A 112,462-nucleotide genomic window follows, 5' to 3' on the forward strand; every position below is an offset into this window, starting at 1 on the left:
CCTTGCGGTCATACAAGACTTCGGCTGATTTAAAGCCGATCATGGGAACAATGCCTCTTAGAAACAGATTCGCTTCCGGATAGCGCGCAAGCTCTTCAAGCGATCTTTTATTCATTAAACGAAAATCAGCATGATTATAAATTAATTTAATCCCAAGCTTATTCATCAGGCGATAAAACCCTAAAGCGGTCGTGCGCTTGAAAAAGGTATCGGTTTTTCTGCTCCGGCGAACACCGTAAACGATCTCGCAGCCCTCATGATATTTCAGTATAAAATCCCGGATCACAGAGATGTCGTCCTGAAGATCAGCATCAATCGAGATGACGCAGTCTGATCTGTTCTTCGCTTTATGGAGTCCGGCTAAAAGCGCTTTTTGGTGTCCGACATTGCAGGCTAATTTTAAGCCGGTAATCTTCTTGTTTCTTATGCTTTCCATGGCAATCAAGGCCCAGGTTCTGTCTTTGCTGCCGTCATCGACAAACAGAATTTTACTGTCTTCAGCAATTAATTTTTCTTCAATTAAGCCGTCTACAACCTCTGTCAGCTGACGGCTTGTCTCTTGAAACACTTCCTCTTCATTGAAACACGGAACGACGATGGTTAACACTGGCTGTGGCTGTTTCAATCGATATCCTCCTTATCTTGTTTCATATAAATAAATGCGCCAGGCGGAATCTTTATGGTCAAACGTCTTGACGAGCGCGAGATGGTTTTGGTCAGCATTCATGATCGGAACTGAAGAAAAAATGTAACGTCCGCCCATTTTTTTAAATACATCTGTATTTAATTCCAGATTGTTGATCGTTTTCTTCGAGTTCTTTTTAAAATCATACCGTTTACCGAGCTCGTTGACGAAAAGGTAGCAGCGGCTGCCCCATTCATCAAAATATTGTTTCAGCCGAGCGTTTTTTTCCAGCTCTTTTTCGATGATTTTCCTAAATTCATATTTATATGAGAGCGGGTACAGGTTGTTATACGTATCTAACGTGTAAAACCCGTTATATTGGGCGATAGACGGATGCAGTCCGATACTCGCCACCCTGTATGAATCTTGCGGACGCCCGATGTACTCCTTAATCTCTTTGAATTGCTCGGATGCATAAAACTCCCGGAATGTCGGCGCATTGTAGTGAACGCCATACGTATATTCTTCATTAAAAGGCGCCAATACCATCAGCTGTGCTGCCACAGCGGCATATACAAGCCATTTCCACCCTCTTCCCATTCGCCAAATGAGATATAAAGCAAGCGCAAAGCTCACGTATATGACAAGCGGCCGCAGGAAATGAAAACGGGCAAAATTAAATTCAGCTAAAAAGGCAAATTTCTGCTTTGGCACCGCCCATATTTTGTTGAACCAAAACGCATACCATAAAGACAGTCCGTAATTAAGTACACATAAAAACAGATACACATTTTCCGGCTTTGTCCGGTTTCGCTTGAACAGCAAAGCTGCAAATAAAAGCAGCAGGATCGGGAGGATGACAACGGTGTGAACGGTCATCACATGATTATGGCCATAGACAAAGTTCTTTACGGATAGGCGGAGAGAATGCCAAACGTCATGCCTGGATGAAATAAATTCAATCCGATGCATCGGTGCGTGCGAGAACAGCATCGAATAAACGAGCCGGTACTCTACGAAAAGATAAATACTGGTCATAAAAGCAATACTGCCTAAGAACATCAAATTCCATCTTCTTTTTGTGATAGCATCATACAGCCAAAAGCACACCATTCCTGCCAAGAAAAAGAAGAAGCCTAAGACAAAGCTTGAATATAAAGGAAGCAAACCGAGCGTCAGCCACTCTCTCCATGAGATATCCCCTTTTCGGATATTCAAAAAAGCCCACAATGCCAAAGGATATCCAAGCGTACTCAGCATTCCCGAAGGCCAGAAAGGTGTTAAGGCAAATGCCAGCGATACGCCAATTCGGATGAAAGCCGCCTTTGGCTCTGGGATCACATGCTTCTTCAGCAGCACATACATTCCAAAAAAAGCGACAACCCTTGTAATTGTCTGGCTTATTGCATAGGCAGTCATGGAAGAAAAGAAAGCATGCAGCCAAACAATTCCGCTCAACTCGGTGCCAAAGGCATCCCGCGGCAGGCCGTTAATGATTTGCGGAATGGCCGCGTCAACCTTGCCGACGATTTCTCCGCTATCTGCCAGCACCTTGTACCAAGCGATATTGGAATCTAAATTATCGTGGACACGAATATGGGCATCCTCCTTTAAAATAAAAAGCGGGGATACATACAGCAAAAGAAGAAATAATGCGATCCAGAGATAATATGTTTCTTTTTTGTGTTGTCTCATCAATCGTAACATCGCTTACACATCCATCTGTTATTCTGACTCCATATCCGGCATGTTCTGCCTCATGTGTCAAAATTTATTATCCCTTTTCCCTTCTAAAACATTCATCAGATGACAATCCGTTTTTCAACCTGTCTCTTACCCATTAATTCCCGCTATCCATAAGGCCCGATCACTTACTATACTGATAGGAGGGAGGGGATATATTTTGTTTACAATCTTACTTTCATTGGCCATACTCGTATGTGTGCCATTTATATATAAAGCGAAACGCAATACAAAAGACGTGAAGGTCAACACTATTTCAATTGATCAAAAAGACGGTCTTCCAGCCAGAAAAAAATTAAATATCCTTCATTTATCAGATCTTCACTTAGAAAACATTTCTGTTTCACCTGAAGAGCTGTATCATTTAACAAAAAATCAGCCTGTGGACATTATTGCGCTTACCGGGGATTTTCTAGATCGGAAACGTAATATTCCGAAGCTGGCAGGTTATTTAAACGCATTGCAAAAGCTGAAGCCTGCATATGGAATGTACGCGGTGTTCGGTAACCATGATTATGTATTGAAAGAAAAGGACTTTCAGAGATTGAAGCGTGTTTTAGAGGAAAACGGCTGTATCACGCTGCAAAATGAACATGTTCAAATCGAGACGGCTGCAGGGCCTGTCAATATTATCGGCATTGATGATTACAGCACGAATCGCAGTAATATTACTGGCTCTTATCAAAATCTAGACAACGGCTATCATCTTGTTTTAACACATGACCCAAACATTATTCTGGATATGAAAGATGTTCATTTTGATTACCTGCTGTCAGGCCATTTTCACGGCGGCCAAATCCACTGGCCAAAACCGTATCATTTGGTGAAAATGGGCAAGCTCGTGCGCATGAACATGATTAAAGGGCTTCATTATCACCACGATAAGCCGTTTTATATCAGCGAAGGCTTAGGACAAACCGGTGTGAATATCCGTGTCGGAAGCCGCCCTGAAGTGACATTTCATCAGATATAATCAAAAAAGACTGTGCTGACCAAGGCATCAGTCTTTTTTTTGATAGGTTTTCTGAAGCTTTTCTTTTGAAATAAACAAATAGGATGTATTCGGTAAATGCCGCAGGCCCACTTGCTTTGACGTTAAATATAAAATGGGCATATGGGTTATCTTTTTAAAGCATCTGTAAAAAGGATTGACAGGGGTGACCACATCAAAGCCGAGCCTTTCTACACCTTTGTCAAGCATTGTAATTCCCACGATTCCTTTAATTTTTTCACTTTTTTTATGATTATTGATGTATTCCAATAATATCGGCATTGATTGATATACTTTTTGATATATAATGATCCCCTTTCTGACTGCACTCTCAATGCCTTGCAGCTCCCTGATCAGCTTAATATTGTGCAAATGGATTTTAACGAGCACATCATTTTTTCTTATATGCGTTCCGTCGCTCAGCACGACATGATGCCCTTTGTACTTCGTCAGCCTGACTCGAAAGACACTTTTTCGATCTTTGTCAATCAAGGTCAGCCTTGAAAAAAAGAAATAAAACGGGTCAATCACTCTCCAAATGGAAAGGAAACAGGTTTTCATCTCTTCACCTTCCTTATGATCAAAAATACCCTTATATTTTGTCATCGTTCTCCCCAAAATATAGTTGCCATATTTTTTAAGGAGGACCGTCATGAAAAACATTCTCATTTTTCCTTTTTTAAGCATTTCCACCGGACATCATCATGTCGCCGATGCCCTGCAGGCTGAACTGGAGTCACAAGGACTGGCATCTGAAAAAATTGATATCTTTTCACATGCGTATAGACGGTTAGAAAAACTATCCTCTGAGACGTATTTAAAATGGATTCAATATTTCCCGAAAACGTACAGCGGCATTTACAGGCTCCTTGCCTGCGGAGAATATCAGAATGACAAACGCTATACCATGTACGAATGGCTGTTCACACAACAAATGAGGCACATTCTCAAAGAAAAACAGCCTGATATCGCCTTCTGCACGCATGCGCTGCCTTCTTATCTGCTGAACCGGCTAAAGCCGGAATTTCCGAATCTGACGGTTGTGAATGTATACACTGATTTTTTTGTGAATCAATTATGGGGGCGGGAAAACATTGATTACCATTTTGTTCCGATCATGGATGTCAAGAAGCAGCTCGTGTCTGAAGGAATCAATCAGAAAAACATATACTTGACCGGCATTCCCGTTCACCGGATGTTTGAAATGGGATCTGCAGACACCTGTCAGCATCATCCGCCATATACCATCATTATCACAGGCGGCAGTATGGGGGTCGGGGGGATTTTAAAATGGGTTCAGGAGCTGTCGCCAGGCGGAAACATCTTATACAAAATATTATGCGGCAGGAACGAAAAGCTCTACTGCTATGTCAAAAGTTTAGGCCACCCTTTTATTGAGGCGATACCCTACCTTCACAGCAAAGCAGAGATGAACCGTTTATACGAACAGGCGTCAGGCATTATGACAAAACCCGGAGGCGTGACCATCAGCGAATGCTTACAGAAACGGCTTCCGGTATTTATTTATCATGCGCTGCCGGGCCAGGAGGAGATGAATTTGAACCTTTTAAAGGAACGGAAGCTTGTCACAGATATGAGAAACTGGGACATGCAGAAGGCAGAAGAACAGATTGCGGCATTTTTCCAATCGAATGAACAGGTGAACGAATATGAAAAACATGTCAATCAATATCTTGGTGAAATATCTGATCGGAAGGTTGAAGATATTTTAAAAAGGATCATATAAAACAAAAAAACACTCTCCTGAAACAGAGAGTGTAACATGTTAACGAAACAGCAAATGCTGGCTGTGAATGCCTGCTTTCTTCAGCAGGACGATCAGCTGGTCCTGTTCATCAGGCGAAAGGCCTGAAAATGCTCTCGCAATACGCAATGCATGAATCGGATAAATTTTATCCAAATACTCATTTCCCTTGTCAGTTAAATGCGCGTAAACGGAGCGTTTATCTTTCGGGTCCTGCTCCCTTACTAAAAACCCGTTTCTTTCTAATTTGTCAATGACATATGTGACGTTTCCGCTCACAAGCAGAAGTCTCGACCCAATTTGCTGTAATTTTTGCGGGCCTCTTGTGTACAGGAGCTCCAGTACAGCAAATTCAGTCGGATTAAAGCCGTGCTCTTTACTGTCACGGATACTATGTTCAGACACACTTTTGAAAGCCCTTGCAAAAACTCTGTACAAATTCATCGCACGCTCAACTTCTTCTTCGTTAAACGATAATCTCATCATATCTACCTCGTATATAGGATTTTTATAAAAAAATAATGAAAACCCTTACATATAATAAGAGTTCAGTCCCTTACTATATGTATTCGCTATAATTCGAGAAATTCCTTCTGAAAGCAAAAAAATCCTTATACATTATCTTGTATAAGGATTTTTTTTGTGATTTGCAATGTTGCGGAAGAAATATGTGTATTCCTTTCGCAGTTCGGAAATCGTCATTTTGTTCATTATTTCTTTATTATAAACTCCGATTTGAAAGAGTTTTTCAGAATAATGGCTTCGTTCTTTTTCTAAAGCGGATTTCAATAAATTACTCATAGCGTCCTCCTTCATTTTGAGGTATCCTATACACAAGATACTCTATTTAAATGAACGTGGTATGAATCTAATGTAAAGAATTTATGTTTACGAAGATTTTCGGTACAGTCCGTTTTGAACCGATCTTAATAGTTGAAAAGCATGTTCTCCGGCAAGCTGCATAAACGTCTCCAGCATTTCATCACGTTTGATATCCAACTCTATAATTTCTTTTGCCAGTGAGACCGCTTTTTCTTCCTCCATGATTATCCTTCCTCCTCATTTATTCGTTACATAAAGGATAAAACGCGCTTGTGTGTTACGCATTATTCTTGTTAATTTTTCTTCCGTATTTTTTCAAAAATCTTCTAATTCATGTTAGAAAATATGACAAGCGTCAGGTTTTTTCTCTTTGTTTTTTATATACTATTATCAAAAGACATCCAGGGGTGGAAAAATGACCACAGAAGATCATTCTTATAAAGACAAAAAAGTGATTTCAATCGGGATTGTCAGTGAATTGACAGGATTGTCCGTAAGACAGATCAGGTACTATGAGGAACGGAAGCTCATTTATCCGCAGCGGTCTTCAAGGGGAACGAGAAAATATTCTTTCGCCGATGTGGAGCGGCTGATGGATATCGCCAATAAGCGTGAAGACGGCGTACAGACGGCAGAGATTTTAAAGGATATGCGTAAAAAAGAGCAGATGGTAAAAAACGATCCGCAAGTGCGGAAAAAAATGCTGGAGGGGCAGCTTAATGCTCACTTTCGGTACAAAAACCGTTAAATGATAAAAGTCCGACTCGCAATTGAGACGGACTTTTATCATTTATAATGAGTGTATGAATGCAGTGGCAATGCCAAAGTAAATTAATAAAGACAAAATATCGTTTAACGTTGTAATCAGCGGTCCTGAAGCGATCGCCGGGTCTACTTTCAGCTTGTGCAAAATAATAGGGATAATGGTTCCTGACATCGTGCCGATAATTAAAGTAAAGAGCAGTGAAGAGGCGACAACAAATCCTAGAAGCGCGTTCCCCTGCCATAAGATGGCGATAATCGCAATCAGAACAGAACAAACCGCTCCGATATAAATACTTGTTCTGAACTCCCGGAGGATCAGGCGTACAATCGTTTTTTTGTTCATTTCTTCTTTAGACAAACCTCTGATGACAACCGCGAGAGATTGGGTTCCCGTATTTCCTGTCATCCCTGACACCATCGGCATGAAAAACGCCAGCGCGACAACCTGCTGGAGCGCATCTTCAAAATAACTGATAATGCTTCCTGAAATCAGTCCGATAAACAAGAGTAAAATCAGCCATGGCAGACGCCGGTATGCCGCCACGTAGGCCTTTGTGTCAAAGGTGATGTCTTTACCGGAAGCGGCAAATTTTTCGTAATCCTCATCAGCTTCCCGAATGACGACGTCGATAATATCATCGACCGTTACAATGCCGACAAGCACGTTGTTTTCCTCAACTACCGGAATCGCCAAGAAATCGTAACGTTCAATCAGGCGGGCAACTTCTTCCTGATCTTGGAGAGCGCCTGCTGAGATGACGCGGGTAAACATTAAATCCTGCACCTTTTCTTCAGGTTCGCCTAGAATCAAATCGCGGTAGGAAAGTACGCCCACCAGCTGTTTGCTTTCATTGATGACATATAAGTAGTTGATCGATTCAGCTATTTCAGCAAAGCTTTTCAGTTTGACGACTGCGTCTTTTACCGTATAATGCTGAGGAATCCACACATAGCGGTTTGTCATCATGCGCCCCGCTGAATCAGCCGGATAATTCATCAAAAGCTGTACAGCCTTAGACTCTGATGCTTCCATGCTGGACAATAGCTGTTCCTTCAGTTCTTCGTCCATTTCTTCAAGCAATTGAGCGAGGTCATCGTTGTCCATTTTGTTCATCGCTAGTGTTGCTCTGGTTTTTCCGACTTTATTTAAGACGGCAAGCTGAAATTCGCGTTCCAGCTCCCCGATCATATCAGTGATATCATCTACAGTTAAATAAGATAAATAGCGGGCGCGGTGTTTTTCCGGCATTTCTTTAAAAATAAATGCCATATCATAGGGCTGAAGCTCATCAATAACGCTTCTGAAATCCCTGATTTTCCCGTCTCGCAATAAAATAATGATGCGTAAAATGAGTTCGTCATAGGTCATGTTTTGAACCATCAGGACTCGTACCTCCTCTACGGAGACGTGCCGGCCTCGCCTGAAGGTGCGGCAGATCGTCTCCTCATCGTGTAATCAGTTGCCTTGCTGTCATAGTATATGGGTACTTCTTCAGATTGACTCGAATGGGGAGAATCCATACTCCGCACCTCCTTTGGTAAAATTCGTTTTAAAGGCATAAAAAAAGCCTTCGGGATTGAAGGAGAAAGAAGCACGGCAAAAAAGCGTGCGGGCGCCTTCAATCGTAGAGCTTTAGCACTGTATGGCATAGGATCAATCATCCAGCTGCGTTAAAAATCACCTTATGTCGATGATTTCTGTTGACCCATTGGCGTCTTTGGACATTTTTGGGCAGCAGCGTATCTCCATACAGGAGCCTCACCTAACGAAGTTCCTAATTGAATTGACACACTGAGATTACAGAAAAAAACAAGCTGTGTCAACTCAAAAAAGTAATAAATGCGCTTTCATCACAAATACGGAACAAAACAAGGGCCTAAGCCCTTATTCTGTTGTTTGCGTCTCATCATCTTCAGAGAGCAAATGATACGTTTCATGAAGAAATAAGGCGTACTCTCCTTCCTTCGTCGGATGAGGGACATATTCAGCCTGATTGATGTATTGCTCCTCTTTCTTTTCCATGCGTTTCGCCTCCTTTTCTATTTAGATTGTCCAAAAGAAGGTTTCTTATCATGAAAAAACCCCGCTGCTGCGGGGTTTTGATTAGTCGTCTATCTCCTGCTTAATGATATGTCCATCCTTTGCGGAAATCTCAAATTCCGCCTCAGTTCCTTGTTTCGTTTTGATCTCAATTTCATAGTTGTAAGCACCGTCGTCTTCGTCAAGCTTGCTTTCTGTTACGGTTCCATCTGTTTGCTTTAAGGCAATCTCTTCAGCCTCTTCTTTTGTTATGGCAACTTGTTCTGCTTTCTCTTTTAACGGGTCATTGAGCGCTTGTTTTGTATTGATATCTACATAAACGTCGTAGTCTTCACCGTCTTTTTGGATCTCGACTTCATAGACTTCTTTGCCGTTGTAAATGTCTCTGTCGATATCATCCACCGTGCCGTTAACAACCGTTTTGGCAATCGATTCTGCTTCCTGTTCAGTGAGTGCACCAGTCTTGGACGAAGCAGTCTGTGTGTTTTCATTGTTTTCTTTCGCAAACGCGTTGTAGCTGAATCCGCCGGCCGCTAAACAGCCTGCTAATAGGCCAACCATCCATCTTTTCTTTAGCATATGTGATTCCTCCTTTGTTTTGTATGAGTACAGTTTACACACTCAACATGAAAGGAAAACGAGAGAAAGATGAGAATTTGATGAGAAACCGTCAGTCTTCATACACAATGTTTGCAACTTTTCCGGTGTAGGCATTGATTTTCACTGTCGCTTCCTTATCATCCGGAAGATCAACATCCACTTCAAAGATGAGAGTGCCCTCATTTTCTTCGAGATCTGCGTCATCCGCTGTCCCGCCCGTTTCTCGCTCTGCAATTGTTTTGGCTTCTTTTTTCGTAATCGGTGTTTTTTGTTGATTTTCACTGTTGATTTGATCAGCCGACACGACTGCTTTTGCCTGCATGTCTACCTTCACTTCGTATGTTTTTCCGTCTTCTTTTTGTATGGTATATGTGGCAACACGATTCTGTTGTGTTTGTTTTTTGACGGTTCCCGGCACCCGCTCAAGCGCGAGATGCTCAGCTTCTTTTTCTGACATGGCAGATGGATTCATCGCTTTTACTCTGTTTATCGAAAGAATATCAGCCGATTTTGCGTCAGCTTTTATAAAATAAGTTCCCTTTGGATTTTCAAGGGTCATATCATATGTTCTTTTATTCTTTGATTGCGTTACTTTCGTGACCTCGCCTTCATAGGAGGCCTCGATTTTTTTTACGACAGCCTCCTTTGACAGGACGTCCTCGTGGGTTTGCCGAATGATGAGAACCGCACAGATGATGACGGCTAAAACCGCTGCTGCCGCAGCAGATACTGCTTTTATTGTTTTTTTCATCGGCCTCCCCCATTCTGTTCTCTGAATTGCATGGTGACAGCTGTTCCTTGGTCCGGCTTGCTTTTGACAGACAGCTCAATGCCGTGCTCATCGGCGATTTGCTTGGCAATGGAAAGGCCTAAACCCGTCCCGCCTGTTTTTCTGTTTCGTGCCTCATCCGCCCGGTAGAACCGTTCGAACAGGTGCGGGATATGCTCCTCAGGTATTCCGATGCCTTCATCCCTTACTGACAGAAACGGCTGTCCATTCCTCGTTCCGGCTGTCATTACAATGGCTTTTTCACTATACTTTATGGCATTATCGAGCAAAATGGTCAGCAGCTGCTTGATGCGTTCTTCATCAGCTGTTACAAGCAGGCTCTCCTTATCTGTTTCAAGCAAAATGTCACGCTGATAGACGGGCTGGAGCGTTTGCATGACGGCGCGTGACACTTCAATCAGATCGATTGTTTTCAGGTCAAGCTCAAGACCTTTATGGCTTTTGGCCAGCGCCAGCAGCTGGTTGGTCAGTTTTTTCATATGCACCGCTTCTGAATGAATGGCTTCAATCGATTCCTCAAGCACTTCCGGCTTTTTTGCCCCCCACCGCTTCATTAGGCTGCTGTAGCTTTCTATAATCGTGAGCGGGGTTTTCAATTCATGTGAAGCGTCTTGAACGAATTGCTGCTGTTTATCGTAGTGCTCTTTCAGCATCATCGCCATCTCATTAAATGTCAGCCCCATCTGATATAACTCGTCGTGCGATTGTCCTTCCAAGGAAATCGTTTTGAATGCTTTCTCCCGCTGTATATCTTTCATTGTCATCATTAATCGTCTGATCGGATTAATGATACGGCGGGCGAGCAAGCTGCCGGCAAAAAAAGAAGCGATACAGACAGCAGCACTTGCAGCGATTAAGATGATTTTCAAAAGAAACAGACTCTCCTCTGTGTTCTCGAGCCTTTCAACCAGCTGAAGAGATACCACTTGCCCATCGGTCCAAATAACCGGAACAGCGGCTTCAGCAAACAGTTTGCCGTCATGTTTCCTTACATCTGCCGTTTCCCCGCTGTGAAATGAAAGAGGAAAATCTTTAAACTCTTTTTCTTTTGTAATGGTCATGACGGCTTTTTGATCACCATTCACTACACGGACCATGCCGTTTGCCGGAAGATAGGCCTGCAGCATGTCCTGCAAAGCCACTCCTTCTGTTTCAGCAGCATGCAGCGCTTCGGCAATGTTATCCGTCTCATCTGCAAGCCGGGCTGCATCCTTTGATGTCAGCGCGGATGAAAAAATGAGATAGACTGCGGTATGGACCAAAATTAATAAAACCAGCAGCGATATTGATGTGTACAGATGAATCTTGGTCTTCAGCTTCATCGTTTACCCCTTAATGGCATAGCCGACCCCGCGAACAGTATGGATCAGCTGTTTTTTGTAAGGATAGTCCAGTTTTTTTCTGATGTATCTTATGTACACGTCGACGACATTTGTATCACCAATGTAATCAAATCCCCATACCGAGTTTAAAATCTGCTCCCGTGTCAGCACTTGCTGCGGATGTTTCAGCATATAGACGAGCAAATCAAATTCCCGCGGCGTTAATTCCACCTCTTTGTTTCCCCGTCTCACTTCACGGGTTTTTTCGTTCACCCGCAAGTCGTCATATGTAAGAAAGGTGCCGATATCTTCTGTTTTTGGTCCATTTTGGCGCAGCGCCGCCCTGATTCTCGCAAGCAATTCCTCAATTTCAAACGGCTTTGTGACATAGTCGTTCGCACCGATGTCCAGCCCTGTTACCTTATCAGGAATACTGTCTCGCGCCGTTAATAAAATGACAGGTGTCTGCTGATCCGTTTTTCTCAAGCGGCGGAGTACCTCCAGGCCGCTAAGCCCCGGAAGCATGACATCAAGAAGCACCAAAGAATACCCGCCTTCCGCGGCCGCATTCAGCCCTTCTGTGCCATCTTGTTTGATGATGACGCTGTATCCTTCATATTCCAATTCAAGCTGAAGCACCCTGGCGATTTTTTCTTCATCTTCCACAATTAATATGTGCCCTTTTTCCAAAATCGATCATCCTCTCCTGTCCCAATATGAAAAAAATGATTTCATTGTTTACAAAATGATTCTTATCATCTATTATGATGTCAAAATAAAAAATTGTATACGGAAAGCACTAGGGGTGCTGTTTTGGCTGAGATAAAGCGCGCAAAAACGCGCTTTGATCCCTTATGACCCGATCTGGATAATACCAGCGTGGGGAAGTGCAGGTTGACCGAATGGTGTATTTTTTTGTGCGCTTAATCGATCTATGACTGCATATTCCCTTAGGATATGCAGTTTTTTATTTTACCAAAAAAACAGGAGGTCGGAGAAATGGATCATATTTGCGGTACAAGCAGAATCGCTGGTTTTCGCTTCTCTTTATACCCGATGACAGATGATTTTATCAGTGTGATCAAGTCTGCGCTGAAAAAAACCGACACATCTAAGGTTTGGACGAAAACCGACCATATCAGCACAGTCTTGCGCGGATCGATTGATCATGTATTCGATGCTGCCAAGGCCATTTATCTTTATGCGGCGAACAGCGAAAAACACATCGTCATGAACGGCACGTTTTCCATCGGGTGCCCGGGCGATACCCAAGGAGATACATATCTTTCCGCAGACGGCAAGCGTGTCAATGAAGATGCTGTCGGAAGCCTGAACGCGGAAGCACCATGCCAATTTGCGCTTTACCCGATGAATGAGCCGGATTATATGGGTTTGATCATCGAAGCTGTCGACATTGCGAAAGCAGAAGGCACCTTCGTACAGGGAGTCCATTACGCGAGCGAGCTTGACGGGGACGCGCATGACGTATTCAGAACACTGGAAGCCGTTTTCCGCATGGCTGAACAGCAAACAAACCACGTAACCATGACTGTGAATGTCTCGGCTAACAGTCCATCAAGAAAAAACAGAAAGCAGGGATAAAATGAAAAGCTGGAAAGTAAAAGAAATTGTCATCATGTCCGTTATCAGTATCGTTTTTGCCGTTGTTTATTTATTATTCACGCATTTTGGAAACGTACTTGCCGGTATGTTCGGTCCAATCGCTTATGAACCGATTTACGGCATTTGGTTTATCGTTTCTGTCATCGCCGCGTACATTATTCGAAAACCGGGTGCGGCGCTTGTTTCTGAAATCATTGCCGCTCTCGTTGAATGCCTGCTGGGAAATCCATCTGGCCCAATGGTCATCGTCATCGGCATTGTTCAAGGTCTCGGGGCTGAAGCTGTATTTCTCGCGACACGCTGGAAAGCATACTCTCTACCTGTACTTTTGCTGGCAGGAATGGGATCTTCAGTAGCCAGCTTTATCTATGATCTCTTTGTTTCCGGCTATGCAGCGTATTCACCTGGTTATCTTCTCATTTCGCTTGTCATCCGTCTGATTTCCGGCGCGCTTCTTGCGGGGCTCCTCGGAAAAGCTGTCAGCGACTCTCTCGCTTATACGGGTGTGTTAAACGGAATGGCACTCGGAAAGGAACTGAAAAAGAAACGAAAACAGGTATCAGACAATGCAAGCCTTTGATGAGCTCCTAACGGTTGACCAGCTCAGCTTCACTTATGAAGAAGACGAGAAACCGGTTTTTCAAAACATTTCGTTTGAGCTTCAAAAAGGAGAATGCGCTTTATTACTAGGGCCGAGCGGGTGCGGAAAAAGCTCGCTCGCCCTATGTTTAAACGGCCTGTACCCGGAAGCTTGCGACGGCATACTGTCCGGACATGTATTTTTATATCAAAAGCCGGTCACAGACGCTGAAACTCCCGAAACGATTGCACAGCATGCTGGAGTTGTCTTTCAGGACCCCGATCAGCAGTTTTGCATGCTGACGGTTGAGGACGAAATCGCTTTTGGACTGGAAAATCTGCAGATTCCGAAAAAAGAGATGACAGAAAAAATTGATGCGGTTTTAGAAAAATTACGCATTACTTCTTTAAAAGAAAAAACGATATCCACTCTGTCAGGAGGACAAAAGCAGAAAGTCGCTCTCGCCTGTATTTTGGCGATGGAGCCTGAGCTTATTATGTTGGATGAGCCAACTTCTCTGTTAGATCCTTATTCAGCGCGGGAGTTCGTTCACATGATGAAAGACCTTCAGAGGGAAAAAGGCTTCAGCCTCCTCGTCATTGAGCACCAGCTTGATGAATGGGCGCCTTGGATTGAGAGGACAATTGTGCTGGACAAAGCAGGAAAAAAAGCGCTGGACGGCCGGACAGAAGATCTATTTCTGCACGAAGCGGAGACCCTAAAGGAACTAGGCATCGCGATTCCAAAAGTGTGCGGCCTGCAGGAAAAACTCAGTATGCCGTTTACTCTATCAAAAGAAACGCTGTTTAAAGAACCTTTTCCTGCCGGGCATGCTGAAAAGAAGAAAGCTCCTTCTGGGGAAAGTGTGCTGGAAGTCAGCAGCCTTTCGTTCGCAAGAGGGCAGCAGACGATTTTCAAAGACATCAGCTTTTCATTGCGCGAAGGCTCTTTAACGGCGCTTGTCGGCCCGAACGGCACCGGAAAATCGACGCTCTTATCCGTCCTCGCCCGTCTGATGAAGCCGAAAAGCGGAAAGATTCTTCTATATGATAAGCCGCTGCAATCGTATAAAGAAAATGAACTGCGAAAACGAATGGGATTTGTTTTTCAAAACCCGGAGCATCAGTTCGTCACCGATACAGTGTATGAAGAGCTGCTGTTCGGCCAGAAAGCAGATGCTGAAACCGAGAAAAAAGCGCAGCACCTGCTGCATCGTTTCGGTCTTGCGCATTTGGCTGATCATCATCCGTTTGCAATCAGCCAAGGACAAAAACGGCGCCTGAGCGTCGCTACCATGCTCATGCATGACGTAAAGGTTTTATTATTAGACGAACCAACCTTTGGCCAGGACGCCCGCACGGCGGCTGAATGCATGGATATGATTCAGCGTATCAAGGCAGAAGGAACCGCTGTCCTTATGATTACACACGATATGGAGCTAGTCTCTTCGTATGCCGACAGCGTGCTTGTGCTTCACGATACGGGCCTGGCCTTTGACGGATCTCCAGCGCAGTTATTTTCTCAGGAAACAAGGCTTGTCAAAAACGCAAAGCTCACCCTTCCCCTTCTATATGAATGGATGGCATATCAAGAGGAGGTGCGTGATGATGCAGCCGTTACATCTTATTAATCCGACAGTGAAAGCAGCGGCGGTTTTTTGCTGTGTTGTCATGCTGTCGTTTATTTACAATCCCTACACCCCTGCGTGTTTTTATATCATCATCGTGGCGAGTGTCCTATTAGCAGCCAGAATCCCATTGAAAAAATGGTTTTTGTTTACGATTCCGTTTTTGATTTTGGCATTCGGATGCGTATGGACAGCCGCTGTTTTTGGAAAGGTTCCGACAACCCCGGATAATTTCTTGTTTCAAGCCGGCCCTTTTTCGATCAACAGTGACAATGTGTCTGTCGGCATCTCTCTCGGGTTTCGTATTTTATGCTTTTCCGCCTTATCGATGATGTTTATTTTTACGACCGATCCGATTTTATTTATGCTGAGCCTTGTCCAGCAGTGCAAGCTCTCACCAAAGCTCGCATATGGCGTCATTGCAGGCTTTCGTTTTCTTCCGTTGTTAAAGGATGAGGTCCAGCTGATCCAGCAGGCTCATAAAATCAGAGGAGGAGCGGCGGAGAACGGCTTCAAAGAGAAAATCAGCGCGCTAAAGCGGTATACCATCCCGCTTTTGGCAAGTGCCATCAGAAAAGCGGAACGGACGGCGCTTGCGATGGAATCGAAAGGTTTTACAGGAAGCAGAAATCGGACATATTACCGGACGTTGACCGTAAACCGCCGCGACTGGCTGTTCTTTTGCCTCGTTCTCTTGTTATTCGCAGGATCTTTTCTCGTATCTTTATATTTTGCCTCATAAAAAGCCGCTATTGTCGATAGCGGCTTTTTTTCTTATTGATGATAGTTTAATGCCTGGGCAAGATTGGTTTTAATTGTAATGTTCGAAAAATCAATCCCAAGCTGTACAGCGGTTTGCGCGATTTCAGGCCTGATTCCTGACAGGGTTGATCGGACACCGATTAAATTGAGCGCTTCAATTAATTTAAAGATTTGGTGCGCCACCATCGTATCGACCACCACAACACCTGACAGATCGATTAACAGATGCTCCACGCGTCTTTTTGCACAAGCATGAAGCGTGTTTTCCAGAATAAACTTTGCCCGTTCGGTATCAATGTCACCGACAAGCGGAAGCAGAGCTGTTGATTTGCTCAGGGTAATGACAGGCGAGCTTAATTCCAATATCATTTCTCTCTGGGCGTTTAATTGCTGTTTGGCATTCGTTTCTGCGTGATCGACAAATGTATAAATGGTAAAATCAAAGACTCTTACAATCAAATCGGCCCATTTTTGTTTCTCTCCCGGTTCAAACGCCGACTCGTTTTCTTCTGCGAACTTCTCAAAATACTTCGTATATAATTTCCGATTTCTCATAAACTCCCGAATGACGTACTGAACCGGAGTATCGAGATGCTTTTGATCGTTTGTCAGCTCAATGACCCACTCTTGAAATTCTTCGAGAAATTGTTTTTCAGGTAAAACATACATGTAATTCAGATGCCGGTAAAATTCCCTGTCCTGCTCTTTCAATTCTTCCGTTACAGATGCATTATGTAAGGCGTAAAGCGAATTCGGATCACTTTCCTCCATCGTTTCAATCCATTCCTCGGCCATTTGTTCCACATGCTCTGAAAAAAACGCATATAATTTTTCATTCAGTTTCATCACACTGCTCCTTTCCCCAACACTATTATAACTTGACTTACAGCTGAATCCCAGTCAGACACGCTGAAACCATCCAATATTTTGAAAATTACTAATTCTTTGGGTTGTATCCCATTTTTTCAAAATGCTTCAAATGGCTCTGTCCGAGCGGTTGTTTTTTTCATATAATATGAGGCAACACCCTTGAATCCACTTGAAAGCATAAAAAAGGAGGGCTTTTTTATGAATGGTGAAATCCGCTTGATCCCGTATGTGACGAATGAGCAGATCATGGATGTAAACGAGCTTCCTGAGGGCATTAAAGTGATTAAGGCGCCAGAAATGTGGGCAAAAGGGGTAAAAGGCAAAGATGTAAAAATTGCTGTATTGGACACAGGCTGCGACGCAAGCCATCCTGATTTAAAAAACCAAATCATCGGCGGAAAGAACTTCACGGATGATGACGGCGGCAAGGAAGATGCGATTTCCGACTACAACGGACACGGCACACACGTCGCCGGAACAATTGCAGCTAATGATTCAAGCGGCGGCATTGCCGGAGTCGCGCCTGAGGCAAGCCTATTGATTGTGAAGGTTCTTGGCGGTGAAAACGGCAGCGGACAATACGAATGGATTATTAACGGCATTAACTACGCTGTGGAACAGAAAGTCGATATCATCTCAATGTCTCTTGGCGGACCGAGCGATGTGCCAGAGCTTGAAGAAGCGGTGAAAAACGCCGTAAAAAATGGAGTGCTTGTCGTTTGCGCAGCGGGAAATGAAGGTGACGGCGACGAACGTACAGAGGAGCTTTCCTACCCTGCGGCTTATAATGATGTGATCGCGGTTGGTTCTGTTTCCGTAGCTCGAGAATCGTCAGAATTTTCTAACGCAAATAAAGAAATTGATCTCGTTGCACCGGGAGAAAATATATTATCCACCCTCCCTAACAAGAAATACGGTAAACTGACCGGCACTTCAATGGCTGCCCCTCATGTCAGCGGAGCACTCGCTTTAATTAAAAGCTTTGAAGAAGAATCGTTTCAAAGAGATCTTACTGAACCTGAGGTTTATGCGCAGCTGGTCCGCAGGACACTCCCGCTTGATATCGCAAAAACACTGGCAGGTAATGGATTCCTGTATTTAACTGCTCCTGATGAGCTGGCAGAAAAAGCAGAGCAATCACATTTGATGACCCTATAAAATTATTTTTCTCATATAATTTATGTCGTAATTTGTAAATAAAATTTCAAATTCTATGTTGACAACGAATTTGAATTACTGTTAAGATTACCAACAAATGATTCAACTTTTCAAAAAATTAATAACATTTTCTCTTATCGAGAGTTGGGCGAGGGATTGGCCTTTTGACCCCAACAGCAACCGACCGTAATTCCATTGTGAAATGGGGCGCACTGCTTTTCGCGCCGAGACTAATGTCTCATAAGGCACGGTGCTAATTCCATCAGATTGTGTCTGAGAGATGAGAGAGGCAGTGTTTTACGCAGAAAAGCCTCTTTCTCTCATGGGAAAGAGGCTTTTTATTGTGAGAAAACCTCTTAGCAGCCTGTATCCGCGGGTTAACGAGAGTGTTTTACATATAAAGGAGGAGAAACAATGACAACCATCAAAACATCAAATTTAGGATTTCCGAGAATCGGACTGAACAGAGAATGGAAAAAAGCACTTGAAGCGTATTGGAAAGGCAGCACTGATAAAGATACGTTTTTAAAGCAAATCGACGAACTATTTTTATCCGCAGTAAAAACACAAATTGACCAGCAGATTGATGTTGTGCCTGTTTCTGATTTCACACAGTATGACCATGTACTCGACACAGCAGTCAGCTTCAACTGGATTCCAAAACGGTTCAGACATTTGACTGACGCTACCGATACATACTTCGCTATCGCCCGCGGAATTAAAGACGCTGTATCTAGTGAAATGACAAAATGGTTTAATACAAATTACCATTACATCGTTCCGGAATATGACGAGAGCATTGAGTTCCGCCTGACAAGAAACAAACAGCTCGAAGATTATCGCAGGATCAAACAGGAATACGGCGTTGAAACAAAACCTGTGATTGTCGGCCCTTATACGTTCGTTACGCTTGCCAAAGGCTATGAGCCGTCTGAAGCTAAAGCAATCCAAAAACGCCTTGTGCCGTTATATGTACAGCTTTTGAAAGAGCTTGAAGAAGAAGGCGTAAAATGGGTTCAAATCGATGAGCCAGCGCTTGTTACAGCTTCTGCCGAAGATGTCCGCGGCGCAAAAGAATTATTTGAAAACATTACAAGCGAGCTTTCCTCCTTGAATGTGCTTTTGCAGACGTATTTTGATTCTGTGGATGCTTATGAAGAGCTGATCTCTTACCCGGTACAGGGAATTGGCCTTGATTTCGTTCACGATAAAGGCAGAAACCTGGAACAGCTGAAAACACACGGCTTTCCAACAGACAAAGTGCTGGCAGCCGGTGTGATCGACGGACGCAACATTTGGAAAGCAGATCTTGAAGAACGTCTCGATGCCGTTCTCGATATTCTCAGCATTGCAAAAGTTGAGGAACTGTGGATTCAGCCTTCCAGCAGCCTGCTGCACGTTCCTGTAGCAAAACACCCTGACGAGCATTTGGAAAAGGATCTGCTGAACGGATTATCCTACGCAAAAGAAAAACTAGCCGAGCTGACAGCTTTGAAAGAAGGCTTAGTTTCAGGAAAAGCGGCGATCAGCGAACAAATTCAGCAGGCTAAAACTGATATTCAGGCGCTCAAACAGTTTGCAACAGGCGCGAATTCTGAACAGAAGAAAGAGCTTGAGCAATTAGCCGATAAAGACTTCAAGCGCCCGATTCCGTTTGAAGAACGTTTAGCCCTGCAAAATAAATCTCTCGGCCTTCCGCTTTTGCCGACGACTACGATCGGGAGCTTCCCGCAGTCTGCTGAAGTGCGGAGCGCACGCCAAAAATGGCGGAAAAATGAGTGGTCTGATGAACAGTATCAAAACTTTATCAATGCAGAAACAAAAAGATGGATTGATATTCAGGAAGAATTGGAACTTGATGTCCTTGTTCACGGTGAATTTGAACGGACCGACATGGTCGAATACTTCGGTGAGAAGCTGGCCGGCTTTGCCTTCACAAAATACGCTTGGGTTCAATCATACGGTTCACGCTGTGTCCGCCCGCCAGTCATTTACGGAGATGTTGAATTTATTGAACCGATGACAGTAAAAGATACTGTGTATGCACAGTCATTGACTTCCAAGCATGTGAAAGGAATGCTGACGGGCCCTGTTACGATCTTAAACTGGTCTTTCCCTCGAAACGACATTTCGAGAAAAGAAATCGCCTTCCAAATTGGGCTTGCTCTTCGCAAAGAAGTAAAAGCGCTTGAAGACGCAGGCATTCAAATCATTCAAGTCGATGAACCGGCGCTGCGTGAAGGTCTTCCATTAAAAACCCAAGATTGGGATGAATATTTGACTTGGGCGGCAGAAGCATTCAGATTAACCACTTCTTCCGTGAAAAACGAGACGCAAATTCATACGCATATGTGCTACAGCAACTTTGAAGACATCGTCGATACGATTAATGATCTTGACGCGGATGTTATTACGATCGAGCACAGCAGAAGCCACGGAGGATTTTTGGATTACTTAAGAGAGCATCCTTATCTGAAGGGTCTAGGCCTTGGTGTATATGACATTCACAGCCCACGTGTGCCGTCAACTGAAGAAATGTACAACATTATCGTTGATGCGCTTGCCGTCTGTCCGACTGACCGCTTCTGGGTAAATCCAGACTGCGGATTGAAAACAAGACAGCAGGAAGAAACGGTTGCAGCATTGAAAAACATGGTTGAAGCCGCAAAACAGGCAAGAGCTCAGCAGACACAGCTTGTATAAATATAGAAACCATCTGCCTTTGGCAGATGGTTTTTTCTATTAGAAAGCGGGAATCGGTTTCCGGTGCTCCCCATCCCCTTCTTTTACTATTTTGGCTGCTCCATTTTCATCAAATTCCACAAGGCTCAATGAAGTATCATGTATGTAAGCAGAATTCCATATGTCATTAATGCTTCTTCCCTTTATGATATTTAACAGCATTAATATAAAGACGGAATGGGTAACCAAGAGAACATTACCGGAAGAATGGCTGTCTAAAATCGTTTGGAGAGCCAGCCTTGCCCGGCTTTCAAGGTCAAAAAACGTTTCACATCCCGGCTGGCGATAAGCTGCGGGATGATGAAAATAAGCATGAAAAAGATCAGGTTCGTCTCTTTCAATATCCTCTTGTTTTTTTCCTTCCCATGAGCCCAGTGACATTTCTCTGAATATATGATCTTTAACCAGCGGGGGCCGGCGCGATCCCAGTATGGTTTTTGCCGTCTCTTCTGTCCGCTTGCTCGGGCTGATGTAAACCTGATTAAATTCAATATCTTTCAGACGCTTCCCAAGAGCGCGGGCGTTGTACAGTCCAAGTTCTGTTAAATCAGAATCCAGCCAGCCCTGCATCCGTTTTTCCACATTCCATTGAGTCTGTCCGTGCCTAGCAATATATAAATGCAGCATGATCACCCCTCCTCTTTTCTCCTCTTATCTTAGCAAATCCCCCAAATATTTTGTTTACTTTTCACTTTTTTGAGAATGTTCTTTGCACTTCTTTTCGGCTATACTTATAACACTCAATTGACAGGAGGGTTTAGGATGAATCATGAAAAGTTCTTAAAACGGGCTGTCGATCTTGCTCGTGAAGGAGTGAATGCGGGAGTTGGCGGGCCTTTCGGAGCCGTTATCGTGAAAGACGGAGCTATTATAGCCGAAGGGCAGAACAACGTCACAACAAGCAATGACCCGACTGCCCATGCAGAAGTGACGGCTATTCGAAACGCCTGCCGGGCACTTGACACCTATCAGCTTGATGATTGCATTTTATATGCGAGCTGCGAGCCGTGTCCCATGTGCTTAGGCGCCATCTACTGGGCCAGGCCGAAAGCCGTTTACTATGCAGCGGAGCACACAGACGCTGCTGAAGCCGGATTTGATGATTCATTCATATATGAAGAAATTGATAAACCGGCAGAAAAAAGAAACATACCTTTTTATCAGGTGACCCTGAAGGAGCATTTATCCCCATTCCAGGCATGGCGGGATTTTGCCAATAAGAAAGAATATTAAAAGGATCAGGCATGTGCGGCCTGATCCTTTGTTAATTCGGTGAGAAGCCGCTGTGCCCGTGCGCACTTCGGATTGACTTTCAGCGCTTTTTGCAAATACAAAACAGCGGTCATATGCTGATGCAATTCAGCATGGCAGACACCGAGCCAGCAGCTTGATCTAAAATCGGCTGCTCCTTTCACCTGTACGTACTGAAGATTTTCACTATCGATTTGCAGGCAAGCTTCGAACGCTGTGATCGCTTCTCTTACTTTTTTAGACTGATACATAATAATCCCTTTATAATAGTGAAGCGTGCAGTAATCGGGATAATGCCCCAGCGCTTCATCGATATCCCGTTCCGCTTCTTCGTACCGTTCTGCGTCAATCAATAATTTATACTTTAAATAATAGAAAGCAGGCGGCGGAATTTGCTGTTTTCTTTTACATTTATTAATACAATCCATTGCCAGCCGGAAGGCTTTATCATGTTCGTTTCCTCTGTCATACTCAGCTGCTTTGTGATAAATGAGAGACGGGTCAGCACAGAATGTCAGCAATTCCGTATCCAATAAGTTCATGTTGCGTTGATGCTTTTGCTGTGCCTCCTGCTCTAAATAACCGTAATGGTGAATGATACATGGAAGCGAGAAAGGGCTGCTTGCCTCTCTTCCCTCTGGTCTTTCCCCAATACTTCCCGTAAACCTTATGTTTTGCTGATTGCGGATCAGCCTGATCTGCCTTTGTTCAAACGCTTCATTTTCATTCCATTGCTTCCCGGTGTAGTTCACGACCTTCACGCAACCGAGAGACGGCAGGCTGTCAGTCAGCAGCGAAGGCAATAGACTGCCCGTATCCGAGTCTAGTTCTTCGTCGGCATCCAAGATCAAGATCCACTCTCCCTTGGCATGCTGTAAACTGGCATTTCTCGCCTTTGAAAAATCCTGTTCCCATTTATGATGATAAACTTGGGCATGAAAGCTTTTGCAAATGTCTTCCGTACGATCGTTCGAACCGGTATCAACCACAATGATTTCATCAGCAATACGCTGCACACTCTCCAAACAGCGTGCGATATGGCGTTCTTCATTCTTCACAATCATACAAACTGACAGCTTTGGTCTTTTCATGTGCTCACCTTTTCTCTAGTCTGAATTCACCTATACTACATGTATTCACACTTCGAAAAGATCATGCCCGCTGCGCGTGCTTCCGGACAAAAAAACATCCTGAGAACCCTCAGGATGCCGGTCATTATTTTAATTCTAATTTTACATCAATATTTCCTCTGGTTGCCTTCGAATAAGGGCAGAATTCATGAGCAGCATTGACAAGCTCTTGTGCCTTGTCCCGATCCAAATCTTTGGTGTTCACAACAAGTGTGACGCCGATTTTAAACCCGTCGTCGCTCTCATCCTTCATGAGACTGACCTGCCCTTCAATTTCGGAATCGATTTTAATATTTTGCTCCTTAGCCACGTGTTCGAGCGCGCCGCCGAAGCATGCAGCGTATCCTGCCGCAAAGAGCTGTTCCGGGTTTGTTCCGGTTTGTCCTTCTTTTTTTGCATTAGGCATCACAATATCAAAATCAAGAACGCCGTCATCTGATGTAATATGTCCGGCCCGTCCGCCGAGTGCGGTTGCTTTTGCTGTAAATAGTGCCATTTTTTCCATCCTCCTTGTTTGTATCTAGTTGTTATATTTCCCTTTCTGATCTTTTTAAACATGCTATGTTTGCCGAGAATAGGAAAAGTGATGTTTTTCAGATACAATAGAATGGAATGTCAGAAAGAGTTGGTGAACAAGATGGAAAATGAATTTGACCATATGAAGTTGGAGAATCAGCTTTGTTTTTTGCTATATGCGAGTTCGCGGGAAATGACAAAGCAATACAAGCCGCTGCTTGAAAAGCTGAATGTGACGTACCCTCAATATTTGGCTTTGCTTTTGTTATGGGAACACGAAACGCTTACTGTCAAAAAAATGGGCGAGCTGCTGTATTTAGATTCAGGGACACTCACTCCGATGCTGAAACGAATGGAACAGCAAGGTTTGATTACGAGAAAAAGATCTGAAGAGGATGAGCGGTCCGTATTGATCAGCCTGACAGAGAACGGAGAGTCATTAAAAGAACAAGCGGCTGACATACCAAGGACGATCTTGGGGCTCTCAAAGCAGTCCGGAGAGGACCTGAAACAGTTAAAATCCGCTCTATATACATTGCTGGAAACGCTTCATCAAAAAAGTTGAGGATGCCTTATACGAGGCATCCTCTTAATATTTTATTCAGCTACTTCCAGCGTAACATCGATATTTCCGGAGGTTGCTTTTGAATACGGGCAAACGCCGTGCGCTTTTTGCACAAGTGCCTGTAATTCTGATGCACTGACTCCTTTCCCTTTCACCTGCAGCGTCACACCTAATTTATAGCCTTGATCTTCTTCATCCTTTAACAGGCTGACATGCGCTGTAACCTCTGTCTCTACTTTCACTCGTTCTGTTCTTGCTACCAGCTGCAGTGCGCTGTCAAAGCAAGCTGCGTAACCTGCTGCAAACAGCTGCTCTGGATTTGTCGCTTTTTCTAATTTCTTGGCTCTCGGTGTTCCCGGCATTGCGACATCGAGTTCGAGAACGCGATCTGATGATATCACCTTTCCTTCTCTTCCTCCTACCGCTGATACTGATGCTGTAAATAATGGCTGACTCATATTTCATCCCCCTAAATATATTTTATACAATTAAATTGTACACAATCTAATTTGTAGTGTCAATTTTTTGGCGCATAAAAAAAGCTTATCCCTTTACGAGATAAGCTTTTCATCGAACATTGTCCCGCTATTCGCGGATTTGCCCAGTTCCTTTAATGATATATTTTGTAGAAGTCAGTGCAGGAAGCCCCATTGGCCCTCTTGCATGAAGCTTTTGCGTGCTGATGCCGATTTCGGCTCCGTAGCCGAATTCAAAGCCGTCGGTAAAACGGGTTGATGCGTTATGATAGACCGCAGCAGCATCGACAGCGGTTTGAAAATAAGCCGCGTGCTTGTCATCTTCAGTTAAAATCGCTTCAGAATGATTGGTGCCATATTGTTGGATATGCTTCACAGCTTCTTGGACGTTCTCAACCGTCTTTACGCTAAGGACAGGCGCTAAAAATTCAGTTTCCCAATCTTCTTCTGACGCTTGTTTGCTTGAAGGATGAAGTTCACATACAAATTCATCACCGCGAATTTCAACTCCCGCGTTTTCCAGCTGGGCAAGCAATTCTTTCCCGTGCTGCTTCGCCCACGCTTTGTGAATAAGCAATGATTCAATTGCATTACACACGGAAGGGCGCTGCGTTTTGGCGTTTATGACAACCTTTTCTGCCATTTGCGGTTTCGCCGTTTCGTCAATGAATATGTGGCAGTTTCCTGCTCCGGTTTCTAACACAGGCACTGTTGATTCTCTCACGACGAGATCAATCAGCTTTTTGCCTCCACGCGGGATTAATACGTCAAGACCGTCGTTCAGCGTAAAGAGTTCTTTCGCTGTTTCCCTGTTTGTATCCTCAATCAGCTGTATGGCATTAATTGGAATCGATGACTGCTCAAGCGCTCTGTGAATCACGCTGACGAGTGCTTTGTTGCTGTGAATGGCAGAGGAGCTTCCCCGCAGAACAACCGCGTTACCCGTCTTTAAGCAGAGGGTCGCCGCGTCGACTGTAACGTTCGGTCTCGCTTCATAGATCATTCCGACAACACCTAGCGGAACACGGATTTTTTCGATAAACAGTCCGTTCTCTTTTTCAATCGTTTCAAGAGATTCACCGACCGGATCTGCCAAATCAATTAAAAGCTCTACTGCATCCGCTATATCACGAATGCGTTTCTCATCAAGTGTCAGGCGATCAATGATATCAGGTGTTAAGCCATTGTTCGTTCCGTTCTCAATATCTTTGGCGTTTTCCATTAAGAGAAAATCTATTTCTTTTCGGAGCCCGTTTGCGATGAGGCTGAGCGCCTCATTTTTTTCAGCCGTTGTTTTCATGATCAGTTCAGCTGCTGCTTCGTTTGCCAGCTTCGCTTTTACAGAAACTTCACTCATTTTTCCGCCTCCTAGTCTTTTAAATTGACCCAGTCATTCCTGTGGATCACCTCAAACGTTTTCTCAAAATCAAGTTCATCACTTCGTTTGCCTTTGGCCTCCATAATCTCCTCGGAGGAGTAATGAGTTTGGCCTTTGCCGATCACCCCGCCCGGTCCCTTGACTTCCACGACCGCCCCTTTCGGAAAGCTTCCGTTCACGCCCACAACGCCAGCCGGCAGCAGACTGCTTCCGTTATGGATCATCGCCTCCTCGGCACCAGCATCAATGAGGATCTCACCTGATATCGGCGAGTGGAACTGAATCCACTGTCTCGTGTTGTTAACCGAGGATAGATCTTTGTCTCCGATATAAGTGCCGTCTCCCCTGCCGTCCAAAATGTCCGCCAGCTTTTGCTCTCCGCTGCCTGTTCCAATAAACACTTTCACTCCAAGAGACAGCGCGGTTTGTGCGGCTAACAGCTTTGATTTCATACCGCCGGTGCCGACTTTTGATCCGGTTGAACCGGCATACCCCAGTAATTCAGGCGTGATCTCCGGCAAATAATCAAATCGTTTCGCCTCAGGATTTTCATTCGGATTGGCATCATACAGCCCGTTGATGTCAGTGAGAATCATGAGCTGGTCCGCATGAATCAATCCGCTGACTAACGCAGAAAGCATGTCATTATCCCCGAAGGTCAATTCTTCAACAGATGTAGAATCGTTTTCATTGATAATCGGAATGACACCGCGCTCCAGTAATTCCATAATCGTTGCATACGCGTTTCGATACCGTTCTCTTTTCGAAAAATCATTTCTCGTTAACAGGATTTGTCCCGGAGTCAGTGCGTATTGTTTAAATTGATTCATATATTGCTGCATCAACAGTGTTTGTCCGACCGCGGCCGCCGCCTGTTTTCCTTTAATGGTAACGGGACGGGACGGATAACCGAGGCTGGAAAACCCCGCCGCTACGGCTCCCGAGGTAATCAGAATCATTTCATGTCCCGCTTTCTTCAACAGGGAAATGGCCTGAACATGCTCTCTGATTTTTGCCTCATCAATGCTTCCGTTGCTATTCGTGAGCGAACTGCTTCCTATTTTCACTACTATTCTTTGTTTTTTCATTTATTCTCCTCCGCGGCTCTTCGCCAGCCAACTTACAATAAAAAAACCCATTTCATCCTGATTCATAAGGACGAAATGGGTTTCCGTGGTACCACCTTGATTGAACGCACTTATGCACGCTCCGCTTTCCTGTAACGCCAGGTTACGCGCCTAGGTTTTCCCCCTAAGACTCCAAGGCAGGTTCAGCAGGTTTCATGCGGCAAAATGTTTCAGCGATTCATTTTGCTCTCTGTCACAGAAAGGTCTGCTTACTAATCCTCTTCAACGCTCAATGATTTTTTTATATTATGCAAAGAAAAAGGACACTTGTCAAGGATTTTTGCCATCAAAAAGAGCCCGCATGGCGCGGGCATCTTGCCGTCTAGTTAAAGACGATTGTTTTGTTTTCATGAACGATGACGCGGTCTTCCAAATGCCATTTTACAGCACGTGCAAGCACGCTGCGCTCAATCGTTCTGCCGATATTTTTAAGGGCGTCCGTGTTGTCACGGTGATCCACACGCTCAATATCCTGTTCAATGATCGGCCCTTCGTCCAGATCGTTTGTGACATAGTGAGATGTCGCTCCGATCAGTTTCACGCCGCGCTCGTAAGCCCGTTTGTACGGATTCGCACCGATAAAAGCAGGCAGGAACGAATGATGGATATTGATGATGCGATTCGGATGAGCCGAAACAAAATCAGGAGTTAAGATCTGCATATAGCGTGCAAGAACGATCACATCAATATTGTATTGCTCAAGCAGTTCAAGCTGCTTCTTTTCGACTTCCGCTCTGATGTCTTTGTTCGCTTTCATATAGTGGAATGGAATGTTCAGCCGCTCAACCAGCTCTCTCGCCTCTTCATGGTTGCTGATGACAACAGCGATTTCCGCCATAAGGTTGCCGGTTTGCCATTCCCAAATCAGCTCATGCAGACAGTGAAGCTCCTTTGAGACAAAAATGGCGACACGCTTCAGCTCGCTTGCCAATGTTAAGCTCCATGTCATGTCGAATTTTTCCGCAATTGACGCAAACGCCTCCTGCAGTGTGTCTTTTTTCTCACGAATGCCCGCACAGTCGAATTCGATTCTCAGGAAGAAACGGCCGCCTTCAGGATCTGTCGTATATTGATTGGATTCTATAATATTGGCGCCGTGTTCAAATAAAAACGCGGAAACCGCAGAAACGATACCAGGCTGATCGGGACAGCTGACCAAAAGGCGACCTTTATCCTCATTCCCGTCACGGTATTCGTTTAACCGCTGAGTCATATATGATTTCATGAATAATCCCTCTTATCTTTGTAAGTCTAAACTATTTATCCATTATACTGAAGATTTGATAAAAATCAATTTATGACAGAATTTTTAAACCAACGGCTGAGCATAAGATCAAAGCGATAAAGAAGATCCGTTTGGCGTCTTTCGGCTCCTTGTAAAAGAGGATGCCGACAAGCGCTCCGCCGGCGGTGCCAATTCCAGTCCAGACAGCATAAGCGGTACCCATCGGAATGGTTTCCATTGCATACGACAGCAAGGAAAATGATGCGGCAAAACCAACAATGATCAACAGCACCCATTTCACGTTTTTTTCTTTCGCATATTGATTCATAAGGGCCACGCCGGCCATCTCCAAACAGCCCGCGCACAATAAACTGATCCAGTGCAGCATTATGCCTCGCCTCCTTTTTCGTCTGTCTCATCCTGTGTCACAAGCTTCAATCCGATTACACCGATTAAGAGCACGCCGATTAACAAAAGCTTTGGCCATCCGATCGGCTCATGAAACAGAATGATTTCACTCAGCACTGTTCCAGCTGTTCCGAGTCCGGTAAAGACGGCATACACGGTTCCGACAGGCAGACTGTTTGTCGCCTTCATTAAAAGATAAAAGCTGACTATGATGCCGACGGCTGTGCCGCTCCATGTTAAAGCTGAGTCAGCATGCTTTAAGCCTACCACCCAAACAACCTCGAAAACGGCGGCAAGCACGACTAATCCCCATTTCATTACAAGTCATTCCTTTCTTTCCAGTAAGATTCTCCGAAAACAAAAAAAACCCCGGACAGTCGTCTCACATGAGATTGACTCTCCCGGGCTTTTTTCCCTCCGTGTGCATACGCGTTTCTATTTACGCGTATGTGTTTTCTCTCGGACCAGTCCATGTCCATTGACATGCGGAACCCTAGAAAACTTTACCTGACACTATGATACTACAACTTCACACTTTCTTTCAAATGTAAGATTTTCTTTCATATACCGCGATTGGTTTATTCCACTTTCTGATCGTTCTGCTGTATAGCATGCCGATTTTCTCCGCTACCCGTATGGACGCTTTGTTATCCGGGTCAATCATAGCCGCCATTTTGCCGAACTGCCGCTCGTTGAAGCCGTAGTCCAGGCAGGCTCGAGCCGCTTCTTGCGCATAGCCGTTCCCCCAGTGGCGGCGTGCAAACATATAACCGATTTCCATTACTGTCTGATTTTCGATCTGCTGGGGCACGATGCCGCATTGACCCAAAAAATCCCCTGTCCGTATGTCTTCGGCGATCCACAGACTGACGCCGTACCCTTTTTCATTTCTTTTGTTCCAATTGATCCACTCGCGGGTTTGCCTTTTATCTTTTAAACCGGAATAATATTTCATGACGTCAGGATCGTTAAAAAGCTCGAGCAAAGAAGCATGATCCCGATCTTCCATACAGCGCAAACGAATGCGATCGGTCACAAGCTTCGTTTTAGCGCTCATATTCCGCCAAATCCTGCTTCCATTCTTTTTTGAGGGCTTCAATATGTGCTTGATGATAGCGGTTATGATCCGCCATGTGCCAAATGCCCCACCTTACAGTCACGGTGTCATTATCGTAAGAAAGCGGCTTGTGCAAATCATCTTCAGTTAAGGTGAAACATATCGATTTCAGCTCGTTTACCACATGTTGATGTCTTCTCAGGAGTTCATCTAAACCGGGCTGGTTCTCCGGTTCAGGGAGCCGTCCGTTTTCATCTGTCATCGGGCCGTATACCTGTTCAATATGATCCGGTATCCGGTTTTCCTTGATACGCCAGACCCATCTGATATCAACATTTGCGATATGGTGCAAAAGCTGAGCCGTGCTGTTTTTTGTTTGGCAGCGCCCCCTATAATACAGTTCACTGTGTGTCATGCGGCTTACGATAGAAGCCAGACGGAGAGTGTTTTCTTCCACTGCGGAATACAGCAGACTGACCGTCGGCGCCATGTCGTTTCTAATGAATAAGTCCTTCATGTTTGTTCCCCTCCTAACTAGGTACATTTGACGCCAAACAAAAATTCCCTTTAAAAAAGAAAAAAGCTCTCGTTAAAAATAGAGAGCAATCTTAATTGTTATTTCCCGGTTTATATAAATACGGATCATGCCGCGGTTCGTTTGAAGTATTCAAATCAAGCGATATATCGCCGCGGTCATTCATCGTGCCAAGTGTGATCGAGGACAGCAGTTTGGAGCTGTATCCTTTTTCCTCAAGCTTCTCAAACAGCCAGGCTCGATTTTTTTGGAGGTACTTCAAATTATGATCAAGGATTTCACCGTCCAGTATGAGGGGGATCGGGATAAAATTCCGTTCAGCTTCCATATTCAAATCCCGCACTTGCACCGCTCTCGCTTCCTCTTTTGGAATGACGCTCACTTCTCCCGTTTCTTCAATGATGGCAAGATCAATGTCAGCCGGATCGGCATAGCCCTTTTCCCTTAGCTTTCCGAGCAGTTCATTAACAGTCAGCCTTTCTTTACGCAGTCCGCGTTCATCAATATCCCCGTTTCTGATTAAGACAGTCGGGCTTACGACCAGCAGCCATCGCCATTTATTAGAAAGAGCAAGCTTGCTCATCAGAAGATAAAGCACTAAAAAAGTGCCCGCGTAATAAATCGACATCGGCAGCCTGGATGTAAGAATCGGCTCACTGATAATGGTTCCGATTGCGAAGGTCAAAAGCAGATCAAAATTGTTCATTTGTGATACGGCTTTTTTACCGGCAAGCCGAAACAGAATATACGCAATCGAAAATACGATAACTGGCTTCAGTAAAAATGCCCATACGATCCACAACACCGGTCTTTACCTCCATCACGCTAGTCATATTGAGCCTATTTTGCCCTGAGGCAGAGCCGCTATGCATAACCCTTTTATTCAGTGTTAAATAGGCGAACGTGCACTTCTTTGGCACATATCATAATAGAAAGCAACATAGATTGGAGGCACAATATGAAGTATCAGAAGACGAATACCCATTGGCCCTATGATCTTCCATCGGCTCCTCATTCCGCGGGCTATCAGCAGCAGCAGACAATCGACAGGCTAGCCGGTTTAGAGCTAAGAATGGAGCAGCTAATCAGAGCGATTGAGGTAAACAATGAATTGCTGAGAACGATGCAAGAACAGCAAAACCGTGTATGCACAAGCAGCGGCGGCGGATCAGTGATTGTCCGGATGTAGAAGCAGGCGCTTGTCCGCCTTCTTCTATCTCAATAAAAAAAAACTCTTCTCAGAAAGGAGAAGAGTTTCATGTATGTGTTCAAACGGACTGTGCCAAACTTAGTTGCGGGCCGAACAGCTCGTAATGGATAGACTCTGGCGCTGATCCAAGTTCTGATACAAGTTTATGCATTGCCGTAATAAATGACGGTGAACCGCAAATATAATAATCCGCATCTGTATTGGCAATCAGTTTTTTGAGGAACTGCTGATCAATTTGTCCTTCGTGAAATTGAAGATCACCTGCACGGTCTTCCTCTGTTGGCTCACGATACACAAATGCTGTCTTGACAGAAGAATGGTTTGCCGCTTCTTCTACCTCATGACGCAATGCGTGATATTCACTGTTTTTCGCGGCATGAATGAACAGAATCTGCCGTTCAGGCTGCTTGGAAACAGACGTTTTCAGCATGCTGATCATTGGTGTAATGCCAACTCCGGCACTGATCAGAACGAGATCTTTTTGTGATGAAGGATCTAAAACAAAGTCTCCTGCCGGTGCGCTGATCTCTATTGAATCTCCCTCATGCAGCTCATCGTGTAAATAGGAAGATACGGCACCGTCTTTCTTCACTGAGATTCGATAATAGTCTTTTCCCGGCATATCAGACAGGCTGTATTGACGAATATGCGTATATTCAGAGTCAGGAATCCGTACTTTGATGCTGATATACTGCCCTGCTTGAAATTCAGGTAACGGCTTGCCGTCTTCCGGCTTCAAATAGAAGGATGTAATTTCTTTGCTTTCCTGCTCTTTTTTCGCGATGACGAACGGCTTATACTCCTTCCAGCCGCCAGCTTGCTGCTCCGCCTCCTCATACATTTCTTTTTCAATTCCGATGAACGCGTCAGCGATTACTCCGTACGCTTTCTCCCATGCCTCCATAATATCAGGTGTCGCAGCATCTCCCAGAACATCTTTAATCGCAATCAGCAAATATTTGCCGACGATCGGATAATGTTCAGCCTTAATTCCGATAGAGCGGTGCTTATGGCCGATTTGTTTCACGACCGGAATGATATTTCCGAGCTGATCAATATTTGCCGCAGCTGCAATAACGGCATTTGCAAGTGCAGTGCGCTGTGTTTTTTTCTTTTGGTTTGTTTGATTAAAAATGTTCAAAAGTTCTGGATGATCTTGGAACATCAGATCGTAAAAACGGCCAGTGATCGCTTCTCCATACTGTTGTAATACGGGTACAGTGTTTTTAATGATTTCGATTGTTTTATTATCTAACATCGTTTAAACAATCCCTTCAAAAAGATGTATTTAAAATATATCTTTAAAATACATGATGTCACAAATAAAAGATATATTCAAAATGAATCTTTAATAAAATTGTCACAAAATTATCAATTTAACGTGACAAATGTTGCTTTTTTATAGAATCCCCTAGCAAAAACGGACTAACCGCTGTAATTATCACCATCGGAAAGATGAACAGCACAAAAAAACCCAAAACAACATCATGTTTTGGGTTTAACGATTACCAAGGCTTATCAGTTCCGAGCGCATTTGCAAGCGCCTGGCTGTGTTTTTTGCGGTTCTTTCGTTCATTAGCTCGCTGAACTGCTGTATTGTGCAGCATGATTTCTTCTTCTGTTTCCGGTACAACTCTCGGTACAGGCACCGGCTTGCCATTTGAATCTAATGCGACAAATGTCAAAAAGGATGTCGCGGCAAGTTCCCGTTCGCCAGTCATCAGATGCTCCTTAATGACTTTTACAAACACCTCCATGGAAGATGTGCCGACCCATGTCACATATGACTCTAGGCAGACAGAATCCTTTTGCCCGATCGGCTTCAGAAAATCTACAGAGTCCATCGAAGCTGTTACTGTTTCCCGTCTGCAATGGCGCGCCGCGGAAATAGAGGCAATATCGTCAATGTAGCTCATTAATTTTCCGCCAAACAGCGTATTATGGTTGTTTGTATCAAGCGGGAACACCCTGCTGGTTTTTACAACCTTTGACTCTTTACAAAATTTTGTTTCCGGTGTTTCCATACCTTTCTCCCCTTTGATGTCTGATCTTTTAGCTAAATGCACTCATATTCTCCTATTAAACAATATTCTCTGCTATTTGTCTAAAATTTAAAATGGTTTGTCTGTCAGGTTTTCTTTCCAAAACGTTTAATGATTTTCATGATGAGGGAATAATAAATGTATTCTTCACACGGTCAGGAGGAGAAACAAATGGACGTATCCATCCCGAAACACCAGCACAAAACGGTATGCCAAACAGAATACGGCACACTTCAGAAAGTGATTTTATGCAGACCGGAGCATATGACCATAAAAGATGTCATAAACGAAACACAAAAACATTTTGAAAATGACAATATTCATGTCAAAACCGCCACCGACCAGCACAGCCGCTTGGTTGAAGCACTCAGGTCACACAACATTGAGGTCATCCTTTTGCCCGTCCGCGACGGACTCCCCGAGCAGGTCTTCACCCGGGACATAGGGTTTGTCATCGGAGAAAAAGCCTTCCTCTCGAGCATGACTGAACCGATTCGTCAAGGGGAAGAAGCCGTCATAAAAGAGTTTTTTCACAGTCAAGGCATTTCTTACACCCGTATGCTTGATACAAGCATTGAAGGCGGTGACGTCATCATCGATGGTGATACAGTCTACGTCGGAATCAGCCAGCGTACAGACATGTCAGCCACCGGCCAGCTGGAAGAGGCGCTTCCTGAATATACGGTCATTCCAGTACAGCTGCATGAAAAATTTTTGCATTTGGACTGCGTATTTAACATCGTATCTGAAAGCGAAGCACTAATTTATCCTAAAGCCCTTGAGCCAGAGGCTGCAGAAATGCTGGCAAAACGTTATGATCTCATCGAGGTGCCCGAGGACGAACAATTTACGCTTGGCACCAACGTTCTTTCTATCGGGAGAAAAACGATCATCAGCCTCCCTTGCAACCGCCATGTCAATCAACAGTTATCGAAAAGAGGCTATCACATCATCGAAATCGACCTGTCAGAAATTATTAAGTCAGGCGGCTCCTTCAGATGCTGTACGATGCCGCTGATTCGCGGTGAATGAAGAATATTCCCCTTTTTCATGTTTTGAACAGCTTATTTTATCAAGATACGTTAATATAAAGGTGACATCATTTTTAAGGGGGAAATCGCATGACAAAGTACATAGGATATGTCGGAACATATACAAAAGGCGGAAGCGAAGGGATTTATTCATTTGAGCTTGATACTGAGAAAAAAACACTCAGCGAGCCAAAGCTTGCCGCTAAGCTGGGCAATCCGACATATGTGACGCCGAATAAAGACAACACCATTCTTTATTCAATTGAAAAAGCAGACGGCCAAGGCGGAGTTGCTGCCTATCAAATCGATAAAAACAGCGGTGAATTAACATTTCTGAATCATCAGTTAATTGACGGCCCATCACCATGCCACGTAAGCGTCGATGATCAAAATCAATTCGTATTGACTGCCAATTATCACAGCGGAAAGGTACACGCTTTTCCTGTCCAAGGCGACGGAAGTTTACAAGCTCCTGCTGCAGAAGCTGCCCACACAGGAAAAGGGCCGCACGAAAGACAGGAAAAGCCGCATACACACTACGCGGGATTCACACCTGAACACAACTATGTCGTAGCGGTTGATTTAGGAACAGATAAGCTTTACACCTATAAGCTGAAAGACGGCGTATTGACTGAATCCGGAACCCATTCTTTCGCTCCCGGCGCAGGACCTCGCCATATTGCTTTTCATCCGAAAGAAAAATATGCTTATGTGATGACAGAATTAAGCAATGAAGTGATTGCGCTTGAATACAATCCGACTGCCGGCGAATTCCGAGAAATCCATGTCGTCTCTGCCATCCCTGATGATTTTACAGATAACAGCCAGGGAAGTGCCATTCATGTCACACAGGACGGCCGTTTTGTTTACGTCGCAAACCGCGGCCATGACAGTATCGCTGTATTTGAAGTGAATCAATACTCAGGCGAGCTGGCTTTCGTGGAAAGAGTCTCAACAGAAGGCAACTGGCCTCGTGACTTTGTATTTGATCCAACGGAAGCGTTCCTTGTTGCATCAAATGAAGAAACAGGCAACCTTGTGCTGTTTGAAAGAGACAAAGAAACCGGCCGATTGACAGTGCTTCCATCAACTGTTTCTGTCCCTTACCCGGTTTGCGTGAAATTTTTACATCAATCATAAAAGCAAAGACTGGCTTCAGAGCCAGTCTTTTTTGTTTATCTCACCTTTTCTTTCGTCTCAGCATTTCGATACAAATGGCAAGCGACAAATCGGCCGGCTTCGATTTCTTGAAGCTGGGGACGGGATTCCCCGCATTCAGGCATTGCCTCCGGACAGCGGGTCCGAAACACGCAGCCGCTCGGCGGATTGACCGGGCTCGGCAGCTCCCCTTTTAAAAGGATACGCTCACGCTTGTCCTCCAATTCAGGATCTGGAATCGGAATCGAGGACAAAAGCGCCTTTGTATAGGGGTGCAGCGGTTCACGATACAGTGTTCCGCTCTCTGTAATTTCCATCATGTGCCCTAAGTACATGACACCGATCCTGTCACTGATATGCTTCACCATCGAAAGATCATGGGCAATAAATAAAAACGTGAGCCCTTTCTCTTTTTGAAGCCGCTTCAGCAGGTTGACCACCTGCGCCTGAACAGAGACATCAAGTGCAGAAATCGGTTCGTCTGCCACGATAAATTCAGGATTCAGCGACAGTGCTCTTGCAATCCCAATCCTCTGTCTTTGTCCGCCGCTGAATTCATGGGGATAACGGCTGCCAAAATCGGGATGAAGCCCCACTGCCTCAAGCAGCTCGTCCACAACGAGAAGCCGCGCTTTATGGGTATTATATAGATTGTGAATTTCCATCGGCTCCAAAATAATTTCTCGAACGGTCATGCGCGGGTTAAGTGAAGCATAAGGATCCTGAAAAATCATCTGTAGCTTGCGGTTGAAGGCAAACTGCTCTTTTTCACTCAGTGCATGAAGATTTGTGCCGCGGTATGTCACACTTCCATCTGTCGGCTGATAAAGGCGCATCAGCACTCTCCCCAAGGTTGATTTCCCGCATCCTGATTCACCGACTAGCCCGAACGTTTCTCCTTCATGAATCTGAAAGGTGACCCCGTCGACGGCTTTGACTGTCCGCTTTTTCCCTGCGTCAAAATGCATTTTCAGCTGGCTGACCTCTAACAAAGGCAGTGGCGTCATTAGTCTCCCTCCTTATTCTGAAAAACAGCGGCGCACCGCACATCGTTCTTTTTCATAGATGGTCTCTTTTAATGTAAGGATTTCGATTGATTTCCCTGTCTTTGGAGAATGAAGCATTTTCCCGCCGCCTACATACAAACCGACGTGATGAATCGCTCCTTTTCCTTCTTCATAAGCAAAAAACAGCAGATCACCGGCTTTCATATTATCAAGCGGGACATCCTCCCCCGCCTTTGCCTGATCTCCAGCATCACGGGGGATACAGTATCCATTGGCCTTAAATATACTGTACATAAACCCTGAGCAATCAAACCCAAACCCGCTGATCCCTCCCCACAGGTAGGGAAGTCCGAGAAAAACCGCCCCCGTTTGAATGATGTCTTCAGCAGTTCCTTTCTGTTCGCGGACAGGCACTGCATCAGTCAGCTTCACAAACCTTTCCCCAAAAGCGGTTGAAACTTTAAAATATCCGTTTTCTTCTGCAATGAAGGGCAGGACAGTCAAAAAGCTCAATTCGATCTCCTTTTCTCCATTGCTTTTGTACAAAAAGGCAGCAGGTTTGCTAATCATGACATTGTTTTGTGTATGGATCGGATCTGTTTTTTTCAGTTGGTTCTTTTTCATCCAGCCCGGATATCCGCGTGGATCCTTTCGGGATGGCTGGCTCGGCACGATCACAGAAACCCATTCACCCTGTTCCGCCGTCACCAGTACCTTTTCGCCAAAGAGAACCTGAGTTTGGATCACATTGTCTGTACATAATCCAAGCCGCTCATCATATGTCATGCGTTCCAGCCAATCTCTGATCAATACGGTCGGACGGATCATCACTTGATCTGATGGACGCGGAGAATCAGGCGATGTCCAGATGTTGGCCACAGCTGATATGACAGTGTGCATCATTGCTCTATTTCCCCTTTCAAATGCGCAGCTCCGGTGATTCCGAGACCTGGTCTGTCAGGCATCGCAATCGTGCTGGCGCTGTATGTTATGCCGCCTTTGATTACATCTGTTTTCAGCATCAGCGGCGCGTCAAAATCAAAGCGTGTGATGTTTTTTTTGCTTGCCGCGAAATGTGCCGCGGCCGTAATGCCCAGCTTTGTTTCGATCATGCTGCCGACCATGCACTCCACCCCGCACGCCTCAGCCATGGCATTGATTTTCTCCGCTCCGCTGATGCCGCCCGCTTTCATCAATTTAATATTGATCAAGTCAGCGCTCCTGGTTTGAAGAACTTCGAATGCCTGCCGCGGCGTAAAAACACTTTCATCGGCCATAATCGGCGTGTCTGTCGCATCTGTTACCTTTTTAAGCCCAGCGAGGTCATCTTTATGGACAGGCTGCTCGACAAGCTCAATCCCAAGACCGGCATCCTCCATTTTCCGAATCGCTGTTACTGCTTCCTTCGGCGCCCACCCCTGATTGGCGTCTAAACGAAGTTTTACGCCGGGTCCGACACGTTTTCTGATTTCCTGGATACGGGCGATATCTGTTGCGATATCATCTTTGCCGACCTTTATTTTCAGCGTTTGAAAGCCTTGTTTGAGATAATTCTCGGCATCCGCTGCCATCTCACCAGGTGAGTTGACGCTGACGGTATAATCCGTTTCCAGCGTATCTCGGTATCCGCCGAGCATTTGGTACAGCGGCAATCCGCACATCTGCGCCCAGCCGTCGTATACCGCCATTTCCACAGCCGCCTTAGCGCTCTGGTTTCCTGTAAGGAGATGCTGTATGTTATGCAAAATGGCCTCACAGCCGGACAGGCTTTTTCCAAGCAGTGCCGGCTTCAAGACATTGTGAATTGCACTTTCAATGCTATCCATGCTGTCTCCTGTAATCACCATCGTCGGAGGCGCTTCCCCCCATCCGATTGCGCCGCTGTCATAAATGATCCTTACAATGACAGATTCAGCCGTATACACAGTGCGAAGCGCGGTTTTAAACGGCTTTATGAGCGGAACGGCGATTCGGCTTGTTTCTATTCGAGTGATTTTCATTTCTTCAGCGCTCCTTCTGAAACGCCCGCCTCGATGACGACAGTTTTTTGTGCTGTATTCATTGCAGCTTGCGCACCGATCGGAACGGCGAAACTCGGTGAGCAGTGGCCGATTTTAAATCCTCTCAGAGCAGGCTTGCCCGCCGATACAATATAGTCTTCGAGCACTTGCTCAAGCGAGAGGGACTTCTCCCTCTTCACCGGGACACAGTTATGAAAATCACAAACAAGAATGCCGGCGGCGTTCGTCAGCTTTCCTGCCATTTTTAGCTGATTCAGCATCCGGTCGATTTGATATGGCTCCTCGTCAATATCTTCAATAAACAGAAGCTTTCCTCTCGTATCAATTTCAAACGGCGTGCCCAGTGTAGACGCCAGCAAAGACAGATTTCCCCCGACAAGCTCGCCTTCCGCTTTTCCGGGAACAAGTACCGTCAGCGGAGAAAGCTCTTCTGTATAGGTGAATGCCGTCTCTTGGAAAAGCTGCTCATACGACGCTTTTGTCAGCGGGTGGACGTCGTCGAGGCCAATATCTGAGCTGAGCATCGGGCCATGGAAGGTAACAAGGCCTGTGTTTTGATAGATAGCAGTATGTAAAAACGTAATATCGCTGTATCCCCAGAAGATTTTGGGATGTTTGCGGATTAAGCTGAAATCAATGCCGGCGGCGATACGTCCTGTCCCAAAACCCCCGCATGCGCACAGCACTGCATTTACCTCCTCGTCTCTGAACATCTCATGGAGATCAGCCAGCCGCTCATCATCCTGTCCCGCTAAATAGCCGTGCTGGTTTTTCAGTGCCTTGCCCAGTTTCACCTGAAGACCGAGCTCTTCTAAAAATAAAAGCGCGGTTTCAAGCTTTTTTGGATCCGGCGGGCTTGCGGGCGCGATTACTCCGACTGTATCACCCTTTTTCAGCGCTTTCGGCTTGTGATTCAACTGAATCACTCCTTTCATTTGCTCTGCACCCTACGTATACGTGCAGGAAAGAGAAAAAATACCGCTCCTTCGCATAAAGAAGCAGTATTTTCTTAATCGCCGTTGTTAGTTTTTATCTGCCCACTTTAAATCGATATAGCCGACAGGATGCCGGACAATTCCCTTCACATTTTCGTTTTGCAGGTTGACCTGGTTATAGAAATAAACCGGGATGATCGGGGCTTCATTCATCAATAGCTTTTCCGCTTGATGCATCAGGGAGAAACGTGTTTTTTCATCGGCTTCATGTTTCGCCTGCTTGATCAGCTGATCGTATTCTTTATTGGCCCAGCCTGTGCGGTTCATCGAATTTCCTGTTTGGAAGGCTTCGAGAAAACTGATAGGGTCCGCGTAGTCAGGCAAAAATGAGCTTTGAGAGAATTGGAATTTCAGTGCTTTTTGATCCTCTAAAAATACGTTCCATTCCATATTGGCCAGCTTCACGTCGACCCCAAGGGTATTTTTTAATTTTTGCTGGATAGCCTCGGCAATCTTTTTATGCTCCGGCTTTGTGCTGTAAGTAAGGGTGATTGCAGGAAGCTTATCGTAGTTTTCTTCCTTCATGCCCTTTTCCAGCAGCTGCTTCGCTTTGCTTTCATTTGGCGTGATCAGATCTCCGCCCGCTTCACGGAAATCCTTGCCGTCAGGCTGCGTAAATCCGGGCGATACAAACGCACGCGCCGGTTTTTCATTGTTTTTCGTGACGTACTTTACAATTTCCTTTTGATCCACAGCCATCGCAAAGGCTTTTCTGATGTTTTCATTTTGGAACGGCTCCATGTTTACATTAAACCGGTAGAAATACAGGCCCGCCTGGTCAACAATGCTGACGTTATCCTGATCCAGCAGCTGATCGCTTAATTCAGCAGGGACATAAGCGGTGTCCAGTTCCCCAGACTGAAACATCTGGTAATCTGTATTTCTGTCACTGACCATCGCCCATTTCACCTTATCTAGCTTCACGGTATCTTTATCCCAATACGTATCACTTTTCTCCATTGTGATGCTGTCATCATGCTTCCATTCCGTCAGCTTAAACGGACCGTTCCCGACAAATGTATCCGCCTCAGCAAACCATTTTGGATTTTCTTTATCGACCTTTTCGTTTACCGGAAAATAAGCCGGGTTGGACACGACGCTTAGAAAATATTTTTGCGGCGCTTCAAGCGTTACTTCAAGTGTTCGATCATCCTTTGCCGTCACCTTCACATCGTCTTTTTTCCCTTTTCCGCTGTTATACGCTTCGCCGCCTTCAATAAAATAGCCGAGAAATGCTGAGGAGGCGCCTTTTTTCGGATCTAGCATCCGTTTCCACGCATATTCAAAGTCTCCGGCAGTTACCGGATCTCCATTTGTCCATTTCGCATTTTCCCGTATCGTAAATGTGTAGGTTTTTTTATCTTTTGATACAGACCACTTTTCCGCCATTGCCGGTTCAGGCTCATTCTCTTTGCCAAGACGCGTCAGCCCCTCCATGATGTTATTTAGCGGCTGCCACGACACATTATTAAAACCGATCGGCGGATCGAACGAAGTCGGTTCATTTTCGTTATTTACATACAGCACCTTTTCTCCGCTTGTTTTTGCCTTATCATTTCCGCTTTCTTTTCCGGCCTGTTCGTTTGCTGTACATCCCATCAGCGCAAGCGAGAGTCCTAATGCAAGACTCATCCCCCATAGCTTTTTCACTCGTTTCATCCTCTTCCCCCTTTTCATGTTCAATCCTTCGCATCTCCGGACAGCACCGCATGCTCGGCCCGCTGATCCTGCAGCCAGCAGTTGACGGTGTGCGTGTCAGATCTGATGGTCTGGCCCGGGTATACCCTGTCACATACGATCATCCTGTTCGGACAGCGGGCGGCAAATGGGCAGCCTGGCGGAGGTGAAAATAAATCCGGCGGCGTTCCGTCGATCGGAATCAGCTCCGCGCCATCCAAATCCAGCCGCGGGACAGAGTTCAGCAGCCCTTTTGTGTATGGATGCTGCGCCTGATAAAAAATATCTTTTCTCGTGCCGATTTCCGCTATTTTTCCGGCATACATGACTGCGACTCTGTCAGCAACCTGGGCAACGACCCCTAAATCATGTGTAATCAGAATGACAGACACATTGGTTTTTCTCTGAATCTCTTTAAACAGCTCCAAAATCTGCGCCTGAATGGTCACGTCAAGGGCAGTGGTCGGTTCATCTGCGATTAAGATGTCTGGCTCGCAAATTAGCGCCATTGCAATGACAATCCGCTGTCTCATGCCGCCGCTAAATTGGTGGGGATACTGCTTCAGGCGCTCTTTGGGATCGGGAATGCCGACCAATGACAGCATAGAAAGCACCTCTTCCCGTACCGCCTTTTTGCTCATTTTTTTGTGGCGCAGGAGCGCTTCCCCCAGCTGGTCTCCGACAGTCAGCGTCGGGTTTAACGCCGTCATCGGGTCTTGAAAAATCATAGAAATGTCGGCTCCCCTTATGCTTCTCATTGCTTTGTCAGAGAGACGGCAAAGGTCTTTGTTTTTAAATAAAATGCTGCCGTCTGTCACCTTCGCCGAATAAGGCGGAAGCAGTCCCATAATGCTTTGGGAGGTAACGCTTTTGCCGCAGCCTGATTCGCCGACGATTGCAAAGGTTTCACCTTGATACAAATCAAAGCTCACCCCTCTGACCGCCTGAACCGTCCCGCCGTAAGTCGTAAACGAAACGTGCAGATTTTTGACTGACAGAACTTTTTCCATACAGCTACCTCCTCAGCTTAGGGTCGAGCGCATCCTGCAATCCGTCCCCCAGTACGTTAAACGCATACATCGTCAAGGAAATGAAAAAGGCCGGAAAAAACAGGCGCCACCAATGCCCAGACAAAATCGTAGGCAGACCGTCATTCGCCATTACACCCCAACTGGCAAAAGGAGCCTGTATGCCGAGGCCGAGAAAGCTTAAAAATGATTCTGCGAATATAGCGGCAGGTACGGTTAATGTCATTTGTACGATAATCGCTCCCATTGTATTCGGCAGCAGATTCTTCCGGATGATGCGAAAGGTTTTCGCACCAAAGGTTTTCGAGGCGAGTACATATTCATAATTTTTAATTTGAAGCACCTGGCCTCTAACAATTCTCGCCATGCCGACCCATCCGGTTACAGTCAGCGCCACAATAATAGTGCCTAGCCCCGGCCCCATCAGCACCATCAGCAAAATGACAACGAGCAGATACGGCAGCCCGTACAGCACTTCGATAATCCGCATCATGATACTGTCAGTCCTGCCGCCTTTATAGCCGGCAACGCCCCCGTAAATGACACCGATCACAAAATCAATCAGCGCTGCCATCACTCCGACAAATAACGAAATCCTCGCTCCATACCATGTTCGGGTAAACACATCCCGGCCGAGCTCATCGGTGCCGAACCAATGATCGGCTGAGGGCGGGAGATTTTGTTCGGTCAGCGATTGGCGCGCGACACTATGGGGTGATAAAAAGGGTCCGATAACTGCCATGACAAAAAGAAATAAAAGAATAAAAAGTCCAGCCATCGCTAATTTATTTTTCTTCAGCCTCCTCCAAGCATCCTGCGTGTATGACAAACTCGGCCGCTTGACCGAATCGGCTTCTCGATTTTTTTCCTGATTCGAGACAAACCATTCATCGGGCACCTGAATGTGCTGCTCTGGCTGGCGTTCATCTGTTTGTACAGGGAGATTCACACGCTTCACCCTTTCTTATGCAGTTTAATGCGCGGGTCCAGCAGACCGTAGGCCAAGTCGACCAAAAACAGCATGATGATCAGAATGACGCTGTAAAAAACGGTCGTTCCCATAATCACGGGATAGTCCCGCTGATTAATGCTTTCAACAAAATATTTTCCCATTCCCGGAATGGCAAAGATTTTTTCAATAACAAAGCTTCCTGTTAAGATGCTGGCAACGAGTGTGCCCAGAACGGTAATGACGGGCATAAGTGCATTTCTGAGTGCGTGTTTTACGATAATTTTGAACGGAGAAAGCCCTTTTGCTTTTGCTGTGCGGATATAATCCTGCGTCAGGACTTCGACCATGCTTGACCGCGTCAGCCTGGCGATAATTGCCATTGGCCCTACTGCAAGCGCTGCGGTCGGAAGCACCATGTGGATCGGACTCGTCCATGTGGCAGCGGGAAATAGTTTGAGATTGACAGCAAATTGCTGAATGAGCAATGTTGCCAGAATAAAATTCGGGATGGAGATGCCGAGTACCGCCAAACTCATCGCGGCGTAGTCCAAAAAGCCATTGCGGCGGAGCGCAGCGATTACGCCCAGCACGAGCCCGGAGATCACAGCAATGACAATCGCTGTCATTCCAAGCTCAAAGGAAACGGGAAATCCGCGTTCCAGCATATCATTTACGCTGTCTGACGGTTTTTTAATTGAAGGTCCGAAATCGAATGTAATGATGGATTTTAGGTAGATGATGTATTGGAAAATGAGAGGATCGTCTAAGTGATAGTAGGCTTCGAGATTTTTTTGAACGGCTTCATTTGTGCCTCGCTCCTCGTTAAAAGGAGATCCGGGAATGACCTTCATGAGAACAAAAGTCAGGGTGGTAATCACCAAAATCGTAGCTGCCATTGCCCAAAAACGCTTCATCATGTATCGCGCCAAAGCCTCAACACCCCTTTAGCAGAATGATGTCCGCATCGCAAGCTCAGTCATGACAAGCATCGCCTGATAGGCTTCAAGCATGTCCTTCGCCTGAAATTGAACGGTTGTGGTTCCCGGCTTGATTTCAGTTCCCGGCATCAGATTCGCCCATTCTGCCTGTCCGTAATTGGCGAATTCAATGCTCAAAACCGGTCTGTCAGGCGGTGTGAGCGGTTTGACTTTGTCTTTGTTTTGCAGGGCAAATGCGGTTTTTTCTGTCAGCAGCCGGCCGGCTTTCGCAGGAGACAAACACTTCACTGCGGATCTTGAAATGGTTTGTTTGACAGCGGCTGTCGTAATATTCGGAATGAGCTCTTCCGCTTCCTTCGCCGCCCGGTCATCTCCGGCTACCATTAACACCGGGACATCATAATAACCGGCAACGTATGCATTTAACCCAAGCTCACCGACAGGCCGATCGTTTATGTAAAAATGCCGGACGCCGAAAATCATGCTGTGTGACATCACACCGGGAGTGGAAGCTCTCGCATGATAACCGAGAAACAAAGCGCCTGTAAACGTATCATCCAGCCCCTCTACCATTGAAAATGGTTTGACGTCACCGGAAATCAAGTCTGCTTCAGGATGAAGCTTTTCAACCATCAGATTATTCATCTTCGAATGGCTGTCATTGACCAGCACCTCAGTACACCCACTGTTAAACGCTTCGGCAATACAGTAGTTTGCTTCTTCAGTCATGATGAGCCGTCCGCGTTCATAATTGCGCTTGCCGGAATCCACAAAGGTATCGTCCGGAAGACCCGAAATACCTTCCATATCTACTGACATGTACAGTTTCATAACGCTCCTCCTTTTTTACTAAATTATGAATATTCTAACAAATTATATTAAAAAAAGAGGAAAAATGCAATATAACTGGGGAAAATCACAACGATTCAATGATAAAAAAGAATCCTCTTTCAAGGATTCATTTCTGTTTCTCTGTCTGTTCTGTAAGCAGCTTATATTTTTTCAGGGTTCTTTCAAACACCTGATCAAAAACTTCCGGCACTGAGGCGCGTATGACCTCAGCACCCTCCCCTGTAATTCCGCCTTTCGTTGTGACACGCCCCAGCGTTTCCTCGAAAGACATATTCTTTTCGATCAGCAGCTTGCCAGTTCCGTATAGAGAGTGAATCAGAAAATCAAAGGCTTCTTCTTTGGACAGGCTGCTGTTTCTCACCGCAGACAGCGCCAGTTCTTCGAAGACGGCAGCTATGAACCCGGGTGCCGAGCTCGTCAAATTGCTGGCGGCATCCAAATTTGATTCTTTGATTTCTCGTACACTGCTGAAAACCGATAGCAATTCATTCAGACGTTCTTTTTTATCCGCTGTCAATGCCTCACTGTGAACGACAAGCGAGATGCCTGCTTCTGCTTCGGACGTAATGGCAGGAATGACACGTGATATACCGGCTTCTGTTTCAGCCTCCAAAAGGCGCAGCGGCACGCCGGCGGCAATGGATACGATATGAGTATTCCTGTTCACATACGGGTGCAGACGGCGCAATGTTTCGATGACATGGAGCGGCGGGACACATATAAAAATCAAACGGCACGTTTCCGCCCAGTTCTCAAGCGAATCAGCCGATACGTTTGGATAATCTGAGATCAGCGCCTTCAGCCGCTCCCCCTTCGTTCTCGTTTCAATAAAAAGCTCATTCTCCTTTATTTTTCCATGCTTCAACAGCTGCCTGGCGATCATATCGGCCATGCTGCCATATCCAATCAATCCAATCTGTTCCATCGACTCAGTCCTTTCATATATAATAAAGAGTGTACCGTTTTCCGCCCTTTTTCACAATTTCCCATAATCTTTTCATTTTTATCCCACAGTTTTTGTTTATGATAAACTCAAGTCATAAAACTATCATAATCAAATAGAAATTAGTGAAAATAGAGAAACGGAGTGAACATGATGGATAACAATCGTGACGAAAACAGAACGGAAGGAAATGAGAATGAGGTCTTTCTAGCGAAAGAGAACGATCAGAGCACCTCCTACTCAGCCCGCAATGTCATGCATGATCAGGAGAAGAAAAAACGAGGGTTCGGATGGTTCAGACCGCTGCTTGGCGGAGTGATCGGCGGCAGTATCGCCCTTGGGATTTACACGTTTACACCGCTTGGCGACCATGATTCTCAGGACACTGTAAAACAGTCATCCAGCCAACAGCAAACGCAATCTGTTACAGCTAAAAGCACGTCCTCTGAATCTAGCAAAAGCTCATCAAAATCAAGCAGCTCATCTGCATTCAACAGCGAAGATTCTTCTAAAATCTCAGATATGGTGGAAGACCTTTCACCGGCAATTGTCGGCATCACAAATCTTCAGGCTCAGTCAAACAGTTCTTTGTTCGGCTCTGACTCATCCGGTTCCAGCTCTGATTCCAGCGAAGATACAGAAAGCGGTTCAGGATCGGGTGTCATTTTCAAAAAAGAGAACGGCAAGGCTTATATCATTACGAATAACCACGTTGTAGAAGGAGCATCTTCACTGAAGGTATCTTTATATGACGGCACTGCGGTGACAGCAAAGCTCGTAGGCAGTGATTCGTTAACAGATTTAGCGGTTCTCCAAATCAGTGATGACCACGTAACAAAAGTGGCAAGCTTCGGCGATTCATCTGATCTCAGAACTGGCGAGACCGTCATTGCGATTGGAGATCCGCTCGGAAAAGACCTGTCCCGCACAGTAACACAGGGGATTGTAAGCGGCGTGGACAGAACGGTTTCAATGTCAACATCAGCCGGTCAAACAAGCATTAACGTGATTCAAACTGACGCCGCGATTAACCCAGGTAACAGCGGCGGTCCGTTGTTAAATACAGACGGCAAAATTGTCGGCATCAACAGTATGAAAATCAGTGAGGATGATGTAGAGGGCATCGGATTTGCAATTCCAAGCAATGACGTAAAACCGATTGCAGAAGAATTGCTGTCTAAAGGACAAATTGAACGTCCTTATATCGGTGTCAGCATGCTTGATTTAGAACAAGTGCCGCAAAACTACCAAGAAGGCACACTCGGCCTGTTCGGCAGCCAGCTGAATAAGGGCGTGTACATCCGCGAGGTCGCTTCAGGCTCTCCTGCTGAAAAGGCTGGGTTGAAAGCGGAGGATATTATCATCAGCCTGAAGGGCAAAGAAATCGATACAGGCAGTGAATTGCGCAATATCTTATATAAAGACGCAAACATCGGTGATACCGTTGAAGTAAAAATTCTCAGAAACGGCAAAGAAATGACAAAAAAAATCAAACTCGATCAAAAAGAAGAAACCACTTCTTAAGAAATAACGCCTCAGGCCGCAAAAGGCCTGAGGATTTTTATTAGACAAAAGACCTGTTGCTCTATGAAACTTTCTACCGATACATCTACATATCATTCAGACTGACATCATTCTAATCAGATGCATGTTTGAGAAAGAGATATAAACATGAAAACCGTGGGATTGAGCATGATCTGGGGAGGATTAGCTTTTCTGTGCTAAGCTTTCTCCTTCCTGAATCGACATTGGCATAGGAAATTACACTGGGTGCCAGTATTCTATTAAACATCACTGGTACGGCTGTGATCATGCGTTTCTTAAAAGCCCCTCAATATAACAGCTGACATACAGCAAAGCCTAAGACGAAAGCTTTTAGGCTTTGCCGTTTTTATTTCATCATGCCTGAACCGCAGTGCAAGTTCTCAATCCCTTCTTCCCATTAATCTATCAGCATCTTTCACTTTGATCATCGCGCAGAATATAAAAAACCCCTGTCCGTAACGGACAGGGGTTTCAGGTTATGACATATGCTGGTCTCTATAGAGTCTTTTATTTTCAATTCCATATGATTTCTGAACGATGTAAAGCGGCCTGTCTTTAGCTTCATCGTAGATTCTGCCGATATATTCGCCGATCATCCCTAGAATCAGAAGGACGATGCCGCTGAACAGGAGCTGGATCATAATAAGTGATGACCAGCCGGTAATGGTGCTGTCTGTGAATAGCTTTAGATACAGCACGATAAACATATACAGAAATCCTGCACCTGACATTAACATCCCCGCATAGCTTGCCAGCTTCAGCGGTTTGTGTGAAAATGTCGTGATGCCATCCATTGACAGCTTCAGCATTTTCTTCAGCGGGTACTTTGTTTCTCCGGCGAGCCTTTCATCACGTACGTACTCGACCGCTGTCTGTTTGAAGCCCACCCAGCTGACGAGCCCTCTGACAAAAGGATTTTTTTCTTTTAATCTCTTCATTTCATCACAGACTTTTCTGTCCATGAGGCGGAAATCCCCCGTATCAATCGGGATATCAATATCTGTCATGCTGCTGAGGAGCCGGTAAAACATAGCCGCAGTTTGTTTCTTAAAAAAGGTTTCCCCTTTTCGTTTTGTTCGTACGGCGTACACGACCTCATAGCCTTCCTTCCACTTTTCAATCATATCTAAAATCAATTCAGGAGGGTCCTGCAAATCGGCGTCAATGACGACGATTGCATTCCCCTGTGCATAATCCATACCCGCTGTAATGGCGATCTGGTGCCCAAAGTTCCTTGAAAAATCAATGATTTTCACTCTCGGATCGATTAGGCTGTGCTCTCTTAAAATCTCAATACTGCGATCTTTGCTCCCATCGTTGACAAAAAGCAGCTCGTAGTTTTCCTTCGTTTGATCCATGACCTCTTTTAAGCGCTGATAGGTTTCATGAATGACAAGCTCTTCGTTATACACAGGTACAACAATTGAATATTGAATATGTCTGCTCATGTTTTTTCCTCCTATTCATCAGCATTTAGTTCATATAATGAAGCTGACTGATTCATTCCGCCAGGTCCGCCGCCCATTTGACCGTTTTCGCCTGAAGACTTGCTGTTGCTTGATGTATCAGCTGAATCAGTATTTTCTGTTTTCTGATCAGATGATGATTGTTGATCAGAGCTTGATTGCCATTTATCTGAAGACACTTCTTTCCCGTTTTTCTGAACCCATTCAATAATGTCATTGTTTCCGCCTCTTCCCATTCCAGAAGCTAAGAAGTATTTCACTTTTCCTTCTTTTACAAGCTTTTTAAATTGAGTCAGCGTAATAGCCGGGTCAGAACCGCTGAATCCGCCAATTGTCATAACAGCTTTTTTCGTTTTAATAATATATGGCGCCGCTGTGTTCGAGTCGGTTGTGGCGAATAGGTATTCAGCTCCGGAGTTATTTTCCTCTAGATATTTGATCAGTTTTTCATTTACAGTTGCATCAGACATTCCCATGCCTTTTCCGCTCATTGATGCAAGCTGTGGCCCTGTTTCAGGCTGTGAGCTGTTGCCTCCGTACAGAAGCGGTGTGCTTGCCCAATAAATCGGCATCACCAGCAATGCAAGAAGAGCTGCAAGTGATACATAATAACTGATCGGTTTTTGGCGCTGTTTGAACAGCAGCAGAGCAATTGCAGATAACGCGCCGATAACCCCTACACCGATGCTCCATCCTGCTCCGATTTGATCGTTGTAGTTTCTGAGAATGAACAATTCAAATCCAGTTGTCGCAATAATCGCTGCCGGCAGAAGCCATGATTTCCAGCCTGTCTGAATGCGATACAGATGAACAAGGGCTACCCAACCCGCACCGACAAGAGCCGCAATCGGCGGTGCCAGCATAATGAGATAATAATGATGGAAAAATTCTGCGACACTGAAGAATCCGGCAATCGGTACAAGCCATGCAACCCAGAAAACCGTTTCCTTCTGCTCTGCAGATAGTCTTCTTCTTTCTCTCGCGCCTGCGATCAGTAAGCCTGCAATTCCAAAAATCGCAAATGGCAGAAGCCAGCTGATTTGATCAGATAATTCTTGTTGGAAAAGCCGCAGCGGACCAGGTGTTCCCGTCCCGAACATTCCTGAACCTGATTGCATTTTTGAACCGGTTCCTGTACCGCCTTTCCCTCCGTCTCCGCCAGGTCCGCCTTGGCCGCGATCTCCTCCGCTTGGAGGGCCTCCTTGACCGCCGCTAGGCATTTGACCATTGGATGGAGGTGCCGTCATATTGCCATTTGATGATTTATCATCGCTTGATGAGCTGCTGCTTGATGACTGATTAGGCGGTGCTTGAGTTTGCGATGAACTGTTATCGGAAGAAGACATTTCTTTTGAAGCGTCTCCGTTTGATCCGCCCTGGCCGCCGGAATTTTGGCCTGTCAGCCGCTGAATCCCGTTATATCCGAAAGCCAATTCCAAAACAGAGTTGGTCTGGCTGCTTCCGATATAAGGCCGCTTGCTTGCAGGGATATTGTCAACAATGAGCGGCCATGATAACGAAACGGCTGCCAATACAGCTAAAGCACTTACCAATGAAACGATTTTTTTCTTGATTGTGGCGTTTGCCGCAATCAGATAGAACAATAAGAAAGCCGGTAAAATCATGTAAGCCTGTAGCATTTTTGTATTGAAACCTACTCCAACAACGAAAAATGCTGCTAACAGCCAGATCAGCTTTCCTTTTTTGATGGCTTTAAAGAGAAGCCAAGTAGCCAGCAATAAGAAAAATACCAGTAATGCATCAACATTGTTTGTACGTGCTACAGCTACAGCAATCGGCGTACATGCCATAACAAATGAGGCAATGCGCGCCGCCGTTTTTCCGAATGTCGGCTTAATCAGCAAGTACATAAGAAGTACTGAACCTACACCTGCCAATGCTTGAGGGAGAATGACACTCCACCCGTGCATACCGAATATCAGTGCGCTGATCGTTTGGATTTGGTATGTAACAGGCGGTTTATCAACTGTTATAAAGCCGGCAGCATCGAACGAAGCATAAAAGAAATTATGAAAGCTTTGCATCATACTTGTAACTGCCGCGGTGTAATAAGGATTCACCGTGTCGTCCTTCCAAATGTTATAGATATTTAAGAATGCAGATGCGAGCAAAATGAGGATGAGGAAAATATCCAGCTCGCGTTTTTTCTTTTCCACGTGTTTTTCACTCCTTTTTTCTAACTTTGAAATAGTGTAACAAGCAAATATGAATAAACTATTAATAAACAAAGACAATATTTTTGCCGAGTCCATTTCATACCAATCGTCCATATATGCAAAGGGTTTTAAGCCATTTCTCCCAATCAGCATCTGATATTTCCTCCCTAATAAGGCATGCTGTTTAGGTCAAAATTAATTATGGTAATAAAAAAAGCCTTCCGGCGGCGCCGGAAGGCAAATGAATTCAAATTTATTGAATCGGTTTTAGTTTCGCTTCAATTTCAGCTCTTCGATGCTCAAGGTACGGCGGAAGAGCAATCGTTTGGCCAAGCTCATCAAGGTTTTCATCAACCATAAAGCCTGGTCCGTCTGTTGATAACTCGAACAAAATGCCGTTCGGCTCTCTGAAATACAGCGCCTTGAAGTAGTAGCGTTCAACGATGCCGGAATTGCTATAGCCTTCCCGGCTGATGATCTGGTGCCAGCCGGCAAGTTCTTCTTCATCTCTTACCCGAAACGCGACATGGTGAACACTTCCTTTGCCTTGGCGCTCTCGTGGAAGATCGTTTCTTTCTATTAAATGGATTTCTGTTGCCGCACCGCCTTCTCCAGATTCCAAAATAACGGCGGTTCCTTGCCCTTCGACTGCTTCACGGCTGATTTCTGTAAATCCAAGAATATTCGTCAATACGTGTAAGGTTGATTCAGCGTATGGCACAGTCAGTTCAACCGGCCCTAACCCGCGAAACGAAAACTCTTCCGGAATGCCGCTTTGTTTAACAGGCAGACCATATCCTTTGCCTTTCTCATCAGCAGTCAGCACAAGGCGCTGTCCTTCATGATCTTGGAATGCCAATATGTCACGTCCGGCTCTTTTGGCAATGCCGCTGTGCGCCACCTGATGCTCTTCAAAACGTTCTTTCCAGTAATGCAGAGCTTCTGTGCTTGGAACGCGCAAACCAATAGAAGAAACGCTGTTTGTTCCCGCATGAAACGGCGCAATGCGCGGAATCTCGAAAAACGTCAGCTCAGTTCCCGGATTTGCCACTTCATCTCCGTAGAACAGATGATACATTGTCGGTTCATCCTGGTTGACGGATTTTTTGACGAGCTTTAATCCTAATACTTTTTTATAGAAATCTAAGTTTTTTTGTGCGTCGGCTGTTAATGCCGACACGTGGTGTATGCCGTTGACTTTCATATGCTGTCCCTCCAGGTCATTTTATCTCGATTTCGAGATATCGCATCATAGTTATATATTTATTGTTCTAATTACAAGGTATTTTATTCGCACGGGAAAGTCAACATATCAGCTTCTCTGAAGGTTCGTTATTTTCCTTCGTTCTCACAGCACCCTCCGTATCAGCAAAAAACCGCCTACAAAACACGAACTTTATAATCTGAAAACCATACATTTATTCGTTTATAACTCATTAAATCATGCGTTTTCACAGTTTTATCAGGCATATACATGCAAATATCGAAAATCAGAAAATTTATTTTATTCCACTTTTCTAAAATAGGGTTTACAATATGAAAAATAGATTCTTCATTATGAAGCTTCAACATCATAGGAGGTTAAGGACATGCATACTGAAGACAACGGTTTAAAAAAAGAGATAGGCCTCTTGTTTGCCCTTACTCTTGTCATCGGAACCATTATCGGTTCAGGTGTTTTTATGAAGCCTGGCGCTGTGCTCGCTTATTCAGGTGATTCAAAAACAGCGCTTTTCGCCTGGCTGTTAGGCGGTATTTTAACTCTGGCGGGCGGTTTGACAATCGCGGAAATCGGAACGCAGATTCCAAAAACCGGCGGGCTTTATACGTACCTTGAAGAAGTGTACGGTGAGTTTTGGGGATTTTTGTGCGGCTGGGTGCAGATTATCATTTACGGTCCGGCGATTATTGGCGCACTGGGTTTATATTTTGGATCTTTAATGGCGAATCTTTTCGGCTGGGGATCTGGCCTATCAAAAGTAATCGGAATTATAGCAGTTCTCTTTTTATGCGTCATTAATATTATCGGTACAAAATACGGCGGCTTTGTCCAAACGCTGACAACGATCGGAAAGCTGATTCCGATCGCATGCATCATCATCTTTGGCCTTTGGAAAGGCGATCAGCACATCTTCACAGCTGTAAACGAAAGCATTTCCGATATGAACTTCGGGGCAGCCATTTTGGCTACACTGTTTGCTTACGACGGATGGATTCTTCTGGCCGCTCTCGGCGGAGAAATGAAAAATCCCGAAAAGCTGCTGCCGCGTGCAATGACGGGAGGATTATTAATTGTAACGGCGATCTATATTTTCATTAATTTTGCATTGCTTCACATCCTGTCAGCGAACGAAATTGTCACACTTGGCGAAAATGCGACAAGTACTGCTGCCACCATGCTGTTCGGTTCAATTGGCGGAAAGCTGATCAGTGTCGGGATTATTGTCAGCATCTTCGGCTGCTTAAACGGTAAGGTCCTTTCTTTCCCGCGTGTGTCATTTGCAATGGCGGAACGCAAGCAGCTTCCATTTGCTGAAAAACTGTCACATGTACACCCGACGTTCCGCACACCATGGATTGCGATATCCTTCCAAATTGCCGTGTCTTTGATTATGATGCTGATCAGCAACCCTGATAAGCTCTCAGAAATCTCGATTTTCATGATCTACATTTTTTATGTGATGGCCTTTTTTGCGGTGTTTATCCTCCGCAAGCAAACAAAGGGAGAAAAGCGCGCCTACAGTGTTCCGCTTTACCCATTCATGCCGATTTTGGCCATTGCAGGCTCACTCTTTGTATTAGGCAGCACACTCATTACAGATACACTGAGCTGCGGCTTATCCATCCTCATCGGACTTGCCGGGCTGCCTGTTTATTACTGGATAAAAAAACGAAAAGCAAGCTGATAAAACGGTTCCCTTGTTTAGGGAACCGTTTTTTGGTGAAACAGAAGATAAAAGTTGACAGGAAAAACACAACTTTTGATATACTTTTTACGTTAAGCAGAAAGTTTTTGCAAACTTGGGTCGTTTTTTTAAAGGGAAGTAGGTCAAAATAAGGAGACACGATTTATCGAAAAAGTCAAGATACGTTTTTTTCGACTTTACCTGTTTTTTTTCGACAAAAGGCTATATAATAATTTGATGTGTGCATTGTTCATTCAAACTATGGAGGGTTTTTAATGATAAGAAGAAAAAAAGATAAGTTCTCACTCCTTTTAACAGAAATTGCAAAGAACATAGACGAAACTGCAGAGTATTTTGTGAATTTTAAGGTTACTAACCAAACGACGCTTAAAGAATTTGCAGATACGTTAAAGGAATATGAAACAAAAGGTGACAATCATGTTCATGTCATGATTAAAGAGCTTAACAAAGCGTTCATCACTCCTATTGAGCGCGAAGATATCCTTCAGCTGACAAACAGCCTGGATGATGTGCTTGACGGAATTGAACATTTCTCTGCCATGATGGAGATTTTCTCAATCACTTCATCAGACGAGCATATCGATAAGTTCAGCGGATACATCAGAGAATGTGCGAAAGAAATTTTGATTACAATTGAGCTGCTGGCAGAAAACCGCTTAAAGGATATTCAGCCTCACGCGATTAAAATTAAAGAGTATGAGCACAGTTGTGACAACCTGCACAGAAAATCATTAAAAAATCTTTTCGGAAATGAAACAGATCCGATCAAAGTCATTCAATATCGTGAAATTTACGAAACGCTTGAAGAAATTGCCGACTCTTGCCAAAGTGTTGCCAATAATCTTGAAACCATCATTATGAAAAACGCGTAACGAGGGGTAAAAATGGATATTCTATTAATATTAACAATACTAATAGTCATTTGTGCTCTGGCGTTTGATTTCATCAACGGGTTTCATGATACGGCGAACGCAATTGCGACTTCGGTATCGACAAAAGCGCTGAAACCGCGCCATGCCATCATATTGGCGGCTGTGATGAACTTTATCGGAGCAATGACATTTACAGGTGTTGCCAAAACCATTACGAAAGACATTGTAGATCCTTATACGTTAGAGAATGGCTCTGTCGTGATTTTGGCTGCGCTAATCGCTGCGATTGCCTGGAACCTTATCACATGGTACTACGGCATCCCAAGCAGCTCATCCCATGCCATCATCGGGGCAATTGCCGGTGCAGCAGTTGCGGCAGCCGGATTTACTGCGTTAAATTATAAGGGCTTCATTAAAATCATTGAAGCACTGCTCTTATCACCAATTATTGCCTTTGTCCTTGGTTTTATTCTTTACAGCATCGTCAAGCTGATTTTCAAAGACAGCAATTTGGCGAAAACGAACAAGCAATTCCGCAGAGTGCAGATTGTAACAGCTGCCCTGCAATCATATACACACGGAACAAACGATGCGCAAAAAGCAATGGGAATTATCACAATGGCTCTCATCACAGCGAATTTACATACTTCTGCTAATGATATTCCAACTTGGGTGCAATTCGCCTGCGCGACAGCCATGGGTCTCGGAACTTCAATCGGCGGATGGAAAATCATCAAAACCGTTGGCGGAAAGATCATGAAGATTCGTCCGGTAAACGGTGTATCCGCTGACTTAACCGGAGCAGCCATTATTTTCGGCGCCACATTTATTCATTTGCCGGTCAGCACAACCCACGTCATTTCTTCATCAATCCTTGGCGTCGGTGCGTCACACCGGGTAAAAGGCGTAAACTGGGGCACAGCTAAGCGGATGCTCATTACATGGGTCATCACGCTTCCGATTTCAGCGACACTTGGTGCCATCGCCTACTTTATTTTAAATATGATTTTTTAAGGTTACACCGCTTCTGTCAAAGGAGCGGTTTTTTTGATGAAACAGGAAAACCAGCCGTATCTCTCGAATACAATAAGCAGAACCTATTTCAGATGTGAGGGATTGATGTATGCTTTTATTCTTTCAGATCATGGTCTGGTGCGTCATGGCCGGATTAGGCTTATACGTGTACGCCACGTGGCGGTTCGAAGCGAAGGTCAAAGAAAAAATGTCCGCCATCCGGAAAACATGGTACTTGCTGTTTGTTCTGGGCGCTATGGTATACTGGACATATGAGCCCTCTTCCCTATTTACCCACTGGGAACGGTACCTCATTGTCGCTGTCAGTTTCGCTTTAATTGACGCTTTCATCTTCTTAAGCGCATACGTCAAAAAATTGGCCGGCAGCGAACTGGAAACAGACACAAGAGAAATCCTTGAAGAAAACAACGAAATGCTCCACATGTATCTCAATCGGCTGAAAACATACCAATACCTATTGAAAAACGAACCGATCCATGTTTATTATGGAAGTATAGATGCATATGCTGAAGGTATTGATAAGCTGCTGAAAACCTATGCCGATAAAATGAATTTAACAGCCTCCCTTTGTCACTATTCGACACAGGCTGATAAAGACCGGTTAACCGAGCATATGGACGATCCGGCAGACGTGCAAACCCGGCTTGATCGAAAGGATGTTTATTACGACCAATACGGAAAAATGGTTCTCATTCCTTTTACCATCGAGACACAGAGCTATGTCATCAAGCTGACGTCTGACAGCATTGTCACTGAATTTGATTATTTGCTTTTCACATCATTAACGAGCATATATGATTTGGTGCTGCCAATTGAGGAGGAAGGTGAAGGATAATGGAACGCGCGTTTCAAAACGGATGCGAGCCCCGAGCGGCGAAGCCGTTTAAAATCCTGAAAAAACGTTCAACCACCAGTGTTGCAAGCTATCAAGTCAGTCCGCATACAGCAAGAATCTTTAAAGAAAACGAACGGCTGATTGACGAGTATAAACGAAAAAAAGCATGATCACACTAAAAGGACAAGGGAAAACAGCTCTTGTCCTTATTCCTTTTCTTAAAGGGTTACATATACTAAAACAAACAGAGGATATTGTCAGGTGATACAGTGAAAAAATTGGTGAGGCGTGTGAAGTTTGTTGATTACGGAAGGTTTGGACTTTCCGGGTATTCGCTTCGTGTGAGGGAGCGGAGTGCAGGAATTTTAAAAAAGTTGAAGAAGAAAAAGTAAATCCCGGAGCAGCTCCGGGATTTTTGTGTTCTGTGATCAGCTTAGTTGAGCTGCGATTTTCGCTTTAGTCGCAGGCCCGTATATACCATCGGCGGTTAAACCGTTAACAGACTGAAAACGGGCAACCGCGTCAGCTGTTTTCGGTCCGTAAATGCCGTCAATTCCGTTGTTGACAGCTCCTTTATCAGGGTAAAAATAGAGAGCGGCCAGTGCTCTTTGCACCTGAAAGACGTGTTCTCCTGAGGTAAATGGTGTTGTCAATTGAATGATGCCATCTGGAAGCGGATAGAGCTCGGGTTCTGCAGTGTACGACGGAGCACTGACAATTAACACTTGACCGACCTGAATAAAATTCGGATCTTCGATATTGTTCCACTCTTGCAGCTGAGCTACAGTAACACCGAACATTCTCGCTATAGATGTAAGCGTGTCACCTTGTTTCACGACGTAAGTTTGGCTGCCGCCTCCCCCAATCCCTGCTTTAAACGTATCCCACGTATCCAACAGCTTGCGGGGACATTCCTTGCCAGACCAATACTTATGGGGTACAACGTTAGCAAGGCTGATATCGTGCTCAGCCATCAATGTTTTGATCAGCCACTGGGCATTTGCTGTAGCTTGCGCAAAATCCCCATCGACATTTTCACAAATTTCAATCCCGATCGAAGCCCGGTTGCCGCTGCCGTTTCCGTCTCCCGCATGCCAGCCGTTTTCATTTAAAGGCAGATGCTGATAAATTTCTGTATCATCAACAGTAAAATGCCAGCTTGTTGTGGTATCAGGATTTTTCAAATAGCGGGCATGAGCCTCAGCATCCGCTCCGACTGCGGTGTTTGCTGTATTGTGCACTGTAATGTAAAGAGGTGTCATTGCGTAGCCTGGTCGGTTATTTGCACCGACTGGGATAAAGTCTTGAATAATGTTAACCATTTTCATCTCTCCTTATTTCGTCAAATTATTTTCCTTTAACAAGTCACGCTGTTTTTTCCCTTTTTCTGTTACATAATTGTTTTTAAACCAAGCGGCAAGTGTCGTTCCAATTGTGAAAATGACAGATCCGGCCGAATAAAGAGCGTCAGCAAGCTGATTGACCTGCTCCTCCTGAATGTCCAATGGTGATTTGCCAAGCATCATCATGGTCTGGTTGATTAATGCAACCAAAAGAAGCACCGTCCTGATGACCGTGCCTTTGTCATACGTTTTCATGAAAATCCCCCTTTAATGCTGCAGCAGGTTGTACATAATGGCGATCGCTCCGCCAATGATCCCTGTGCACACTGCTGTAATGATGGCACCTGTGATGGTGCGTTTAATCCATGTTGTATTTTCTTCAATTTTGTTTAATTTTTCGTTCAGCGTCATGATTTGCTGATCTTGCCGGTCCGATGACCTCTCTAGAACACTGACTCGCTGCTCAAGCGTTTTTTGTTCTGTTTTTATTTCTGTTATCTCTTTTTCAAGTGAATTCATGTCAGGTACCTCAGACAATTCTGACATATAAACTACCTCCTTACTTCTTTCATACATTCACCTCCTTTGAGGCAAAATAAAAAAGCCTTTTAGTTGGCTTTCATCGTTTCCTCATATGTTTGACCTGTTATTTCTTTATATTGATCATGTGTCACGTATTCAGCAGCAACACCTTGCTTTAAATCATCAATTGAACAGTCATTGTACGTCATTGCGTCCTTTATCATCGATGTTGTAGCCCATTTATAAAACAGGGCATATACCCAGAAATTAAGATTCACTTGTCATCCCTCCCTTTAAACTCAGTATATCTAATTTCAAAATCGCCATTTGTTCACCTAAAGATTGATTCCAAGCCTCCGCTTCTTTCCTTGCCAACACTTCCTCAGTCAGTTGTATACCTAAAGTATTTTGAGCCTTCTCGGCTTGTTTTCTTGCAAGTTTTTCGTCTGCTAGTTGTTGACCCAGTGTTACGAGTTGCTCCATGATAGGATTTGGCTCAAGTTCATCCTGATATTTGTTTTTTTGAAAATCCTTATATTCTTGATCAGCAGATTCATTCCATACATTATTCGCCTTATCAAACTGTGGCCTCCATAAGCCATCAGGAGGCTTTACTGTCGTTGAGTTATCCGGCATCTGACTTTGAGGACTGGATAAAATTTTTGGTCTTAAAAAATAGAAATTATCATCATACAAAAAAACTTGCACATTCTCCCCTCCCTATAGAGTAAAATTATTATCTAGAGAAACTCCAGAAATGTTTGCCTCAATGTTGGCATGTTTTCCAACCAATCTTAATTCACCGTTTGTTTCAGCAATATATTTTGATGTGCCAGTCGTTCCAAATAGAGTTGCAGCCATCGATTTTTGTGTTGAAGGACGGGCTTCAGCTGGAAGTATAGCAAAAACACTATTGAAGTCTGGCGAAACTACTTCACCTCGAGTAAATACCTGGTTGCCCCATACAGCATACTGTGGTTTTCTTCCGCCTACCTTATTTCCATTAATGAGTGTTAAGTCATACCAAGTCATTGAATTTAAATCAACTGGAGTGATAAGACGCTTCCAACCCTGCCATCCCCCAGTATTTCCATCCCAATAATTTGTAAAAAAATTATTTCTGTAATCTGTAGCATGTACCCATCCAAACATACCTTTACCATCCGTTGAAAGACTTGTCAGATGAAATACCCCTCTAATAGAGTATGGTGAAGGGGAATTAATAGCCTTTCCATGCGAATAGAAAGTCCCCATAGATCGTCCCTGATCAACTATTTTTTGAAGTATATCCTCTCCTTCATTAGCTGCAATTGTTACTCCACCATGATCAGCTGTTATTTTAGTAAGTTGTGCTCCATTCCACTTTGATCTTTCTGATGAAGTAATATGAAGAATCGAATCTTTAGCGTGATCATTTACTTTTGTTTGTGCTCCTGTTGTAGACTCAATAGGGTACCAATTGATTGCAGTATGATTCGCATTATAGTAGAACCACCATGCGTCTCCAGAGGTATCTACAGCATAACCGATTCCAATCCCTGGTTGACCTACCAATTGCATACCTCTCAGACTTCCTTCAGAAGGGTTATCAGTAACTGCATTTGTCCCATAGAAAGACACAGATCCTAAATCTTTTAAGGCTTCATAAAATGAGCCAGAAGTTAGATTGATTTTTTGCGTACCATTGTCGGCTGTTATTTTGAATAGTTGTGAATTATTCCACTTAGTACGCTCATCTGATGTAATGTGGCGGGTTGAATCAATCGTATGTGAATTAAATTCAGCTTTTGCAGCTTGCTGTACATTATCTACATTGCCAAGCCCGACTTGCTCCTTCGTGACTTGGTTTGGATTATCTCTTCTTGCAGCCAGTTCATCAGTATATGCTTTTGCATTCCTCTCAGCTGTATCAGCCTTACTTTGAGAACCAGCTGGTGTTTCTTTTGCATTCCAATTTGATCGCTCTGTAGACGTGATATGCCGGGTTGAATCATTATTATGTTCATTAAATTCCGTCTTTGAAGCCTGCTGCACATTATCCACGTTCCCCAGCCCGACTTGCGCCTTTGTTGTGTTGTGGGGGTTGTTCATGTCGTTTTTGTGGGCAGCCAAGTCTGTGTGGGCGTCTTTTATTCCTTTTTCCCAGCGGTTGACGTCGTCTTCGTTGATCGGGTCGTCGGGGAGCCAGTCTGTTTTTTCTTCATATGCCATGTTTACACCACCTCAAAGGTAAATCTGAAATCGAGTGTTCTGTTTTCGCTGACGTCCAGGTCTGTTTTTCTTTCTGTAATGATGTTGCCCAGCTCGTCAAAAATTTGTACCGTTTCGATATGCTTGATGTCTTCCTCACGTTTTGTCAGAACGGTGACTGTCGCTCCGTCAATGGCGAGTTCCACTATTTCTGTTTCTTGGCCGTTGAGCAGTACGTGATGAATCCTGCTTTTCAGATCGGCAGCTGTGCGTTCTCTGTATATGGTTGAAATCAAGGTAAAACCACCTCATTGTTGTTAAGAGTGACAGAATAACCGACCTTAAGCTCACTGGCTGTTCGGTATCTGCGGTGATTCAGGATCACTGTATCTTTGATTTGAAGCGTCTCATTTAATCCGCCTCTGAGCGTATACGCCAAATGAGCGGGCTTCATGTTTTCTATGGCTTCAATCAGCTCATTCATGTGCTGAAGGTCATCAACATTGATATCCACGTTAAAGCGGTATTCGCCGGGAAGCAGGCGGACTTGTGCAGACGGGTTTTTCAAGAAACGGTTCACCGCCTGCTCAATGGCCCTGTAGGTGATTGGCGGGATGTTCGACATTTTGGAAATGAGCCGCAATCGTCTGATCTCATCGGTGTCGCCTGATTCCCGCGGCACATTTAAAATCTTTTCCCAGCGGCTGAGCCCCCATGTCGCTGTCGGCACGAATAACTGATCCGTCAGATCAAATATGCTGTTATTCTGTTTATCAAACTCAGGCGCTTCCGCTTTCAGCAGCTCAGCCATTTCTTTAAGGCTGGTGAGAAACGGGGGCAGATACGCTGTCATGTCATCTAGTTTGCTCAATGATTTTCACCTGCCCAAGCTTCGGAATTTCCACGTCGCTCAGCACCAGATTTTCAGAGGTGCCATTGATTTTAATATTGGAATAATCACTGACGGACGGTGAATTATAGACGATATTGTTAATTTGCGATAGGCGGATGACGTTGTCTTCGAACGCCATTTTCTTAAAGAGATTTAAAACGCCTTCTTCAATTTCTGACCTCACCTCATCAATTGTGTGATTGATCTCAGGCAGCACTTCGGCCGAAATCTCAACTTCCTTCCAGACCGCGCTTTCCACTGTAACTACGGCTCCGATTGGCGCCTGCCCCTCCCCTTGTCCTGGTTCAGGGTCGATATAATCTTTCACTTTTTGAATTAAGATATCGGAAGCCGGCTCAAGATTAGCATTCGTGACGACAATTTTGACCGTGCCGTCCCCGTTCCAAAGCGGGAAGATCTTTGCTTTTCCAACACCGTCCACTTCTTCAGCCCACTCTTTATAATGCATTTTATTGGCACTGACAGCCTCACGGCGAACCCTTGTAAAATACCGTTCTCGTAAGCTGTCATCTCCTTCTTCCTCGCGCCCTGGAATCAGGATTTCTTTGACAATGGCTGTTTCTAAACCGGGAATGGTATCCAGTGACAGTAAATTGCGTCCGGTCAGATTGGCGTTTCCTGCTTCACCAGGTGTTTCACAGATGAGCGTCCCGTCTGCCGTATATTGAAAATAAAGATTATCCACATAGAAGCGGGAGCCCGCGGGAATGGGAACTCCAGACGTAAACTCTCCCGCTCTGACAGCCTTTGTCGCGGCAGTTCTTTCAATTCCCGCTTCCGCTGCACGCCTGTCTAAAAATTCGCCTTGCGCGGTATCAGAAAAGACTAGCTCAAGCACAGTATCCAGCCATATATAAGATTTCGCAAGCTCGGCCGCCGCCGGAGCTAACGCATTATAAATGACGCTGCCTTCTCTTGTGTCAATATCTGCGGGGATGCTGTTCAGCATACGCTCCATAATATCTTCAAAGGTTTGATCTTCAAACATCTTCGCCAATCACCTCCTCAATCTCAAGCGTCCCTTCATCTGTCTCTACCACAAAAGAAACATGAAACGCATCGCCTTGTTTTTCTATCTCAAAGTCTGTTACGGCAGATATCCGGTCGTCATAAACCAGCGCCTCTTCTATCAGCCTCGGAATCTCCATTTTTTTGTAGGCATCAGACGTCTCGTGATCTGTAAGCACGTCCTGAAGCTCATTTCCGACATTATGGCTGTATACAGAATACGCATAGCGTTCTGTTTGTAAGGCGATATACACGAACTGTCTGATCGCTTCAAGCCCGGTAATCAGTTCTTTTGTAATTCTTCCGTTTTCAAAATCTATTTTGTACGTTTGCGAGGTTTCAATGACTTCACTGTCATCTTCAAAATCCTCAAACTCCACTTCTGGTGTCAGGGCCATGGTGCCCACTCCTTTATGACAAGCTAAATAAAAACCCCTTCGTGCTGAAGCGGTTTGTCTATACTTTATCTAAAACAAAAAACGATTGACCGCCAGTCAGAGCCGCGGTCATGACGCGATCCCCCGGCTCGAGTGCATCGTCTCCTCCAGACTGCATCCGTTTTGGGATGATGATGGCGTCAGCCGGTATGATCAGTTTGCTGCTTTCTTTTAATTTGATTTCCACAGGAGAAACCGAAACGACTTCAGCCGGGAGCAGTTCCACCGGAGACTCAGCGTCAACTGCGCCGACGGCCAAATGTTTAATCGCCTCACTCAATCTCATCAGGAAACTCCTTCCGGCATGGTGTTCTTTTCGACTACATCAATGGTCATCGTATGTTTCGTTCCTTTAAACTCGTGCCGGTCCGTATCTACCCAATAGGTTTTCTTGATTCCGGCCTCCGGAATGGAAATATAGACAGGCAAGCCGCTCTGCACTTCCGGAATGCCGACTGCCTGAATATTTTTCAGTTCTTTTTTCACGCCCTTTTTTTCAGCAAGGCGCACATCTGCCCGCTGCTGAAGCTGAGCCTGGTTGATGTCATCTGTGACCGTTTCCGTATATTGAAGCACACCGTATTTGTTTAAGCCTGAACTGTCCTTGGCAGACGCTTTATACGTCTTATTGTCCTTCTGCCGGCGAAGCACCACCCGTGTTGCAGTGTCGTTTATGGAAGTGCTGTATTGGTATCCCGTGATATTGACACCCGTTTCCAGCACCCATACTTCCGACGGATCTGGCCAAGCGCGCAGACCGAGCTTTCCTTTTTCCGAATACAGCTGATAATGTCGTCCTGTCTGGCTTTTCGTCTGTTTCAATGCTTTTAAGATGATGTCATACAGGGTCGTATCATTTTTTATGACAAGGCTTTTGATTGTATGGCCTGTGTTCGCAATCGAGGCTGTCGGTATTTGAAAATCATTGGCAATCCTCCTGATCATCTGATCAGCACGCTGGTTGGAAAACACGTACACATCCTGGTTTTTCACCAGATACTGGAGCATATCATACGCGCTGAAAGCAAGCGTATGCTCGTCCGGCGTTCTTGCAAAAACAATGCCCCGAAAAAGCTCTTTTCCCTTCCACTTAAACAAGACTGTATCACCTTCTGTGACGCTGTAATACGTCTGGTCGCCCTGTTTGATGACAATGGTCGCTTCAATGGAGCGCGGCGCCTGATAACGATGGCCTTCCAGCGATACGCTTTCTGCTACCAGCTCAAGCCACTCTGTGTCTTTAATGACAAACAGTTCTATCATCATACATCACCTGTTTCATTGCGGTATCTTTAATTTTTGGCCGGGAAAAATCCAGTGGCCCGGCTGCCTGATGTTTCGTTTGCTTCGTTTGATCATTGCTGTTTTATTGGCGTTCCAAATTTTACGCCACTGCGTGCTGTTCCCGTAAAACCTGCCGGCAATATCCCACAGCGTATCTCCCTTTTTCACTGTATAGGTTTTCGGAGAAGCCTTCGACGGACGTTTTGCCTTTGTTTTTTTCTTCTGCTTGATTTTTCGGGGGGAAGCGGTTTTGTATTCTTTTAATTGAATATCAAACGAGCGATCACCGATATCCTGCTGACCTTCGCTATAGGAAAAACCTTCAATGCTGCAAGTCAGATTCACTTTAGTTCCCGTAATCAAAAACTGGACCGGTTTTTTGGCCTTCATCCATTTTTCAATTTTTGTTATCGCATTTTCCGGCGACGGGAAGTTTTGATATTCTGCTATCGGACTGTATTTCTTCGGAAAAAACGAAGAGAACGAAATTTCTTTCGCTCCCTGTTCGTCAATAAATGTAAGGTCACCAAACTTGGCTACTTTAACCGTCTCATTCTGAACCGTATTTGAAATATTCAGCTGGTCGGGAAGAACGGGGAGCCGCAGCTTGTCCTTCCCTTGTGAAATCCAAAATTCATATATGGATTTAGTCAAATGCAACGACTCCCTTCGTTCCAATATTGATATCCTTTTGCAGCTCGTCTACAAGCGCCTGCTTGATTTTCGCCGCAAGGGTTTCGGCGTCTTGTCCATTATGGAAGTGCTGGTCACCGTTAAATTGAATATAAATCTCTTTTGATCCGGAAACCGCTGCCGTTGGCCGGCTAGCTGAAGTAACAGCGGAAACTTGTCCTGATGAAAGCTCAGACTGCTGGGATTGAGACGGATCTGTCACTTCCATACCAAGAGCCTGTGCCGCTCTCTGAAGGAGGTAGCGGCCACGTATGCCCCGCTCCTCCGGAATGATCCATTCCCGCTTGTTTCCTTCACCGACACGGGCGATTTGCTCTTTTGTGATCAGTCCGCCGTTGGCATATCCAACATACGGTCCGCCATGATTCATGCTTTTTATGCCTGGCACGTTATTGATTGAACCATATCTGCTTTTAATATAGCCGATCGCCGCAGCCGCGTTGTGAATCGGGTTTTTAATGTTACCCATGCCCGGTGCTTTATGATCATTAAAGGTGCTTGGGATTGTCTGCATGAGCCCTTGTGATGGATGCCCCGCTTTTGCGTTGCTGTCCCACAGGTTGATTGCGTTCGGATTGCCACCGGATTCATGCTGCGCAATTGTCATAAGTCCCGGAAGCCAGCTCATCGGTGTCTTTGTGGCCATGAGAGCGGCCATAATCCACTGTTTCACATTACCGCTCATCGCGCCCATTCCTGAATAGGCCGCCGCCAGTGATCCAGCTTGTTTTTCAGCATATTTCTTTACATCTACTGATCCAAGACCTTTGACAACACCGATTGAAGCAAAACGCCCTAAGCTCATCATGACGCGGGAAGGTGAATGGATATCTAATTCCTCACGGAAAGCCTGCTCCACTCTCTTCGCCATATCCTTTGCTGCTTGCTTCACTTCACTGGATTTAGAATTCATGCCTGTCACAAAGTTTCCAACCAAGCCAGAACCCCAGCTATTCGATGTGTCTTTTGAACGCAGGAACGGTTTGTCAACATGTGTGCTCACATACTGTGCCGTCCCTGTTTGGGTTGAGTTTTGTCCTTGGGCAAAGCCTTTGACCGTTCCTATGCCCCATGAGGACGACTTGTTTACAGTAGCTTGGAACGGTGTTTTGACTTTTGATTGCAAAAAGCCGTCTGTTTCGGTTGCAGTACCGTTTTGCCCCTTGGCATACCCGCTCACCATTTGTTTTCCGTAATTTGGTGAAACAGAAATCATTTGTGTAAATGGCGTATTGATGTTTTTCTTTTTCCAGTCTTCCATTTTGACCGGCTGATTGCTGATGCCTTTATCAAAGCCTTCTGAAAATTGCTGTCCTAGGTCTGAAGCTTGGCTGTTAAAACTAGATGCGTTAATAGACGGTGAAACTGAAGCAGAGTGACTGTTAACAGTGTTTAAAGCTGTCCCACCTGAAAGTGTGGAAGCCGATGCCATATCTTCGACCACACGCATGCCCAGTTTAGAAGCGGCTTGCGCTAACAGCATTTTACCGCGACCGCGGTTGTTGTCGACTGGAATGACAAATTCCTTACCTGCTTCACCGATCCAGGAGATAGTCGGTTTGGTAATAAAACCACCTGTGGCGTTTTTATCAGCTTTCATTCCAAAGTCTCTATGAGCCTTCTCTCGTCCTTTTTGAAAATGATCTACCTTTTCTTTAACCCAAGACGTCACTCCACCGCCCACTTTTTGAGCAGTTTTTACTACTTTCCCGCCTGCAGACTTTACTGCATCCCAAGAATCTCCTAATATATTTTTTCCCCACTCTTTTACTGAATCCCATTTTTTAGACCACCAGTCTTTATTAAATAGGCTGTCTTCAAGTGTGGATTTAAACTTTTTCCAAAGCGACTTTGTATTTTCCCATTTTTCTTTTGTCCAGCTTTTGACACCTTCCCATTTACCGGACCACCAGTCTTTATTGAAGACTGTTTCTTTTACTTTTGACTTAATTGATTCCCAAACAGAAACGGCACCGTTCCATTTTTCTTGAGCCCAGCTCTTTACGCCTTCCCATTTACCAGACCACCAATCTTTATTAAAGACTGTTTCTTTTACTTTTGATTTAACAGAGGTCCATACGGAGGAGGCTTGATTCCACTTTTCCTGTGTCCAGCCTTTTACAGATTCCCATTTTCCGCCCCACCAATCACTATTGAAAAGCGTAGACTCTAATGTACCGTATGCATAACCAGCTTTTTCAGCCCACCAATTGGAGTCAAAAAAAGTAGTAGAAGCTGTATCTTTTATATTAGTCCATGTATCATCAAGCCCTCCTAGAGTATCTCCTGCTGATGTTTTAACCCCTGTCCATTTTTCGTTCCACCAATCACCATTAAATAATGTATTTGAAATGTTCTCTTTGATTTGAGAAGTATCAAACATCTGACCAATGTTCTTACCTGCTTCTTCGCCGCCTATTCCGCCTACTAAACCGCCGCCTACTCCGCCGATAGCGCCTCCTATTACTGTACCTTCCGGACCTACGAAGGATCCAATCGCTGCACCTGCTTCTGCTCCTGCAGTTGCACCTGCTTCCGCTCCGGCAATGCGGCCACCGATTGAACCAACCTTTTCACCAGCATTATCTTTATTGATTCCAGCTAAATCGAACATTGCTAAAGCAGATCCTACGTATGGAACAGACTTTCCCATTCCTCTGAATGCTTTTCCTAGTTTGGAGGAATCCTTTCCTAGCGATTTTAAGCCTCCGAGCCAGTTCTTTAACTTCGAACCTGAAGTCCGAGGCGCACCTTCACCAGATGTGCCACTCTGGCGTCTTCTTATTACCTCTCCTGGAACCTTGAGTGTTCTGTTTGGAGCTTTTGTCGGGCTTTTCTTCTTTCTATATGTTTTTTTATTTTTAGTGCCTGGACCGTTACCGCCTCCTTCACAGCAGCAACAGCAACAATTTCCTCCTGTATTACGGTTAAGGACTTTATTATCTGTTTCGGAATTTTCACCAGAATCGCCCTTCTTTTGGGGTCCTAAAATTTTATCAATGATCTTATCAAACACATCATTTTTCAGCTTTTCTAACAATCTCTCTTTGAAACGATCTAAAAAAGCTTTCCCTATCCCTTTGAGCGTATCCTTAATCCATGGCCAAGCTGATTTTGACCACCAATCCTTCAGCCATCCTTTAATTTTCCCGACCCAGCCGGGTTTTTGGTCAGAACTTTTATCTGAGCCTTTATCAGAGGATTTGTCTGATTCTTTCTTAGTCTTTTCTTTGTTAATCGGACTTTCTTTTTTATTGATTTTGTCTGATACTTTTGTCTTAATAACGACTTTTACATAATATGTTTTTTCAAATTTCTTCAAAAGTGATGTTAATCGATTAACTGTTTTGGTGATTTCATCGATGACTTTTAATTTAACTGTGTAGCCGTTTTTTAAATTTTTCTTGATATATCCAATAATTTTTTTAACTGTTGACGTAACCTTGTCATCTGGAATCAAAAGGAATGATAGCTTTTGATTAGATAGCATCTTCTTTATTTTTTTATACGCAGCTCTTGTCCGGTCTACCAAAGATACAGTCAGCTTCGTTTCTTTCGGCATCCGTTTTAGTTTTTGTTCAATCGCTTCCAGCTTTGCAGTGGCTTGGTCATCAAGTACAACTTTGATTTCAAGTGATTTTGCAAATTTTAAAATGATGTAGTCGTTTATTTTTCTCAGACGGTAAAATGCCTGATCTTCAGCTCTGATACTGATTTTGATTTGTCGATTGATGGTCTTGACTTTTTTTTCGACCTCTTGGAATCCTTTATGTATCCGTTTTAGTTTTTTAGATACCTTGTCTTCGAGATCGAAACGGGCTGTTAATTTTGCGATATTAATTCCCTCCTCTCCTTGATTCTTTTTCTAATAGATCTAGCTTATATCCTATCAACCCAAATAAAAGAGCTTTAAAGTGTTTTGGTGCTTCATATAATTCAAGAAGCTGGGATGGCGAATAATGAAGCTCATGCATTGCATAATACAAATACACAGCTTCCTTATCACCATCCTTTACTAGTTTTTTGCTTCTTCTTCTAGATCTTCAAGATCATCCTCAAAACCATTGATTTCAATTGCTTTATTCAGCCAGTTCGCATACTCTCCCCCTACAGATAGTACACGTTTCGCAACTTCTACCGGATCCGCTGTTTTGTATGCTTCCCTTAAATCTTTTGAACGAAAATCAGGATATATAGTGGATTCGATAGCAATTCTCGCATAAAAGCGCTGGGAGTCTAAATCTTTAACACGGCCGCGGCCTTTCACATTTTTAAATGTGGTATTTTCTTTCTCCAATTCATCAATTCGTTCGGTTGTAATCGGTTTTAAAATAAACGGAATGACATTCCCTTTTTTATCAACAAAACGCTTTGAGATCGGCACTTTGATTTCCTCAGCTTCAATTGTTTTTCCCGGCATAAAAAAGGAAAGATCATATACGTTTTCGTTCTTCTCGCTCATGTAAAAAACTCCCTTGTCTTTTGATTGATTTCATCGTGTAAAAAACAGACCTTTCTCAGAAAGGTCTGCGTATGGCTTGTTCAGCTTTGATTAAAACGTGTCAGAAAGCTTTTCAGGCACGTCGAAGTCTTCGAATGTAAATGGAACTTCTTCCTCTAACGCTTCTGAATCGACATCAAGGCTTGCGATTTTGGCAGAGTCAAAGTTGACGTCGTACAGCGTGACTCGCTCTGTGCCCCGGCCGGAGGATTGATCATCCAAAACAGCTTGGAGTGTGAAGTATGGGTCGCTGCCTTTTTTGACATAGTCCATCATCAGGATCACGAATTTTGATGTGACTTTATAAAACGTTGCTGTTCCAGTTCCGTTTGCCCCTGTTGTTTTATGGCCTGTCATGCGGCGGCCCATAATGTTTACTTCAGACTTGTTTTTCTCGACGTTTGCTTCAAATGTTTTGATGTGCGCCATTTCTTCGCCATCAAGAAATAAGCGGCCTTCTTTACCTGAAATTGTGTTTTGAGCTTTTAATGCCATATTAGTTTACCTCCACATTAAAGTAGAATTTTTCTGCTGCGTCGACAGGCTGTACAGCCAGGTCAATCAAGAAGCCGTCACGGTCTTCATTCATTGAAATGGTGATATCTTCATCAGAATCAAAGCCAGTGATGCCGCCAGCATCCTGAAGAGTTGTCATGTATTGCGTGATCATCGTTTTCACATACTGAAGTCCGTCTTCAGACGCCGGAATATCGCTTCCGCTGCCTTTTCTTGATTTAATTAAGGCTTTCAGCTCGCGTGTTAAATCATTATTTACGGCGTCCAGGACACGGACGATTTTGTTTTTCGCAAATTTTTTGTTTTTCTCGGCTGTAAACGTGACGAGTGAGTTAATGTCTTTTTCTACGCTGACGGATTTATCGCGGGCGTCGAATGTGAATAAAAATTCGCCTTTGCCCAGACGTTCAACAATCGTATCGTGGTCAAGGCGGTGTAACACATCAACGGCGCCTTCGTACTCAACGAACGTCAGTGATTGGTTAAAGGTTGCTCCTGCGCTCGCTCCAGCTACCCAAGCCGTTGCTTTGTCCGGCGTAACTTCCGTGCCATCTTCGAGAAGCACACCTTCTGTTACGTTGATGATGCCTTCATAGTCACCCGCATAATTCGCTGTGACCCCTTGCACTTTTTGTCCTTGGCCGTCGCGCAGACGCTTAATGAAAGCAGCAAATGTCGCCTTCAGCTGATCACCTTCCGCAACAGGCAGCGCAATCACATCAAAATTCTCCGTTTCAGCTGCGGCTAAGAAATCTGTATAGTCGGAGTTGACAGGGGCTTTATCCGTACCGCCGGATAAACGGATTCCTGCAGATGCATTCAGAGATTCAGCTGCAGTCTCCCCTTCTGATCCAGTGAGCGGAATCGTCGAAGAAAGATCGCCTGTTCCGGTAAAGGTGACATAGCCGTTAGCTGTTAATTCTTCAGCTTTTTTGACGGTCTGTTTATCAACCTCTGACTCATCCATATACGTTGTCACATCGAAAGAAGCAGCATCCAGCACATTGGGGTTAATGCGGATGATAATGTCATTTCCTTTTGATCCGCCATATACAGCAGTCGCTTTGACACCTTCAGCAATATCAGCAGACGCTCGGACACCTTCGGTTAGACGGTACATTAATACCGTTTTCGCATTTTTCTTTGCTTCACGCAAAAGCAATAATGATGGATCATCAATGCTGAGGCCCACTTTTTTATTTAAATCTTCTACGCTGGAAATGGAGACAAACGTTTTCGCTTCCCCCCAGCTTGATGCAACCGGGAGTGCGACTGTTCCCCGTTCTCCGAGTGACACCCGCTCCTGCGCTGTCGTTTTAAAGTTAAAATAAATGCCTGCACGTTCTTTTTCTTTTCCTGTTGTAAATGTTCCGCCATTCATGATGACATGACCTCCTTGGTTAGAAATGTTTGAATCAATTGATTGGCTTCTGATTTCGTCATACGTGTTTGATCCACGCCAAATAAAGCCCCCTGAAGGATATCCGGCTTAACGCCGAACAGCTCCTTCGCGTGCTTAATCAAATCCGCTGTATCAAAAAGAGTTTCCCGGCTCTTTGTATGTACAGCCTTCTTCTGTTGTTTGTCCTTTGCCACCGCTTATTTCACCCCGCTGTTCATGTCGATATCCTGTAAGACAGGATGTTCTGTTTTGTGATAATAATACCGGCTGCTCCACCTGATCACCATGACCGCCTCGCCCCTGTCTCCTACCCTTGTCTCAATTCGGGTGATGCGGACCATATCCCCCGTTTTCTCACCTGATTCACTCAGCAGCGGAACCATACTTCTCACTTCTCTGATGGTATCCGCTAGCCTGTCCGCTTCATCAAGCGCCTGAACGGAGTCAACATGAAACAGCTTCACATTGAGACTATAGGTTTTTTTAAATGTGGAGACCGTATCTGTTTCCTCGAAAACAGATGGCGATGGGACGTATAACGACGGCACCTGAAACTGATCAGGCAGCTCACGTTCATAAATGGGAACAGACCACCGGCTGTACAAAAATGCCATGATCGATCCTGTTTCGCTGTTCATCCTGTTCCCTCCTTTATAGCTTCTTCAGCCACTGGCGCAATTTGTTTTCCAGCGATTTTTCAAACAGCTGTTCATATAAAAGAAGTGCATGATCCCAGTAGCTCGTGCCCGGGATCCATTTTCTCTTGAGCGCCATTCCCGTTGAAGCCGCGGGATCATAAATAAACCGCGAGCCTTGGAAATGCCCCGGCACCCATCTCACGTCTTCTTTTGAAGTCCAATGGCCGTCATTAAGAAATGAGGCGTGATCAAGCTGTGTACCCACCACAAGCGAAAGCCCGCCGCTTTGCACAATCCAGAGATTGTCCTCTGCGCCTTTCTCAAAGGAACTGAGCAGTTTTTCTGTATCAATCGTTTGTGTGCTGATGAGTTCAGATTGGACGATCTCCAGAAAATCTTGCCCGCACTCTTCAAGCCACTGGGACGCCTGACGCGAAAATCCGCCTGATGCCGCCTTTTTTAATGACGTGTTTAGCTGTTTCAGCCCCGCTATTTTCATAGGCTTTCATCCCTGACCGCGATGACTTCCCAATGATGATGCCTGATCCTTTTCGGCAGCTTTAGTATATATTTATGATTCTCCCAAATGATTTTATCGTTCACGCGGATGTCCGCTGACAACGGAAAATGGACGAGAAAGCTGTGATATACAGTTTGATCAGGCTCCTCCTGGATCAGCTGCTGCGTTTTTTCAGTAAAATAGCAAGGGACATCTTGTTCATCGGGTGTATCCGGATATGAAGTCACCGGCTGCAGCTTGTCCGCCGGAATCCCAAATCGGCCTGCAGACGGCGCTTGAGCTGCTTCATGATAAATGTCGCAGCGATGGATGAGCATCCGCTGATAGCTCATAAGGACCTCACCTTCAGTCTGGAGGACTCAGGGACGTAGCCCGGCGTAATAAACTCTTCGAGCAAATGATACACCACTGGCCGCTGAATGCCGCCTTCTCCGGAAACCGTGTAGGAATAATCCCCCATTTTTTCAGACTGATAGCTTGATGAGGCTGATTCATCGCTGTTCACAAGCGCAAAATACTGGGCTAACTTCAGCAAAGCCAATTTCGCCTTGTCGGGCAGCGGGTCATAAACGCTGTCTTCAAAGCGGTGGCCCGTGATGAGAGCCGCTTCCGCTTCCGCCTCGATGATATCCTGCGCCAGCAGTTCTTCCGGTCTGTTTTTTACTCGATCATAGACCGAATAGGAGGCTACGTCAGTCGGTTCAATGAGCATGAGCTGACCACCCCGTTTCTATTATTCTTTTACGTTAATTAATTTAGCGCAGGCATCCTCTTCCTCGAACTTGCTGTCCAGCTTGGCCGTTAAGACAATAATGAATTTACGTGAGCGAATGTCTTTGTCGACTTCAATTCGGATATTGCGGGAGAAGCCGAGAATGATATTTTTCGGATGGGTGAGAATGATATCGGAAGCGTCATATTGCGCGTCTCCCTCTCCGACTGTGTACGGCTGAATATTGGATACCCCTTTGACCGGTACGCCGAATGCTGTTGACAAGCCGCCCTGAACAGCCTGGTCCCCAAGGTTTGTCTGGCGGTCTGCCACGCGGTCCTTCCATTCAACTTCTAAGCCGTGCGACGTATAGAATCTGAATTCCTGAGGGATGCGCAAATATTTCGGCGGAACAGCCTTTAAGCCTTTCTTGAATGTCGCTCTGGACAGTTCTTCACCGTTCATGTCAACGATGTGGGACACCGCTTGTTTGCGGATGCCGTCCAGCTGTGCCAGATACGGATCAGCTGATGCTGTATCACCGTTTACAATCAGCTCTTCAATATCAACGGCTGCGCGCTCTGCTAAAATCTGCATGATCGTCTGCTGAAGGCCGTCTTTTTCAATATTGTTTTCGAGTGTGTCATACGTAATGTTGATTTCCGCAATGACTTCCTTCGTGTTCAGCTGGACAGTGCTTGTCGTTGGAACTGTCAGCTCGTCGTTTGACAGTGCTTTTCCTTCTTGTGCAGCCCGCAGAATACGCTGGCCGAAGCCGATTTTCTCAAATTTTTGCGAGTCGTTTTCCATTTGAATCACGCGGGATTCACTGAAAATGGTCGGCGTGTTTTGCACCATGCGGATAAAAGCCGATGCTTGCGCAGGGTTCATAAGTCCGCCGCTTTTTAAAGCAGAAAGCGACATTTCCGCTTTCCGAATGATCTCTTGATTTCTCAATTGATTTCCTCCTCTTTGACTGGTTTTACAGCAGTCCGCTCCAGATTGATTTTTTGACTTGCTCTGTATTGTTGCCCGCATCGTCCGCTGTCTGCTTAGACGCGCCTCGCGCTTTTTCCAAAGCTTCGATTCGTTCGATCAGCGGGGCAAGCATGTCCTCAACGAGCTTTTTCAGACGCTCGTCATCACCCGTCTGCTCCGGCTTTTCCTCCGTGTCTGTGTTTTTTTCAATCCGCTCAAGCCGTTTGAGCAGAGGGTAAAGCGCATGCTCGAATGATTCTTTCATGTCTTCTTTTCTCATTTCTTCAGTCTCCTTCCCTGTTTTGTCAGTCAGCATCTGCTTGAATACACTGAAGAATCCCGCTTTTTCAACCGGTTCTTCTTCATACACATCAGCAGTGCCCGCCATGCTGTAGCCGGTGATGATTCCAGCCTTGATCTGCTCCCACACCTCGTCAGACGCTCTTGTCACAAGCACCCACGACCCCTTTGTAATCCGTTTTGACCCGATCATAAAATCATCGGGCGCCACATATGACTCGACCACGACGCCGGTTCCGCCCTCAAAGCTGTGATTGATATCAATCTCCCTTGCCTCCGCGAGAAAGCCGTGCGCCGCTTTTTCAATTTCCTCAGCGGTCATATAATCGCCGTGGGCATCAGGAACATCAGGCTCATACACGATTCCGTACACGAGCTTTTGTTCATCCTGCTCACTTTTTGTAAACAGCCGAACCTTTTTTTCAAATGACGGAGGTCCGTCTGACTTCGTAAAGAAAAATTCTGTCTGATTAGCCGCCTTGTCTACATAACTGACAAAGCTGATTTTGGCATTTCTTAATTCCCGCGCCACCTGCTTGATTCACCTCCCTTCAGGACGTTTTGATCGCTTCGATGCTTTCTTTCAGCTCCTGCATGAGCGCAGCCAGGTTTGCCTTTTCCGCATCCTGTCCTGCAGGCCGTTTATAGATTTCCTCAGGCCACTCCTCCAGCGTTTTGCCAAGCACCCGCCCTGCAAGATCGCGTAAATCATTCGGCGAGACCGCACCGGCTGTAATAAAAGGACCGAGCACTTTCGCAATCTCAAGCGGATCACGAAAGTCCGGTCCTTTTAATGTCAGCCTGACGTCATGGATATTCAGCTCCGGCAAAAGCAGCGTGTTCAGTTTATTCACGAGCGTTTTTCGCTCCGGCTGAAAGACCTGCTCCTCCGTAATTTTTCTAGCGGTATCAGCTGTCGCCCGGTTGTATTCCTGCGCCTCGCCTGTATACAGAGGCGGGAGGCGGAACGCCGAGCGCAGCTTATTTCTGCTTTTTTCATCGTACTCAAGAAACAAGGCGTCGTTCTGGAGAATTTCCGCCAAGGACTTGATTTCCACGGAAACCGGCGTAATATCCTCGCCCCCATGAAGATCCTTCTCTTTTGCGATTCCTTCCGCTTCAATCAGGAGAAATTTATGGGCGTTTTCCACGCCTTCAAGATCATTCATGTACTCTTGCAGCTCCCGATAAGAAGCTTCCGACAGCATCCCGTTTTCAACTGTAATCGCAGCGGGGACGTGACGGCCCTGCTTAAAATACATAAAATTGAGTTCTTCCGCTTTTCGCGCTCCGTATAGATTGACGATATTCCCTACCCAGCGAGGCACGCCGTATACGCCGCTTCCGATTTTGAGGTGAATGGCTTCATTCGCTTGATATTTCTCTGCCAATGTGCTCACATATTCACCCGTGCGCATGTCCATTTTTCTCGGATCACCGTATTCTTTAAAAAATACTTTTTTTCCATTGATCATCTGCACATATTTTCGGAAACGTTTTTGCCTTTTGATTCTCTTCACTTTTCCGTTTTCTTCATACATAAAAGATACTTCAACAGGCTCGCCGGCTCCGCATACACGCATATTTTTCACATCTAAATATTCGATGCCAGCCGGTTTTCCCATCCCGTCCCGAAGCACTTCCATAAAGCCGTTGCCTGTTTTTTCTCTGTCTTCGATGGCATAGCCTAAAATCATTTCGGCTGATTCGTCAAAATGAAGACATTTATAAAAGGCTTCAAGTCTGGCCCAGTCTTTTTCCGCCCTTTTCTTTTTCGCCTGATCAACGTCAGTGGCGTTAACATCAAACGTATACTCAACATCAAAGCCAAAACCTGTAATATTAACTCTGTACGCATCTATGCATTGCTGAAGAATGGTCGAGTATTCAGCAATGGTTTTGAGCTCGATGATATTGTAGGGCGGTGCGATAATATCCTCTCCGTACAGCTCAGAAAAGTCATCTTCATAGATTTGCTTTGTCTGAGGAGCGGCGGAATTGGCTTTGAATACAGTTGCTCTGACTGTTTGATTGTGCATCATTTATGACCTCCTCCTTTCCCGGTTCGGCCGGATACGTTTGTTTGCTGTCTCTTTCATATCAGCAACCTCATAATCATCAAGCGCATACCAAATGGCAGAAAGCGTATGCGGGTCAATCGTGAATTCATCCTCTATCAGCGCGCCGTTTTTATCTTTAGCATACGTTAGCGACTTGAGCTCATAGATGACATTTTCACAGCGGTCCGAACAGAAGATCTTTTTGAATCGTTTCACCTTTTTGGTATATTGAAGCCTGGAGCCGGGAAACTTTCTGGCTCCGACCATCCGAAAGCCCTGCTGGCGGAAATATTGAATGCTTTTAGGCTCAGCGGAGTCGGCTTTGATCAATTCCTGTGTGTCAATAAACTCACGCAGCTCCTCAGCCGTCCTGTCATCTGTCATTTTGTTTTGATAATACTCCCAATAAATGTAGAGGTGTTTTTTCTCAGGATCGACAGCGAGCCGGACGACGGCATTATAGGATTCCTCGAACCCAAAATCCATGCCTGTTCGAAAAATCGGCTTGCTGATGGCTGCGATACGTTCTTTTACTTGGTCATGCGGAAGCACCTCAAACTGCGGCAGGACCCTGATCCCGTTGACGCCGAATCGGCCTTTGCGGGCAATCCGGTACAGGTCAGGATCATACGCCTTGAGTCCGTCAAGCTGATTCACATAGCTTTTCGGGAGAAAGAGATTGTCGTTTGCTGTGGAATGATGATAATACGTATCTCCCTTGACAATCGTCCGCTTTTCGTACAGCTCGCTGTCATCCAGCACAAACCGTTTATTGCGTTCATCCCGAAAAAAATGCCGGTACGTCCAATTGGAGGTGCCGACGGGATTGGTGGTGCAGATCATATGAAGCTTCAGCTCGGGGTGGCGAAGTCGGCCGATTAATTCCTTAAAGCCTTCATACTTCACCTCTGAGCATTCTTCAATCCATATTAATGAAATGTTATGAACTGATTTTAATTTTGCCGGATTATCCATACCTTTGAACATGATCCGGCTGCCGTTTTGAAAACGCAGCTGCAGCGGGGAAGAAAGGGCTGCCACAGCCTTTGTAAGGCCGAGCTCTTCAATCACCTCTTGAAACAAGGCGAAGGTCGAATCCCGATGGGTATCGAACACCTCGCGGATAACAAGAGCCGTCCGTTTTTCCTTCAGCAGCTTTAACACGATTTTCAATGCGGTATGATAGCTTTTGGATGAGCCGTAGCCGCCTACGAGAAACTGGTACGTCTGCTCCCAATTGAATACGTAATCTTCGAAATGAGGGTTGATTTCTTTTACAATCATGGCTTGTCCTCTTTTCGTTTGATCATGATTTCAATCGGCTCCTGGCTGTCATCTGTTTTCTCCGCTTTTTGTTTGGCAAGCTTTAATTTCTCGTTTTCAATTTTTTGTTTAAATTGATCCGGAAACAAATCGAAATATAAGGACAGCTTCTCGAGCGCCTTCATTTTATCGGCCAGCTTGATGGCGATGCCTTCTTTGCCGAGCTTCGCTTCCGTCACAATGGTGCCGTCAACGAGCCCGGAATCTTTGACATCGACAAAGCTGATTTCCTTCATAATCGGATTATCATCTTCATCAAACAGCGGCCCCGATTTCCCGACAGCCTGGACCTCTTTTTTTCCGAAGGTCACATAGTCCGTAATATCCGCAAACGCGATCTTGATATAAACCTGCAGCACATCCATCGCTTCAATAAACATTTCATTGACCATTTCTTTTTTAATGCGTCTGATTTCAGCAGCGACCTTTTCATTCTTTAACAGCCGGCTGCCCGTCACATGGGCGCTGTCCGGAGAATAGCCCGCTTTGATTGCTGACTGTGTGGCATTGAAGCTTTTGACATAATACAGGCAAAACAGCCGCTGGCGTTCATTTAATTCATCATTGTCTATCCGGCGCTGTTTTTGTTCGTTTCTGGTTTCAGAAAACAAGGCCTGTTTCCATTTGTCTTGTTTTTTCCAGATGCCGATTGTTTTCGCAGAAACGCCGATTATATCCGCAATCGCCCGATTTGTGATGTTTCCCTGATGTTGTTGATAGATTGCTAATGCTTGTTCGCGCTGTTGTGTTTTCATGCTACGGCATCACCGCCACCTCCAGCATGGATGTCTATTCATAAAAGCGGCTGATCTTGCCAGCCGCTTATGTGTCATGCTCTATTCACTTATAGGTGGCAAACGTATGACAAGCTTTCAGGCAAGCGATCGATTCATTTCCTCCTGCTGCCTTTGCATTTTTACGATTGCCCGTTTGATAGTTGTTTGCACAGTCGATTTTTTCACGCCGAGAAGATCAGCGATCCGTTCATAAGAAAAGCATTCTACCTTATGCAATAAAAACATTTCTTTTTCTCTGTCTGTTAACAAGGCTAACGCTTCTCGGATTCTCTCTCTGTCTTCTTCTGATACCTGTCCGTCCGGCTCGACCATCATCGTGCTGGAAAATGATTCGATAATTCTCGGATCCTTGATCATCAGCCGCTGGTAGGCATCACGACGGTCAATCGCCCGTCTGATGCCGGGTTGTCTTCCTTTTTCAAGCCATTCTGTTACATATTCAAGATCCGTGATGATATTTCTGATGATTTTTTTATCCTTCATCTCTTCAGCTGAGAGCATGGATTCATCTGCTTCAGCGAGCGGTTTATATTGTGTTTTTGTTTGTTTTAGCGTGCGTTTATATTCGAATAGTAAGTCTTGCATTCTATGATCCTCCTCATTTTTGGCAATAAAAAACGGACACCAATCAACGCACAAATGCTGTGCAGTTGATCAGTGTCCGCAGGCTTTCCGTCTTGGACGTATTCTGTTTTCGCTTTAATTTAATTTGTAGCCGATCTCAAATTCCACGCGGGCAAGGTCTCCCTTTCTCGTTTCGACGAGCGTTTTTCCGTGCTCCGGCGCTTCTGTGATCCATGCTTCCTGCTTGATGCCATCCACAATAATCACGCGGATTTTTCCGTCCTCCAGCTGGCTTTCCAGCGTGATGGAATTGATATGTAGCAGTTTTTTAGGACTGATCATGTTTCTTTTCCTCCCTTTCTGATTTCAGCGCTTTTTTTGGCCTTTTCTAATCCCTGAATGATGCGCTCCTTAGAATGAACAGAATTCCCTTTCAGAAAATCAAGAGCTGCTTTAGACGCTTCCAGCAGTTCAGGCGCAGCCGCCATCAAAGCGGCATTGCTTTTTTGCGAATAAGAGCTGAGGTCGAATACAGCGGCGATCAGCCGGCCGTTTGAATAAGGGAATCTTTCTTTTTCTTCTTCACTGTATGCTGAATAAATATAGATCGGCTTCGTATCCCCGCACGGGACAGCATGCCACGGCGCAGGGCTTTTCTTTGCTTGTTTTTTTGCCATTACTTTCACTTCCCGTCATCCTTATACCATTGTTCAATGTTTTTTTCTGTTCGCTTTGCCCGAAACAGCAAAGCAATTAAAGCTGTCAGTTGTTTAATCACGGACATTCAGCCTCGCTTTTCCCGCTGTCAGCATTTGCTCCAGCTTTTGAATGACCGGCGTTAAGTCAGTGCCGGATCGGCAGTTCGGACATGGATGAAAAATAGCTCCAATCCCGGTATGTTCCACAATGACTTTCTTCGTCTGACAAAGCTTGCACATTATCTGACGCCCTCCAATCTATGGTTCAGCTCGTAGGCTGCTCCTTTGATAATCACTAAATAGTCACTGCACATTTCGTAGATTCTCGTGCCGAGCGCTTCATCGACCCGTACAAGTGTTTCAATCGTCAGCTCGCTCGAAAGCAAAATCGGTTTATGATTTAAGTAGCGGTAGTTGAGTACCGAATACATTTGCTCTAATTGCCAATCTGTGGCGCGGGGTTTGCCGTTAACCGGTTTAAACAGGTCATCTATGAACAGCACATCTGCCTGCTTCATCCGGTTCAGCTTCGCTTCCAAAAGATCAAAGTCATTTTTAAGATCGGTAAAGCCTTCCACGAATGGAAAATAAATGACCGGCACATGGCGTGTTCTCATCAATTCATTGGCAACAGCGGTCAAAAGGTGCGTTTTCCCCGATCCGGGCTGTCCTAAAAGGCCGATGCTGTTTTTCCGGGCGTCCTTGATTTGTTCATAATCCGCCACATACTCTTTTGCGCATTCAAACGCGTCTTTTATGGCCTGCGGTTTTCCCTCAATGCAGAATTCTTTGAAGCCCAGCTGTCTGAAGGCGGGGGTAATCTCACTAGCACCGAGCAGCCGCTTCACTTTTCGTTCTGCCATACAGCTGCACATCGTCCAGACTTCCAGGCCGTTCTGGCGGATGAGATAGCCTCCCTGATCCTTGCATCGCGGGCAATCATACCGGCTTGCGTCTGATTCGGCCGGTTTGTCCGCCAGTAATGGACGTCTCCCTTTTCTCAGCTCGTCCAAAATTTGCTCGATTGTTCGTTTTGTCATTTTTTTTCATCCTCTCATGTTGAATTGCGGCATTCTTTTTGGCCTGCTGCGCGAAAAATCGGTCTTCAATGAATTTCGAGCAGTAGCGAAAGGCCTTGATTGTTTCTGAAGCGGCGGTTCGGCGGTTTTCAAAGGCTTGAAAGCATTCCTCAAGCCATTTGATTGTTTGCGTCACAGGAACGCCGATGGCGACAATACGGGCGATGGCTTGATAATCTCTTGAGGAAGGATACACGATGCGTCCTTCTTGAGCCGACCGTAATTGTGTAAAATGCTTCGCAATGTGATCCACTGCATCATCAGCAGCAGTATATGTGTTTGTTTTATCTTTATCTGAACGGACGTCTGTGTCCGGTGCCTGCGGCGAAAATGGCCGTTCCTTTATGCTCTGGTGTGCAGTTTTGTCCGATCTGAAGCTGAATTTTTTGGAATGCTTTACTGAAATCATCAGTCCGTATGGCGCACGGACAGCCTTTATGTACTCATGAGTTTCGAGAAGCTCCAGCCATCTTCTGACGGTTTTTTCACTCACACCGAATACAGCCGCCATTTCTCTCGCTTTTAATGGCTTATGGCCGAGCACGATTCCCCAGCTTACTCCGTCTTTTTCAATTTCTTTTGTTGTAGAGCTGATGAACCAGAGAAACAGCCATAGCGCCGGACCGATTTTGTCATAATGTTCTGAATTCAATAATCCTGAATAGGTAGGAAAAGGATAGCTTTTATCGACTTTCATTGTATGCCGCTTCTCCTTTTAACTTCATGTATGTTAGAAACTGTTCTTGCGTTTCAAAGTGGAACACCGGAAGGCCGCATGCCGTAAACGAGATGGTGCCGCCGGATTGTCCGAGATGGCGCTGATCTATGGGATTTTTACTAAAAACAATTTGGATCGGATACATGTAATCACTCTCCTAATCTTTTTTGATACATTTCGTATCAACTGTTACCAAGTATAAACGATACAATCTGTATCATCAAGTTATTTTTGATACTTTTTTTATCATAACTTTATTTTGATACATATTGTATCTATAATCATAAGTAACTTAGGGAGTTTAAAAAAGAGAGGTCATAGTATGATAGGCAGCAGATTGAAGAGTCTCAGAGGGAAAAGGACACAGGAAGAAATCGCATCTCACATCGGTGTGTCACGGGCACGATATTCCCACTATGAAAACGGGCGAAGCGAACCTGATTACGACACACTCCAAAAGCTGGCTGAATACTTTCAAGTAACGACTGATTACTTATTAACAGGGAAAGACAAAAAATCCGAGGACGATATGTTCTCAGATCCGGACTTGCAGCTTGCATACCGTGATATGCAGGATTTTTCCCCAGAAAGCAAACAGCAGGCCATCGAATTTATCAACTATTTAAAAGAAAAAGAGAAGAACCGCAAACCGAAAAATTAATAAACATTTCTCTGTTCTCTAAAACATATAAAAAATAGACCGATATAAAGAAAAAAGTGTTTATTTTTTAAAGAAAAGGGAAAGATTTCAACACACTTTCCAGTCCTATACGGGCTTTTCTTTCTCACTAAAAACAGAACACACGTTCGAAAGGGAGTATTCAATTGGGCGATTACTTATCACATTTGGAGGAATACGTTAAAAATTTATACAGCCGGCTGGGCATCACCTCTCCCCATCACATTGACATGCTGAAAATCGCACAGGACCTGGATATTTGGGTTCATTTTGAGGATATGGGAAGCATGATGGTCAAATACGACGGCATGTACAGTATCGTATTGAACCAAAAAAAATCACGGGAAGAGCAATGGGAAGATTTTGGCCATGAACTGTGCCACGTGTTAAAGCATGCAGGCAACCATTTTCAGATGAACAAGCTCTTCAGGGAACTGCAGGAATTTCAAGCGAATCAATTTATGTACCACTTCTGTGTGCCAACCTTTATGCTGTTGCAGATGGAACTGCCGCAATGGAGAAGCCAGGCGCTTGCCACAATCGCGACGGTATTCCGGGTAACAAAGGAATTTGCTGAAAAAAGGCTTGAAATGTTTGAACGGCGTAAAGCAGGTATTCAATTTCAGAAGCGGCTCGCTTACTTATTATCACATAAGCGGCCAAATGCGTACGAGGAAGTCGATCAGCAGCACTTGCAGGTCGCTGAAGAAAAAGCGTTATATCAAATCGGCAAATACAGCTGATCAAAAACGGGCTGGGGACATTTGCCCTCAGCCCGGCATAGATATTAATATTTCGACATCGGAGGCATGGTATTCTGCAGCCACATTGGCGCCGGTTTAAGATGAGGCGCAGATGCGAACGCAATCGGAGCCGGGATATACCTGAACTCGCCCCGGCCGTCAAAGGCTGCGCCATGAGCCCATCTTCCTTGTGAGCTCTCATCCCCTCTGGAAAAGTTAAACAGGTCATAGGCCACTTCCCGCTTTTCGAGCTCACGCGGGAACGTCGTTGGAACGACAATATCGCGTTCTCTTTCTTCCAGCTCTTTAATGGCTGCATACCACATATTTTGATGATAAGTATCCCTTGCAATCAAAAATGACAGCATATCTCTTACCCCGGAATCATCAGTCATGGCATAAAGCCGTGTCACCTGAAGGCGCCCTTGGGCTTCCGCATTTAAGTTTGCGCGAAAATCAGCCAACAGATTTCCGCTCGATATAATGTATTTTGCATTCCACGGATAGCCCTCACTATCTGATGCCATCGCACCCAAGCCGGACACAATAGCGTGCTGAGGATTCATCCCTGACATTACTGCTGCAATAGCGGGATTGCTTTTATAAGCATCCTCCTGTACATCAGCGGGTGCATTATCCAGAAGCCTGGAAATCATCGTAGCCAGCATTTCCACGTGCCCGATCTCTTCCGTTCCCACATCACATAACAAATCTTTATACTTGGCGTCCGCCCTGCAGTTAAACCCCTGAAACAAATATTGCATCATGACACTGATCTCGCCAAATTGGCCGCCCAGCACCTCTTGAAGTTTTTTCGCATAAACCGGATCGGGATGAGCTGGCTTAGCCTGATATTGAAGCTCTTTAATATGATAAAACATATTCATTCCTCCCTGCACTATCGCACAACCTCAGCGTATGAAGGAATAGGCCGATCGTGCAGGTCCGTTTCATTCAATCATAAAAACCAAGCTTAACAGCTTCCACATATCGACAAAACAAATCGTTTTGTGTGTAACTTTCATCACGGCAGCCAAAATTGCGGAACAATGCTTTTCGCTGTGCCGTACTTACTTCCAATTGCAGTCCCATTTCCCTTTTCGTCCGATTGACAATATTTTTCGGATGCACACCTGCCAGCCGGTCTTTCTCACTCGTGAGCTCGGCACTGAAGCCCGCTTCAATCAGCCGCTCACAAATGAGCTTGGCTTTTTTACGATCCGCGCCTCCGACCAATGTATGCGGTGTTTTTGGATCATGATACCCATGAAATGCTAATGCATAATGGTGGGCGTTCACTTTTTCTAAAGCCAGCGGCTCGTCAAAACGAGTGCTTGTCAGGTGCAAGGAACGGTTGTTTCGCTTCTTTACACCTTCAAACAAATAAATGGAACATTGTTCGGAAAATGCCCGCACCAGCTCACTGACGCCAGGTTCAATTCTGCCGCCGTGAGGACCGAGGACGATATGTTCACTTCCGTTTTTTTCCTCATAAATAATCCGGTACTCTGATTCAGAAGCAGAAAGGGCTGCAAAGCTGTCATACATATCTTTCATTTTGAACGCTCTCCTTTACCAGTCAGCACCAGTTTACTCTACTCATCTATGAATGAAAACCTTTTTATAGTATGATTTGATAGAATACGTATCAGGAGGTATATCATGGGATTTATTGATGGATTACTTGGCAATGCGTCAACACTGTCAACGGCTGCGGCGAAAGAAGAGGTGGCTCATATTTTACTGGAGGGTGAGAATGTTGATGCCGCGTTTAAGCTGGTTCGCGATTTAATTGTCTTTACTGAGAAGCGGCTTATTCTTGTAGATAAGCAGGGCATCACAGGCAAGAAAACGGAATTTCAATCGATTCCGTACAAAAGCATTTCCAGATTCAGTGTGGAAACCGCCGGCCGCTTTGACCTTGATTCAGAGCTGAAAATTTGGATTTCCGGCGCGGAACTTCCCGCTGTCTCAAAGCAGTTTAAAAAAGATGAAAGCATTTATGATATTCAAAAAGTGCTTGCTGCAGTTTGTATGTAAGACGATAACGGAAGCTCGGCAGCTTCCGTTTATTGATTACAGCTTTTCCTCGATTTTCACTTTTGTTTTCGGACCGTAAATCCCATCTGCCGTTAATCCGCTGACAGACTGAAAACGTTTCACGGCATTTGCTGTTTTCGGGCCATAAACGCCATCAATGCCGTGATTTTTCGCTCCTTTATCAGGATAAAAATAAAGGGCAGCTAAAGCGTTCTGCACCTGCTTTACATTTGTCCCTTTCGTCAGCGGGCTTGTCACTTTGATCACTCCGGATGGGAGCGGATAGGAAGACGCGGCATGGCTTTTAGAAGCAGATGCCGTCTGAGGCAGTTTTATCACCTGCCCGGCTTTGATGTGATTCGGGTCAGTGATATGATTTATGCTTTGCAGCGTTTTCACACTGACACCGTGTGATGCGGCAATACCCGACAGTGTGTCGCCTTTTTTCACATGGTATTCAGTCGCCGAAGAAGAGACTGAAGCCTTTTTCGCTGATACGCCTCCGTTTAATTCCTTTTCAATTGCCGCCTTCACTTGATCCCAGCGTCCCTCTGATAAAATGCGGTGCGGGCAGTACTTTCCGCTCCAGTCCTGATGCTTTCTCACCCGATCGATTCCCCAGCCGCGCTCTTTCAAAAGCTGCGCGACAAATGAAATCGCCAAGGCTTCGGCCGCCTCGTACTTTGGACCTCCCGATTTGCTGTAGCAAATCTCAACGCCGATTGATTTGCGGTTTCCTGTACCGTTTGTGCCGTCACCGGTATGCCAGGCGTTTCGGTTAAGCGGCAGACCTTGAATCACCTCCTTATCATCCACTGCAAAATGAAAGCTTGTCGAGCTGGTATTCCCAATCATATAGCTGATTTCATTAGCCGCTGACGCATCGTTTGCCGTGTTGTGAATGGTAATGTATTCAGCGGACATCGCATTAGGGCACTTCAGCGCGTATTTCGCTTCAGAAACCAAATTTTTCTTCACTTGAACGCTCACCTATCATCTCTCCTTTTTCTTTTTCACCAATAGGTGGCATTCGTAGGACGAAAAGCTCATAACATCCGTCACCGCTATATGGATAATTGTGTTAAACTGAAGTTCAATAGGAGGGGTAGGTCATGAATACATATTTAATGCTGACAACGAGAACAGATCATTTCAATCAGGAGCATGTAGCCGGACACTATGAATTTTTGGACCGTCTACAGGCAGAAAAGCGCTTAAAAATGTTCGGACCATTCAGCGATGCCACAGGCGGAGCCTACGTCATCGTAGCAGATTCGCTGGAAGAGGCGGCGGAAATCGGACATGCAGATCCTCTGGTGGCAAGCGGATCTTCTGAGCTGACCATAAAAGAATGGAAGCTGAAATAAAAAAGACCCCGGAGGGTCTTTTTTTCTCTTTATGTTTGATTGCGGGCCGCAATATGAAATGTTTTGCCCTCTGTGTCTGCTGTTTCTCCTGAATGGACCATCACCTGAGTAAAGCTAAACCCGACCGCAACGAGCAACAAACCTGACATCCATTTAGATTTCATATAAACAATCTCCTCTCTGGATTTGTTTTTGTGCGTGCACCATTTTCTCATAAAATGAAAGTGCTTTTTCGGGCTGTCCGTTTTCTATATAGAATTGGGCAGCATCATGCGCCAGCTCTTCAATATAAGGATACAGCATATGTTCTTCTAGAAATTGAAAGGTGTGTGAGACTGATTCTGTGTCAATGTTTTTTCCGTATAACGCATGTAAAAATTGAAAAAGCTCCACAAATAATTCATCACTGTATTGACGGGCGATTTCCAATCCTTCACGATACTTTTTTTGCGCTTCGGCATCATTTTTTTGTTTATACAGAACCTGTGTTAAAGAGTAGATAGAATGCGGAAGATTATCGAACTTTTCCGACTTGCAAATAGAAACGGATTTCTCAAAGTATTCGGCTGCCTTTTGCAGCTCACCCATTTTCTCATAACAGTTTCCGAGATTGTACAGGGCAGAACTGATCAGGCGGGGATTGCCTTCTTTCTTTGCAAGATCTAAAGCCAGTTCTAAGTGGGGCAATGCTCTTTCTGGATACTGCATATCATCATAATTTCCTGCAATAACGAATTCACATTGGATTCTGCGGACGGTGTACGTTTCATACATTTGGTACGTTTCTAATGCCTGAACGGCGTAGCTCATCGAAACATAGGTTTGTTTTAAATTGTAAAAAATCTCGGCCATTTTAAAAGCAAACTCGGCTTTCTCAATATCATCCGAGACGAGGGCAAGATTCTTTTCTGCCCGTTTATAATACATCATGGCACTGACAAACATTTTTTGCTTAAATTCATACATTCCTCGAAAAAAATTAAAGTAATAATCGAGAAGCCCTGTCAGCTTGTACTGATTCCCCTCGATGTCTTCTAATAATTCTGAAAACTCTAGCTGCGAAGTGTCCTCTCCAAAAGGCTTAATGTAATCCAGCATGACACGATGCCTGAACTCCATTAAAGAATAATACAGCAGCAAGTCTTGGTCTTCTTCCATATCCTCGATTTCTCTTTCTACTTCGAGCTTGACCCGTTCGGCCTCACCGACGTGGAACTGCCGGATATGGGTATACCATTCATTAATTTTAAGCCCGACATAAGAGGACGGAATCGTTTGCTTCATCCTCAATTAATCCCCCCTTTTGAGTTACCCGAGATATGTCATATTTTATCATATTTACAAGAAAAAGAAGAACGCAAAAAGACCGCAATTGTCGAATTTCGGCTAACCGCAACAAAATGAAAATTTCAGAACAGCATTACACAGGATTTTGTTGCATCCCACAGCATATTACTTGTGAATTGATAACCGTTGATATAGGATTTCATTGCACCATTTATTTTTATATATGGAGGAGATCATATTGAGTCAATCCAATCAAATTGTCAGCCATTTTTTATCCCATCGAAACGTGACCAATGAGCTTGCTGAAAAAATCAGCAAAGACCATTACGGCTACAAACCGGCTGAAACGTCAATGTCAGCGGAAGAGCTGGTCAAACACATCCTTACGTCTTTCCACTTATTTGCAAATGTCATTAAAGAAGGCAATGCCTCACCATTTCAAAACAAGCAGGAAGAAACAGAAACAGATCTCAATGTTCTGGCAAAAACATATACAGAAAAAACGGTCGCAATCCTTGAACAGCTGACAGAAGAGCAGCTGGACAGAGAAATTGATCTGACAGCAACTTTTGGCAGAAAAATCACAGGCAGCGCACTGCTTCAGCTTGCAATGGAGCATGAAATTCACCATAAAGGCAACTTGTTTGTTTATGTGCGGGAACTGGGCCATACGGAGCTTCCTTTCTATCAGCAGCGCATGTAAAGGAAACGAGAAAAAAGATACCTGTTTAGGGTATCTTTTTTTGTGCCTCCGGCTCACTTCCGGATCTCGTCCAGACACTCATTATAGGGCAAATGAATAAAGATATTGAGCAAACCAAAATTTCAAGCAGCTAACGTACAAAAATTCAAAAAATTTAATTGATTAACACGACCTAATCATATATAATCTGATAAAAATAGTCGGGTTTTCAGGAGGCCTTTATCATGAGTGTAAGCATCATATTGATGGGTTTGTTTGTCGGAGCCTTAGTCGGATTGACGGGAGTGGGCGGAGCCGCCTTATTAACTCCTCTTTTAATTGTGCTTGGAATTAATCCTTCCATCGCGGTCGGGACGGATCTTGTATATAACTCGATCACAAAGCTGTTTGGTGTTGCCTCCCATTGGCGGCAGAAAACGATTAACTTTAAATTGGTAAAATACTTAGCCATCGGCAGTATTCCGAGTGCTTCGCTAGCCATTGGCATACTGCATTTGTTCCCCGCCTTTCATCAGCATCAGGAAGAAATTATAAAGCACGCTCTTGGCTATGTGTTAACGCTAGTTGCCATTTCAATCATCGTTCGTTTGTTTTTGGATCGAAAACTTCGCCCGAACCGCTGGCAGCTAATGCCGCTTGAAAACAAGCGGGCGCTGACGATTCTCATTGGTGTTGTGTTTGGATTTATTGTCGGATTAACATCAATCGGTTCCGGCTCACTATTTGCAATCGCCATGATCTACTTATTTAACATGAAAGCGTCACAGATTGTCGGAACAGATATCGCGCATGCTTTTCTTCTCGTTACGGCAGCCGGCATTTTGAACGCAAGCTTCGGAAGCGTAGATTACATGCTGGCAGCTAATCTGCTGATCGGTTCGATTCCCGGCGTGCTGATCGGGAGCCATCTCTCGCCTCGATTCTCCCCGCGCCCGCTGCAATTTATTATGGCGTCCATCATTTTGATCAGCGGCTTAAAATTGATTTAATAAAGAAGGCTATCCCCTCGGAGGATAGCCTTCTTCATTATAACGTCACACCTGATTTAAAAATGGCGAGTTCTCTGAAATCATTTTTTTCATGATTCACAAGTTGACCGCTTGCCACCTCAATCATATAGTGGATAAACTCTCGCAGCACATATTCCTCATGAACATCATCCTCTGCTAAAAGACCTGCGTTAAAATCAATCCAATGCGGCTTCGCCTCGTACAGCTGGGTGTTTGTGGCTACCTTCACTGTCGGGACGAAGGTGCCGAACGGTGTGCCTCTCCCCGTTGTAAACAGGACAATTTGGCAGCCGGCAGCCGCCAATGCGGAGGAAGCGATCAAGTCGTTGCCCGGCGCGCTCAAAAGCGTCAGCCCGTTTGTCTTGAGCACTTCGCCGTATTTCAAGACATCCGCGACAGGAGAAATCCCCGCTTTTTGCGTGCAGCCCAGCGATTTATCCTCAAGTGTTGAAATGCCGCCTGCTTTGTTGCCCGGCGAAGGATTTTCGTACACCGGCTGATCATGTTTGATAAAATATTGTTTGAAATCATTGATTAAATGGACAATCTTATGAAACACTTCTTCATTGGCAGCCCGCTGCATCAGGATGGTTTCCGCACCGAACATTTCCGGTACTTCCGTCAGCACCGTGCTTCCTCCCTGTGCAATGATATAATCTGAAAAACGGCCAAGCAGCGGGTTTGCCGTTATGCCGGAAAAACCGTCTGAACCTCCGCATTTCAGCCCGATCTTCAGTTCGGACAGCGGAATGTCTTCTCGCCTATCCCCTTTGGCCGCTTCATGAATCTCCTTCAGCAAAGCAACGCCCGCCTCCATTTCGTCGGTCACCGACTGGGATTCGAGAAACTTCACCCGATTCAGGTTCACATCTTGCAGTGCTTCCTTCATTCCTACCAGCTCGTTGTTTTCACAGCCAAGCCCTAACACCAAGACGCCGCCGGCATTTGGATGGCGAATAGCATTCAGCAGGATTTGCTTCGTATTTTCGTGATCGTCGCCAAGCTGCGAGCATCCGTATTGGTGTTTTAACACGAGCACGTTATCAAATGGAGCGATATCCCCCGTTTCTCTGACAAAACGCTGGAGCATTTTTTCAGCTATTCCATTGACGCAGCCGACAGTTGGCACAATCCACAACTCATTTCTTACACCGGTATTTCCGTTCTCTCTTCTAAATCCTTTAAACGTCCGGTTCTCATTTGAATACGGATTCTCATCAAATCTCGGAGTATAGCTGTATGCTTGGATATCAGACAGATTTGTTTTCGTATTATGGACATGAATATGCTCTCCGATCGAGATATCTTGTGTCGCATGCCCGATTGGAAACCCGTATTTGATGATGCTATCGTTTTCTTTGATAGGCTGCAGCGCAATCTTGTGGCCTCTTTTTATATCATCCTTCACTTCAATAGACACGCCGTCCGCATTCAGCCGCTCTCCCTTCTGGATATCCCGCAGCGCAAGAAGGACATTATCTTGTATATAAATCTTTATAAATGACTTCATCGTACTTCTCCCCCTTGAGTACAGCATTGTTCAAGAGCCAGCTGCATGCCCAGCTCATGAATATGATCCAAATAATCAGCGACTCTATCAGTCAGCTTCGGTATCTCGTTGAGATCTGTCCCCCATAGCCGCTGTTCGCTTAACACTCTTGAGGCGATACGAAACATGTCTCCACTCTCCTGATTCCACACCTCTTTGAAAAATTGAAGAACAGCCGGATCATCCTGCAATTTCTCGTTTCCGTAATAAAAATACAGCAGAGCGCTGAACGAAAACACTAAGCGTTCAGGAAGCTGTCCCTTCTGTTCAGCATATTCCTGAATAGTCGGCAGGTTTCTCGTTTTGAATTTGGAAATAGAGTTCAATGCAATGCTTTCCAGGTAATGCTTAATATACGGGTTTTTGAAACGGTTCAGCACATCGTCGGCATATTGAGAAAGCCCTTCCATTTTTAAAACAGGAAGAATTTCGTCATGAATCATCTCTCTGATAAACCGCCCCACTTTCGGATGCTCGACGGCATCCCGCACAGTTTTTAAGCCGTATAATAAAGCCACTGATGTCATTGCTGTATGAGCGCCATTTAAAATTCTCACTTTTTTAGTCCGGTAAGGCGTCAGGTCGCTGACGATCTTTGTATGGAGCCCGGCAGCCGCAAAGGACAGTTCCTCTCCAATCCAATCCGGTCCCTCGATAACCCATAAATAATATTGCTCTCCTACAACAATCAAATCATCTTGATAGCCCAGATCAGCCGTGATCTCATCAATGCTGTCGACAGGAAAACCCGGGACAATGCGGTCTACTAAACTATTACAAAACGTGTTGGCTTCATGAATCCACTGTGTGAACCCTTCTTCCAGCTTCCATAGATCCGCATACTGCAGAATCGTTTCCTTCAGCTTTTCGCCGTTATTCTTGATCAACTCACATGGGATCAAAACACACCCTTTTGTCCGATCTCCTTTAAAAGCCTGATAGCGAAAGTAAAGAAATGCAGTTAATTTCCCAGGGAATGTTCTTTGCGGCCTATCCTCTAAACGATCTTTTTCATCACATACGATACCGGCCTCAGTGGTGTTGGAAATGATAAACCGCAGTTCTTCACTTGAAGCCAGTTTTTTGTATGCTTCATAATCAGAAAACAAATCAATTCCCCGGCTGATTGAGTTGATAATCATATGCTCGTTTACCGCTTCTCCGTCTTTCATTCCCTGTAAAAATAGCGTGTATAACCCATCTTGCTGATTTAACCTTTTGATTTTTTCTGACCCTCTCGGCTGTACAACTGCGACGCTCCCATTAAAATCAGAGTGTTGATTCAGTTGATCAATCTGCCAATCGACAAACCCTCGAAGAAAGTTTCCTTCTCCGAATTGGAGTATTTTTTCCGGATACTCAGTATAGTGATCGTATAGGTTTTTATTCAGCTTCTGCACCTTCATTGCCTCCCTCTTTTATTTATGCACACGTTAACATTTTTCTGTATAAAGAATGCCCGCTGAAAAACGGGGCATCACGGCGTCAATTGACTAACTGAATCACGTACCATAAACACTGTATTTTCCAAGATTTTTTCCGCTTTTGTTTCCGGCTCGCTGATCAGCGACAATAGTTTTTGCGCGCCGAGCACGCTGATTTTCTCCACTGGGCGCTTCACTGTTGAAAGCCTTGGCGTGATATATTGCGAAAACCCAATATCATCAAATCCGATCACTGAAATATCATCAGGGACGCGCAAGCCCTTTGCGAATATCGCATTCATCGCTCCGATTGCCATGTCATCATTCGAGCAAAAGACAGCGGTTGGAGGGTTCGGCAGCGCCAGCAGCCGCTCCATCGCTTGAAAGCCGCTTTCCATATCGTATTGCCCTTTGACACTGTATTCATGTTTGATCGGAATATGGTGATGAATCAATGCGGCTAGGTAGCCTTCCTTTCGCTGCTGGGAGGATTTAAAGCCTTCGATTCCCTCGATGATGGCGATGTCTTGATGTCCGTTCTTAATGAAGTATTCTACAGCTTCCTGTGAGCCTTCCTTGTCATTAGACAAAATATTCGTGATGCTGCGGTCATCAATGTCGCGATTCAGCACGACGAGCGGGATGTTTTTTTCCCGAATATGATAAATAAAAGAATTATCAATGTCACTTTGGCTCATTAAAATGATGCCGTCATATCTCATCGGCGTAACGGAGTCATAGTTTTTCAGATCATCGATGCCGCGCACATAGAGATTGTAATCCTCGCTTATGGCTTGATTTACGCCTTTGATTGTGTCAGCAAAGAAGCTGTGTGAGGTTCCGTTTGTGATGCTTGTAAAGAAAAGCCCGATCGTATGTGACTTTTGCATCGCCAGGCTTTTCGCATTTACATTCGGTGTATAGTTGAGCTGTGCTGCGAGCTCCAGTATTTTTTTCTTCGTGTGTTCTTTGATGTAAGGGCTGTTGTTGAGTGCTCTGGAAACGGTTGTGTGGGATACGTTTGCAAGTTTTGCGATATCTTTTATGGTTACCATCTATTTCCCTTCCTTATCATACCGGCTGCGATTATTTACTGTATATTGTATCATCAAACATACCGCCTCTCCCACTATATTTCCAGATTAATAAGACACAGAATCCTCCGCTTCTGTTCCTGCTGGTTTGCCGATGATCGGACGGACAAAACGAATAACAGCAAGTGAAGCGAAGACAGCTAACCCTCCGGCAAGCAAAAATGCTCCAGAAAACGTGCCCGTCCGGTCAACAATAAAACCGGTTAAAGCCGGGCCGATAATTCCTGCCGTGTTGGCGAGGAAATGCATGAAGCCGCCTACAGAACCGACATTGTTTTGATCAACCACATCTTGAATGACAGCCCAATAGATAGCGCCTGTCAAATAGAGAAAGAACACTGACAAAGCGACAAGTGTGACAGCGCCCGCAGTAGTAGCCACAAGCCCTGCAAAACCAATCAGGACCGCCGATGAAAACAAACACGTGACAAGCACTACCTTGCGCGAGAACAGCACACCTTTTCGAGCTGTTTTTTTGTACACATAGTCAGAAACAAATCCTCCCGCTGCCAGGCCGATAAAGCCTAAAATCCATGGAATGACCGTAATGACGCTCATCGATTCAACACTTAATCCCCGCTCTTCGACAAGGTAGCTCGGAAACCACGTCAAAAAGAAGAAGAGAATGTAGTTGTAAGCGAAAAAAGCAAACGCCGTGAACAGGACGGTTTTTTGCTTCAGGTAAAAGGTGAGCGGAATTTTTTCCCCTGGAGACGTTTCTGCTTTGATTGCCGGTGCATCACCCATCGCCGCTGGCGGCTTTTCTTTGACAAACTTGAACCAGAGCACTGCCCATATTAATCCAATGATCATAATGAGAACGAAGGATACCTTCCAGCTGAACGCGACTGCGATCATGCCGACAATCGGGCCGGAAATGGCTCCCCCGAGCGGCGTTCCGCTGTTGGTCACACCGATAACGGACGCCCGCTGAGCCGGCGGGAACCAGTTATTCACCATCTTGTTGATGGTCGCCGAAAGCGGGCCTTCTCCCATTCCGAAGAGGATGCGTATAATCAGCAGGCTGACAAAACCAAAGGCAAGGGCGACTGCTCCGCTGAACAGCGACCAAACGACCATGGCGACAAACAAGGTCAGCTTTGCCCCGTAGCGGTCAGATGCCACGCCCCCAAGGAAGTTAAAAATGGCATAACCAATCGAAAAACTGCTGAAAATCAAGCCCATTTGCGTGGCAGACAATGTGAGATCATCCTGAATAAAAGGAGCTGCAATGGAAAGCGCCGAGCGATCCAGGTAATTAATCACCCCTGCCAGGAACAAAAAAAGGATAACGGAAAGCTTATCTTTTGAGAACATCTCAACCTCACCCCTATGTTGGTTCAGTTTCTGTTGCGCTGCTTTCGTTACACACCTGAATAAGCCATAAATCCTCCATCGACAGGAACGGTGATCCCGGTGACAAAACCGGAATAGGATTCATCCGCCAGCCAAAGAAGCGTGCCGAGCAAGTCCTCCGGTTTTCCAAAGCGCTTCATCGGTGTTCCCGCAATGATTTTGTGAGAACGGCCGGTTAAGGTTCCGTCTTGGTTAATCAGCAGATCATGATTTTGTTTTGTCAGAAAAAAGCCTGGGGCAATCGCATTCACCCGCAGTCCGGTTTCGGCAAAATGAACGGCCATCCACATCGTAAAATTATTGATCGATGCTTTGGCGGCACTGTATGCCGGAACCTTCGTCATGGGTGAATAAGCACTCATGGATGAAAGATTGATAATCGCCGGTGAATCGGCCTTCAGCAGCTCTTTTCCAAATACTTGAGAGGCCAGAAACGCACCGGTGAAGTTGGTGGAGAATACAGTTGAAAAGCCCCCCTCATCCATATCAAAAAAGGATTGGCCTTCTCCCGCTTCTTCATATGTCTCCACATCGGTTATCGCGTCAGGATGATTGCCGCCAGCTCCGTTAATTAACAGATCGATAGAACCGAACCGGTCGAGGATGTCGTCCTTTGCCTGCACCAGTGACATCCTGTCCAGCACATCCGCAGAAACAGAGCATGCTGTGCCGCCAGCCTCAGTAATCTCCTTCACGACCGCTTGGCCTTTTTCAGCCGTTCGATTCAATATCGCCACCTTCATGCCATGACGGGCAAGCTCCTGGGCCATTGCAGAACAAAGCACCCCGCTGCCGCCAGTGATGACAGCCGTTTTACCAGCCAAGTTCTCATGCACCGAAATCATACTTCCACCTCTTTTTTTGCCATTGCTTCATATGCGTCCCACAGTCCGTTCAAGTACATGATGCCAAGGGCCCGATCGTATAAGCCATAACCCGGCCGGCATTTCTCGCCCCAAAGATGGCGCCCGTGATCCGGTCTGACATATCCTTTGTAATCCTGCTTATGCAGTTCTTCCATCACGCCTTGAATGTTGATCGAACCGTCTTTCGTCAGATGAGATGTTTCAATAAAATCGCCATTCTCATAAATTTTCACATTGCGAATATGTGAAAATGGAGCAATGCCGGCATACGTTTTAGCAATCTCCACCATGTCGTTAGCGGGATTGGCTCCCATTGAACCTGTACAAAGGGTGATGCAATTAGACGGTGAATCTGATATCGCCCGCAGCTTCTTATAGCTTGCCTCCCCTGTGATAATGCGCGGCAGTCCGAAGATCGGCCATGGCGGGTCATCCGGATGAATGGCCATTTGAACACCGTGACGTTCTGCAACCGGAAGAATTTCCTGCAAAAAGAATGATAGATTGTCCCATAGCTGTTCTTCATCAACCGTTCTATAGGCTGCAAACAGCTCTTTGATCCGAGCTAATTTTTCGGGCTCCCATCCCGGCAGTGTCATGTCAGATGCTTGCTCCACCGTCCGAATCAGCTCTTGGGGCTCAAGGCTTTCCACCTTGGCCTTTTCAAAAAACAGAGCGGTTGATCCATCTTCCAGAGGACGGAACATATCCGTGCGTGTCCAGTCAAAAACCGGCATAAAATTGTAGCAGATGACTTTCACGCCGTATTCAGCAAGGTTGCGTATCGTTTGTTTGTAGTTTTCAATATACCGGCCGCGTTCTTCGTTTCCGAGTTTAATCGTTTCATGAACATTCACGCTTTCTACCACTTCAGCATGAAAACCATAGGATTGAATATATTCAGTCTCAGCTCTAATTTCTTCTTTTTCCCACACGTCGCCGACAGGTTTTTGATGGAGAGCCCAGACGATGCCTTTGACTCCGGGAATTTGCTTCACGTGTCCAAGTGTGACTGTATCGTTGCCTCGGCCATACCATCGGAATGTTATATTCATGTTTACACCTCCGGATTCAGTCGATTAATCAAACGTGATGACAGCTTTCCGTACTTGATCTGGATGCTCCTTGATAAACTGAAATGCGTGATGGACGTCATCTACTGAAAATGTATGGGTCACCAGCCCGTTATGCGCTAACCGTCCTTTATTCAAAAGCTCTACCACTTTTGGAAACTGATTGGTCTGCAATCTCGATCCGGTTATCGTGACTTCTTTTTTTGTAATCGGCAGCTGAGAAATCTGTGCCGCTCTTTCGTCAAATCCAAGCACAACCACATGTCCCGCCGGAGAAACGGCCTCAACTGAAAGCTCAAAAGTCGCCGGCAGGCAAACAGCATCAATGACCACATTGGCTCCTTCATTCCCAGTCCATTCCCGGACCCGCTCGGCAACATTTTCTGCTTGGGCATTCACGACAGCGTCGGCACCGTTTTCTTTCGCAAATGCCAGCCGCTCGTTGTTCAAGTCAGTCATCATGACGGCAGCGCCCGCCAGCTTTGCCATTTTTAACACACAGATCCCGATGGGCCCCGCTCCCTGGATCAGAACGGTATCTCCTTTTTCCACCTGGCCTCTCCACACTGCCTGTGCGCCTATCGTGTAAGGCTCGGCCATGACTGCCTCCTCCCAAGGCAAGTCCTTTGAGACCGCGTGAAGCTGCCTTTCCGGAAGCACAATATATTCCCGCATGCCGCCGTCCTCATGTACGCCAAACACAGAAAGCTTGGCGCAAACATTCGGGCGCCCTTTGCGGCAGGCGTAACATGTTCCGCAATAAGAAATCGGCTCAATCACAACGTGGTCACCGACTTTTAGGCTCTGCACATTCGCACCAACTTCCTCGACTTGTCCCGTTACCTCGTGTCCGATGACTCTCGGGAGGGTGGCGAGCGGATTCGTGCCATGATAAATGTGCATGTCTGAACCGCAAATCCCGACTCGCTTGACTTTTACGAGCACTTCATCATCCTTTGAAAGAACCGGCTTCTTCATCTCCGCTGTCACCAGATCATTCGCTTTTCGCACTTGAACCGCTTTCATTTTTCTCACCTGCTTTTTAAGAATTCATACACGCTCCGAGCGATTGATATTCCGTGTATCTTATTTCTTTCTTCATGCAGCTGCTCGATCTCGCCGGGCACATACACTCTCTCGACTCCAGCAGCCGGCGGTGACTGCTGCAGTTCATCGAGCATGGCATCCATCTGCCCTAAAAACGTATCCCGGTCGGTAAAAAAGGACGGATTGATCGCACAAACATAATGCCCCAGCTTTCTTTTTTGATCAAGGCCGCTGTACATTTTTGCTATATGAGGCCCAAAAGCCGCGCCCGCCAGCAATCCGGAAAACACATCAACGACAATTGAGAGTCCATAGCCTTTCGGGCCGCCGAATGTTGAAAGTGAAACGACCTTGTCAGGATCAGTTACTACTTCTCCGTTTTCATCGACTCCCCATCCTTCAGGAATGTCTTTGCCCTCTTCACGTGCTTGCAGAATCTTCCCAAAAGCGACTTTGGAGGTCGCCATATCCAGAATAAACGGTTTTTTATGCTTAGACGGGACACCGTAAGCAATTGGATTTGTCCCTAAAAAGGGAGTTCTCCCGCCAAACGGGACAACGATACTGTCCGTATGTGTCATTGCTATTCCGATCAGCTTTTCGTCAGCCGCTTTTTGCACAAAATAGCTTAGCGCTCCGCAATGGCTGCTGTTTACGGCCGTGACCATGCCGACACCGTTTTTCTTCGCCATGTCAATTGCACGGTCCATTGCCATATCACAAATCACGTGGCCGAAACCGTCATCACCATCGAGCACCCCGGACACGGGACCCGTTTCTTTAAAAACAGGATGTGCTTCGGGATTGATCCCTCCCGCCCTTAGCCTGTTCACATAGTGCTCTGTTCGCAGCACGCCATGTGAATGTACGCTGCGTAAATCAGCGTGCACGAGGACATCTGCTACTTTTTCAGCGTCTCGTTCATTCAAACCGGCACCGGTCAGCTTTTGCCGGACGAGTTCCTTTGCTTCTTCAGCCGGTATCGTTACCGTTTTCAATCAAGTGCCTCCTTCCTTTCTAGTTCTTTGGGCACCTCCTAGAGAAAACCCTTACATATACATATTATTTACAAATTATTTTAAATATTCTTTATATTATACTGTCAGCCCTTTTGATGAAGATCCTGAACGATCTGTGCATGCTGCTGGTCTGTGAGCTTATAAAGAAAACCGATAATGATCATCGCTAATGCCAAAGCAATGGCCGGATACAGAAGCAAAAGCGCTTTGATGCCGATCAGCGCCTTTGCTGTCTGGACTGCATTCGGCACATAGCCGATAAGCCCCAAACCGATGCCCGAGAGAAAACCGGACAATGACTGAGCAAGCTTTCTGGAGAAATTAAAAAGTGAATATGTCGTTGCTTCTTTCCGCTCACCGGATTTCCATTCGCCATAGTCAATAATATCGGAAACAAGCGCCCACGTGATGCCATTTGGGATACTGATTCCGATAAAGGCGATGCTGGCAAGAATCGTAAACACATAAACGTTTGATGGCAGCATAAAGTTGATCAGATCGGCGGCTACACTGATGCCGAAGCCGATCATTGCCGTTCGTTTCTTTCCAAACATCTTGACGAGCTTTGGCAGGAATACGACGCCCAAAAAGGAAGAACCGATAATAATAAAGTTCATATAAGCCATTAATTCAACATTGCCCAGATTATATTGTGCGAAATAGACTAGCATGGCGGATTTAATGTTGTATGCGGAAATTGAAAAAATCGTCATCAGGACAAGGGTTAACAGCGGTTTATTCGTGATAAATGTTTTGACGACAGAAGAGAGTGTTAATTTTTCTTTTGGCGCTTCTGATATGACAATGCGCTCTTTGCAGTTGCGGTAGCAAATATAAAACCAAAGCACACCGAGTGCGGCGAACAAGCCCATGACCACCGGGTAGCCGACCTTCGGATTATCAAACTTGACGAGCAGCGGCATCACGGCAACACTTGTGATAAACAAGGCTCCAAGTGATCCGATTTGGCGGAAAGTCGAAATGGAGGTCCGATCCTCAGAATTTTGTGTCATCGCTGCCCCTAATGAGCCGTACGGAATATTCACAAATGAATAACCGATGCCCCAAATCATGTAGGATGCATATGCATAAATCAGTTTTCCGGTCGTTGATACATTAGGAGACAGAAAAATAAGAACAGTAAGCACCGCAAGCACGATGCTGCCGATTAATAGATAAGGCCTGAATTTCCCCCGTTTGCCGATATTTTTGCGATAATCAATTGATGAGCCGACAATCGGATCTGTTATCGCCGCAAACAGCTTGCTGACTAAAAAAATGCCGCCGGCCATCGCAGCCGGGATTCCCGCTACATCAGTAAAATACTTCAATAAATAAATCTGGCCGAGATCAAACATAAAACCGTTGCCAAAATCACCAAAACCATAGGAAATTTTCTCTTTCAATGAAAGCCTTTTCTCCGTTTCGATCGACACAACCTTATTTGCCAGTTCAGTTCGCATCTTCCACCTCTGTGTCTTAAGAATTTTCGGGTAGTGGTCCGCTCAGGATGACACATGATTGTGATGCTGAGCGGACATTTGGTTACACGTTTGCTTTCTCTTCTTGAAATTGAAAGTAGTGTTTCGCATTGTCATAGCAAATTCCCTGAACAATGTTTCCCAAAAGCTCCATATCATACGGCACTTCGCCGTTTTCCACCCATTCCCCGATCAAATTGCAGACGATACGCCTGAAATATTCGTGGCGCGTATAGGATAGAAAGCTTCTGGAATCGGTGAGCATACCGATAAAGCGGCTGAAAAGCCCGACATTTGACAACGCTTTCATTTGATCCAGCATCCCGTCTTTTGTATCGTTAAACCACCAGGCTGTGCCGAATTGTATTTTTCCCGGGGTAACACCGTCCTGAAAACTGTTGATCATGCTGGCGATGACATAGTTATCGTTTGGATTAAGTGAATATAAAATCGTTTTCGGCAGATGGTTCTTCAACTCAACTGAGTTCAGCAGCTTGTATAAAGGCTTGGCAATTTCTTCATCATTCATAGAATCATAGCCTGTATCAGGTCCGAGCCTCTTCATCATTTTTGTATTCGTGTTTCTTAAAGCGTTGATATGAAACTGCATCGCCCAATCGAGCTCCGTATACAAACCGCAAAGAAACTGAAGCGTATACGTCTTAAATTTCTTCTCATCTTCATAAGAAACACCTGTTCCTTGTAATCTGTCAGAAAAAATCCGTCCCGCTTCCTCTTTTGTCGTTTCGGCAAATACCATCGAATCTATCGCGTGATCAGACACTCTGCCGCCGACTGAGTGGAAGAATCGCACCCGTTTTTCTAACGCCTTTAGAAACTCGTCATAAGTTGTGATCGAAATGGCTGCTGCATCTTCAAGTGCCTGCACCCAATGAGGAAAGCCTTCACGATTGATCTCAAGTCCCTTATCCGGCCGAAATCCGGGCAGCACGCTGACAGGAAAATCTTTCTCTTCTTTTAATAATAGATGGTATTCAAGAGAATCGACAGGGTCATCAGTTGTGCAAACGACCTTTACATTTGATTTCACGATCAAATCCCTTGCGCCGAAGCCTTCTCCTTGAAGCAGTTCATTCGCCCGTTCCCATATAGCCGGCGCGGATTGCTCATTCAAAATCTCATAAATTCCAAAAAAACGCTGCAGTTCTAAGTGAGTCCAATTGTAGAGCGGATTGCCGATCGCCATCGGCACGGTTTTCGCCCAAGCCATAAATTTCTCTTCATCAGTCGCATCGCCTGTAATGTATGTCTCTTCAATCCCATTGGCTCTCATGATGCGCCATTTGTAATGATCTCCATACAGCCAGGCTTCCGTGATGTTTTGAAATGTCTTATTTTCATAGATTTCTTTCGGACTTAAGTGGCAGTGGTAATCAATAATCGGCATACCTTTCGCATAATTGTGATAGAGGATGACAGCGGTTTCATTTTTCAACAAAAAATTTTCGCCCATAAAGGGTTCCATGTCCTCACCGTCTTTCATTCTATTTCAAAATGTTAACGTTAACATTTTGATTTGGTTTTATTTTACCTTTATATTCCTCTGGGATCAATCTCTTTTTTTGAAAATGAAATGTTAACGTTAGCAAACAAACGAAAAAAAGACATTGCCGGAAAGCATCCCGAAAGGAACGCTTTTGGCAATGTCCGAGTCCAAAAAAGGATTAGTAAGCTAAGCTGAAAAGTCCTTTGATGTGTGTTAAGTAGCGTACGTTACTTGCTTCTTTCATCAAGGAAGCAGGAAGACCTTTAAGCGGTGTAGAATTTGCACCAATAATGGCAACCGCGTCTTTGCGTCCAAGACTTGCAAGTGTACCAGAGTTTACTGGCTTGAATGTTTCAAGCGTTTTGCCTTCTAAGTAAGCGAATAGGTTGTAACCGATCAGCTCACCCATTTGCCATGCGATTTGTGCAGTTGGCGGATATGGACGGCCGTCCGGAGCGAAGTAAACTGCGCTGTCACCGGCAACGAATACATCTTCATGAGATGTAGATTGCAGGAAGTCATTTACTGTCGCACGTCCGCGGTTCACTTCAAGACCTGATTCACCGACTAATGGGTTACCTTGAACGCCGCCAGTCCAAACAAATGTGTTGGCAACAACTTTTGATCCGTCTTTCAGATCAATTACGTTTCCTTCTACATTTGTAACAGGAAGACCTGTTAAGAACTCAACGCCACGTTTTTCAAGGCTTGCAGTCGCACGTTCGATAAGATCATCCGGAAGAACAGGAAGGATTTTCGGACCTGCTTCAACCAGTTTCAATTTGATTTCTTTATGGTCTACGCCGTATTTTTTCGCAAGGTTCGGCATGATGTCAGCAAGCTCACCGACAAGCTCAACACCTGTTAAGCCGCCTCCGCCGATAAGGATTGTTGCATCTGCTTCGTTTTTCGTTTGAGAGTACTCGCGCACACGATCTTCAACATGTTGGAAGACTTTGTTCGCATCAGCAGCAGATTTCAATACCATGCTGTTTTCTTCAAGACCTGGGATGCCGAAGTAAGCTGTTACTGAACCAAGACCTACAACAAGCGCATCGTAAGATAATGTAGAACCGTCAGCAAGCGCAACTTCTTTTTTATCAACAGAGAAAGAGCTTACTTCCGCGATTTTAAGGTCAATGTCTTTGCCTTTGAAAAGTTTTTCTAGTGGCATTGCAACCGCTTTTTCAGACACGTTGCCTGCTGCAAGACGGTGTAATTCCGTAATGATTTGGTGAGTTGGGTATTTGTTTACCACTGTCACGCGTGCTTGTTCTTTTGTGTAATGTTTGCGAACTGTTAGAGCAGAAAGAACTCCGCCATAACCAGCGCCTAGAATGACAATATGTTTTGACATCGTATATCCTCCGTCCTTTATATCAATTTGAATCTGAGATTATTTTTGGTTTTCGCGTTCGTTCATGACTTCAAGGTAGCTGTTAGCAAAACGGAACAGCTTTTGAGCTTGAGGATCTTTCAGCATACGCAACAGGCCGAAAAGACCAATAGTTTCGTTGCTTGCATCCGCGCGGTCTTTCGCTTCGATTGCAGTCGCAGCTACTTCTTTCGCTGTTTCTTTTACAGGCTCAAGAATTTCAGTGATCGCACCGACTGTGTCGCTTTTTAACACTTCGTCAGTTGCTACAGATTGAGCGAAATCATAAGACTTCGTTAAAATATTCACTAACTCAGTCAGCTTTGGAAGCTGGTCAACTAAAACGGTCAGTGATTCTTGAACTTCTGGCTTTAACAGCTGATCAATAAGATCTTGCTGGCTTTGGCTGACAGACGCATTTGTTTGATCGATTGTTTCTGGCATATCCAATTCTCCTTTACTATAAGCAGTTTGCAGATTTTTTTGGAAAGGGTAGTGCCTCTCCCTGGTCTCATGCTTGAAGGCATAAGAATAAGGATTGTGAATTCATGCACAATCATTTACAAAAATAAATGTTTACTACCCAGTTTTTCATCTTGCCATATTCAGTATTATTTTTATCTCAAAAATAAACAATTGAATAAGTCAAAAATCCTTTACTCTCTCTGAAAATAGCAAACACAAAAAACTCCAATTCGATTACCTTCTATATGATAACACTTTTTGAACAAAATTTGAACGTGAATTGCTTCGATTATGAAATTAATTTATTTGGAGCCCGTGTCATAACATTTCTCCGGCACTAGTTATTGACAATCCATCAATTTCTCCCCTTCACTTTACCCATATATCCAAAAGAGGAGCCCTTTTTCCTGTGATCGGGTCATTCGCCGGCAATGAGACCTGCTTGATCTGTTTCACCGCTTCCTCCCGTTCATTCGGCTCTCCCGTCTTCATATCATACTGAACGCCTCCCGGATAAGCGCCAATGACGGTAAAATCGGAGCTTGCGCTTAACTTTTTATGGCCGACTCCGGCTGGAATCACGACTGCGTCGCCGGATTTGAAAGGAATGGCAGCCCCTTTTTCTCCCCCAAACTGAATCACAGCCTCTCCCCGAACTGCAATCAGCACTTCATGCGTATTGCTGTGATAATGATGGTATGGAAAAACACTCCCTGACCAGCTGTTTGACCAGCCATGCCGGTTGACGATCAGCTCTGCCTGACCGGTGTCCCTGAACACGTTTTGATACACAACGAGCGGAAAATCAGGGTGATTCGGAATCCTGCCGTCATCCTGAAAGAAGTACGTCTGTATCTTTGCTTCCATCAATGTCACCTCCTATTTTCTGTCTTCCACACATAGCGGTTTGCAAAACATGATGTTTTTCTCACGATACCATTGATCTGAATAATACCGAATAGTATAGTATAAAAAATAATGCCAAAATGAGGGATATCATGAAAGCAATCATTATCGGAATATTAGCCTCACTCTTTTTCGCCGTTACCTTTATTTTAAACAGAGCGATGGAGTTATCCGGAGGCAGCTGGCTTTGGAGCTCTTCGCTGCGCTTTATTTTTATGGTGCCGTTTTTATGTTTGATTGTCATTATGAGAGGGGCATTCGCTCCTCTCTTACAAGAGATGCGAAAAAAGCCGTTCTTTTGGATCAAATGGAGCTTTGTCGGCTTCGTGCTTTTTTACGCGCCGATCACATTTGCGGCTGCATACGGTCCCGGGTGGCTTGTAGCCGGAACTTGGCAAATTACCATTGTAGCCGGTGTGCTCTTATCTCCTTTGTTCTATGTCCAAAAAGACATGCCGGGCGGGCCGCAGCTCGTTCGGCAAAAGATTCCCCTTGTATCACTTGGCACTTCCGCGATCATCTTGATCGGAGCGGCGCTGATTCAGCTTCAGCATGCAGAATCGCTTTCCAGGAAGATGCTGCTTTTCAGTGTGCTGCCGGTTGTTATTGCGGCTTTTGCCTATCCGTTAGGAAACCGGAGAATGCTCGAAGAATACGGAGGCCGGCTTGATACATTTCAGCGTGTGCTGGGAATGACCTTGGCAAGCCTTCCGTTCTGGCTTATAGTAGCAGCGTACGGCTGGTGGTCAGATGGCCTTCCGACAGCGGGACAAACTGTTCAATCCTTTATCGTTGCCGTCAGCTCAGGCATCATTGCGACCGTTTTATTTTTCTGGGCCACTGATATGGTAAGAGACAATCCGCAAAAACTCGCAGCCGTTGAAGCAACTCAATCAGGTGAAGTGATTTTCGCGCTGCTTGGTGAAATTGTTCTGCTGTCAGGCGTGTTCCCATCTCTTTTATCATTTGCCGGTTTATTCATTATTATTGCGGGGATGGTGTTACATACCTTCGCTTCACAGCCGAGAAAACCGAAAAAGAAAACACAGTCAAATCTGACCGCGTAGCATCTGCCGGAGAATGGGTGAAAGCCTGTTCTCCTTTATTTTTGCTACCAAAAGCCATCTGTTTCACGTTATATTTAAATATAGGTTCAGCCTACTTATACTGAAAGGTGATTAATGTAATGGAAGCAAACGATCAAACACAAAACATACCAGCCATCTCCTTCAAATCAGTCAGAAAAAGCTATGAACAAGATGGACAAACTTATGATGTATTGCAAGACATCACCGGAGACATTCAACAGGGCGCAATCGTGGCCGTTTTAGGCCCTTCCGGATCAGGCAAAAGCACCCTCCTTTCCATGTGCAATTTAATGAGAACGCCTGACAACGGCGAAGTAAAAATATACGGAAAGGAAGTCAGGGAATGGAATGTCAATAAGCTGAGGCGAACGGCAGCACTCGCGTTTCAATCGGCTCCCGTCCTCGATGGGACAGTGCGTGACAATCTAGGTCTGGTCCAAAGGCTGCATCAATCCCAGCTGTACTCCCCTGAAGAGCTTGCTTCTCTAACAGGACTGTCATCAGATCTGTTAGACAGAAGCGCCAAGGATTTATCGGGCGGACAGCGTCAAAGACTGTCACTAGCCAGAACACTCGCAAATCCTTCCTCTATTCTATTGTTGGACGAAATTACGTCGGCCCTGGACCCGGTTTCTGCTCTTGAGGTTGAAGAGCTGATCAAAAAGCAGCATCAAGAGAAAAAGCTGACGGTCATGTGGGTGACTCATAATATGGAGCAGGCAAAACGAGTAGCCGATACCATTTGGTTTATGGCGGATGGCCGGCTGCTGGAAATCGCAGAAACTGAAACATTTTTCTCTAATCCGCAGCATGAAACAGCCAAAGAGTTTTTGAAGGGAGGTACCCGGTAATGGATTACCTTTCCCTCTCTTTAACGATGATCTTTGTTTTGATCGCCTTGTTTTTATCAAAATCATTTAAAGCCGGCGTAGAAAAAGACATGATCATTGCCACCATCCGGGCCGCGGTACAGCTGCTTATCATCGGTTATGTACTGTCGCTGATTTTCCGCGGAGACCATCCTGTTTTTATCCTTCTGATGGTGCTGTTAATGCTGGCAGTGGCAGCGCAAAATGTCATCAAACGAAAGAAAAATACAATCTGTTCGTTTTGGAGGGTGTTCGCGGCGTTAGCAATTGTAGAAATTGTGACACAGGGAATTCTCTTGTCTCTTCATATCATCCCGCTTACGGCCCGATATGTCATTCCGATCAGCGGAATGGTCATCGGAAATTCGATGGTGCTCGCAAGTTTGTTTTTAAACCGGCTCAGCTCTGAAGTCGGCGTGCGTAAAGAAGAAATTCAGTTAATATTGTCTCTTGGAGGCACACCGAAGCAATCTATACAGCGTATTCTTACTTCTGCGATGAAAATGAGTATGATCCCAACTCTAGAAAGCCAGAAAACACTTGGTCTTGTCCAGCTTCCTGGCATGATGACAGGCCAGATTCTAGCCGGTGCGGACCCGATTCAGGCGGTACGCTTTCAGCTCTTAATCGTATTTACAACGATGGCGTCAGCCGCGCTGACATGTGTGATCTTAAGCGTGCTGACATACCCGTCATTATTCACAGCGCAGCAGCAGCTGAAGCAGAATGGATGACAGACAAAAGCCGCTTTCCCTTGGAGAGCGGCTTTTTGTACGGGTTATTCCTTTTCTTCATAATACTTAGACAGCTCAACAATCATCGCACCCATCCGCTCAATCTCCGGAGCAAGCAGTCTCGTAATGCCTTCTTCCCGCAGTGCTTCAGCAGTCACTTTTCCGACAGCCGCAGCAATGGCGCGCTCTTCGAATACGGTCTTCACTTCATCGATATAGCCGCGCTCCTTGGCAAACTCAAACAGAGTACGAACCTGAATTGCCGTTGTAAAACAAACGGCATCGATCTCACCATTTATCAGCTCTCGGCATAACCGCTCCACCGTTTCCTCCTCTGGCGGGATGTGCTGGTAAGGCAGAATCGGCAGGACAGTTGCGCCCTTTTCTTCAAGAAATGCCATGAGGGCCGGTGCTTTTTCTCCATGAAGCTGCACCATGACTGTTTTTCCTGAAAAGTCGTGAGGCTCCAAGGACCGGATTAAGCCTCTTGTTGTCCCGTCTTCATCCGAAGCTTCAGGTGTGATCCCTAGCTTTTTCAGCGCAGCCAGCGTTTTGTATCCCCGGCATGCCGCTTTCGCCTGGCGAATCGCCTGCAGAAACTCGTCTTTCAGACCGATTTTCTCTGCCATATCGACAAGAGTCTCCGTGCCAATGCCTGTCGTGAAAATAACCCAGTCAGCTTTTCTCTCCGCAAACGTCCGCAAATCCGGCTCTACCTGCTTCTCTGCCAAGTAAACCGTTCCTTGGAGAGGCCGGATGACAGGGGTTCCGCCCTGTTTTTCAATGATCGTGCTGATTTCTTCCGTTTTTCGGGAGCCCCCGATCGCCACACGTTTTCCTTGTAATCCTTTTCCCATACCCGTTTTCTCTCCTCTTTGCATAGGCTTTTTATGTATACAAGCTTAATAAAGCTATTGTGGCGCATACAAAGGGAGAAATCAAGATAAATCCAAACCTCTACTATCCATTGAATACGCCGGAAGCTTACTGTAATATAAACAGCAGACACGTTTGCTAACGGAGGATCGACATGGAAACAAAAGAAGAATATGAAACAAAAGGCTACGATACATCGATCGTTTACGAATTCAATGAATATCCGGACGTCCGCAGCGGGCGCTGTGACAATTGTGATTACACACTGTTCAAAAGCTCTGTTAAAGGCGGAAAATTTCTTAGAGAATGCCGGAGATGTGGGATGAAAAAAAATATTTAATCAAAAAAAACCGAAATCAATCTTGATTTCGGTTTTTTTGACTTATTGCGGTACAGCGGATTTTTTCATAAACGCTTCAATCGCAGCAGCCGCACGCTCCGCTCCGCCTGCTTCTTTTACATCCTTTTGCATATTCTTGACGCGGCTGAGCACCTCCTGATCACCTGCTACCGCCTGCACCGCTTCTTGCAGTCTGGAAACCGTCACTTCTTCTTTCGGCAAATAAACGCCGAGCCCTAAATCATCGACACGCTTCGCGGTGAGCTCCTGCTCATACATTTGCGGAATAACGACAAGCGGCACACCTGCATTCATCGCCTCCATCGTACTATTCATCCCGCCATGAGAAATAAACAAATCAGCTCTCTCCAATACCTCAAGCTGCGGCACGCTTTGGCGAATGGTAAAGTGAGCAGGGATATCACCCAGGCTTTCAGGATCAATCGATTTCCCGACCGACATGATCACTTGCCATGAAGAATCTCTAAATGCCTCGATGCACATCTTGTAAAATTCCGGCCATGCGTTAAACGCCGTTCCCAAGGAAATCAGCATAAGCGGGCGATCATCCTTTTCAATCAACAGGCTTTCTTGTTCCGTTCGTTTTCCAAGGGATGGGCCGACAAAACAGAAACGGTCATCAAACGTCTCATGCTGAATCTGAAAGGACTTCGGCATAAAGACAATATTTAATGCTTCCGGCACAGCTAATTGTTCAAATGAAACAGCCGGCAATTGCTCTTGCTCCAAGTAGGCTTGAAATTCAGCCTCTGCTTCTCTTATTTTTTTCAGCATGTCTTCACTTCCGAGCTGAAAGGATTCATTTTGGGCATATGATGAACAGAGCTTGATAACCGGCACATTTAGCTTGTCAGCAAACAATTTTCCCGCCAGGGCGATAAAATCATAGATAACCAGATCAGGCTGATCATCCTTATATAAACCCTCAAGCTGCGGCAGAATGCTGAGTGATTCTTTCAAAAGACTGAGCGTCGTCTCATTCTTTTCCATCATCTCCCTGATTTGCTTAGGATCAATATTCAAGGAAGTATGATAGATCAATGCTTCTGCACCTGCTTGCTGAACAGCAGGCGCGAACTCCTCAGTCGTCGCATACGTAACACGGTGCCCTTTCTCACAAAGCTTCTCTACTAATGCAAGCGTAGGATTGACATGCCCGTACGCAGGAATATTGATAATCGAAATATGGTGCTTTTTCATAAATCTCCAGTCTCCTTTTTATTAAATTTTGACACGGAAGCTCTTTAATCCGTATATCACGCTGTTTTCAATCGGAGTGATACTGACGCATTCCATATGAGAGAAAGCAGAAATCAAAGATGTTAACGCGATATTTGCTTCAAGACGGGCAAGCGGTGCCCCAAGACAAAAATGGATGCCGTGGCCAAACGCGATATGCGGATTGGGATGGCGGTGGATATCAAACATGTGCGGCCTGTCAAACTTCGCTTCATCACGATTTGCTGATGCCACAAAAGCCAGAACCATATCTCCTTCTTTAATCAGGTGCCCCCCGATCTCCGTATCCCGTTTGGCAATGCGCCTCAAAACCGGGGCAGGCGCCCTGAAACGCAGAGCCTCCTCGACTGCCTGAGGAATCAGTTCAGGATGGCTGCGCAGTTCAGCGTATATATTCCGGCGTTTCTAATATGCTGTACATCGCATTTGAGATCAGGTTTGTGGTGGTTTCATTTCCGGCCACCAGCAGCAGCGTGCAAAACGGAATCAGCTCTTCTCCGGACAGCTTTTCGCCTGTTTCTTCAGCTTTTACTAAAATTGAAATGATGTCCTGTGCCGGTTTGTTTCGCTTTTCTTCTATGATGCCGGCAAAAAATGCGGCCAGTTCTTCCTCGCACTTGTTTCGTTCTTCCAAAAAGGCTTTTTCAGCTTCTTCACTTTTATCCTTCGGTGTGCTGACCAGAAGATCAGACCATGCTTTAAACTGATCCATATGCTCCGAAGGCACTCCCAGCAGCTCAGTTATCACGATAACCGGAAGCGGGTATGAAAAATCGTGAACAAGGTCAAACTCACTTCGCCCTTGAAATTTTTGAATCAGTTCATCTGTGATTTCCTGAATTCTCGGTTCCCATTGCTTCATCACACGCGGTGTGAAGGCTTTATTCACTACAGAACGGATTTGCGTATGCCTTGGCGGGTCCATATTAATGATGGAATTCCCGATAGAGCTTGACTGCTGCGGCATATAACTGGAAAATACCTCTTTATCCCCAATGACTTTTTTGACATCATCATAAAGAAAAACGCTCCACACTTGGTTTTCTTCATCAAAGGAAACAGGCGCATCCTTTCTCATCGATTCGTACCACGGAAACGGATGATACGCATCCTGTTTGTTTTTTCCATTGAGCAACGCTCGCTGTAAGGCTTGCCGTCGGTTTAACACATTCACGTATTGTCACTCCCCTTGAAAGAATTCAGCAATTGACGTTCTTCTTCACCTCCCGCTTTCGAAAAAGAGAGGGACAATCAAGTATAGACAGATTGATAACAGCAGGCAGGCGATCATGATGCCCGATGCAGGCATCATATATTCCCCCTCGAATTTTGTTCATCTTACCATAATCTTTCAATTTTTTTCTATTCAGCACTGCCGCTTTGGCTCACAACGTGACCTTAGACATAAGCATGTAAATTCACTATGCATTCAATTGCACACACTCCGACAGTAAACACCCCCTATTCTCAACCAATAGCACTAACCCCAAAAATGACTTTCCCATTATATAAACCAAGCTGATTCTATGATTAAATAGAAGGTAAAAGGTGAAGGAGAGAACAACATGGCAGCACAGACCAATTTCAAAAAACAAGTTGTCGGCATCCTACTTTCACTTGCATTTGTATTGTTTGTGTTCTCTTTTTCTGAGAGACATGAAAAACCGCTTGTCGAGGGAAAAAAGCAGGAAAACTGGCATACTGTCGTTGACAAAGCCTCTGTCGAGATTTACGGCAGCCGATTAGTTGAAGAAAACAAATTAAAGCAAAAACTCGGCCATAAACAAGCCGATTCTATTTTGACTCTTCTGAAACTCTCCAGTGAAAAACATATTGCGCTATAAAAAAAGAAAGAGCCTACCTGGCTCTTTCTTTTTTTAGTCAAATATCGTTTTCTTGTCCG

General features: G+C 45.1%; 127 protein-coding genes, 4 pseudogenes, 4 riboswitches and 1 other annotated feature (2 of these 136 cut by a window edge). Of the genes and pseudogenes, 32 read left to right on the forward strand and 99 right to left on the reverse strand.

Going from position 1 to position 112,462, the window contains the following annotated elements; translation table 11 throughout:
• Together BSI_RS10135 and BSI_RS10130 are read right to left on the reverse strand one after the other, a co-directional pair.
• Positions 1-625, reverse strand: partial view of a glycosyltransferase family 2 protein gene (locus BSI_RS10135; protein ID WP_003239019.1) — the 5' portion only. Its footprint begins 389 nt before the window's first position; only the first 625 of its 1,014 coding nucleotides appear in the window; it begins with the start codon at positions 623-625; the stop codon falls past the left edge of the window.
• A gap of 12 nt (positions 626-637) precedes the next feature.
• A complete protein-coding gene (locus tag BSI_RS10130; protein WP_003239020.1) occupies positions 638-2,332 on the reverse strand; it encodes a DUF6044 family protein in 1,695 nt (564 codons plus the stop codon).
• Between the two features lie 196 nt (positions 2,333-2,528).
• On the opposite strand from BSI_RS10130, the gene BSI_RS10125 reads away from it, so the two are divergent.
• Positions 2,529-3,341, forward strand: coding sequence for a metallophosphoesterase (locus tag BSI_RS10125; RefSeq protein WP_003239021.1), 813 nt, complete (start codon positions 2,529-2,531; stop codon positions 3,339-3,341).
• Between the two features lie 27 nt (positions 3,342-3,368).
• Here the strand turns inward: BSI_RS10125 and BSI_RS10120 are convergent, their stop codons facing one another.
• Positions 3,369-3,920: a YkoP family protein gene (locus BSI_RS10120; RefSeq protein WP_032732168.1), complete on the reverse strand. Its 552-nt coding sequence runs from the start codon at positions 3,918-3,920 to the stop codon at positions 3,369-3,371.
• A gap of 91 nt (positions 3,921-4,011) precedes the next feature.
• Here BSI_RS10120 and BSI_RS10115 point away from each other — a divergent pair.
• Positions 4,012-5,141 (forward strand): annotated as a pseudogene (locus BSI_RS10115) (MGDG synthase family glycosyltransferase).
• Between the two features lie 4 nt (positions 5,142-5,145).
• On the opposite strand, the gene BSI_RS10110 reads toward BSI_RS10115, so the two are convergent.
• The 3 genes from BSI_RS10110 to ykzB form a co-directional block, all read right to left on the reverse strand.
• Positions 5,146-5,610, reverse strand: coding sequence for a MarR family winged helix-turn-helix transcriptional regulator (locus tag BSI_RS10110; protein ID WP_003232536.1), 465 nt, complete (start codon positions 5,608-5,610; stop codon positions 5,146-5,148).
• A gap of 132 nt (positions 5,611-5,742) precedes the next feature.
• Positions 5,743-5,925, reverse strand: a complete 183-nt coding sequence (locus tag BSI_RS10105) for a hypothetical protein (protein ID WP_003239027.1) — start codon at positions 5,923-5,925, stop codon at positions 5,743-5,745.
• An 87-nt stretch (positions 5,926-6,012) separates the two neighbouring features.
• On the reverse strand, positions 6,013-6,168 hold the full coding sequence (gene ykzB, locus BSI_RS10100; RefSeq protein ID WP_003218545.1) for a protein YkzB: 156 nt from the start codon (positions 6,166-6,168) through the stop codon (positions 6,013-6,015).
• Between the two features lie 193 nt (positions 6,169-6,361).
• On the opposite strand from ykzB, the gene BSI_RS10095 reads away from it, so the two are divergent.
• Positions 6,362-6,694, forward strand: coding sequence for a MerR family transcriptional regulator (locus BSI_RS10095; protein ID WP_003239028.1), 333 nt, complete (start codon positions 6,362-6,364; stop codon positions 6,692-6,694).
• A 42-nt stretch (positions 6,695-6,736) separates the two neighbouring features.
• On the opposite strand, the gene mgtE is transcribed toward BSI_RS10095, so the two are convergent.
• The 7 genes from mgtE to ykoG form a co-directional block, all read right to left on the reverse strand.
• A complete protein-coding gene (mgtE, locus tag BSI_RS10090) occupies positions 6,737-8,092 on the reverse strand; it encodes a magnesium transporter (protein WP_003239029.1) in 1,356 nt (451 codons plus the stop codon).
• A gap of 17 nt (positions 8,093-8,109) precedes the next feature.
• On the reverse strand, positions 8,110-8,232 hold the full coding sequence (locus BSI_RS23090) for a hypothetical protein (protein ID WP_003239030.1): 123 nt from the start codon (positions 8,230-8,232) through the stop codon (positions 8,110-8,112).
• Positions 8,233-8,322: 90 nt separating this feature from the next.
• Positions 8,323-8,489, reverse strand: a riboswitch (M-box (ykoK) riboswitch).
• 107 nt (positions 8,490-8,596) lie between these two features.
• Positions 8,597-8,734, reverse strand: coding sequence for a transcriptional regulator SplA domain-containing protein (locus tag BSI_RS10080; RefSeq protein ID WP_003218541.1), 138 nt, complete (start codon positions 8,732-8,734; stop codon positions 8,597-8,599).
• Between the two features lie 81 nt (positions 8,735-8,815).
• Entirely contained in the window at positions 8,816-9,331 is a 516-nt protein-coding gene (locus BSI_RS10075) for a PepSY domain-containing protein (protein ID WP_003239031.1), read from the reverse strand.
• Between the two features lie 91 nt (positions 9,332-9,422).
• Positions 9,423-10,103: a PepSY domain-containing protein gene (locus tag BSI_RS10070; RefSeq protein WP_003239032.1), complete on the reverse strand. Its 681-nt coding sequence runs from the start codon at positions 10,101-10,103 to the stop codon at positions 9,423-9,425.
• Positions 10,100-11,464 carry a two-component system sensor histidine kinase YkoH gene (gene ykoH, locus BSI_RS10065; protein WP_003239033.1) on the reverse strand — a complete coding sequence of 455 codons (1,365 nt, stop codon included), beginning with the start codon at positions 11,462-11,464 and terminating at the stop codon, positions 10,100-10,102. The genes BSI_RS10070 and ykoH overlap by 4 nt, the downstream gene beginning before the upstream one ends.
• Positions 11,465-11,467: 3 nt before the next feature.
• Positions 11,468-12,154 carry a two-component system response regulator YkoG gene (gene ykoG / locus BSI_RS10060; protein ID WP_003239034.1) on the reverse strand — a complete coding sequence of 229 codons (687 nt, stop codon included), beginning with the start codon at positions 12,152-12,154 and terminating at the stop codon, positions 11,468-11,470.
• 101 nt (positions 12,155-12,255) lie between these two features.
• Positions 12,256-12,367: riboswitch (TPP riboswitch) on the forward strand.
• 96 nt (positions 12,368-12,463) lie between these two features.
• Between ykoG and thiU the strand changes: the two genes are divergently transcribed.
• The 4 genes from thiU to thiX are packed head-to-tail and all read left to right on the forward strand — an operon-like array spanning position 12,464 to position 16,036.
• Positions 12,464-13,066 (forward strand): HMP/thiamine ABC transporter substrate-binding protein ThiU, encoded by a 603-nt coding sequence (gene thiU, locus BSI_RS10055; protein ID WP_003239036.1) that lies wholly within the window; start codon positions 12,464-12,466, stop codon positions 13,064-13,066.
• A 1-nt stretch (position 13,067) separates the two neighbouring features.
• Positions 13,068-13,667, forward strand: a complete 600-nt coding sequence (locus BSI_RS10050) for an ECF transporter S component (RefSeq protein ID WP_003239038.1) — start codon at positions 13,068-13,070, stop codon at positions 13,665-13,667.
• Positions 13,654-15,297: an ABC transporter ATP-binding protein gene (locus BSI_RS10045; protein WP_003239041.1), complete on the forward strand. Its 1,644-nt coding sequence runs from the start codon at positions 13,654-13,656 to the stop codon at positions 15,295-15,297. Before BSI_RS10050 ends, BSI_RS10045 begins: the two co-directional genes overlap by 14 nt.
• Positions 15,272-16,036, forward strand: a complete 765-nt coding sequence (gene thiX, locus BSI_RS10040; RefSeq protein ID WP_032732112.1) for an HMP/thiamine ABC transporter permease ThiX — start codon at positions 15,272-15,274, stop codon at positions 16,034-16,036. The genes BSI_RS10045 and thiX overlap by 26 nt, the downstream gene beginning before the upstream one ends.
• Positions 16,037-16,068: 32 nt before the next feature.
• Here the strand turns inward: thiX and rsbRB are convergent, their stop codons facing one another.
• Complete coding sequence (rsbRB, locus tag BSI_RS10035) at positions 16,069-16,902, reverse strand: RsbT co-antagonist RsbRB (RefSeq protein WP_003239045.1); 834 nt, start codon at positions 16,900-16,902, stop codon at positions 16,069-16,071.
• A gap of 222 nt (positions 16,903-17,124) precedes the next feature.
• Here rsbRB and isp point away from each other — a divergent pair, with 222 nt between their 5' ends.
• On the forward strand, positions 17,125-18,084 hold the full coding sequence (gene isp / locus BSI_RS10030; RefSeq protein ID WP_003239048.1) for a serine protease Isp: 960 nt from the start codon (positions 17,125-17,127) through the stop codon (positions 18,082-18,084).
• Between the two features lie 131 nt (positions 18,085-18,215).
• Positions 18,216-18,371, forward strand: a riboswitch (SAM riboswitch).
• Positions 18,372-18,498: 127 nt separating this feature from the next.
• Positions 18,499-20,787, forward strand: a complete 2,289-nt coding sequence (gene metE / locus BSI_RS10025) for a 5-methyltetrahydropteroyltriglutamate--homocysteine S-methyltransferase (RefSeq protein ID WP_003239053.1) — start codon at positions 18,499-18,501, stop codon at positions 20,785-20,787.
• A gap of 39 nt (positions 20,788-20,826) precedes the next feature.
• On the opposite strand, the gene BSI_RS10020 is transcribed toward metE, so the two are convergent.
• Positions 20,827-21,453, reverse strand: a complete 627-nt coding sequence (locus BSI_RS10020; protein WP_003239054.1) for a histidine phosphatase family protein — start codon at positions 21,451-21,453, stop codon at positions 20,827-20,829.
• Positions 21,454-21,588: 135 nt separating this feature from the next.
• Between BSI_RS10020 and guaD the strand changes: the two genes are divergently transcribed.
• Positions 21,589-22,059: a guanine deaminase gene (guaD, locus tag BSI_RS10015; protein WP_003239055.1), complete on the forward strand. Its 471-nt coding sequence runs from the start codon at positions 21,589-21,591 to the stop codon at positions 22,057-22,059.
• 5 nt (positions 22,060-22,064) lie between these two features.
• Here guaD and BSI_RS10010 read toward each other — a convergent pair whose 3' ends face one another.
• Entirely contained in the window at positions 22,065-23,168 is a 1,104-nt protein-coding gene (locus BSI_RS10010; RefSeq protein WP_003239056.1) for a glycosyltransferase family 2 protein, read from the reverse strand.
• Between the two features lie 124 nt (positions 23,169-23,292).
• Entirely contained in the window at positions 23,293-23,703 is a 411-nt protein-coding gene (ohrB, locus tag BSI_RS10005) for an organic hydroperoxide resistance protein OhrB (protein ID WP_003239057.1), read from the reverse strand.
• Positions 23,704-23,844: 141 nt separating this feature from the next.
• Between ohrB and ohrR the strand changes: the two genes are divergently transcribed.
• Positions 23,845-24,288 (forward strand): organic hydroperoxide resistance transcriptional regulator OhrR, encoded by a 444-nt coding sequence (gene ohrR, locus BSI_RS10000; RefSeq protein WP_003239058.1) that lies wholly within the window; start codon positions 23,845-23,847, stop codon positions 24,286-24,288.
• 32 nt (positions 24,289-24,320) lie between these two features.
• Here the strand turns inward: ohrR and BSI_RS09995 are convergent, their stop codons facing one another.
• The 9 genes from BSI_RS09995 to BSI_RS09955 all read right to left on the reverse strand — a co-directional run bounded on the left by BSI_RS09995 (position 24,321) and on the right by BSI_RS09955 (position 31,299).
• On the reverse strand, positions 24,321-24,746 hold the full coding sequence (locus BSI_RS09995; RefSeq protein WP_003239059.1) for an organic hydroperoxide resistance protein: 426 nt from the start codon (positions 24,744-24,746) through the stop codon (positions 24,321-24,323).
• Between the two features lie 127 nt (positions 24,747-24,873).
• Complete coding sequence (gene proA / locus BSI_RS09990) at positions 24,874-26,121, reverse strand: glutamate-5-semialdehyde dehydrogenase (protein WP_003239060.1); 1,248 nt, start codon at positions 26,119-26,121, stop codon at positions 24,874-24,876.
• 11 nt (positions 26,122-26,132) lie between these two features.
• Positions 26,133-27,230, reverse strand: a complete 1,098-nt coding sequence (gene proB / locus BSI_RS09985) for a glutamate 5-kinase (protein WP_003239061.1) — start codon at positions 27,228-27,230, stop codon at positions 26,133-26,135.
• A gap of 63 nt (positions 27,231-27,293) precedes the next feature.
• Positions 27,294-27,504 (reverse strand) — a binding site (T-box leader).
• An 87-nt stretch (positions 27,505-27,591) separates the two neighbouring features.
• The gene (gene purU, locus BSI_RS09980) at positions 27,592-28,494 is read right to left on the reverse strand and encodes a formyltetrahydrofolate deformylase (RefSeq protein WP_003239062.1); all 903 of its coding nucleotides are present in this window, start codon (positions 28,492-28,494) and stop codon (positions 27,592-27,594) included.
• A gap of 70 nt (positions 28,495-28,564) precedes the next feature.
• Positions 28,565-28,882 (reverse strand): multidrug efflux SMR transporter subunit YkkD, encoded by a 318-nt coding sequence (gene ykkD, locus BSI_RS09975; protein WP_003239063.1) that lies wholly within the window; start codon positions 28,880-28,882, stop codon positions 28,565-28,567.
• Entirely contained in the window at positions 28,882-29,220 is a 339-nt protein-coding gene (gene ykkC / locus BSI_RS09970) for a multidrug efflux SMR transporter subunit YkkC (RefSeq protein WP_003239065.1), read from the reverse strand. The genes ykkD and ykkC overlap by 1 nt, the downstream gene beginning before the upstream one ends.
• A gap of 78 nt (positions 29,221-29,298) precedes the next feature.
• Positions 29,299-29,410, reverse strand: a riboswitch (guanidine-I (ykkC/yxkD leader).
• Between the two features lie 33 nt (positions 29,411-29,443).
• Positions 29,444-29,959 carry a GNAT family N-acetyltransferase gene (locus tag BSI_RS09965; RefSeq protein ID WP_003239066.1) on the reverse strand — a complete coding sequence of 172 codons (516 nt, stop codon included), beginning with the start codon at positions 29,957-29,959 and terminating at the stop codon, positions 29,444-29,446.
• The gene (locus BSI_RS09960; protein ID WP_003239067.1) at positions 29,949-30,476 is read right to left on the reverse strand and encodes a DinB family protein; all 528 of its coding nucleotides are present in this window, start codon (positions 30,474-30,476) and stop codon (positions 29,949-29,951) included. Before BSI_RS09960 ends, BSI_RS09965 begins: the two co-directional genes overlap by 11 nt.
• Before the next feature lie 91 nt (positions 30,477-30,567).
• Positions 30,568-31,299 (reverse strand): DUF421 domain-containing protein, encoded by a 732-nt coding sequence (locus BSI_RS09955; RefSeq protein WP_003239068.1) that lies wholly within the window; start codon positions 31,297-31,299, stop codon positions 30,568-30,570.
• A 153-nt stretch (positions 31,300-31,452) separates the two neighbouring features.
• Between BSI_RS09955 and BSI_RS09950 the strand changes: the two genes are divergently transcribed.
• Positions 31,453-31,683: a hypothetical protein gene (locus tag BSI_RS09950; RefSeq protein ID WP_003239069.1), complete on the forward strand. Its 231-nt coding sequence runs from the start codon at positions 31,453-31,455 to the stop codon at positions 31,681-31,683.
• A gap of 79 nt (positions 31,684-31,762) precedes the next feature.
• Here BSI_RS09950 and hmpA read toward each other — a convergent pair whose 3' ends face one another.
• Entirely contained in the window at positions 31,763-32,962 is a 1,200-nt protein-coding gene (gene hmpA / locus BSI_RS09945; protein ID WP_003239070.1) for an NO-inducible flavohemoprotein, read from the reverse strand.
• 247 nt (positions 32,963-33,209) lie between these two features.
• Positions 33,210-33,728 (reverse strand): acyl-CoA thioesterase, encoded by a 519-nt coding sequence (locus BSI_RS09940; protein WP_032732170.1) that lies wholly within the window; start codon positions 33,726-33,728, stop codon positions 33,210-33,212.
• Between the two features lie 189 nt (positions 33,729-33,917).
• Between BSI_RS09940 and BSI_RS09935 the strand changes: the two genes are divergently transcribed.
• Complete coding sequence (locus tag BSI_RS09935; protein ID WP_003239073.1) at positions 33,918-34,778, forward strand: dimethylarginine dimethylaminohydrolase family protein; 861 nt, start codon at positions 33,918-33,920, stop codon at positions 34,776-34,778.
• An 89-nt stretch (positions 34,779-34,867) separates the two neighbouring features.
• Positions 34,868-35,917: a 6-phosphogluconolactonase gene (gene pgl / locus BSI_RS09930; protein ID WP_003239074.1), complete on the forward strand. Its 1,050-nt coding sequence runs from the start codon at positions 34,868-34,870 to the stop codon at positions 35,915-35,917.
• Between the two features lie 35 nt (positions 35,918-35,952).
• Here the strand turns inward: pgl and BSI_RS09925 are convergent, their stop codons facing one another.
• The 10 genes from BSI_RS09925 to proG all read right to left on the reverse strand — a co-directional run bounded on the left by BSI_RS09925 (position 35,953) and on the right by proG (position 46,330).
• On the reverse strand, positions 35,953-36,942 hold the full coding sequence (locus BSI_RS09925) for an ABC transporter ATP-binding protein (RefSeq protein WP_003239076.1): 990 nt from the start codon (positions 36,940-36,942) through the stop codon (positions 35,953-35,955).
• A gap of 12 nt (positions 36,943-36,954) precedes the next feature.
• Positions 36,955-37,845: a gamma-D-glutamyl-L-lysine dipeptidyl-peptidase gene (gene eepC, locus BSI_RS09920; protein ID WP_003239077.1), complete on the reverse strand. Its 891-nt coding sequence runs from the start codon at positions 37,843-37,845 to the stop codon at positions 36,955-36,957.
• The gene (gene ykfB / locus BSI_RS09915) at positions 37,842-38,942 is read right to left on the reverse strand and encodes an L-Ala-D/L-Glu epimerase (RefSeq protein ID WP_003239078.1); all 1,101 of its coding nucleotides are present in this window, start codon (positions 38,940-38,942) and stop codon (positions 37,842-37,844) included. The genes eepC and ykfB overlap by 4 nt, the downstream gene beginning before the upstream one ends.
• Positions 38,939-39,898 carry a S66 peptidase family protein gene (locus BSI_RS09910; protein WP_032732114.1) on the reverse strand — a complete coding sequence of 320 codons (960 nt, stop codon included), beginning with the start codon at positions 39,896-39,898 and terminating at the stop codon, positions 38,939-38,941. The genes ykfB and BSI_RS09910 overlap by 4 nt, the downstream gene beginning before the upstream one ends.
• Positions 39,899-39,985: 87 nt before the next feature.
• Positions 39,986-41,635 (reverse strand): dipeptide ABC transporter substrate-binding protein DppE, encoded by a 1,650-nt coding sequence (gene dppE, locus BSI_RS09905; RefSeq protein ID WP_080030835.1) that lies wholly within the window; start codon positions 41,633-41,635, stop codon positions 39,986-39,988.
• Positions 41,636-41,637: 2 nt separating this feature from the next.
• A complete protein-coding gene (gene dppD / locus BSI_RS09900; protein WP_003239081.1) occupies positions 41,638-42,645 on the reverse strand; it encodes a dipeptide ABC transporter ATP-binding subunit DppD in 1,008 nt (335 codons plus the stop codon).
• Between the two features lie 4 nt (positions 42,646-42,649).
• Entirely contained in the window at positions 42,650-43,612 is a 963-nt protein-coding gene (gene dppC, locus BSI_RS09895; protein WP_003239082.1) for a dipeptide ABC transporter permease DppC, read from the reverse strand.
• 5 nt (positions 43,613-43,617) lie between these two features.
• A complete protein-coding gene (dppB, locus tag BSI_RS09890) occupies positions 43,618-44,544 on the reverse strand; it encodes a dipeptide ABC transporter permease DppB (RefSeq protein WP_003239083.1) in 927 nt (308 codons plus the stop codon).
• A gap of 15 nt (positions 44,545-44,559) precedes the next feature.
• Positions 44,560-45,384, reverse strand: a complete 825-nt coding sequence (dppA, locus tag BSI_RS09885) for a D-aminopeptidase DppA (protein WP_003239084.1) — start codon at positions 45,382-45,384, stop codon at positions 44,560-44,562.
• Positions 45,385-45,511: 127 nt separating this feature from the next.
• Positions 45,512-46,330, reverse strand: coding sequence for a pyrroline-5-carboxylate reductase ProG (gene proG, locus BSI_RS09880; RefSeq protein ID WP_003239085.1), 819 nt, complete (start codon positions 46,328-46,330; stop codon positions 45,512-45,514).
• 171 nt (positions 46,331-46,501) lie between these two features.
• Between proG and htrA the strand changes: the two genes are divergently transcribed.
• The gene (htrA, locus tag BSI_RS09875) at positions 46,502-47,872 is read left to right on the forward strand and encodes a serine protease HtrA (RefSeq protein ID WP_032732116.1); all 1,371 of its coding nucleotides are present in this window, start codon (positions 46,502-46,504) and stop codon (positions 47,870-47,872) included.
• A 497-nt stretch (positions 47,873-48,369) separates the two neighbouring features.
• Here htrA and BSI_RS09870 read toward each other — a convergent pair whose 3' ends face one another.
• The 4 genes and pseudogenes from BSI_RS09870 to BSI_RS09860 form a co-directional block, all read right to left on the reverse strand.
• Complete coding sequence (locus BSI_RS09870) at positions 48,370-49,341, reverse strand: glycosyltransferase family 2 protein (RefSeq protein ID WP_003239088.1); 972 nt, start codon at positions 49,339-49,341, stop codon at positions 48,370-48,372.
• Positions 49,342-49,352: 11 nt separating this feature from the next.
• Positions 49,353-51,536 carry a glycosyltransferase family 39 protein gene (locus tag BSI_RS09865; protein ID WP_032732171.1) on the reverse strand — a complete coding sequence of 728 codons (2,184 nt, stop codon included), beginning with the start codon at positions 51,534-51,536 and terminating at the stop codon, positions 49,353-49,355.
• Between the two features lie 12 nt (positions 51,537-51,548).
• Positions 51,549-51,689 (reverse strand): annotated as a pseudogene (locus BSI_RS22765) (hypothetical protein); the annotation flags it as partial.
• A 100-nt stretch (positions 51,690-51,789) separates the two neighbouring features.
• A complete protein-coding gene (locus BSI_RS09860; RefSeq protein WP_003239090.1) occupies positions 51,790-52,740 on the reverse strand; it encodes a ring-cleaving dioxygenase in 951 nt (316 codons plus the stop codon).
• Positions 52,741-53,125: 385 nt separating this feature from the next.
• Here BSI_RS09860 and steT point away from each other — a divergent pair, with 385 nt between their 5' ends.
• The 6 genes from steT to spoIISC all read left to right on the forward strand — a co-directional run bounded on the left by steT (position 53,126) and on the right by spoIISC (position 57,597).
• Entirely contained in the window at positions 53,126-54,442 is a 1,317-nt protein-coding gene (gene steT, locus BSI_RS09850; RefSeq protein WP_003239092.1) for a serine/threonine exchanger, read from the forward strand.
• 275 nt (positions 54,443-54,717) lie between these two features.
• Positions 54,718-55,335: a DUF47 domain-containing protein gene (locus BSI_RS09845; RefSeq protein WP_003218470.1), complete on the forward strand. Its 618-nt coding sequence runs from the start codon at positions 54,718-54,720 to the stop codon at positions 55,333-55,335.
• Between the two features lie 12 nt (positions 55,336-55,347).
• Positions 55,348-56,349 carry an inorganic phosphate transporter gene (locus tag BSI_RS09840; protein ID WP_003239093.1) on the forward strand — a complete coding sequence of 334 codons (1,002 nt, stop codon included), beginning with the start codon at positions 55,348-55,350 and terminating at the stop codon, positions 56,347-56,349.
• A gap of 109 nt (positions 56,350-56,458) precedes the next feature.
• Positions 56,459-57,205, forward strand: coding sequence for a toxin-antitoxin-antitoxin system toxin SpoIISA (gene spoIISA, locus BSI_RS09835; protein ID WP_003239094.1), 747 nt, complete (start codon positions 56,459-56,461; stop codon positions 57,203-57,205).
• The gene (spoIISB, locus tag BSI_RS09830) at positions 57,205-57,375 is read left to right on the forward strand and encodes a three component toxin-antitoxin-antitoxin system antitoxin SpoIISB (RefSeq protein ID WP_003239095.1); all 171 of its coding nucleotides are present in this window, start codon (positions 57,205-57,207) and stop codon (positions 57,373-57,375) included. The genes spoIISA and spoIISB overlap by 1 nt, the downstream gene beginning before the upstream one ends.
• 84 nt (positions 57,376-57,459) lie before the next feature.
• Positions 57,460-57,597: a three component toxin-antitoxin-antitoxin system antitoxin SpoIISC gene (gene spoIISC / locus BSI_RS22770; RefSeq protein WP_119913750.1), complete on the forward strand. Its 138-nt coding sequence runs from the start codon at positions 57,460-57,462 to the stop codon at positions 57,595-57,597.
• A gap of 36 nt (positions 57,598-57,633) precedes the next feature.
• On the opposite strand, the gene BSI_RS09825 is transcribed toward spoIISC, so the two are convergent.
• The 35 genes from BSI_RS09825 to BSI_RS09660 form a co-directional block, all read right to left on the reverse strand.
• Entirely contained in the window at positions 57,634-58,527 is an 894-nt protein-coding gene (locus BSI_RS09825) for an N-acetylmuramoyl-L-alanine amidase (protein WP_003239098.1), read from the reverse strand.
• A gap of 12 nt (positions 58,528-58,539) precedes the next feature.
• Positions 58,540-58,803 carry a phage holin gene (locus tag BSI_RS09820; RefSeq protein WP_003239099.1) on the reverse strand — a complete coding sequence of 88 codons (264 nt, stop codon included), beginning with the start codon at positions 58,801-58,803 and terminating at the stop codon, positions 58,540-58,542.
• A gap of 12 nt (positions 58,804-58,815) precedes the next feature.
• Positions 58,816-59,067 carry a hemolysin XhlA family protein gene (locus BSI_RS09815; RefSeq protein WP_373695038.1) on the reverse strand — a complete coding sequence of 84 codons (252 nt, stop codon included), beginning with the start codon at positions 59,065-59,067 and terminating at the stop codon, positions 58,816-58,818.
• Between the two features lie 89 nt (positions 59,068-59,156).
• Positions 59,157-59,348 (reverse strand): XkdX family protein, encoded by a 192-nt coding sequence (locus BSI_RS0121220; RefSeq protein WP_032732119.1) that lies wholly within the window; start codon positions 59,346-59,348, stop codon positions 59,157-59,159.
• A complete protein-coding gene (locus tag BSI_RS09810) occupies positions 59,338-59,778 on the reverse strand; it encodes a YomQ N-terminal domain-containing protein (RefSeq protein WP_003239102.1) in 441 nt (146 codons plus the stop codon). Before BSI_RS09810 ends, BSI_RS0121220 begins: the two co-directional genes overlap by 11 nt.
• Positions 59,779-59,790: 12 nt before the next feature.
• Complete coding sequence (locus BSI_RS23390; protein WP_003239103.1) at positions 59,791-61,281, reverse strand: XkdV family phage structural protein; 1,491 nt, start codon at positions 61,279-61,281, stop codon at positions 59,791-59,793.
• 2 nt (positions 61,282-61,283) lie between these two features.
• Positions 61,284-61,556, reverse strand: coding sequence for a hypothetical protein (locus BSI_RS09800; RefSeq protein WP_003239104.1), 273 nt, complete (start codon positions 61,554-61,556; stop codon positions 61,284-61,286).
• Complete coding sequence (locus BSI_RS09795; RefSeq protein ID WP_003239106.1) at positions 61,553-62,131, reverse strand: YmfQ family protein; 579 nt, start codon at positions 62,129-62,131, stop codon at positions 61,553-61,555. Before BSI_RS09795 ends, BSI_RS09800 begins: the two co-directional genes overlap by 4 nt.
• Positions 62,115-63,161 carry a baseplate J/gp47 family protein gene (locus tag BSI_RS09790; RefSeq protein WP_003239107.1) on the reverse strand — a complete coding sequence of 349 codons (1,047 nt, stop codon included), beginning with the start codon at positions 63,159-63,161 and terminating at the stop codon, positions 62,115-62,117. The genes BSI_RS09795 and BSI_RS09790 overlap by 17 nt, the downstream gene beginning before the upstream one ends.
• Entirely contained in the window at positions 63,154-63,579 is a 426-nt protein-coding gene (locus tag BSI_RS09785) for a DUF2634 domain-containing protein (protein WP_003239108.1), read from the reverse strand. The genes BSI_RS09790 and BSI_RS09785 overlap by 8 nt, the downstream gene beginning before the upstream one ends.
• Positions 63,580-63,637: 58 nt before the next feature.
• A complete protein-coding gene (locus BSI_RS09780) occupies positions 63,638-63,904 on the reverse strand; it encodes a DUF2577 family protein (protein ID WP_003239109.1) in 267 nt (88 codons plus the stop codon).
• The gene (locus BSI_RS09775; RefSeq protein ID WP_003239110.1) at positions 63,904-64,881 is read right to left on the reverse strand and encodes an XkdQ/YqbQ family protein; all 978 of its coding nucleotides are present in this window, start codon (positions 64,879-64,881) and stop codon (positions 63,904-63,906) included. The genes BSI_RS09780 and BSI_RS09775 overlap by 1 nt, the downstream gene beginning before the upstream one ends.
• Before the next feature lie 15 nt (positions 64,882-64,896).
• Positions 64,897-65,556, reverse strand: a complete 660-nt coding sequence (locus BSI_RS09770) for a LysM peptidoglycan-binding domain-containing protein (protein ID WP_003239111.1) — start codon at positions 65,554-65,556, stop codon at positions 64,897-64,899.
• Positions 65,549-69,430, reverse strand: coding sequence for a transglycosylase SLT domain-containing protein (locus BSI_RS09765; protein ID WP_032732121.1), 3,882 nt, complete (start codon positions 69,428-69,430; stop codon positions 65,549-65,551). Before BSI_RS09765 ends, BSI_RS09770 begins: the two co-directional genes overlap by 8 nt.
• A gap of 1 nt (position 69,431) precedes the next feature.
• Entirely contained in the window at positions 69,432-69,581 is a 150-nt protein-coding gene (locus BSI_RS09760; RefSeq protein WP_003239113.1) for a hypothetical protein, read from the reverse strand.
• Positions 69,582-69,610: 29 nt separating this feature from the next.
• Positions 69,611-70,057, reverse strand: coding sequence for a phage tail assembly chaperone (locus BSI_RS09755; RefSeq protein ID WP_003232676.1), 447 nt, complete (start codon positions 70,055-70,057; stop codon positions 69,611-69,613).
• A 90-nt stretch (positions 70,058-70,147) separates the two neighbouring features.
• A complete protein-coding gene (locus BSI_RS09750; RefSeq protein ID WP_003239114.1) occupies positions 70,148-70,591 on the reverse strand; it encodes a phage tail tube protein in 444 nt (147 codons plus the stop codon).
• A 1-nt stretch (position 70,592) separates the two neighbouring features.
• Positions 70,593-71,993 carry a phage tail sheath family protein gene (locus BSI_RS09745; protein WP_003239116.1) on the reverse strand — a complete coding sequence of 467 codons (1,401 nt, stop codon included), beginning with the start codon at positions 71,991-71,993 and terminating at the stop codon, positions 70,593-70,595.
• Positions 71,990-72,208, reverse strand: coding sequence for a YqzN/YkzM domain-containing protein (locus BSI_RS09740; protein ID WP_003239117.1), 219 nt, complete (start codon positions 72,206-72,208; stop codon positions 71,990-71,992). The genes BSI_RS09745 and BSI_RS09740 overlap by 4 nt, the downstream gene beginning before the upstream one ends.
• A gap of 3 nt (positions 72,209-72,211) precedes the next feature.
• The gene (locus BSI_RS09735; RefSeq protein ID WP_003239119.1) at positions 72,212-72,652 is read right to left on the reverse strand and encodes a hypothetical protein; all 441 of its coding nucleotides are present in this window, start codon (positions 72,650-72,652) and stop codon (positions 72,212-72,214) included.
• Positions 72,653-72,665: 13 nt separating this feature from the next.
• On the reverse strand, positions 72,666-73,151 hold the full coding sequence (locus tag BSI_RS09730) for an HK97 gp10 family phage protein (protein WP_003239120.1): 486 nt from the start codon (positions 73,149-73,151) through the stop codon (positions 72,666-72,668).
• The gene (locus BSI_RS09725; protein WP_003239122.1) at positions 73,148-73,504 is read right to left on the reverse strand and encodes a YqbH/XkdH family protein; all 357 of its coding nucleotides are present in this window, start codon (positions 73,502-73,504) and stop codon (positions 73,148-73,150) included. The genes BSI_RS09730 and BSI_RS09725 overlap by 4 nt, the downstream gene beginning before the upstream one ends.
• Complete coding sequence (yqbG, locus tag BSI_RS09720) at positions 73,501-73,884, reverse strand: protein YqbG (protein ID WP_003239123.1); 384 nt, start codon at positions 73,882-73,884, stop codon at positions 73,501-73,503. Before yqbG ends, BSI_RS09725 begins: the two co-directional genes overlap by 4 nt.
• A gap of 21 nt (positions 73,885-73,905) precedes the next feature.
• Complete coding sequence (locus tag BSI_RS09715) at positions 73,906-74,841, reverse strand: phage major capsid protein (protein ID WP_003232690.1); 936 nt, start codon at positions 74,839-74,841, stop codon at positions 73,906-73,908.
• A 25-nt stretch (positions 74,842-74,866) separates the two neighbouring features.
• Entirely contained in the window at positions 74,867-75,694 is an 828-nt protein-coding gene (locus BSI_RS09710; protein WP_003239124.1) for an XkdF-like putative serine protease domain-containing protein, read from the reverse strand.
• A gap of 19 nt (positions 75,695-75,713) precedes the next feature.
• Positions 75,714-77,201: a phage portal protein gene (locus tag BSI_RS09705; protein ID WP_080030851.1), complete on the reverse strand. Its 1,488-nt coding sequence runs from the start codon at positions 77,199-77,201 to the stop codon at positions 75,714-75,716.
• 3 nt (positions 77,202-77,204) lie between these two features.
• Entirely contained in the window at positions 77,205-78,506 is a 1,302-nt protein-coding gene (locus BSI_RS09700; RefSeq protein WP_003239126.1) for a PBSX family phage terminase large subunit, read from the reverse strand.
• Positions 78,503-79,300: a phage terminase small subunit gene (xtmA, locus tag BSI_RS09695; RefSeq protein WP_003239127.1), complete on the reverse strand. Its 798-nt coding sequence runs from the start codon at positions 79,298-79,300 to the stop codon at positions 78,503-78,505. Before xtmA ends, BSI_RS09700 begins: the two co-directional genes overlap by 4 nt.
• A gap of 117 nt (positions 79,301-79,417) precedes the next feature.
• Positions 79,418-79,927, reverse strand: a complete 510-nt coding sequence (locus tag BSI_RS09690; RefSeq protein WP_003239128.1) for a sigma-70 family RNA polymerase sigma factor — start codon at positions 79,925-79,927, stop codon at positions 79,418-79,420.
• Between the two features lie 114 nt (positions 79,928-80,041).
• The gene (gene xtrA / locus BSI_RS09685; protein ID WP_003239129.1) at positions 80,042-80,248 is read right to left on the reverse strand and encodes a phage-like element PBSX protein XtrA; all 207 of its coding nucleotides are present in this window, start codon (positions 80,246-80,248) and stop codon (positions 80,042-80,044) included.
• On the reverse strand, positions 80,245-80,592 hold the full coding sequence (locus BSI_RS09680; protein ID WP_003239131.1) for an XkdD/Y8K6 family phage-associated protein: 348 nt from the start codon (positions 80,590-80,592) through the stop codon (positions 80,245-80,247). Before BSI_RS09680 ends, xtrA begins: the two co-directional genes overlap by 4 nt.
• Before the next feature lie 84 nt (positions 80,593-80,676).
• The gene (locus BSI_RS09675; RefSeq protein WP_003239132.1) at positions 80,677-80,844 is read right to left on the reverse strand and encodes a hypothetical protein; all 168 of its coding nucleotides are present in this window, start codon (positions 80,842-80,844) and stop codon (positions 80,677-80,679) included.
• Positions 80,844-81,644: an ATP-binding protein gene (locus BSI_RS09670; RefSeq protein WP_080030836.1), complete on the reverse strand. Its 801-nt coding sequence runs from the start codon at positions 81,642-81,644 to the stop codon at positions 80,844-80,846. The genes BSI_RS09675 and BSI_RS09670 overlap by 1 nt, the downstream gene beginning before the upstream one ends.
• Positions 81,544-82,380 (reverse strand): hypothetical protein, encoded by an 837-nt coding sequence (locus BSI_RS09665; protein ID WP_003239134.1) that lies wholly within the window; start codon positions 82,378-82,380, stop codon positions 81,544-81,546. Before BSI_RS09665 ends, BSI_RS09670 begins: the two co-directional genes overlap by 101 nt.
• Positions 82,367-82,546, reverse strand: coding sequence for a YjzJ family protein (locus tag BSI_RS09660; RefSeq protein WP_003239135.1), 180 nt, complete (start codon positions 82,544-82,546; stop codon positions 82,367-82,369). Before BSI_RS09660 ends, BSI_RS09665 begins: the two co-directional genes overlap by 14 nt.
• 177 nt (positions 82,547-82,723) lie before the next feature.
• Here BSI_RS09660 and xre point away from each other — a divergent pair, with 177 nt between their 5' ends.
• Together xre and BSI_RS09650 are read left to right on the forward strand one after the other, a co-directional pair.
• Complete coding sequence (gene xre, locus BSI_RS09655; protein ID WP_003239136.1) at positions 82,724-83,062, forward strand: HTH-type transcriptional regulator Xre; 339 nt, start codon at positions 82,724-82,726, stop codon at positions 83,060-83,062.
• Between the two features lie 164 nt (positions 83,063-83,226).
• Positions 83,227-83,823 (forward strand): ImmA/IrrE family metallo-endopeptidase, encoded by a 597-nt coding sequence (locus BSI_RS09650; protein ID WP_003239137.1) that lies wholly within the window; start codon positions 83,227-83,229, stop codon positions 83,821-83,823.
• Positions 83,824-83,867: 44 nt separating this feature from the next.
• Here the strand turns inward: BSI_RS09650 and BSI_RS09645 are convergent, their stop codons facing one another.
• A complete protein-coding gene (locus BSI_RS09645; protein WP_003239138.1) occupies positions 83,868-84,704 on the reverse strand; it encodes a manganese catalase in 837 nt (278 codons plus the stop codon).
• A 73-nt stretch (positions 84,705-84,777) separates the two neighbouring features.
• On the reverse strand, positions 84,778-85,380 hold the full coding sequence (locus BSI_RS09640) for a poly-gamma-glutamate hydrolase family protein (protein WP_003239139.1): 603 nt from the start codon (positions 85,378-85,380) through the stop codon (positions 84,778-84,780).
• Positions 85,381-85,485: 105 nt separating this feature from the next.
• Between BSI_RS09640 and BSI_RS09635 the strand changes: the two genes are divergently transcribed.
• Entirely contained in the window at positions 85,486-85,863 is a 378-nt protein-coding gene (locus tag BSI_RS09635; RefSeq protein ID WP_003239140.1) for a PH domain-containing protein, read from the forward strand.
• Positions 85,864-85,899: 36 nt separating this feature from the next.
• Here the strand turns inward: BSI_RS09635 and BSI_RS09630 are convergent, their stop codons facing one another.
• Entirely contained in the window at positions 85,900-86,853 is a 954-nt protein-coding gene (locus tag BSI_RS09630; RefSeq protein ID WP_003239141.1) for an N-acetylmuramoyl-L-alanine amidase, read from the reverse strand.
• A gap of 122 nt (positions 86,854-86,975) precedes the next feature.
• Between BSI_RS09630 and BSI_RS09625 the strand changes: the two genes are divergently transcribed.
• Entirely contained in the window at positions 86,976-87,230 is a 255-nt protein-coding gene (locus BSI_RS09625) for a YciI family protein (RefSeq protein ID WP_003239142.1), read from the forward strand.
• 29 nt (positions 87,231-87,259) lie between these two features.
• Here BSI_RS09625 and phrA read toward each other — a convergent pair whose 3' ends face one another.
• A complete protein-coding gene (phrA, locus tag BSI_RS09620) occupies positions 87,260-87,394 on the reverse strand; it encodes a phosphatase RapA inhibitor PhrA (RefSeq protein ID WP_003239143.1) in 135 nt (44 codons plus the stop codon).
• Positions 87,384-88,520 carry a response regulator aspartate phosphatase RapA gene (gene rapA, locus BSI_RS09615; protein WP_080010777.1) on the reverse strand — a complete coding sequence of 379 codons (1,137 nt, stop codon included), beginning with the start codon at positions 88,518-88,520 and terminating at the stop codon, positions 87,384-87,386. Before rapA ends, phrA begins: the two co-directional genes overlap by 11 nt.
• Before the next feature lie 235 nt (positions 88,521-88,755).
• Between rapA and BSI_RS09610 the strand changes: the two genes are divergently transcribed.
• Positions 88,756-89,220, forward strand: coding sequence for a DinB family protein (locus BSI_RS09610; protein WP_003239146.1), 465 nt, complete (start codon positions 88,756-88,758; stop codon positions 89,218-89,220).
• Between the two features lie 224 nt (positions 89,221-89,444).
• Positions 89,445-90,209 carry a sulfite exporter TauE/SafE family protein gene (locus BSI_RS09605; RefSeq protein ID WP_003239147.1) on the forward strand — a complete coding sequence of 255 codons (765 nt, stop codon included), beginning with the start codon at positions 89,445-89,447 and terminating at the stop codon, positions 90,207-90,209.
• 37 nt (positions 90,210-90,246) lie between these two features.
• Here BSI_RS09605 and BSI_RS09600 read toward each other — a convergent pair whose 3' ends face one another.
• From BSI_RS09600 to BSI_RS09540, 13 genes are all read right to left on the reverse strand, one after another.
• Positions 90,247-91,740 carry a UxaA family hydrolase gene (locus BSI_RS09600; RefSeq protein ID WP_003239148.1) on the reverse strand — a complete coding sequence of 498 codons (1,494 nt, stop codon included), beginning with the start codon at positions 91,738-91,740 and terminating at the stop codon, positions 90,247-90,249.
• Entirely contained in the window at positions 91,737-93,179 is a 1,443-nt protein-coding gene (locus BSI_RS09595; RefSeq protein ID WP_032732174.1) for a tagaturonate reductase, read from the reverse strand. Before BSI_RS09595 ends, BSI_RS09600 begins: the two co-directional genes overlap by 4 nt.
• Before the next feature lie 77 nt (positions 93,180-93,256).
• Positions 93,257-94,258 (reverse strand): LacI family DNA-binding transcriptional regulator, encoded by a 1,002-nt coding sequence (locus BSI_RS09590; protein WP_003239150.1) that lies wholly within the window; start codon positions 94,256-94,258, stop codon positions 93,257-93,259.
• An 87-nt stretch (positions 94,259-94,345) separates the two neighbouring features.
• Complete coding sequence (locus tag BSI_RS09585; RefSeq protein WP_003239151.1) at positions 94,346-95,614, reverse strand: MFS transporter; 1,269 nt, start codon at positions 95,612-95,614, stop codon at positions 94,346-94,348.
• A 47-nt stretch (positions 95,615-95,661) separates the two neighbouring features.
• On the reverse strand, positions 95,662-96,498 hold the full coding sequence (locus tag BSI_RS09580; RefSeq protein ID WP_003239153.1) for an SDR family oxidoreductase: 837 nt from the start codon (positions 96,496-96,498) through the stop codon (positions 95,662-95,664).
• The gene (gene uxuA, locus BSI_RS09575; protein ID WP_003239155.1) at positions 96,495-97,574 is read right to left on the reverse strand and encodes a mannonate dehydratase; all 1,080 of its coding nucleotides are present in this window, start codon (positions 97,572-97,574) and stop codon (positions 96,495-96,497) included. Before uxuA ends, BSI_RS09580 begins: the two co-directional genes overlap by 4 nt.
• Positions 97,575-97,598: 24 nt before the next feature.
• Complete coding sequence (locus tag BSI_RS09570) at positions 97,599-98,618, reverse strand: zinc-binding alcohol dehydrogenase family protein (protein ID WP_003239157.1); 1,020 nt, start codon at positions 98,616-98,618, stop codon at positions 97,599-97,601.
• A gap of 5 nt (positions 98,619-98,623) precedes the next feature.
• Entirely contained in the window at positions 98,624-99,637 is a 1,014-nt protein-coding gene (gene allD / locus BSI_RS09565; protein ID WP_003239160.1) for an ureidoglycolate dehydrogenase, read from the reverse strand.
• 104 nt (positions 99,638-99,741) lie between these two features.
• Positions 99,742-101,121 (reverse strand): MFS transporter, encoded by a 1,380-nt coding sequence (locus BSI_RS09560; protein WP_003239163.1) that lies wholly within the window; start codon positions 101,119-101,121, stop codon positions 99,742-99,744.
• Between the two features lie 82 nt (positions 101,122-101,203).
• Complete coding sequence (gene uxaC, locus BSI_RS09555) at positions 101,204-102,625, reverse strand: glucuronate isomerase (protein ID WP_032732124.1); 1,422 nt, start codon at positions 102,623-102,625, stop codon at positions 101,204-101,206.
• Between the two features lie 199 nt (positions 102,626-102,824).
• Positions 102,825-104,003 (reverse strand): NAD(P)/FAD-dependent oxidoreductase, encoded by a 1,179-nt coding sequence (locus BSI_RS09550; protein WP_003239165.1) that lies wholly within the window; start codon positions 104,001-104,003, stop codon positions 102,825-102,827.
• Positions 104,004-104,042: 39 nt separating this feature from the next.
• On the reverse strand, positions 104,043-104,465 hold the full coding sequence (locus tag BSI_RS09545) for a DUF1641 domain-containing protein (protein WP_003239166.1): 423 nt from the start codon (positions 104,463-104,465) through the stop codon (positions 104,043-104,045).
• 390 nt (positions 104,466-104,855) lie between these two features.
• Positions 104,856-105,353, reverse strand: a complete 498-nt coding sequence (locus BSI_RS09540; protein WP_003239167.1) for a cupin domain-containing protein — start codon at positions 105,351-105,353, stop codon at positions 104,856-104,858.
• A 131-nt stretch (positions 105,354-105,484) separates the two neighbouring features.
• Here BSI_RS09540 and BSI_RS09535 point away from each other — a divergent pair, with 131 nt between their 5' ends.
• The 3 genes from BSI_RS09535 to BSI_RS09525 all read left to right on the forward strand — a co-directional run bounded on the left by BSI_RS09535 (position 105,485) and on the right by BSI_RS09525 (position 108,083).
• Entirely contained in the window at positions 105,485-106,459 is a 975-nt protein-coding gene (locus BSI_RS09535) for a DMT family transporter (RefSeq protein ID WP_003239168.1), read from the forward strand.
• 119 nt (positions 106,460-106,578) lie between these two features.
• On the forward strand, positions 106,579-107,331 hold the full coding sequence (locus tag BSI_RS09530; RefSeq protein WP_003239169.1) for an ABC transporter ATP-binding protein: 753 nt from the start codon (positions 106,579-106,581) through the stop codon (positions 107,329-107,331).
• Positions 107,331-108,083, forward strand: coding sequence for an ABC transporter permease (locus BSI_RS09525; protein WP_003239170.1), 753 nt, complete (start codon positions 107,331-107,333; stop codon positions 108,081-108,083). Before BSI_RS09530 ends, BSI_RS09525 begins: the two co-directional genes overlap by 1 nt.
• 44 nt (positions 108,084-108,127) lie before the next feature.
• Here BSI_RS09525 and BSI_RS09520 read toward each other — a convergent pair whose 3' ends face one another.
• On the reverse strand, positions 108,128-108,940 hold the full coding sequence (locus tag BSI_RS09520; protein ID WP_003239172.1) for a uroporphyrinogen-III synthase: 813 nt from the start codon (positions 108,938-108,940) through the stop codon (positions 108,128-108,130).
• Positions 108,941-109,113: 173 nt separating this feature from the next.
• Here BSI_RS09520 and BSI_RS09515 point away from each other — a divergent pair, with 173 nt between their 5' ends.
• A complete protein-coding gene (locus BSI_RS09515) occupies positions 109,114-109,299 on the forward strand; it encodes a DUF8096 family protein (protein ID WP_003239174.1) in 186 nt (61 codons plus the stop codon).
• 42 nt (positions 109,300-109,341) lie between these two features.
• Here BSI_RS09515 and BSI_RS09510 read toward each other — a convergent pair whose 3' ends face one another.
• Both BSI_RS09510 and yjiB read right to left on the reverse strand, forming a co-directional pair.
• Positions 109,342-110,520 carry a glycosyltransferase gene (locus tag BSI_RS09510; RefSeq protein WP_003239176.1) on the reverse strand — a complete coding sequence of 393 codons (1,179 nt, stop codon included), beginning with the start codon at positions 110,518-110,520 and terminating at the stop codon, positions 109,342-109,344.
• Positions 110,521-110,541: 21 nt separating this feature from the next.
• A pseudogene (gene yjiB / locus BSI_RS0121230) lies at positions 110,542-111,733 on the reverse strand (monooxygenase YjiB).
• Positions 111,734-112,124: 391 nt separating this feature from the next.
• Here yjiB and BSI_RS0121235 point away from each other — a divergent pair.
• Positions 112,125-112,403 (forward strand): hypothetical protein, encoded by a 279-nt coding sequence (locus BSI_RS0121235; RefSeq protein WP_019258109.1) that lies wholly within the window; start codon positions 112,125-112,127, stop codon positions 112,401-112,403.
• Between the two features lie 33 nt (positions 112,404-112,436).
• Here BSI_RS0121235 and BSI_RS09505 read toward each other — a convergent pair.
• Positions 112,437-112,462, reverse strand: a pseudogene (locus BSI_RS09505) (NUDIX hydrolase); it runs 591 nt beyond the window's last position.

Source organism: Bacillus inaquosorum KCTC 13429, assembly GCF_000332645.1.
Classification (GTDB): Bacteria; Bacillota; Bacilli; order Bacillales; family Bacillaceae; genus Bacillus; species Bacillus inaquosorum.

Bases quoted from the DNA above. Each gene is read 5' to 3' on its own strand.
- ykoH (WP_003239033.1), bottom strand. From the start codon at position 11,464: ATGAAGCTGAAGACCAAGATTCATCTGTACACATCAATATCGCTGCTG.
- BSI_RS09995 (WP_003239059.1), bottom strand. From the start codon at position 24,746: ATGAGTCAGCCATTATTTACAGCATCAGTATCAGCGGTAGGAGGAAGA.
- BSI_RS09545 (WP_003239166.1), bottom strand. From the start codon at position 104,465: ATGCCAGAAACAATCGATCAAACAAATGCGTCTGTCAGCCAAAGCCAG.
- purU (WP_003239062.1), bottom strand. From the start codon at position 28,494: ATGAAATCATATATGACTCAGCGGTTAAACGAATACCGTGACGGGAAT.
- hmpA (WP_003239070.1), bottom strand. From the start codon at position 32,962: ATGTTAGATAATAAAACAATCGAAATCATTAAAAACACTGTACCCGTA.
- guaD (WP_003239055.1), top strand. From the start codon at position 21,589: ATGAATCATGAAAAGTTCTTAAAACGGGCTGTCGATCTTGCTCGTGAA.
- ohrR (WP_003239058.1), top strand. From the start codon at position 23,845: ATGGAAAATGAATTTGACCATATGAAGTTGGAGAATCAGCTTTGTTTT.
- BSI_RS09825 (WP_003239098.1), bottom strand. From the start codon at position 58,527: ATGGTTAACATTATTCAAGACTTTATCCCAGTCGGTGCAAATAACCGA.
- BSI_RS09755 (WP_003232676.1), bottom strand. From the start codon at position 70,057: ATGAGCGAGAAGAACGAAAACGTATATGATCTTTCCTTTTTTATGCCG.
- mgtE (WP_003239029.1), bottom strand. From the start codon at position 8,092: ATGGTTCAAAACATGACCTATGACGAACTCATTTTACGCATCATTATT.
- BSI_RS09590 (WP_003239150.1), bottom strand. From the start codon at position 94,258: ATGGTAACCATAAAAGATATCGCAAAACTTGCAAACGTATCCCACACA.
- spoIISA (WP_003239094.1), top strand. From the start codon at position 56,459: ATGCTTTTATTCTTTCAGATCATGGTCTGGTGCGTCATGGCCGGATTA.
- ykzB (WP_003218545.1), bottom strand. From the start codon at position 6,168: ATGGAGGAAGAAAAAGCGGTCTCACTGGCAAAAGAAATTATAGAGTTG.
- BSI_RS09860 (WP_003239090.1), bottom strand. From the start codon at position 52,740: ATGAAAGTCAACGGCATACACCACGTGTCGGCATTAACAGCCGACGCA.
- BSI_RS09790 (WP_003239107.1), bottom strand. From the start codon at position 63,161: ATGTTTGAAGATCAAACCTTTGAAGATATTATGGAGCGTATGCTGAAC.
- BSI_RS10050 (WP_003239038.1), top strand. From the start codon at position 13,068: ATGAAAAGCTGGAAAGTAAAAGAAATTGTCATCATGTCCGTTATCAGT.
- BSI_RS09745 (WP_003239116.1), bottom strand. From the start codon at position 71,993: ATGAATGGCGGAACATTTACAACAGGAAAAGAAAAAGAACGTGCAGGC.
- spoIISB (WP_003239095.1), top strand. From the start codon at position 57,205: ATGGAACGCGCGTTTCAAAACGGATGCGAGCCCCGAGCGGCGAAGCCG.
- proG (WP_003239085.1), bottom strand. From the start codon at position 46,330: ATGGAACAGATTGGATTGATTGGATATGGCAGCATGGCCGATATGATC.
- BSI_RS09570 (WP_003239157.1), bottom strand. From the start codon at position 98,618: ATGAAAGCGGTTCAAGTGCGAAAAGCGAATGATCTGGTGACAGCGGAG.
- proB (WP_003239061.1), bottom strand. From the start codon at position 27,230: ATGAAAAAACAAAGAATAGTAGTGAAAATAGGAAGCAGTTCGCTCACG.
- BSI_RS09580 (WP_003239153.1), bottom strand. From the start codon at position 96,498: ATGATTTCGGTGCATGAGAACTTGGCTGGTAAAACGGCTGTCATCACT.
- BSI_RS10110 (WP_003232536.1), bottom strand. From the start codon at position 5,610: ATGATGAGATTATCGTTTAACGAAGAAGAAGTTGAGCGTGCGATGAAT.
- BSI_RS09530 (WP_003239169.1), top strand. From the start codon at position 106,579: ATGGAAGCAAACGATCAAACACAAAACATACCAGCCATCTCCTTCAAA.
- BSI_RS09525 (WP_003239170.1), top strand. From the start codon at position 107,331: ATGGATTACCTTTCCCTCTCTTTAACGATGATCTTTGTTTTGATCGCC.
- BSI_RS10120 (WP_032732168.1), bottom strand. From the start codon at position 3,920: ATGAAAACCTGTTTCCTTTCCATTTGGAGAGTGATTGACCCGTTTTAT.
- BSI_RS09780 (WP_003239109.1), bottom strand. From the start codon at position 63,904: ATGAGATTGAGTGAGGCGATTAAACATTTGGCCGTCGGCGCAGTTGAC.
- BSI_RS09540 (WP_003239167.1), bottom strand. From the start codon at position 105,353: ATGGAAGCAAAGATACAGACGTACTTCTTTCAGGATGACGGCAGGATT.
- xtmA (WP_003239127.1), bottom strand. From the start codon at position 79,300: ATGAAAACACAACAGCGCGAACAAGCATTAGCAATCTATCAACAACAT.
- eepC (WP_003239077.1), bottom strand. From the start codon at position 37,845: ATGATGCACACTGTCATATCAGCTGTGGCCAACATCTGGACATCGCCT.
- uxuA (WP_003239155.1), bottom strand. From the start codon at position 97,574: ATGAATATAACATTCCGATGGTATGGCCGAGGCAACGATACAGTCACA.
- BSI_RS10080 (WP_003218541.1), bottom strand. From the start codon at position 8,734: ATGGAAAAGAAAGAGGAGCAATACATCAATCAGGCTGAATATGTCCCT.
- metE (WP_003239053.1), top strand. From the start codon at position 18,499: ATGACAACCATCAAAACATCAAATTTAGGATTTCCGAGAATCGGACTG.
- phrA (WP_003239143.1), bottom strand. From the start codon at position 87,394: ATGAAATCTAAATGGATGTCAGGTTTGTTGCTCGTTGCGGTCGGGTTT.
- BSI_RS09870 (WP_003239088.1), bottom strand. From the start codon at position 49,341: ATGAGCAGACATATTCAATATTCAATTGTTGTACCTGTGTATAACGAA.
- BSI_RS10095 (WP_003239028.1), top strand. From the start codon at position 6,362: ATGACCACAGAAGATCATTCTTATAAAGACAAAAAAGTGATTTCAATC.
- BSI_RS10020 (WP_003239054.1), bottom strand. From the start codon at position 21,453: ATGCTGCATTTATATATTGCTAGGCACGGACAGACTCAATGGAATGTG.
- BSI_RS09965 (WP_003239066.1), bottom strand. From the start codon at position 29,959: ATGAGCGCTAAAACGAAGCTTGTGACCGATCGCATTCGTTTGCGCTGT.
- BSI_RS09645 (WP_003239138.1), bottom strand. From the start codon at position 84,704: ATGTTTTATCATATTAAAGAGCTTCAATATCAGGCTAAGCCAGCTCAT.
- BSI_RS09535 (WP_003239168.1), top strand. From the start codon at position 105,485: ATGAAAGCAATCATTATCGGAATATTAGCCTCACTCTTTTTCGCCGTT.
- BSI_RS09950 (WP_003239069.1), top strand. From the start codon at position 31,453: ATGAAGTATCAGAAGACGAATACCCATTGGCCCTATGATCTTCCATCG.
- BSI_RS09785 (WP_003239108.1), bottom strand. From the start codon at position 63,579: ATGGCCCTGACACCAGAAGTGGAGTTTGAGGATTTTGAAGATGACAGT.
- dppA (WP_003239084.1), bottom strand. From the start codon at position 45,384: ATGAAACTGTACATGTCAGTAGATATGGAAGGTATTTCGGGTCTTCCG.
- BSI_RS09700 (WP_003239126.1), bottom strand. From the start codon at position 78,506: ATGATTGTAAAAGAAATCAACCCTCATTTCGAAGATTACGTATTCAAT.
- BSI_RS09675 (WP_003239132.1), bottom strand. From the start codon at position 80,844: ATGTGCAAGCTTTGTCAGACGAAGAAAGTCATTGTGGAACATACCGGG.
- BSI_RS0121235 (WP_019258109.1), top strand. From the start codon at position 112,125: ATGGCAGCACAGACCAATTTCAAAAAACAAGTTGTCGGCATCCTACTT.
- BSI_RS09665 (WP_003239134.1), bottom strand. From the start codon at position 82,380: ATGAAAGTCGATAAAAGCTATCCTTTTCCTACCTATTCAGGATTATTG.
- BSI_RS09625 (WP_003239142.1), top strand. From the start codon at position 86,976: ATGAATACATATTTAATGCTGACAACGAGAACAGATCATTTCAATCAG.
- isp (WP_003239048.1), top strand. From the start codon at position 17,125: ATGAATGGTGAAATCCGCTTGATCCCGTATGTGACGAATGAGCAGATC.
- BSI_RS09515 (WP_003239174.1), top strand. From the start codon at position 109,114: ATGGAAACAAAAGAAGAATATGAAACAAAAGGCTACGATACATCGATC.
- dppD (WP_003239081.1), bottom strand. From the start codon at position 42,645: ATGGAAAAAGTTCTGTCAGTCAAAAATCTGCACGTTTCGTTTACGACT.
- BSI_RS09510 (WP_003239176.1), bottom strand. From the start codon at position 110,520: ATGAAAAAGCACCATATTTCGATTATCAATATTCCTGCGTACGGGCAT.
- pgl (WP_003239074.1), top strand. From the start codon at position 34,868: ATGACAAAGTACATAGGATATGTCGGAACATATACAAAAGGCGGAAGC.
- xtrA (WP_003239129.1), bottom strand. From the start codon at position 80,248: ATGATCAGTCCTAAAAAACTGCTACATATCAATTCCATCACGCTGGAA.
- BSI_RS09550 (WP_003239165.1), bottom strand. From the start codon at position 104,003: ATGTCAAAACATATTGTCATTCTAGGCGCTGGTTATGGCGGAGTTCTT.
- steT (WP_003239092.1), top strand. From the start codon at position 53,126: ATGCATACTGAAGACAACGGTTTAAAAAAAGAGATAGGCCTCTTGTTT.
- BSI_RS09820 (WP_003239099.1), bottom strand. From the start codon at position 58,803: ATGAAAACGTATGACAAAGGCACGGTCATCAGGACGGTGCTTCTTTTG.
- BSI_RS10045 (WP_003239041.1), top strand. From the start codon at position 13,654: ATGCAAGCCTTTGATGAGCTCCTAACGGTTGACCAGCTCAGCTTCACT.
- BSI_RS09960 (WP_003239067.1), bottom strand. From the start codon at position 30,476: ATGAAGGACTTATTCATTAGAAACGACATGGCGCCGACGGTCAGTCTG.
- BSI_RS09935 (WP_003239073.1), top strand. From the start codon at position 33,918: ATGGACGTATCCATCCCGAAACACCAGCACAAAACGGTATGCCAAACA.
- ykkD (WP_003239063.1), bottom strand. From the start codon at position 28,882: ATGCTGCACTGGATCAGTTTATTGTGCGCGGGCTGTTTGGAGATGGCC.
- ohrB (WP_003239057.1), bottom strand. From the start codon at position 23,703: ATGGCACTATTTACAGCAAAAGCAACCGCACTCGGCGGACGGGCCGGA.
- uxaC (WP_032732124.1), bottom strand. From the start codon at position 102,625: ATGGAACCCTTTATGGGCGAAAATTTTTTGTTGAAAAATGAAACCGCT.
- BSI_RS23390 (WP_003239103.1), bottom strand. From the start codon at position 61,281: ATGGCATATGAAGAAAAAACAGACTGGCTCCCCGACGACCCGATCAAC.
- BSI_RS09775 (WP_003239110.1), bottom strand. From the start codon at position 64,881: ATGATAGAACTGTTTGTCATTAAAGACACAGAGTGGCTTGAGCTGGTA.
- BSI_RS09600 (WP_003239148.1), bottom strand. From the start codon at position 91,740: ATGAAGTCATTTATAAAGATTTATATACAAGATAATGTCCTTCTTGCG.
- BSI_RS10075 (WP_003239031.1), bottom strand. From the start codon at position 9,331: ATGCTAAAGAAAAGATGGATGGTTGGCCTATTAGCAGGCTGTTTAGCG.
- BSI_RS09815 (WP_373695038.1), bottom strand. From the start codon at position 59,067: ATGAATTCACTTGAAAAAGAGATAACAGAAATAAAAACAGAACAAAAA.
- proA (WP_003239060.1), bottom strand. From the start codon at position 26,121: ATGAGTGAAGTTTCTGTAAAAGCGAAGCTGGCAAACGAAGCAGCAGCT.
- ykfB (WP_003239078.1), bottom strand. From the start codon at position 38,942: ATGAAAATCACTCGAATAGAAACAAGCCGAATCGCCGTTCCGCTCATA.
- BSI_RS09845 (WP_003218470.1), top strand. From the start codon at position 54,718: ATGATAAGAAGAAAAAAAGATAAGTTCTCACTCCTTTTAACAGAAATT.
- BSI_RS09670 (WP_080030836.1), bottom strand. From the start codon at position 81,644: ATGACAAAACGAACAATCGAGCAAATTTTGGACGAGCTGAGAAAAGGG.
- xre (WP_003239136.1), top strand. From the start codon at position 82,724: ATGATAGGCAGCAGATTGAAGAGTCTCAGAGGGAAAAGGACACAGGAA.
- thiU (WP_003239036.1), top strand. From the start codon at position 12,464: ATGGATCATATTTGCGGTACAAGCAGAATCGCTGGTTTTCGCTTCTCT.
- ykkC (WP_003239065.1), bottom strand. From the start codon at position 29,220: ATGAAATGGGGATTAGTCGTGCTTGCCGCCGTTTTCGAGGTTGTTTGG.
- thiX (WP_032732112.1), top strand. From the start codon at position 15,272: ATGATGCAGCCGTTACATCTTATTAATCCGACAGTGAAAGCAGCGGCG.
- yqbG (WP_003239123.1), bottom strand. From the start codon at position 73,884: ATGCTCATTGAACCGACTGACGTAGCCTCCTATTCGGTCTATGATCGA.
- BSI_RS09635 (WP_003239140.1), top strand. From the start codon at position 85,486: ATGGGATTTATTGATGGATTACTTGGCAATGCGTCAACACTGTCAACG.
- BSI_RS09520 (WP_003239172.1), bottom strand. From the start codon at position 108,940: ATGGGAAAAGGATTACAAGGAAAACGTGTGGCGATCGGGGGCTCCCGA.
- BSI_RS09910 (WP_032732114.1), bottom strand. From the start codon at position 39,898: ATGAAAGGAGTGATTCAGTTGAATCACAAGCCGAAAGCGCTGAAAAAG.
- BSI_RS10010 (WP_003239056.1), bottom strand. From the start codon at position 23,168: ATGAAAAGACCAAAGCTGTCAGTTTGTATGATTGTGAAGAATGAAGAA.
- BSI_RS09750 (WP_003239114.1), bottom strand. From the start codon at position 70,591: ATGGCATTAAAAGCTCAAAACACAATTTCAGGTAAAGAAGGCCGCTTA.
- BSI_RS09925 (WP_003239076.1), bottom strand. From the start codon at position 36,942: ATGACGCCACTGCCTTTGTTAGAGGTCAGCCAGCTGAAAATGCATTTT.
- BSI_RS09705 (WP_080030851.1), bottom strand. From the start codon at position 77,201: ATGCACAATCAAACAGTCAGAGCAACTGTATTCAAAGCCAATTCCGCC.
- dppE (WP_080030835.1), bottom strand. From the start codon at position 41,635: ATGAAAAGGGGGAAGAGGATGAAACGAGTGAAAAAGCTATGGGGGATG.
- BSI_RS09940 (WP_032732170.1), bottom strand. From the start codon at position 33,728: ATGGAAACACCGGAAACAAAATTTTGTAAAGAGTCAAAGGTTGTAAAA.
- BSI_RS09690 (WP_003239128.1), bottom strand. From the start codon at position 79,927: ATGCAAGACTTACTATTCGAATATAAACGCACGCTAAAACAAACAAAA.
- rsbRB (WP_003239045.1), bottom strand. From the start codon at position 16,902: ATGAAACTGAATGAAAAATTATATGCGTTTTTTTCAGAGCATGTGGAA.
- BSI_RS09660 (WP_003239135.1), bottom strand. From the start codon at position 82,546: ATGTATCCGATCCAAATTGTTTTTAGTAAAAATCCCATAGATCAGCGC.
- BSI_RS09725 (WP_003239122.1), bottom strand. From the start codon at position 73,504: ATGAGCTATCAGCGGATGCTCATCCATCGCTGCGACATTTATCATGAA.
- BSI_RS10070 (WP_003239032.1), bottom strand. From the start codon at position 10,103: ATGAAAAAAACAATAAAAGCAGTATCTGCTGCGGCAGCAGCGGTTTTA.
- BSI_RS10105 (WP_003239027.1), bottom strand. From the start codon at position 5,925: ATGAGTAATTTATTGAAATCCGCTTTAGAAAAAGAACGAAGCCATTAT.
- BSI_RS09840 (WP_003239093.1), top strand. From the start codon at position 55,348: ATGGATATTCTATTAATATTAACAATACTAATAGTCATTTGTGCTCTG.
- htrA (WP_032732116.1), top strand. From the start codon at position 46,502: ATGGATAACAATCGTGACGAAAACAGAACGGAAGGAAATGAGAATGAG.
- BSI_RS09735 (WP_003239119.1), bottom strand. From the start codon at position 72,652: ATGAACAGCGAAACAGGATCGATCATGGCATTTTTGTACAGCCGGTGG.
- BSI_RS09605 (WP_003239147.1), top strand. From the start codon at position 89,445: ATGAGTGTAAGCATCATATTGATGGGTTTGTTTGTCGGAGCCTTAGTC.
- BSI_RS09560 (WP_003239163.1), bottom strand. From the start codon at position 101,121: ATGCGAACTGAACTGGCAAATAAGGTTGTGTCGATCGAAACGGAGAAA.
- BSI_RS10130 (WP_003239020.1), bottom strand. From the start codon at position 2,332: ATGTTACGATTGATGAGACAACACAAAAAAGAAACATATTATCTCTGG.
- BSI_RS23090 (WP_003239030.1), bottom strand. From the start codon at position 8,232: ATGGATTCTCCCCATTCGAGTCAATCTGAAGAAGTACCCATATACTAT.
- BSI_RS09585 (WP_003239151.1), bottom strand. From the start codon at position 95,614: ATGTTCTCAAAAGATAAGCTTTCCGTTATCCTTTTTTTGTTCCTGGCA.
- BSI_RS09730 (WP_003239120.1), bottom strand. From the start codon at position 73,151: ATGAAAATAGCGGGGCTGAAACAGCTAAACACGTCATTAAAAAAGGCG.
- BSI_RS09640 (WP_003239139.1), bottom strand. From the start codon at position 85,380: ATGAAAGATATGTATGACAGCTTTGCAGCCCTTTCTGCTTCTGAATCA.